This window comes from Lacrimispora sp., from assembly GCF_047605665.1.
Classification (GTDB): domain Bacteria; phylum Bacillota; class Clostridia; order Lachnospirales; family Lachnospiraceae; genus Lacrimispora.
In genome coordinates this window covers 1-115,343 of record NZ_JASGFH010000012.1, presented here as the reverse complement: position 1 = coordinate 115,343, position 115,343 = coordinate 1, and the positions used below count along the sequence as shown (strand labels likewise).

Below are 115,343 nucleotides of genomic sequence, written 5' to 3'. Positions count from 1 at the left end.
CTACCGGTGCGCCAAGGGCTTTCTCCAGGCAGTAGCTGGCTCTTGCAGTGTACTGGAACTCCAGATGGCCTGCATCGTTTGCATAAACATCACCAAAATATTTCGGCAGAACAGAAAGTGCAATTTCAACTGCCCTTCTGGCGTCGGATACGTCATCAGCTCCTATGTAGATTAAGCTGCCGTGTCCTGCTCCGCCTTTGGTATCACGTGGAAGCTCCACAGAAATGATCTCTGTGTTTGTGGCTTTTACAGCCTCATCGACTGCCCAAATCTGGGGACCTGCTCCGGTTCTTCCGCCGATAATACCGATGGAACGGTATTTGCCTAATTTCATAACATCTACCAGCATCGGGTCAACACTTGCAATCACCAGACCAATGGTATCGCCAATGGCAGTTCCTACAAACTCTGTTAATCCCACAGCACCGCCGCAAACCGGTTTTTCCGGTTCCTGCTTGATGCCAAGTTCGCTGCTCACTTGTTTCATAACTTTTTCAATTAACTGCTGATCCATGATTTTCCTCCATTCTCAATATGGCTTAAATATAATTTTTATCCGCCTATGATGCATTGAAAGCCAAGGCTTTCTACAATTTTTTTACTTTCCTCCAAATCCTCAGACCTTAAAGGCTTTATATCCTTCAGCTCATAATCCTGGCCTAACAAGCCGTATTTATTCTCACCAAAGGAATGATAAGGCAGCAGGTGGATGATTCTGATTCCCATCAGTGTTTTTGCATACTCAGCAATGTCCTTAATTGCTTCTGCGGAAAAATTGAAGCCCGGCACAACCGGAATGCGAATGACTGTGTTGGATATCTGGCAGATACGGGGGGCATTTTTCTTGACGGATTCATTGTCCGCGCCGGTGAACTTCTTATGCTGTTCCCCGTCCATATGCTTAATATCAAGAAGAACTGTGTCAACATAAGGAATAACCGTTTCAATCGCTTCCTCTGTGCCGATTCCTGTGGTCTCTATTGCGGTGTTCCAGCCCTGAGCCTTGCAGGCCTTTAAAAGCTCTGCAGCAAATCCATGCTGGACCAGGGGTTCCCCGCCGGACAAGGTGATTCCGCCTCCCGACCTGCGGTAGGTAGTGGCATCCTTTTTCAATTCTTTCACAACTTGCTGGACCGTCATGGTCTTTCCCTTGACTACCAGTGCGCCAGACGGACATGCATTCACGCATTCGCCGCAGCCGCTGCAGATATCCCTGTCAATAAAGCCCTTATTTTCAGGGCTGATTGCCCCAATCTTGCAGGCCGTAATACAACGGCCGCAATGGATGCAATCAGCCTGCTTATACATAATTACAGGTTTTATATGCTGGGATTCCGGGTTGCTGCACCACTTACAGGATAACGGACAGCCCTTTAAAAATACGATGGTACGGATTCCCGGCCCGTCATGGAGGGAGAATCTTTGAATGTCAAACACTATTCCTGTCAGATTATAATTGATTGAATGCATGCTGACTCCCTTCCCTGTTGTTTATGAATATGGTTTAGAATTCCTGCTCTGTACGGCTGATAATGTCGTCCTGAACCTCTTTTGCCAATACAGTGAACTGGGCACTGTAGCCGGCAACACGCACTACCAGATCTTTATAATTCTCCGGATTTGCCTGAGCTTTCAACAGGGTCTCTTTATCGATTACGTTGAACTGTACATGCATACCCTTGTGGTCAAAATAGGAACGAACCACAGAGGAGAAACGGCGAAGACCTTCATCTCCGTCCAAAGCGGTAGGAAGGAATTTCTGGTTATACAGAGTACCGTTGGAATAATTCTCATGGTCTAATTTTGCTACGGACATGGCTGCCGCTGTCGGTCCGTTGGTATCCTTGCCCTGTCTTGGGGAAACACCGTCTGCCAGAGGTGTCTTAGCAAGTCTTCCATCCGGAAGAGCTCCAACATCTTTTCCGAACAATACGTTTGCGGATACGGGATAGCATCCTGCCTGGAACTGGCCGCCTCTTGGGTTTTTATATTTCTCTACTTCATAAGAGTAGATCTGTCCGCATCTTCTTGCAATCATATCCACTTCATCATCATCATTGCCAAACCAGGGAGTATTCTCAAGAATTCTCTTAACCTGGGCATAATCGGCATTTCCGCTTGCACAAGCTGTCTGCGGGCTGCTCAACTGAGCCTGAAGGTCTGCCAGATTAATAGAGCCGTTGTTGCTTAAAATTCTCTTAACAGCTTCATAAATCTTCGCTTCATCATCACATATGGTTGCCGTGCTGTTAGAAGCGCAGCCATAACCGAAGTTATTAGCCAGAGCATCTTTCAACTGTGCCATGGTGATTTCTTTGTTATCAAATACATGCTTCTTGATTGCACACAGGGAGTCTCCTGAGTCAGCAACGCCGAATGCCTGAGGTCCGGTGAAGTTATAGATAGCTCCGCCTTCCTGAACGCTGATACCTCTTCCGATACAGTCGTCCACAAGTGCAGACAGGAACGGAAGCGGTGCTCTCTCCGCATGGGCAAAGTCCACGCAGTTGTCAGCTTCTGCCAGGTGATATACGAAGTATTCCATCTGCTTCTGATAAGCCTCAAAAATATCTTCCAGACTGGTAAAGGAAGTGATCTCTCCCGTTACCGGCCCTAACTGCTTGTCGCCTGCCTTTCCATTGTTTAAGGTGATTTCAAGAACCTTGGCAATGTTGAAGAATGCGGCGTCATGCCAGCCTTCCGTCTTATGCGGACACTGAGGCTCTACGCAGCCGATGATACAGTAGCTTCTTGCATCTGCCAGAGAAACGCCTCTGTTACACAGGGCAGGAATGATAACCTCATCATTGTACATGGCCGGAACACCAAGGCCAAGTCTTGTGACTTCACACGCACGATACAGGAATTCGTCCGGGGTATTCTGGTGAACACGGATGGAGAAGGAAGGTGCCGGCAGTTTTACGTGGGCAACTGCTTCCATACACATATAAGACACATCGTTGGTTGCATCCAGACCGTCTTCCGTCTGTCCGCCTACGATCAGGTTCTGGAATACGGCATAGCCTGCAAATGCCTGAGCGGAAATCTCGTCACGTGTCTTATTTACATCGTTTAATTTAACCCAGATACAGTCAACCAGTTCCTGAGCGAATTCTTTGGAAACAGCTTTATCCATAGCCAGGTACGGATTCATGTACTGGTCAAAGCGTCCCGGAGAAATGGAGTGTCCATTTGCCTCAATCTGAAGCAGGATCTGCACAAACCAGAACGCCTGGCAGGCCTCATAGAAATTGGAAGCCCCTCTTTCCGGAACGCGGTCACAGTTTGCTGCGATCTGAAGCAGCTCTGCTTTTCTCTTAGGATCTGTACAGGTGGAAGCCATTTCTCTGGCCTTTGCTCCGTAGCGGTGTGCAAAATTAATTGCTGCCGTATATGTAATGACCAATGCTTCATAGAAGTTTTTCTTCTTAATATACTCAGGATCACTGGTATCCAGTTTCTCCATGGCCTCGATTACGCTTTTGATGATACCGGCAAAACCAATCTTTAAAACCTTGCCATAGTCAACGCATACGTGTCCGACACCGCCGTAGAAATAGTTGCCTACCGTAAATACGCCGTTGGCAATACAGTCCTTTGTCTCTTTTGACATATAGGAATCAGCCAAAGCACTGGTCGTCTTGCCTTCCCAATATTTAAACGCCTCTGCAAGCTCTTTTGCAGTCTCCTCAGGAATCTGGAAGGGGTCTGCAATGCGGCTTCCCATGGTCTTAAATTCTTTCTCTACCCAGTCATAAGAGAACTCAGGACAGATTTCTGTGGAGCGCAGATTCTTTGTAATTGCACCTACGATTAGCTCATCCGGATGAATCGTAACCGGCAGGCTGTTAAAAATTTTCTCTGCTGCTTTTGCACGCCTCATAATGGGAGACAGCCCTTCTGTCTCTTTGTAGGATTCCGTAACGAGCACCGCACGCTCAGACTCCACATAAGGGATAGCATCTACAATCGCTTTCTTTAAGCGTTTCACCCTCTCAGTTGGTTCTGTAAAACCTCTTGCAATCATGATAATCCTCCTTTACATTATATAAATATTTTAATTTACTCACTGCAAAATAGCCGGGCAGCAAATCTCTTATGGGCTCCATCATACCTTATTGAGCTCAACAGGGCTAAATAGAATTAAAACGTAAAAAATGTACAATCCAGACTTTTCACTGATCAGGGAAGTCCATTCGTACATTTAATAACTTCAAGAAACCTTTCAGCAGTTCCACATTTCCAGGCCAGGCCGGGGAAGTCACCAGATTTTTGCTGATCACTGCTTCGTGAGGAAGCACTTCCACATACTCCCCTCCCACTGCCAGAACCTCAGGCTTTACTGCAGAGTAGGAGGTAAGCCTTATCCCCCGCACTGCATCTGCGGCCGTGAGTATCTGGACTCCATGGCAGATAGCCGCCACAGGTTTCTTAAGTTCCATGAAATAACGGACAATGTCAAGCACTCTGGCATTCAGCCTCAAATATTCCGGCGCTCTTCCGCCGGTGAGGAAAAGCCCGTCATACTGTTCTAGTTTCAGATAACTGAAATCAGCATTCAGCATGAAAAGGTGCCCCGGTTTTTCCGAGTAGGTCTGATCCCCTTCAAAATCATGGATGGCAGTTTTTATCGTATCTCCAGCCGATTTTCCAGGGCAGGCCACATCTACCCAGAGCCCTGCCACCATCAATGCCTGATACGGCACCATGACTTCGTAATCTTCTGTATAATCACCAGCCAGTATCAATACTTTCTTCACTTGTTCCCTCCTTTTGTTCCCATGGCAGGTCATTTCAATCCATCTTCCGCTCTCCCGCCGGAAATGAAATTCACATCATGTGTACTTGTTTTATTATATCATGTCACAAACTTCCTTCTTTATAATAAGCAGACCGGATTACCCCACAATCCAGACACGCTTTGTCCAGCGGCAAGTGTATTGGATTTTACCCTTTTTTAGATTGAGGCGTAATTGAGTATTCTCTCCCTGTTTTTTATAATGGTAAGAGAGTATGTTTCATTCTCACGAAAGGAGTACAGCTATGCCACTGTTGGAACAAATAAAAGATGCAGGTATTGTAGGATGCGGAGGAGCCGGTTTTCCGGCCCACGTTAAATTAAACTGTACGGTAGAACATCTGATCATCAATGCTGCTGAATGTGAGCCGCTTCTGCGCACAGACCGCTGGCTGATGATTCACAAAGCTGCAGAGATCATCACTGCGGTTGAAATGATGGCGGAAATGGTGAAGGCCAGCCATATACATATTGCGCTGAAGGAAACTTACCGGCAGGAAATCCAGGCCCTGGAGTCTGCAATCGCCGAAAGGTCCAGCCCTGTACGGCTGTTTCAGATGAAGAATTTCTATCCTGCCGGTGACGAACAGATTATGGTCTGTGATGTGACAGGGCGCACCGTGCCCCCTTCAGGAATTCCGCTGGATGTAGGCGCTGTGGTATCGAACCTGGCCACCGCATATTCCATCTATCAAGCCTCCCAGGGAGAGCCGTTTACGAGCAAATACTTAACGGTTACAGGCGCAGTCACCTCCCCCTGTATTGTACATGCGCCCCTTGGAACTTCTTTCGCCGAATGCCTTAAGGCAGCCGGGGGGCCCGCAGCGGCCGGATGCCATGTGATTGCCGGAGGACCTCTGATGGGAAAATGTTACAGCATGCAAGAAGCGGAAAAGCTGGTCGTTACGAAAACAACCTCCGGCTTTATACTTGTACCGGATGATGCCCCTTTGGTACTGAATCATCAGATTCCCGTAAATGTGTCATTGAAACGGGCAAAGATGAGCTGCATTCAGTGTACCTACTGTACGCAGATGTGTCCCAGATACTTAACCGGCCATCCCTTAAAACCCCATATGATCATGCGCAAGCTGGCCTATGCCCAGTCTCCTGAAGATATCCTGGATGATATCCATGTGAAAAATGCCATGATTTGCAGTGAATGCGGTTTATGCGAAACATACGCCTGCCCTATGGGATTAAAACCAAGACAGGTGAACATCTACTTAAAAGGCCTGCTGCGCCAGAAAGGATTCCGGTACGAAAAACCATTGGCAGCATTCCGTCAACTGGAGGAACGCTCTTACCGCCGTGTGCCGTCCCGGAGAATCGCCGCCAGGCTCGGTGTGGATGCATATTACGATTACCACATAGAAGAATGCCAGGAACTTATGCCTGAGGTTGTGCATATCCCGCTTCAGCAGCACATTGGCGCCCCATCCATCCCTGCAGTCGCTGCCGGTGACAAGGTGGTGGCCGGACAGTTGATCGGAAGTATTCCGGAGAAAGCGTTGGGAGCTAATATTCATGCGAGTATTTGCGGCCGGGTAAGGTCGGTTTCCAATTCCGAAATTATCATTTGTGCAGAATGAAGCCAGACAAGGAGGGTATTATGATTACCATTGGATTTTTAGAATTAAACAGCATTGCCAGGGGAGTTCTGGCCGCAGATATGATGCTGAAAGCCGCGGATGTCAGGTTAATAGCCGCAAGGCCCAGTTGTCCCGGAAAGTACCAGATATTGATTTCCGGGGAGGTTTCCGCAGTGGAAACTTCTTTAAGCAGCGGTGAGGCGGCGGCAAAGAACAATATGATAGACAAACTTCTGATTCCCAGAGTTCATCCTCAGGTCATAGAAGCCATTCATATGTCTGTTTCCGTACCGGAGCGCAAAGCCCTGGGCGTGCTGGAGTTTTTCTCCATCGCCGGAGCCATTATCGCTGCGGACAGCGCTGTGAAAGCAGCCAATGTAACCTTGATAGAAATCCGGCTGGGAACGGGAATCGGCGGCAAATCTTTTGTCACTCTTACAGGTGATGTGGGAGCCGTAGAAGCGGCTGTGGATGCCGGTGCAAAAACTGCCGAGGCCACCGGCTCCATGATCGAAAAGATTGTGATCGCCCACCCGGCAAAGGAACTTTATGACAGCTTGCTGTAGCGGATATCAGGAGGAACGATGATGATGGAAGAAAACCAGATGGAAAAGCTTGTGGGCGCCATTGTGGATACACTGAAGCTTGAAACAATTACCCTGCGTGATGCTCTGCTCCTCATAGAAATGGGAAAAGAAAAGGCTTTAAAATTAGGCGTTTCAATGGTCATAACGGTTGTTGACAGCGGCGGCAACTTGATCGCCCAGCAGCGTATGGACAACGCTTTTATTGGAAGCATTGTTATTTCCCGTTCCAAAGCATATACTGCGGCAGCTCTGCAAATCTCCACGGATGAACTGGCGGGGTCCGTGCTTCCCGGACAGCCTCTCTATGGCCTTGCAGAAACGGGAGGGGGAAGTTTCTGCGTATTTGGCGGAGGAATTCCTATTATGAGAAAAGGCCGCTGCATCGGCGGCCTGGGTGTTTCAGGAGGTTCTTTAGAACAAGATCTCTGCGTGGCAAAACATATTATAGCTCATTGGGAATCATAATATTTGCAGCACAACGAACAAAGCCGCCAACAGGCGGCTTTAGACTTCGAAAAAAGAACATTTACGTGCCCTCTGTTGCACCTTCCTTTTTGGGGGGATTATAGTAACAGTTCGGGCATTCATCAGGTTTTTTCTCCACCTTCTGATTTTTATACAGACAATTCGGACAATCGTCCGGCATCTTTTCTACTTCGTCTGTCTGATAAAAATTACCTGCAAATTCATCTTTCTTATTCATGGCATTTCCTCCGTATGATAGATATATATGTTTCAACAATTTGATACGGTATTAATCACATTTTCAATAAAGGAGGCACTAAATGGAACGGCTTATCAATAAAAAAGCACCTCACTTCACCATGGAAGCGGTCACCGGTGACGGAGAAGAATTCATCACACTGGACTTGGAAGACTATAGAGGCTCATGGCTGATACTTTTCTTTTACCCTATGGACTTTACCTTCGTCTGCCCTACAGAGCTTACCGGTTTCAGCAAAGACTGCCAGCTTTTCCATGAGGCAGGGGCAAAGCTGCTGTCTGTCAGCACTGACAGCAAATACTGCCATCAGGCCTGGATCCGGAATGGTCTGGGACACTTAAACTATCCTATGGCAGCGGACAAGACCATGTCCGTTTCGTCTGACTACGGCGTGCTGCTGGAGGATGAAGGAGTAGCCCTCCGCGGTCTTTTTATCATCGACCCTGAACTGACGGTGCGCTACAGCGTAATCCATGACAATCATATAGGCCGGAATACAGAAGAAATCTTAAGGGTATTAAAAGCCCTGCAGACAAACGGCTTATGCGGCGCCAATTGGACCATTGGAAGCAGCAATCTCACTCCCGGACAGACGGTTGAGAAACCCCAGGCAGCGGCAGCTTCATCAGAAACGATCAGGCTTTACTCCCTCCCCGGCTGCACATACTGCAGTCAGATAAAAGAGTATTTAAAAAGCCAGGGACTCTCTTTTCAGGAAATCAATCTGGAGACCGATGAAGAAGGACAGTCATTTATGGAAGAGAGAGGCTACACAGCCCTGCCGGTCACTATCATCGGAACTGAAGAGATATCCGGCTTCCGTCTGGATAAAATAAAAGAAATCTTAAACAGGCAATAAACCATATCCGTCTGAAACGGCTGATCTCCAGAACATAAACACTTATGGCAGATCAGCCGTTTTATGTATGTAAGACAAAGGCTAAACGCTGAAAAAGCCGTTTCCGAATATAGCGTTTATCACAAATGTAAGGATAAAAATGGTAAACGCCGGCGGGTCAACATGGGTATCGCAATGGCTGTTAAAGGTTTTTGCCATAAAATCGCCCAATAATGAGGCGATGATGCCGAATATTGTGCCCATAACAGGATTTCCGGAAGCTGCCACAGCGAGGGCGGCAATCAGCGCAATATGGTGGGTTGCCGGTGTTGCAAATCCCGTCTGCGTAAATATCAGTGATGCGGCCGCTATACCAAAGCAGAGGATGGGGTAACTTCCCAAAACTGCATCAGCAGCTCCGCTGGTTACCAATGCCTGATATACAAAGCCAACGGTTGTGCCCAATCCCAGCCCCAGCAGCACATTACAGATCATGCCATTTCCTGCGGTAAAATACTCTCTCTTTTCGCTTTCCGGCGCTTTCCCTATAAGGCCGCTGGTTCCAAAGAGAAAACGAACAGCAATTGCGGAAATAACAACAGTAATACCCGGAAGATCTGTGTTTAAGTGAAGGATGGAACCCATGAGATAATGCACCAGGAAACCAAACACACCAAAGATACCGCCTACAATCAGTGTCATAGGATCGCAAAGACCGTTCAGAGAAGACAAAATATCAGTTCCGCTGCCCAGCTTTTTCTGCTTTCCCGCATAAGCGGCTGCAGCAACGCCTCCGGCAAATGCAACATGCGGCCCAAGGTAGGAACCGAAGGCGATAAAACCAACCGTCATATCAGATCCTCCCGCCATAGCCACTCCGGCACCTGTAATGGCAATGACTCCCGTAAGAATAAATGCGGGCAGTGCTCCCATATAGGCCCCAATAATACCTCCCCCAAATGATGCGATTAATGCAAAAATATTCATACCTTTCTCCTTTCATGATTTCTCATCGATTCCATTTTAACATTTGTTTGTCAAACCTTAATTATGCTATTCATTCTAAAAAGAGGTAATATTAAGACATAATCAGCCGTAAGGTTTCTCTGGCAATCTCTAATTCCTCATTGGTGGGAATCACCATGACTGTGACATTGGAGTCGGATGTGGAAATCTTCATCTCTTCTCCCCGTCTGAAATTTGCAGCTTCATCAATCCGAATTCCCATCCAGCATAAGTATTCACATATCCTTTCCCTAGTTCCTTTATCATTTTCTCCAATCCCAGCCGTAAAAACAATTGCGTCCACCCCCTTCATGGCGGCTGCATATCCCCCTATGAATTTTGCACATTGATAGGCAAATATCTCTAACGCATCTGCTGCCCGCTCACTGCCCCCTCTCTTTGCCTCCTCTAAATCACGGAAATCACTGGAGCTTCCGGAAATTCCGTAAACACCCGATTTTTTATTGAGAATGCCAAGCATATCGTCGATATCCAGATTCTCTTTATGCATCAGGTATTGCAGGGCCGCCGGGTCGATATTGCCGCTTCTGGTTCCCATGATCAGGCCTTCCAGAGGCGTGAAGCCCATGGTCGTATCAATGGATTTTCCATATTCTATTGCCGCTATGCTGGAACCATTTCCCAGATGGCACACAATGGTTTTTAAAGAAGAGACCGGTTTTCCAAGAAGGTCTGCTGCTCTTTTCGCCACATAGCTGTGACTGGTTCCATGAAAGCCATACCTTCTCATCTTATATTTTTCATAATATTCGTAGGGAATTCCATATAGATAGGCCTTCTTCGGCATGGTCTGATGGAATGCCGTATCAAAAACCGCAGCCATAGGCACTTTGGGCATCAGCTCTTTACAGGCATAGATACCGCTTAGGCTGAGAGGATTGTGAAGCGGCGCAATTTCACAGCAGTCTGCAACTGCTTTGATGGCTTTTTCATTGAGTAAGGTAGAAGATGTAAAAAACTCTCCTCCATGAGCCACCCGGTGACCCACAGCTCCAATTTCTTCCAATGTCTTTATGACTCCGCTCTGCTCATTCGTAAGCATATCCAGCGCAACGCGGACCGCCTCTGAATGAGTAGACATGGAAGCCTCCCAGGTTTCTTTCATCCCATTGGCAGGTTCATAAGAAACCCGGCTTTCTTCCAATCCAATCCGCTCGCAGATCCCTTTAGCCAGTACGGCTTCCGTATCCGATTGAATCAGTTGATACTTCAAAGAAGAACTTCCGCAGTTGATAACCAATATATTCATGATGATACCTCCCAAAATATATGTAAAATCCAAACCAGACCATTCACACCTCTTCCGTGTTCTATTTTTACAAATGGTATGAATCAGTACTTTTTGCAGATTGCTTCAGGGTGTAATCTTTTCCTCATAACAGAAGCTCTCCGCCTCTATGGGGATCAGGCAATTTCGCGCCGATATGGCATCTGTATCAGCTCTGTCCGCGCCTCTTAATCTCATCTTAAAGATTTGACAGGGAGAATGTCCCGGTATCAGAACCTGCAGAAAGAGCTTCTTATACTTTGCAGATGTTTTCACAGATATTACCATTCATAAATCACTCTCCCTCCTGCAAGTATTTTCAATACGGATATTATACAATGAAGGCGGGGCTCAACGAATATACATTACAGAGGGGAAAACGGTAATTTTAAGACTTTACGGGGCAAAACCCCTTTTATCTTATTGGGAATACACGCAAAAAACGGGGAAGGTTTCCCTTCCCCGCTGTACGCTTCCTATCACACTTATCTGCTGAACAAAAACTTCATATACCGAATGAACACATAAGCAACCAGACATACTGCAATGACCGTTTCCACAGTCACCAGAACCGGTAAAAAGCCTATGTTATAACCTGCCTTCCCCAGAAATCCGGCTGACATCTTCAATGCAATGGCGCTGATGACAACAGGAAAGGTGAAGGCGGAATAGCTTGGATAAAATGGCAATGCCAGAAATTTAGGAAGCTGAACCAGCACCGTCAAATACAGCACCGAGGCCAATATCATAAGGGACAAGACCATTGCCGGTGATTTCACCTCGGCGGACTGGAGATAGCCTGCCAGACAGAGGCTGACCGGTGCCGTGTAGATACAAAACAGCGGTCTTGCCGGTTCAGGAATCTCTTTATGCTTCACATACCGGGTTGTCACAAGGGCCAGCAGAATCAGACAGCACACCAGACCAAACCAGAAAATCCCCAGCCCAAGTCCTGTCTGCCCAAATGCAGGCGATGTCACACTGGCTGCCACAATTCCCACATACACAATGTAGTAGCTGGCAAACACGGTTTTCATATTCAATTTACAAATAAAACGGATGGTGAAATACACCATGATCAAAATATGCAGCCCGATCCCCAAATACCAGATATAAACGGCACTGCCGCCAATAAAAGGCTTTGCATAGGCTGACAGCAGAATCACTGCCATGGAAAAGGTTCCTGATACGCTTGCCACCGCCGGATTTTTCATATCTTCTTTTACCATGTCAAAATGAAGAAGACATTTGCACAGAATCAAAATCCCCAATACGGTTGAAATGGCTCCGCACAGCAGGCGGACAGCCTCCGAATAGCTTTGCAGGAGATTGCCCAGGGCTGCCAGCCCCAGCATAAGCCCTGCCATTGGAACAGGTATTTTCTTAATCATCTCATTCCCCCGCAAGCTGTAATTCGTCCACATTGGTAAGTCCGAATTCCCGAACCACGATTTCAGCCACTTTTCCCGCTATCATACCGGTCAATTTTATGCACTGCTCTTTGTGCTCCCCTGCACCCATGTCAAATTCCTTGGTCAAGATTCTGCAGCACAGCGCATTTTTCCCGTTGTTATCCTTAAACCAGTCGTGAAGCTCCTTTGCCACTTCTAAGTTCTTCTCCACCTTGGGGTCTCCCTGTTTCGTCCGCCCGAAAAACAGGCCAAGGGCCATAACGCCTCCGGAAACCGCTCCGCATAAGCATTTGGAACGTCCGATCCCCACCGGAAATCCGGATGCCATAGCAATCACTTCCTCCGGTATGTCCAGTTCGAAGTTGGAACGGATGGAGCTCATAACCGCTTCCGAGCAAAAGAAACCGCCCCGGAACAGCTCCTCTGCCTCTTCACCGATCTTCTTTACACTAACCTCATGTTTTATATTCATTTCTATGTAACCTCCCGCATATTTGATGTTGATACGTCTATTCTATTAGGGATTGTTCATTACGTCCAATAGATAAACATGATAGGCGGGGAGTACTTATAGATTTTTACTATTAATCAAGGGAATTAATGGGATTAATCTTACCCTTCCACATGCTCAAGACTCACATGCCTGCTGGTCAGGTCAAAGATCAGATTTTCCTTCTGATACAGCAAAAACCTTCCCTGAAGCATGTGGGCTTCCTCTATAAACCGGCTCATATTTCCCTGATCCGGCGCAGAAAGCCTGTAGGAAAATCTGGCTTCCCTGTTTTTTCTCTGATTTGATATAAATATTTCCAGGCAGTAATTTCCCTGCTTTAACACAACCGCAGTTTCCCTTTTTCTCACAATCTTCACCCCTGAATATGTGGCAAACCGGTATTCCTTTCCCTGGTACTGAACCACGCAGATACACCCCTGAAAGCTTCCTCCGAGAAAAGGGATGTCTGCAATGGAAACCATGACAGACGCCTCCTCCCGAAACTGGTTGCATTGCAGCCACAGATAATCCGTCGGAAATGACCTGCCCTTATCCCCTTCTATATACCCTTTTCCTCCGTTAAAATCCAGTACCTTTCCATTGATCTTCACCCTTCCCTGCAGGGAATGGGACATGCTGATCACTTCATGGCTGCACTCCATAAAAGGGATCAACTGAAAGGGCCCCATAATGGGGTAACGGATGGGGCTTAAAGGACCGTAACCGATCGTTCCCTCAATGAAAACATCCTTTGATTTTATATTCAGTCTTACTCCTCTCCGGGAAAAAACATTGTTTCCCACCATGATCTTTCCCTGCCGCTTATCTGCCAGATAATCCTCTTCTTCAAAATCTATGAAATAAGAATCCTCATTCCAGATAATCTGCAAAAAAGGATGTGTTTTTCCGCTTTCATCCACGCTCTGACCGGGAATCAAAGCCAATACGGTATCCCCTTTCTGATGTTTAAAATACCACCCTTCAAAATACCCTGTTTTCGTATTCTTTCCCAGCCCTTTTATACCCTGTAAAATTTTCTTATTCATCCGTTAAGTCATACCTCCGTTTGCTTCCTTCATTTCATGGTCATAACCATAGGATTTCCGGATGGATGGCTTTTCATAACCCATTGTACCGGACAATGCAAAAAAGACACCGGAATTTTCATCCCAATGTCTTTTCACCTCTGATATGATCTATTTTTTCTTCGCAGAAACAATCAGCATCATGGGCCTGCGAAGCTCATCCTCCATCCCTTTTACGGTTTCAAGCAAATGGGCGGAAGGCTGGGGCTCTACAACTCCGGTCAGCTCAAAGCCTTCCTGTATGAGCCCATTGATATAAGTAGTGAGGGTTTTGTGGTACTTTATCACCTTTTCACCGAGAAATTCCGCTTCTCTCTTTCCCTCAAAAAAGTAGCGGTCAACGGGAAAATGAAGGATGTTCCCATCTTCATCATAGTACCAGTTCTGGCTGCCGTAAGCGGTAAAAACCGGATGCTCCGCAGAAAAAACAAAATCTCCCCCGCTCACGAGGCAGGCGGACACCTTCTTAAGGATACGGTCAAAAGATTCCAGATAATGAAAGGCAAGGGAGCTGATGACCACATCAAAAGAGTCCTGGTCAAAGGATATTTCTTCTATGGGCATTTGGATATAGCAGATGGAAGCATCTGTTTTTTCTCTTGCTGCTGCCAGCATTTTTTCAGAAATATCGACTCCTGTAACGGCCTTTGCCCCATGTTCCACCGCATACTGGCAGTGCCAGCCAAAGCCGCAGCCTAAATCCAGCACCCGTTTTCCTTTAAAATCAGGCAGCATGGATTCAAGTGTTTTCCACTCTCCGGCGCCGTCAAGCCCCTTTACAGAACGGTCCATCTGGCTGTATTTTTCAAAAAATATTTCATCATCGTATTTATTCTGTTTCATACTTCGTTTCTCCTGTATTCATGATTATTGAAAGCATTGATCACATATGGAACAGGGTTTAATATACGGTGACAAAGCCGCCGCCCTTACTGGTATTCCTAAGCCAGTGCCTTAAATCGATTTCTTCCAGTCTGCTTTGGTCCAGAATGGATACGAAACCGTGCTCCCTGTCTGATTCATAGATTGTCACCCAATGCCAGCTTTCCAGATTGTGAAGGTTCCCGTTGTGAAGATTTAAAAAAGCAACGGGCAGATCTCTTTTCAGCGCATATTCAATGAAGTCAAAGGCTTCCTTTATTTTTTCTTCATCCATCTCGTCTTTCTCCGGTATTTTCAGAAGGTCGCAGCATAAGTGAAAACCTTTCTTCTCTCCAAATTCCACGACTCCTTTCTCAAATTTTTCGATTTTATTCAGCCCCATAAGACCCGGAGTGACGTATTTCCATACATCTTCCATAAGCGTTAAAAAACCTTCCAGTGTGGTTCCGTCATAAGGGCAGAGCCCCTTATATTCTTCCCTTGTCTGGGATAAATACCAGATAATATTGGAACAGGAAGTGGGGCCGCACCCTGCCAGCCTTTGAAATCCCTTTTTGTACCAGCTTTGATCGGGTCCGTTATAAATGCGGTTCTCATCCTTTATTTTAAACACTTCACTTCTGTTTAATTTTATATTCCCTGATGCAGTTTTATTTATTTCCATACATTTCATCTCATTTCTATATTGATCCATTGAAGCAACAAATCATTATTACTTATATTATATGTACAAACCCTTTTTCATTGATAAACTCAGAGCCCTTATTGTATCACATTTCCTCCTCAAACACTATGAGCCATATATTAAAAAAGCTTAAACTTTTACGTTTTGTCTACGGAGCGTAGATTGATTCAAAGATCATATTGGGGTACAATGATTCAGGAGGTAAAGATAAATGGACATGAAACGAAGAAAACTGCTTTTAGAAGAATATAAAAACCGTCACCCTGAAATGGGAGTGATTTCCCTGCGCTGCAAGGCAACAGGCCAGGTTTTTCTGGGAATTTCCACCGATACAAAAGCTGGATTTAACAGCATCTGTGCCAAGTTATCCTTAAGTTCCCACCCCAATAAAAAGCTGCAGGAATTGTGGAACCAGTACGATTTGGAAGGGTTTGAATATTCTGTTTTAAAAGTTTTAAAATACGAAGACCCTGCCCAGGATTATACGGCAAAATTAGAAGAACTGCGGGAAAAATGTCTGGCAGAAGACCCTCAGGCAGAAAAAATCTGGAAGTAAAATACAAGAGTTATTTCAGCAATCCGAAAACGGCTGAAATAACTCTTTTTCTTATCTTCCAAAGGGAGAATCATCCCTGCGTACAAAAAATCCCTGATTGTGTTTGCAGACCGGACAGACCTGAGGCGCTTTCGCTCCGCTGTGAACATGTCCGCAGTTCAAACAGATATATTCCGTAGGTGTTTCATTGTCAAATAACCGGTTATTCTGAACCAGATTCGCATACCGGGTAAAGCGCTGGTTGTGGACCAGTTCAATTTCAGCAATCATATAAAAGGAATTGGCTATCTGGGAAAATCCCTCCTCTTTGGCCTTGTCGCCAAAGGATTTATAGATTGTGTCGTGTTCCGCCGCTTCATGCTTTGCGGCAAGCATTAAAAGCTCCTGCATATCAGTGGAATGATCGATGGGGTAGCCCGCATCAATGGATATTTCCTGCCCATTGAATTCTCTTAAGTGATTGTAAAATATCTCCGCATGTTCCTTTTCCTGTGTTCCCGTATAGTGGAAAAGCCAGTACAGCACTTCAAGATTCTGGTTCTTTGCCTGGGTTGCGGCAAACTCATAACGCCGCCAGGCCTGACATTCTCCTGCAAAGGCTCTTAAAAGATTCTCTTTTGTAATGCTTTCTTTCAGCGTGACCATATTAAGTCCCTCCTGGTTTGATTTACCAGTAGTATGACCCGTTTTACGCCTCTCTATTCTTCTGCATACGCCCTTCCCTTACCTACGGACACTTCACCGGATGCGCCCGCCGGACTGATCCGGGACACGGTTCTGCCGTGCAGGAGGTAATACATCCCCATGGAAGCGATGATAATAAAAGCCACACTCATATACAGGCTTCGAAATCCCACAACAGGTTCCAGAATCCCCAGCAGGAAGGGGCCCACTCCAACGCCTGTATCCATAATGGCTAAGAATGTGGAGGTCGCCAGACCGATGCGGTGGCTTGGGGCCAGTTTAACAGCAATCGCCTGTCCGCAGGATAAAAAAGTTCCAAACCCAAGGCCGATGAAAGCCGCTGCCGCTAAAAGAGTGAAACCGTGACGGGCCTGGCCCAAAGCAGCCATTCCTACGGCAAACAGCACAAAGGCCGGATACATGACGTAATTTTCATTTTTCAAGTCAAACAGCTTCCCGGTCAATGGCCTGGAAATTAAAATAGCGATGGAATAAACGAGGAAAAAGAAACTGCCTGCCTCAGCCAGATGAATTTCGCTTGTGTAAGAAGAAAGAAAACTCATGATGCTCGAATAGCTGAACCCCACGACTGCGCCGGTAGCGGCAATGGGAAGAGCCCTGTATTCAAGAAAGCTGCTGGCAGAAAACTTTTTTTCATAGAATACGGTTTCCTGGGGCTTCTCCTCTGTCACCTTTAAAAAGAATGCTGCTCCATAGCTGATCACCAGCAATCCGACTGATAAAATCAAAATGGAATGAAAGCTCACATGCTGATTGAGATACATGCCAAGAAAGGGACCGACAGCAGAGGCCAATGTGGTGCTCATGGCATAATAACTGATGCCCTCTCCCCTCCGGTCTGCCGGTACGAGATTGGCTGCCAGAGTACCCGTTGCAGTGGAAGTGATTCCAAATCCGATTCCATGGAGAAAGCGGATCAGACAGAGGATGAGCAGCCCCGTTGCCCTGAAATACATCACCGTCGTGATCAGGAAAACCAGCAGTCCGATGTAAAGAGTCCGTTTTCGTCCCACCTGATCAATGATGCTTCCGGCACAAATACGTGATACCAGCGCTCCCACAATAAAAACTCCCACGGCCAGTCCCGCCTGGCTGGGTGAGGCATTGAGGCTGCTCATAGCATAGCCGGCAATCATGACCATCAGCAGGTAATACACCAGATACACAAGAAAATTTACCGTTGCATCAAGCAGAAAGCTTTTCGTCCACAATTTTGATTTCGTCATTTTACCATACTCCTTATTTTGTATCATCAGATTTTCAACCTGATCATTATAACATTGACGAATCATAATTAAAAATATATAATTTTACATATTATTATTCCTTTAGAGCTATTAAGGAGGCAAACCATGGATTTACTTCAATTACAATATTTTCAGGTTGTGGCCCGGTTGGGAAATGTCACCCAGGCTGCAAAAGAGCTTCACGTATCCCAGCCCTCGATCAGCAAAACCATTGCCCGCCTGGAGGAAAGCTTAGGCGTTCCCCTGTTTGAGCGTTCCGGAAGGCGGATTCATTTAAACCAGTTCGGAGAAACGTTTCTGCGCAGAGTGGAGCGGTGTTTCAATGAATTAAAGGATGGACAGCGGGAACTGGCGGAATTATCCGAGCTGGAGAGAAAGACAGTGACAGTCGGTGCCGCCACCTCACGGCTGCTGCCGGACCTTTTTAAAAACTATCTGGCAGACAATCCCGATGTCAAATTCAAGATTCGCCATATTACGAAGCATCAGGAAATACAAAAGCAGCTTCTCATGGGAGAAATAGACTTAAGCATCTTTTTTCTGCCTGCCACTCATCCGGAAATTCACTGTGAGCCTTTGCTGGTGGAAGAAATCTTTCTTGCCGTTCCTCCCTCCCATCCCCTGGCAGGCCGCAAAAGCATTGATTTAAAAGAAGTGGCCCACGAACATTTCATCGGTGTGACGACAGATTCGGAGTTTTGGGAAATCACAAACAGGTTCTGCCAGGAGGCAGGCTTCACTCCCAATATCGCATTTGAAATCGAAAGTCTGGATATTATCATCAATCTGGTCAATGCGGGACTTGGGATCGCTTTTCTTCCCGCCTACTGGCCCAGAGGAAATCCCATGGAACCTCCGGTGCAACTGCACATCAAATCCCCCTCCTGCCAGCGGACCATCTGGCTTTCCTGGCTGAAAGAGCGGTATGCGACAGAGACCATACGGGATTTCAGGGAGTTCATTATTGATCACTTTTCATCCTCAGATGTTTAACAGGTATAAGCTGAAAACGCCGCCCTGTTTCATCAGAACAGGGGCGGCGTTTTACGTTTTTCATCGGATTATCTTTCATCATTCAGTGCGTAATAGTACAGTGACGCAACGGAGCAATAAGGCGCATACTTCTTTCGCAGGCCCTCAAACCTCTGCCTGCTCAATGTTTTAAATCCATGGGCTTTTTTGATACCGTTCTGCAAAGCCACATCATCATAGCTGAATATATCCAGGCGTCCCATGGTAAACTCTGCGATCATTTCCGCAGTCCACCGTCCCACGCCTTTGATCTGCATTAAGTATTTGATCACTTCTTCATCTGACATATTCTCTAAAAGCGAAAAGTCATATTTCCCTTCCAGAACCTCCTGGGCCAAAGCCTTGATGTATTCCGCTTTTCTCTTGGAAATGCCGCATTGTTTTATGACATCAACATCAACAGCCGCCACATGGCCGGGGGTGACCTCTCCTACTATATTGAGAAACCGCTGGCATAGAACCTCTGCCACCCGGTTTGACAGCATTTGTCCGATGATATGCATGGTAAGGGAGGAAAACACATCTCCTGCCATACCTCTTTCCATATGGCCGAAATGGCTGACCAGATTCTTCATCACATCATTTTTCCGGGAAATATACTCCATTTCCTTTTGTGAATATTTTATCATAGATTGTAATTTCCTTATCCGCTTTATTTTATCTTGCTACAGGCACATTCGCAATATGGCTGCCAGTATGACGCTGATCATGCGATGGCTGCTTCCGTAATAAACCGTGTTTCTGCAGCCGTAATCATGTATTTCAAATTTTGCAGCGTCACTGCAGCACCTTTCCCATCTGGTTCATCACCATTTCATAATAACGTCCCTGCATTTTCATCAGACTTTGATGATTGCCGCTCTCCAATATCTGCCCGTCGCCAATCACCATGATACGGTCCGCATCCCGGATTGTGGAAAGGCGGTGGGCGATCAAAAAGCTGGTGCGGTTTTTCATAAGGCTGACCAGAGCCTTTTGTATCTCCTTCTCCGTCTTCGTATCCACGCTGCTTGTGGCTTCATCGAGAATCAAAATCGGGCTGTCACAGAGGACCGCTCTTGCAATGGATATCAACTGCCTCTGGCCCTGGCTTAAATTATCGGTAGCTGCGGATACGTTGGTGGCATAGCCTTTGGGAAGCTTATGAATGAAGTCATGGGCATGGGCAATTTTTGCCGCCTTGATCACATCTTCCTCTGCGGCGTCACTTCTGGAATAACGGATATTGTCCATGATGGTCCCGCTGAATAAGCTGGTATCCTGAAGCACGACAGAAAAACAGCGCCTTAAACTGTCCCGTTTAATCCGGGTGACCGGCACATGGTCAATCGCAATCTCACCGCTGTCCGCATCGTAAAACCGGGTCAACAGGTTGACAATAGTGGTCTTTCCGGCTCCCGTTTCTCCTACTAACGCAATGACCTCGCCAGGATTTACGTGAAAGCTGACGTTTTTAAGAATCGGTTTCGTCTTATTGTAAGAAAAGCATACATTTTGAAAAGAAACCTCTCCAACGGGATTTGGGATTTCTATGGCATCTGTACTGTCTTTCGTTTCTTCCTCATAATCCAGTATTTCAAAAACCCGCTCAGCACCGGCCAATGCCGATTGTATGGTATTAAACATTCCTGCAACCGAATTTAAGGGATGGGCAAACTGTTTTGAATAGCTTAAAAAGCTTACAACCGTCCCCACCTTCAGACCATAGCTCACCGATAAAATACCGCCCAGGATGGCGACCACGGCAAATACGAAATTATTGATGACATTCATTAACGGCATCATATAACCGGACCAGACCTGGGCTTTGCTGCTGCTTTCACATAAACGCCGGTTGATCTCTTTAAACTGTAAAATGGCATCCTCCTGCCTGCCAAAGGCTTTCACCATTTTTAAGCCAAGAATATTCTCTTCGATAACACCGTTAAGCGCTCCAAGGCTCCTCTGCTGCGCCAGAAAATGAGCACGGCTTCTGGCTGCAATGGTCCTAGTCAGCAGAAAAACGAGAGGAACGCACAGCAATACCACAAAGGTGAGGGGCAGGTTTAAGCTGATCATAACTGCCAGAGAGCCTATAAGTGTCAAAATGCTGGAGATCAACTGTGTGGTCGTCTGGGCTATGGTGGAGCTGATATTATCCACATCATTTGTAATTCTGCTCATGGTATCCCCGTGAGACTGGGTATCATAAAATCCAAGAGGAAGCCTCTGCATTTTCTCAAAAAATTCCGTGCGAAGGGTAAAAACCAGCTTCTGGGAAATGCGCAGCATGATGATGCCGTTTATTAAATTGAGCAGCCAGTTGGCCGCATATAAGCCTAATATGAGGATGAGAAGCGATACCAGCTTGACAGAGTCCACGCTCCTGCCAGCCATGTCAAAAGTATCGAAGGTCTGGCCCACATAATACGGAATGGCAACCGATATCACCGAGGAAACCACGGTCAGAACGATTGCCCCAATTATGGTTTTAGCCCAGCGCATATAGATTTTAACGATCCTGAGCAGGGTTCCTTTTGTATTTTTCGGTTTTGCCCCCGGAATAAAACGTTCTCCGGCGGCCCCCAGACGCCTGCCTATGGTGGGCCCCTTTGGCTGCTGCTGACTGAATTTTGCTGCCATATGTCACGCCTCCCTGCTGCTTTCAATCTGCGTGTGATAGATGTCCTGATAAATTTCACAGGATTCCATTAGTTCCCAGTGGGTGCCAAACCCTGCTTTCCTGCCATTTTCCATCACCAGAATCTTGTCCGCGGACATGGCAGTCCCGCAGCGCTGTGTGATCATGATAACAGTCTGGTTAAACTCCTTATTCTTTAAATTCTCCCTCACCTTTGCTTCTGTTACGGCATCCAGGGCGCTGGTTGCATCGTCCAAGATCAATACAGGAGATTTCTTTAAAATTCCCCTCGCAATGGAAAGGCGCTGCTTCTGCCCGCCGGATAAATTAACTCCGCCGCTTCCAAGAAGGCTGTCATAACCGTCCGTCATCTCCATAATAAAATCTGCCTGTGCCTTTTTAGCTGCCTGCTGCAGCTCATCAATGGCTGCATGTTTATCACCCCATCTGAGATTTTCCGCTACTGTTCCTGAAAACAGCATCGGTTTCTGGGGAACCACCGCGATATTGCTTCGGACCTCATCGGCTCCCAGAGTTTTGATATCGTAATCATCCAGGAGTATCCTTCCGCTGTCCGCGTCATAAAAACGAAGGAGCAGCCAGGTAAGGGTTGATTTTCCGCTTCCGGTAGGGCCGATAATGGCAAGGCTTTCCCCGCTGTTTACGGAAAAAGTGAGGTCACTGACTGCCGCAGCTCCGCTGCCCCCCGGATAGGCGAAGGTGACATCTTCAAAGGTAATTTCCCCGCTCAGTTTTCTGCCTTTATCGCTTCTTTCACAATCCTCTTCGCAGTCAAACACTTCGCTGATACGGACTGTGGATGCTTTGGTGCGGACGAATATGGTGAATACATTGGTTATCATAATCAGGGAAGTGAGTATCTGCGCCATATAGATGGTAAACGCCGTAATATCTCCCGTATTAGCCAGGTCTACGGCAAACAGCCTGCTTCCGATATAAATCACAATCACGGTTCCGGCCCCTACCACCAGGGTCAAAAGAGGGGAAATGACTGTAATGACCATTTGGGAGGAAATTCCCTTTTGCATTAAATTGGAGTTGACCTCTTCAAATTGACCCGTTTCCTTTTCAAACGTGCCGAACGCTTTGACCAGCCGGACCCCCATTAAATACTCCTGTACCTTGGAATTGACCCGGTCCATAGCCTTTTGAAGCTGATAAAATCTGGGATAGCTGATTTTCATGCTGATATAAATCAGCACGGTCACGACAGCCACCACGCCGTAGATGATGAGACTGAGCCGAAGGTTGAGAAGGCTCGCCAGCACAATGCTGCCGATGCAGAGGATGGGGGCCTTTAAAAAAATGCGCATCACTCCGTTTACAAACTGTATGATTTGAGAAGTATCGTTTGTCATCCTGGTTATGAGCGAACCGCTTTCAATCTCATCCGCACTCACTTCTGAAAAATACATGATTTTCTCAAATAAATCTGTCCGCAAATCCGCACCCATTTTTTGAGAAACACGGCTCGACAGAATATTTCGTGCGACGGCAAAGCAGGCTCCCGTCAAGGTCACGAGAAGCATCAGCGCTCCCCAGTAATAAACCTTTGTCAGAGAGCCGTTTTCAATTCCGCTGTTTACGATGCGTGACATCAGCGTAGGCCCAAGCAAATCGCAGACTGCTTCCAGTGTCACACACAAAACGGCTGTAAAAAACGGCGTTTTATATCTCCTGAAATATTTACCATAAAGCTTCATAGTTTGTCCCTGCCCTCATTATGATCTCAGTCTTAAATCCCAGGGCGTAAAACGCCCTGGCAGATTATTCCGATAAAAATTTAATCCGGTTTCTTCCGGCATCTTTTGCCTGGTATAAAGCCTTGTCTGCCACACCGAACAAATCCTGATATAAAGAATTCAGATCAGGAACCGCAGAAGTGACCCCAATGCTCACCGTTACATAGTCGCTCACCATGGATTTTTCATGGGGAATATTAAGGTCCTCTATTTTTTGCCGCAGCATGGCGGCAATTTCGAGAGCCTCTTCTTTGCCGGTCTCCGGTAACAGCACTACAAATTCCTCTCCTCCGTAACGGGCTGCCATATCGGTTGAGCGGGATAAAGAGTTCTTAAGAACCTGCCCGATCTTAACGAGGCACTCATCCCCCGCCATATGGCCATAAAAATCATTAAACCGTTTAAAGTAATCAATATCCAGCACCAGTAAAGCAATAGGTCTCTGGTATCTTAAACACCGGTTCCATTCTTTTTCTATCATCTGGTCATATTTTCGCCTGTTCCACACTTCTGTTAAAGAATCTTTAAAGGAAAGCTTCTGGAGAGCCTGATTCTTTTTTTCTAATTCAAGGTTTTGATGTTCGATTTTCCGATTGGACTCCGCTAAATCTTTCGTCCGCTGAAAAACCAGATCATCTAAATGGGCATTCATTTCAGTCAGCCTTGAAGTCACAATCTCTTCCTGCTCTAAGGCATCAGAAAACCTCTTTGCTATTAATAATGAATTGATACAGGCAAAGATAAACTGCCCTAAAGAAGCAAGGTTATTGGATTTAAGCAGATCCTTAAAAAATGCGAGCTCATTGTCACTCACCCATGGGAGGAAAAAGACAATATCATTCATGCTGCCCATTAATAAAGCCACTGCACCTAAGCTGATAATCCAACTGTCCTTTTCCTTATTGACAATGATTTTGATCAATGCGACTGCTATATACAGAATCACCGCAATACTCCACACCTGATACAAAATATTCACAACAGAAAAAATTCTGGCAGGGGTGAAAATAAGGATTGAAGTGAAAACCAGCGCTGTTATTTGAGAGATTTTGATGATCCGTTCATGAAAATACTCAGGGAAAATCTCCATGAAAAACATCAGCATGAGAGGAACCCCTAAATAATAGGTGGAAGTCAGTATTTTATGAGCGATCTCCCAATTAAACGCGGGGAAAAAGTAGATGAAAAAACTTTCTCCTCCCAAAGTAGTCCTCACTGCAATGAAAACACAAAACAACCCGAAATACATGGTCGAAGGGTCTTTTTTTCTTCTGAAGAAAAATAAAACAAGGTGATACACGCCGATACAGATCAAGCTTCCGAATATAATAAGCTCAACCGCCATGTTTTTATTTTTCAATTTGAAGATTTGATTCTCTCCCCCAATTCTCAAGCTTTCCATAATTCCCCCGCTGCGGTGGTGAAAATTGGAAACCTGAATCAAAATCTCATTTTCTCCCTGCAGCACTTCAAAAGAAGAAACATTAGTCATGTATTGAGGCACCATTGTATCTCTGGTTTTACCTACTGTTCCGGATGAGGCGATTAATTCTCCATTGACCCAGAGTTTGTATGCTGTGCGCATCCTCGGTATCTTTAATGCTAATCTGGTATTCTCCCCGGTCACAAATCTCAGGCGGTAGGTGCCGTAGCCGTCTCCGAAATCCGTTGCTTTATTGGAGGTATACTTGTTCCATGAGCCTGGGACTTCAATATACCGGGAGGATGTGCTGGAGACAGGCTCTCCCGGCTCCAAAAGCAGGTCCCAGTAAAATTCCCACTGGCCATCCAGAGAAACCGTACCTTGTTCAAGCGGTACTTTTGTTAAATCTATTATCCCCGCTTCAGCCTTTGGGAAAGGGGTGAAGTTTCGCAGGGAACTTCCTGCAAAGAGAGGAATCGTGCTTATTATGGCAAAAATTATAAAAATTTTTAAACTCCAGCGTAATAATTGGAACTCCATTATTTTCCCGCCCGGTGCGATTCCATTGCTTTTTTCCGGCGTTTTCATGCTCATTTCATTGTTTTCCATGTTATATCTTCTTTCAAAGGTGAATTCTTATTCTTTGTGAAACAGATATATTGATTATAATATGATAACCCATATTTTTCCATAACTAACGGAAAAAGAAATCTGCCATATCTTTTAGAATATGACAGACTTCTTAAGACAAACCTCTCCCATTTCCCAATCATTCCTGGACAGAACAAGCACAGGTATAACCGCAGTTAGGAAATTCCGAACAGCCGTAAAATGAACTCCCTTCGCTTTTCCGAATTACCATATACCCTTCACACAGCTTGCATGAGGGGTCGCCATTTCCTGCCGGACGCTTCCTGGGTTTGCTGTAAGTGTTCAGATCAAGAATAGAAACCAGTTCTTCAACTGACTCTTTTCCTGATATGCGTATCATCTGCTCCTTGCTTGATTTGTGGCTCAAAACATTCAGACTCCCCTCCCAGATCAACTGACTGTCCATGATAACCACCTTTTCATGCATTTCCCCCCGCATTCTTACGGTGATATGGATACGGCGCAGTTCATCGATCAGTTTGCGCGCTATTGCCTGATATTTCTTTTCGTGTTCAGGAACCGGACGGGTATATACAATAATTTTTACCCCTGCCTCTATCGCCTTTTCAAAATGCGGTTGGAGAGAATCTATCCGTCCCTCTCTGACATAAGGGCAAAAAATAACGATTTCCTCCTTTGCCTCTTTTAAATCCATAATAAAATGGGACCAGAAGCTGACATCATTAAAATGTTTTAATTCTTCGCTGTTTAATCCTAATATATGCTTAAATACTGCAGTTTCATCCCCGGCAAAAAATCCTCCGTCAATATCTGTGGAGTTGACCACAACACCCTTTTCTCTTATGGTTGAAATGACGGATAAAAGATTCTTTCCTTTAAAACAGGCTTCCACAATCGCCGTATCTGCCACAAGGATAAATTTCTTTTTCGCACGTGTAATGGCAACATTAAGCATCAAATGCGCGCTTTCTTCATTTGTGACCTCATCAAAAAACCACCATTTAAAAAACACATTTTCGCCTTCTACCGTATCACAGATAATGATGTGCTTTTCACCGCCCTGAAAACTATGAACCGTATTTACTTCAATACGGCTGCGCTTTTGCATATCATCCTTTAAAGACTCATCTAACATTCTGCCGGTCAAATCCTTCTGTGGTCTGTATGGAACCACGATTCCAACCGTCACTTCGGGATCAGATTTCACATACTCCAAGGCCAACTTGACAGAAAGCTGCGCGTGATATGCATTATACCTGCTTTTTCCTCCCGGCCCTTTACCGGTCCATGACTTAGCCGCAGCCGTGTCGATCATAACCAGGGGATTGGTGCCGCTTATAGAATCTTCATATATGTATTCATGTGTATTGGAGCCATTTTCAAGAATGCCCCCGTAAAACAGAGCATTGGGGAGAGCCGCAATTGCCGGATTCATACGGTACTGAATACTGAGCGGCTTGACAAAGCTGCTGCTTCTCGCCTTCTCTACAGTCTCTGTCTCAGTCAGATGGAATATATTCTTTTTTTGCCATTCCTTCACACGTTTATCCGTGCTGCTGGCTATGGGAGGAAGCTGTAAGAAATCTCCGATAAAAATACTCTGTTTCTTTACCATACCGATTGCATAGAATACCGGAAATAAAGGTGCCATACTGATCTCATCGATAAACAGCACGTCAAAGTCCAGATCATTCAGCTCATTTGAAACGTATGACTTTGATAATGTGGTACCTATTACATGGGCTTCTTCCAAAACCTTTTTATGCAGCCCGTTGATGAGAGTCTGGATTTCACCGATCTCTTTACTTAACTCATCAAGGATTGCCTGGATACGCTTCATTTCCCCGTCAAGAGAATCTGCCGTACATTGAGCTAGAATCAATTCCTGAAAAAATTCTTCCTGAATCTGCAAAAGAGCATGCTGACTGAACGTCAAATCTTCCTGACTCTGTTCCAGCATTCTTCCCTCTTCTATTAAAAGCCGGTGTATTTCTCTGATCTGATCCGATGTATTCTCAATTGCTGCCTTTTTACCATCTATTTTGGACTGAGAACGAAACAGCCTCTTTTCCTCACGCGCCAGTTCCTGCCTTTGAAAGGCGAGTCTGCTTTCTAAGGACCCTATTTGCTGATTCTTTTCGGTAATGCGAATTTGATGCAAAGCTATCTTTTGTTCCGCTTCATTTACCTTTTCTTCCTGGAATTTGTATTCCTTTTTCAGTTCCAGGACCGCAGCAAGTTGAATTTTGCGTTCCTCAGCAGGAATCCGTTCCTTCTCCAGCTCATTGATCCGCTCTTCTAATCCGATCATTTTGCTTGTTATAATATTATCAATTTCGAGAAGAGGATACTCTGTAAGGGTTGAATTCCCAAGCCTCACCAGATGTCCGTCCTTGTAAGAAGGCTTATCCTTAAGCAGTTTAGCCAGTTCTTCCATCGCACCGTCAACAGCCGTATTCGCGTGAGAAACGAGTAATACTTTATTTCCCATCTTGATCTGCTCACTGATGGCCGCTGCTATGGTATGTGTTTTTCCTGTACCGGGCGGCCCCCATATGATCGCATCTCCTTGTGCGGTACTGACCACGGCCTCTGCCTGATAGGAATTTAATTTCGGATAATCCGATAAATCCGGATTAACTTTTCCATACCGTTTAAAAGAACCATTAAAAATCCTGGCGGCTGATGCATACCTGCTGTCAGCTTGAGTTAAAGTATTTTCAAACCGGCTCTTTAATTTTTCCGGCAGAAAGGTCTTATCCAGAACCAAAGAAACATCTTCAGACGGATCGGATAATTCCCAGTCAAGTGCTATTTCAATTATATTTTTACCGCAGCTTTTCGGTTCACATTCGATGGTTTTTTCCGATACTGACAGCCTGTAAACCACGTTCTCCTGGAGGGAGAAGAAACGGTCCGTTTCAAACCGGTAAATCAGCCTCCCTCTCTCTTTGCCGGCGAGTTTTAAAACCTTTAATTTATAAATATTATTTTTGTCTTTTTTCAGCTCAGAAATTTCTTTGCCTAGCACTTCTATAAATTCTTTTACATACTCTTTTTCTCTCATACGGGCCCCTTTGCTTCAGTAATTATTTCTTTATTGCTGTGTGCTTATTTAACTGCATATAATCTCCTGCTTTTTCTCATTTTTACCAAATCTAATGTGAAATTGCTGTATTCTAATATCTGCATATTCCCTTGACGGAAGATAATTAAACTTCATTTTTAACACACTTGGAATTGAGATACCAGGTTAACGATATGTAAAAACCAATTATAGGTGATATTCCATATCCCATCAACGGAACCGGGAAATTTCCAAATGAGGTTGATAATAATATGATGATATAATAACAACCAATGCACCTTGAAATTAATTCTGCATTTTTAGGAGGAAACAGCAGGAAAGGCATTGGCAATATTGCCAGAGAAGCAACGCCTAAAATCAGCCATAAAAGCCCCATATCCGCTGCCATACTTAGTATTCTCTCCACATAATTTACCGGGGGCAGATGATCCAGATAAATCCAGGACAAAACAATAAATAGTGAGAATGTGCTTATTGTAAATAAGCTTATTGCTTTATTATTCGCCTTTCGGCTTATCATAATCATCGCCGGAATTGCAAATCCGGTTAATTGAGAAGCGTCTGGCTGAAACAACAGTACCAATATTACTCCAAATGCTATAACACCGCCAAATTTAATGCCTTTTGCCTGCAATGCATCCCATAAATATATGAGAATTACGGGTAATATAATCATTGCAATATTTAATTTTATGATTCCAATGGATATCCATCTGTGTACACCTTCCATACCTGGATTTACAAAAGTTAATGTTAAAAGGAACAGTGCAGATGGGAATATTATTTTTTTATATTCATTTCTGCTGATACCAAATTTGTACATAATGCAGGAAATAATACTCATCAGCAAAAAACAGGCAATATTTTGCCCCCAGATCACAATAGAAATATGATTCCGGTACATCGCAAGCCCGCCTATTGCAATAGAAGGCATCATAATGATAATTGGTATGAATTTTCTGAGTGACAATTGATTCCCCTTTCTTCTCAATCTCTGAGGCACTTTGTACAATCCCTCCTAACGCTATAACACCAAGATTGCCAACATACAATGAGGGCATATTTTAATTGTATCATTCGCATTTAAAACTGAGTGTGACAGTAAACACCCTAACCTAAGGCCGATTAGCCACGACAAAAAACAAACCCTTCTATTAATGGAATATTTAATTTGACTTTACTCATTTTTTACTGAAAAACAGATTACTTACTTTTAAATAGGGGTTGAAACATTTAAAACGTCTATACAGTCCATTTTGGCAAAATGCAGCAAGATCGGTACGTTGCATTAACCAAAAGTTAATCTCATAGGTCTAATCTAATAATTATTAAATTGAATTATCAATTGAATTTTTAAGCTTATTCTTAAATATCTCCCAATAGTTTTTTGACTTACATGATTTTACACTGCTAGGCAGAATTTGTATCATTTCTTTATTGTCATACATCAATTCTCTTATTAATTCTTCCTCATAGTAACTGAGGTCAATTAACCTTATGCTAATGGAATAAAAATGTTCACTTTTCCACGGAGTAAATATCGATGCTGAATCTCCTTCGTAAATATCACCATCATCAAATCCCTTAGACTTTCTTTTTCTAAGAATTTCTCCCGCTTCACTGTCTGTTAATTTAATATATTCTTTGTGAGACTCATAAACTTTACACTTTTGTAAGTCATCGATGATATCAATGCATGAATCACCTCTAATAGCCCATAATCTTGGATTCTTTTTATGTTGATCTTCATGCAATATATATATTTTATGATTCTCCAATAATTCATTCCAGTATTCTTTTATCGTCTTATTGAGATTCCAACCATTGATTTGAAATACAATATCTTTGACTGTAACCAGCTCTATAGCTGTTTTTATAATAAATAATGACTGATATAGATACGATACGACAGTATACATCGTAACCTTTTCTCCGATAAAAATATTATTTAAACCAAATAAGTTTAAAGTTTCTTTTATCTTTTCAATATTATACGAGCAACCTGTAATAACTATAAATAATATCAAAAAAACTTCATAAATTGCTTTTAATTCCATTCCGCCTTCATCTGAAAATATTCTGATCTCCTTTATCAATCCGGATATGCTAAAAAATAAAACCAGCAAAAAAACTGTATTTATAACATTAATCTTCCACTCATGTCCATTCGTCCCTATTACTTCAACTAAATAAAACATATATACCAATAACGTACAAAATAAAATTGTAAAAAATTTAAATATATTTTTGATTGTTGCTTCTATACATTTTCGTCTCTTTAGCATACCTTAAACCTTCCGAAAAGCTATTGTAAGTTATCTTCTGAAAAATAATTTAGCCAGTGATTATATCATTAATATCCTTATTATATTAAAAAAACGGTTTAATTTCAAATTTCCCCATCCAGCAAAGTGCGTACAAGTGCTGCAATATGCCAAATGCCAAAGAGGACAGAGGAAAAAATAACTGCTTTCATAAAAGAATATTTCGATTCCGCCCGCTTAATAAACAGTCCACAGAAAACACCTTCCCCCCATGGTTACATCAGTAATGTTTCCAATCGCATAAAAAACGAAAAACAGCAGACCGGTTTGCATTCCCCTTTGATTTACCATGTTGATAATAACTTTTCTTTATATGTACCATATTCACCTGGAGGTAAAGATTGGTTTTTACACTGCCATTTTCAAACAGTTTAGCAGCACTTTTGTGTTCATCTTCGGCCTTTCCATCAAATCATTTTATTCTTTTGCCCATTTTTATATATTATAAGGCAGTTTATTTAAAAATGAAAGTTTTATTCAAATAAATAGAGTAGCACATATATTTCAATGTGCTACTCCGCTATCAATTTAAAATTACAATTCTAAACGTATCCTCTATATTTTGTTTCTTCCTGACTTTACTTATCCAAACTCTTCATCGTCGGGAACAACAACACATCCCTGATCGCATAAGAATCCGTCAACAGCATAACAAACCTGTCAATTCCGATTCCAATTCCACCCGTAGGCGGCATTCCGATCATCAACGCATTGACAAAGTCATCATCCATACTGTTGGCTTCCTCATCACCGGCAGCCAATAACGCCTCCTGAGCCTTAAACCGCTCAATCTGATCCAGAGGATCATTTAACTCAGAATAAGCATTGGCCATTTCCCTCTTTGTGATAAACAGCTCAAAACGCTCTGTATAATCCGGGTCGTCAGGCTTTTTCTTGGTGAGGGGAGAAATCTCCACCGGATGATCCATGATAAAGGTAGGCTGAACCAGATGCTCCTCCACAAACTCCTCAAAAAGCATGCTGAGAATATCGCCCTTCTTATGATGAACCCCATACTCAATATGGTACTGATCAGCCAGAGCCTTCGCTTCCTCATCCGTATGAATGGTCGTAAAATCAATACCCTTATATTTCTTCAGCGCATCCACCATGGTAATGCGCTCAAATGGCTTTGACAAATCAATTACCACACCGTCATAATTCACGACAGCCGTTCCAAGCACCTTAAGTGCCACAGAACGGAACAGGTCCTCAACCAGGTCCATCATGCCGTGGTAATCGGTATAAGCCTGATACAGCTCCATCAAAGTGAATTCCGGATTATGACGGGTATCCACACCTTCATTACGGAAAACACGTCCGATCTCATAAACACGCTCCAGACCGCCTACAATCAGCCTCTTCAAATAAAGCTCAAGAGAAATCCTCAGCTTCACATCCTCATCAAGAGCATTGTAATGAGTCTCAAAAGGCCTTGCCGCAGCGCCGCCTGCATTGGCAACCAGCATGGGAGTTTCCACTTCCATAAAGCCCTGATCATCCAAATGGTCACGGATAGACTTAATGATCTGGGAACGCTTTACAAATGTATCCCTCACCTCAGGATTCATGATCAGATCCACATATCTCTGTCTGTAACGGAGATCTGTATTGGTCAGACCGTGGAATTTCTCAGGCAGAACCTGAAGGCTTTTTGTGAGCAGGGAAACGCTTTCCGCATGAACGGAAACCTCTCCTGTCTTGGTTGTAAATGCAGTACCCTTAATGCCTACGATATCACCGATATCCAGCTTCTTGAATTCTTTGTATTCCTCTTCTCCGATGCTGTCCCTGGCCACATAGGACTGGATGCTGCCCTTTAAGTCCTGTACATTACAAAAAGAAGCCTTTCCCATCACGCGTTTGGACATCAAACGTCCTGCGATGGATACTTCCTTTCCTTCCCATTCCTCATAATGTTCCTTGACATCACTGCTGTGTGCACTGACATCGTACTTCGTAATTTTAAACGGGTCCTTTCCGCCTTCCTGAAGCTCCGCCAGCTTTTCACGGCGCACCTTCAGTAAGTGGTTTAAGTCCTCTTCCATAACCTGATTCTGGTTCTGATTTTCTGCCACCTGTATTCGCTCCTTTGTGAACTATATGAACTAAGACACTCTCTGGATTTCCAGAACTCGATACTGGATTACGCCTGACTGTGTCTCTACGTCAACCACATCTCCTACTTTTTTGCCCATCAACGCATGGCCCACCGGGGATTCGTTGGAAATTTTGTTCTGAAGACTGTTTGCTTCTGTGGAACCAACGATCTTGAATTCCATCTCTTCGTCTTCATCCACGTCGTAGACCTTTACCTTGCAGCCAATGTTGATTTTATCTAAGTCGATCTCGTCCTCAACCACTACTTCAGCATTCTTAAGAAGCTTCTCCAGCTCTTCTATGCGCAGCTCAATGTCTCTTTGCTCATCCTTGGCAGCATCGTATTCTGCGTTCTCAGATAAGTCGCCCTGTTCTCTGGCTTCCTTGATTTTCTGAGCAACTTCTTTTCTTTTTACTACCTTTAAGTTATGAAGTTCATCCTCGTATCTTTTAAGGCCTTCATAGGTTAAAATATTTTTCTTGTCTACCATGGTTTCAATTCCTCCTGGTTACTTACTCGCTCATTGGCATTCCAAATATTATAGCGTAAACATCTTAAAATGTCAAGAATCGTACCCGATTCTTTCTTCCACAAACCGCCTTAACCCGTCCAGTGTTTCCACCTGGTTGATATCGTTTCTCAGCCTGGCGGAATGGGGAAGTCCGGCTGTATACCACGCCATATGCTTTCGCATTTCACGCATGGCCGTTTCCTCTCCCTTGTGCTCTGCCTGCAGCTCTCCGTGGCGCAGGATCATCCGGCTGATTTCGCCCGGAGCCGGCCCCGGAAGAACTTCTCCGGTTTCCAGATAATGAAGGGTTCTGGAAAATATCCAGGGGTTTCCCTTGGCTCCTCTGGCGATCATCACCCCATCGCATCCGGTCTGCTCCATAAGCGCCCTGGCATCTTCAGGATGAAACACATCCCCGTTTCCTATGACAGGAACGGCAACGGCTTCCTTTACCTTCCTTATAATATGCCAATCCGCTTTTCCCGAATAATACTGATCCCTGGTTCTTCCATGGACAGCCACTGCTGCCACGCCGCAGCTTTCAGCCATTTTGGCAAATTCCACTGCATTGCAGTCTTCTTCGGTAAATCCCTTCCGGAACTTGACTGTAACCGGCTTTTTCACCGCCTTTACCATGGCGGTCAAAATCCGTTCAGCCAGCTTTATATCCGTCATGAGAGCGGAACCTTCGCCGTTGTTCACAATCTTCGGAACAGGACAGCCCATGTTCACATCTAAAAATGCATAAGGCCCTGATTCCACCTGGGCTGCAATATCGGCCATGATCTCAGGATCAGAGCCAAAGAGCTGGAGAGCTACAGGGCCTTCATTTTCAGCCACCTCCATCAGCTCTTTTGTGTTCCTGTTTTTATATAAAATTGCTTTGGCGCTGACCATTTCCGTCACTGCCAGGCCGCACCCCTGCTCTCTGCAAAGCAGACGAAATGGCAGGTCCGTAACCCCTGCCATCGGCGCAAGCATCAGATTATTGTCAAATGTCACATCTCCGATTCTAAACTTCACTTATCTATATCTCCGCTTTCCAGTTCTTCTCCCAGGTAAAATACCCGGTAATACATCTCTAAGGACTCCAAAAGCTCTCTCTTCTCTCTCCGGTACTGCTTGATCTTTAACACACTGCCGATTTCATCAAAGAGATAGTCGCTTTCCTCTGCAGTCACCTTAAATTCCAAGGTTCCATCCTGATCAAACTCCAGAACAAGAACTCCGCCCACATCTTCTGTATAGAGGACGCACATGATCTGAAGTTCCTGTTTGATGCTCTCAGGAAGGCCCGAAAACTGCTGGTTAAAATAATATTTCTGTTCATAGGAGTTGGCACCGCACAGCGCCACCTTACCTTCATCGTATTCCATATCTTCTCCCACCGTTCTTTCAATGGATTGATTTTCTTTCATATTATATACCGATTTTTTATTGTAACACAGGGGAAAAGAAATGACAATAGCCTAAAAATCAGTGGTGCCGCGTTTCACCAGACGGCAGGACACACGCGTATCCCGGCCAATGGCCGCCCCTTCTCCGTGGAGAACTGCCATCATATTGCTCACAGTGATATTGCAGAGGTTTTCCACCTGGTTATCAATAGAGGACAGCTCCGGCTCACAGCAGATGGAGAGTGTGGAGTTATTAAAACCTGTAATGCACACATCCTGGGGAACTGCAAGGCCTCTGGCGTTGGCATATTTGATGGCCCCTACGGCAAGTCCGTCGTCAGTGGCCACAACCCCGTCAAAGCTTAAATCCTTCCGTTCCAGTAGAATGTCCCGTACCGTATGGATACGGTTCTTTACATAGAGCTTTAAATCTCCGGGAGCAGTCTTTCCTTCCGCCTTCCATGCGGATTCATAGCCTTGAAGCTTCTGGGCCGCACTGTAGGAATAAGAATCGCAGAGAAACAGAATCCGCTTCCGTCCCATTTTAAGCATCTGGCTGGTCACGTCAAAGGTGGCCTGATAATCATCGCCATAAGCGCAATACACATTTTCACTGTCTAAATAGCCGTTGATCATAAATACAGGCACCTGCTTTGCCGCATCACAGACGTATTTGGGCTTTTCCCCTTTTTTTCCGGAACCGGCGTAAGTGGAACCTACCATGATCAGGGCATCAATTCGTTTTGCGAGAAGAAGGCTGACATACTTTTCCCTGATGGACTGTTCAAACCCGCTGCAGCAAAGGATACAGTCATAGCCGTATTCATGCATACGGCTTTCTAAATGGGCTACCGCTGCAGCCATATAGGCATCCGACACATCAGGACACAGGATTCCGATGGTCTTCATGGAATCCAGTCCTAAGCCCCTGGCGAATACATTGGGAGTGTAGTCATTCTCCAACATGATCTCCCTGACCTTTTGTTTGGTTTTTTCACTCACACGGGGGCTGTCATTGACCACCCGTGACACAGTGGCAATGGAAACTCCTGCAAGCGCTGCAATGTCATAAATATTCATCCTGGCAGTCCCTCTTACATCCTTAAATTTTTATAACAAAAACGGGGTAAAACGGCCTTGCTGTCAGACAAAGCCGGTGTTTTTACCCTGAATTTCAATTTCATTTCAAATAATCGTGTAAGTGCTTACACTTTTTCTCGTTTCATTATATCGGATGCCTGCCCATAAAGCAAGTATTATTATTCACCTTCCAGAACGAGCAGCAGGGCTTATCAAATCAAAAAAGTCCTTGAGGCACCCTCTGTGAAGAGGGTGCCCCAGCAGGACCGTACAGCATTTGATAAACGTTTATTTTGTGAAATCCAAAATCACTTTCAGCATATCAGCTCCGTTGGTGCTGAAATCTTCAAGGGCTTTTGCAGCCTCTTCATATGGATATTCATCAGTGATTATTTTTTCTAAGTTCACGCCGCCTTCTTTTACGATATCGATCAGTTCGATGAAGTCTTTGTTCATGGCATTGCGGCTTCCGTAAACATCCAGCTCTTTCTTCTGAATCATGGTGAAGTTGAAGTCCAGATTTTTCTTGCCTACACCGATAATAACCACTTTTCCTCCGAATGCCGCAGCATCGATACAGTTTTGGAAGGTGGAAGGAAGTCCTACGGCTTCGATACACACGTCAAATCCGTAAGCAACGTCATTGCCCTTGATGTTGATGCTTCCTGTGATCTCTCTGGTGGCTTTATCGAGGGCATCCGGTCCGTCGTTTAAGATGGTTCCGGCAAAGTCAAAGCTTTCCATGGCATAATCCAGTTTCGCTTTTGCCACGTCAGCCATGTATACCTCGCCGCCCAGAGCCTTTGCAGCGATAGCCGCCAGAACGCCGATGGTTCCGGAGCCCACAACCAGCACCTTATCGCCTTTTTTGATTCCTGCCCGCTGGATGCCGTGGTATCCGATGCAGAAAGGCTCAATGGCTGTCAGCACCTTGGCAGGAATTCCTTTTCCGTCAAAAATGCGCTCCAAAGGCATGGTGATGTATTCACTGAATGCGCCGTCTCTCTGGCAGCCCATGGTCTGATTGTCCATGCAGGCGTTGACAAGTCCCTTCTGGCAGCTATAGCATGTGCCGCAGTTAAAATATGGGTTGCAGGTAACGACCATCCCTTTTTTCAATCCGTATTCATTGCCCTCATCCACTTCAACGATTTCGGCACTGAACTCATGTCCGGGAATTCTTGGGTAATCAAAATAGGCAAATGTTCCTCTGTAGGAACCTAAATCACTGCCGCAGATACCTCCGTATAAAACTTTAAGCAATGCTTCTCCCGGCTTTCTCACCGGCTTTTCTATCTCTCTGATTTCCACCTTGCCAGGCTCAACGATGTAAATTGCTTTCATAATATCACGTCTCCTTATTTTCAATTCCTACCAAAGCATTCCATCCTCATCGAAAGGCAATTCCATTGGCTCGGATTCTATTTCAATATTTGGGATTCCCTTGATTTCCTCCAGGTAATCTTCTGAAAGCATGATGTGCTCCAGATGGAGGCTGTTAGGTATTCTTACAACTCTGGGGCGGGTCTTATCGATCTCATTACACGTCTTGATGCAGACCTGTATGGCTTCCTTATCACTTTCCATGATAATGGGAATCCGGACACCTCCAAGAACGGTGCAGGTGATCGCATTGGGATACATGGAAGCCAAGTCCAGCTTTTCAAACACACGCTTTGTGGTGGCGCTGGCATAGCCCAGTCCAATGCCGTTTCCATGGGTTTCTTCGCTTAAGTCCAGAACAACCACCCTCTGGGCATCAATGCCGCCGGTGGCGTAGGGGGTGCAGAAGGTTCCTGTAATATTGGGGTCCATTCCGTCACCGCTGTAATTTTTTCCGATTTCATCCACGATGAGGACATCGCAGGAATCCACCAGTATTTTAGCCATATAAGAAGCGGCTTCCTTTAAAAGGTCCGGCTCTTTTTCTTCGATTTCATCTGCATTGACGGCTGCAATTTTACATGTCTCATCGTATGCATTTTCAATAGTGGGCACAGCAAACAAAACAGGGGCATACTTGATGACTGCCTTGCCGAACAAAGGCACATTCTTTGCCATATTTTTAAATCCTGCTTCATGGCAGGCCTCAGCTCCGTACTGCTTTCCAAGGCCAATGGCCATCATTTTCATGATTCCGCTCTCATAAGGACCGCGGAATGCCGTATGAGGCTTGATTCTGCATCCGATGATGATTCCGTCAGCTTCAGCGGCGTATTTGTCAATGTAAACGTCTCCGCCTTCTTCATTGACCCCTATTTTCTTCACTTCCATGGAGGAAAGGATGGGGCACTGAAGGTATTCTTCTGTGATTCCGTAGCCTTCTAAAACCGCTCTCTGCCCCTCTGCCGTACTTCCGCCATGGCTTCCCATAGCAGGGACTACAAAGGGCTCTCCGCCTCTTGACTTCACAAAATCAGCAATGCATTTTGTGGTCAGGGCATTGTTTGCGATTCCTCTGGAACCGGCTGTGATGGCAATTCTCATCCCCGGTTTGATCTGGGAAGAAAACTTTTCTTCTGAAAGCAGTTTTTCTATGACTCCGGGAATATCCTTTGGCTCAATTTTAGGACGGGGAAATATCTGGCGCACCCGGAACATTTTAGGGACTGTTACACCCTTGACCAAATCTGCTATAAAAGGTCTTTCTCTCATATCAACGCACTTCCCTTTCTTTGTGTGTAGATAAAACAGACATGGTATACAGCCATTGATTTCATAAAAAGCGTGTACCATGTCTGCCATAAAAGCGGTTATTCGCCTAAGTAGGCTTTCTTTACTTCCTCGTTCTGCAGCAGGTTTTCACTGGTATCGTGAAGGGTGATCTCTCCGTTTTGCATAACGTAACCGCGGTTGGCTACATTCAATGCGATCTTGGAGTTCTGCTCTACGAAAAGAACAGAAGTGCCCTGCTTGTTGATGCGAACAATGGATTCAAAAATTTCTCTGATGATAATAGGTGCAAGTCCCAGAGAAGGCTCATCGAGCAGAATCATTCTGGGGTTGCAAAGCAGGGCGCGTCCGATTGCAAGCATCTGCTGCTCACCGCCGGAAAGAGTACCGGCTAACTGGTTTCTGCGCTCATACAGTCTTGGGAACATTTCGTATACTTTGTCAATATCTTTGCTGATGTTTGCTTTATCCTTGCGGATATAGGTTCCCATCTGGATATTCTCCGCTACTGTGAGCTTTGAAAATACGTGTCTTCCTTCCAAAACCTGAACCAGTCCCAGTCCGGCAATCAAGTGTCCTCTCATTTTGCTGATGTTCTTACCGTCAAAAAAGATTTCACCCTTTACACCGGAAGCTGCTGTCAGTCCGGAAATGGTCTGAAGGGTCGTAGTTTTTCCTGCACCGTTGGCGCCGATGATGGTTACGATTTCCCCTTCATCTACATGGAGGTCAATTCCGTGCACTACCTTAATGTTTCCATAAGAATACTGAAGGTTTTTCAGTTCTAATAAATGTTTTCCCATTATTCACCTCCTAAGTATGCTTCGATAACGGCAGGATTGTTCTGAATTTCGGAAGGAACGCCTTCTGCAAGGAGTTTTCCGTAGTTCAATACATACATATAATCAGCGAGTCCCATCATCAGCTTCATATCGTGTTCAATGATCAGAATGCTGATGCCGCGCTCAATGATCTTTTTGCACAAAGCATCCAGCTCATTTTTTTCTGTTGCGTTCATACCTGCAGCAGGCTCATCAAGGAGTAATATCTTTGGATCGCTGGCAAGGGCACGGCAGATTTCCAAAAGTCTCTGCTTGCCGTAGGAAAGAGAGCCTGCCGGTTCATCTTTCAGTGCCAGAAGTCCTACGAAATCCAGCAGCTCCAGAGCCTTTCCATAAGCCTTCTGCTCTTCTTCTCTCTCTTTTCTTGTCTTAAAAAGAGAATCTGTAAATTTGGAATTTAACCGGGAATGCATTCCTACGATTACATTCTCATATACTTTCATTTTTCTGAACAGGTTGATGATCTGATACGTACGGCTGATTCCGGCTTTATTGATCTGATAAGGGCGGAAACCCTGAATTTCTTTTCCATCAAATATGATCTTTCCTTCATTAGGAGTGTAAACACCGCTGATACAGTTGAAAAAGGTTGTTTTTCCCGCACCGTTAGGGCCGATCAGGCCGGTGATCTTTCCCTCTCGCACTTCCATGGAGACGTCATTATTTGCGACCAACCCGCCAAACTTTAAGGTTACGTTCTCGACTTTCAGCATTTATTTTGCTCCTTTCTTCTTGAATTTTGCCACAATGTCCTGGAATGCACCGTAAAGGCCGCCTGGAAGTCCGACGATTACAATGAGCAGCAAAACACCGTAAATTAATAACTGATACTTCTCTGTAGCACGAAGCGCTTCGTTTAAGATGAGTACGGATACGGCACCGAAGATAGGGCCGAAACGGGAAGCGGTTCCGCCGAATAAAAGCATGGTAAGGAACATAACTGACTGCTTGTACATAAACGTATCAGGGCTGATAAACCGCACGCAGTGTGCATACATACCGCCTGCAAATGCAGTGAAGAACGCACTGATGGAAAATGCCAGGATTTTGTAATTGCGGACATTGATACCCATTCCGTCTGCTGCATGGGAGTTCTCGCGGATCGCGATAAAAGCACGTCCGACTTTGGATTTGATCAGGTTGTTCTTAATGGTCAGGAAAACGACAACGCAGAGAAGCCCGAAGTAATAAAACTTGCTGTAGGTATTGAGCTTAAAGCCAAAGATGTTTACGGATTCTGTAAAGAAGCCTGTAAAGTTACCGGTAATCTCTCCCGGAGACTGTGCTACTAACTGGTATACGATTTCACCAAAGGCAATGGTTGCCAGAGAAAGGAAATGGAAAACCAGCTTGGAAGCAGGGTAAGCCAGGGCTGCACCGATGATGGCTGCGATAAAAGCTGCAATGATCATGGTAAGTACAACCGGAATATGGACATGTTTGTGAAGGATTGCAGAACCGTAGGCTCCGATGGCGAAGAACGCCGCGTGTCCCAGGGAAATCTGTCCGCTATAGCCGAATACAATATCCAGACCGGATACTGCCACAATATAAATGAAGATAAAGCTTGCAATGGTAAACGCATATTCAAAGCTGAACGCATTGAAAAGCATGGGCAATAATAAGAGGACTACAAGAATAATGAAGTCATTCTTTCTGTTTGATATGGCACTTTTTAATGTTTGATTCATTCCATTCTCCTCCTTAATCCTGAATTGCCCGCTCATTAAAGATACCGGTCGGCTTAATGAACAAGAACGTGATTAACAGTATATAAGCTACCAGATCTTTATAAGAAGAGGAAATGTATGCGGAGGTAAATGTCTCCACCAATCCAAGAATCGCACCGCCAAGCATGGCGCCGTACATGTTTCCGTAACCGCCCATAACCGCACTGGCGAAACCTTTTCTTCCGATGGTTGCACCCAGAGTGGTGTATACGCCGTAAAGGGGGCCGATCAGCATACCTGCAAGAGCTGCCAGGGCTGCAGAGATTCCCCAGGTAAGGCCTGTTGCAAGAGATACGTTGATTCCAAGGCTTCTGGCTGCCAGAGGGTCCATAGCTGCAGCTCTCATAGAAGTTCCGAATTTCGTATGCTTCATAAAGATATGAAGAATCACCATACATGCCATGGAAATTAAAATGCAGACAAAGGCCTCTGTCTGAATGTTCACACCCAGAACCTTAATGTTCGGAATGCTGAAAATTCTTGGAAAGTTGATAGCCTGGGTTCCCCATACCAGCATGGAACCGTTCTGAATGATGTAGGATACAGCGATGGTGGCCAAAACCGTATAAATCGGCAGAGTTCCCTTTGCTACCAGCTTGCTGATAATGCCCTTTTCCAGGATCATACCAACGCCCAGCATGATAACGAAAACAATCGCCACCGTAAGAATAAACGGAATATGAAACACTCCGTAAAAGGTATATCCCAAAAATGCACCTAATGTGAGGATATCACCCTGTGTAAAGTTAAGCATTCCTGATGCTTTGTAGATCAAGCTGTAGCCCAGAGCGATCAAACCATAAACACAGCCGAGTACAAGACCAGAAACAATAATCTGTATTATCATATTTACCTCCAAGGAAACCGCCTATATCCTTTTGAGGGGAAATAGGCGGGCCATTATATGTGGTGTTACGGTTCAGTCATGCAGAAACGCAACTTTATTACTTTGCCAGTTTTTCGTAGTTGCCTTCTTCAAGCCACTTATTGAAATCCAGATATTTTCCATCAGAGATGATATAATCATTCAAAGTATGAAGTCCTTCACGGGTTCCATCGGTGAAGTCAAGCATTCCGCCGAGAGATTTGAAATCTTTGATCTTGCTGATCGCATCTTTGATTGCATCGCTGTCGTTGCTGCCTGCGATCTTTGTAGCCTCCCAGAATACCATCATGGCATCCCAGCTTCTGTATGCACAGTCATGGAAAGGCATAACACCGTACTCATCAACATAAAGCTGTAAGAATTCTTTCATCTCTGGATCTGTAGCTTCTTCAACATCACTGTATACTACATATGGATAAGAGAATACCCAGTTGTTTGCTGCTTCGCCTGCAACGTTAAGTGTATCTACCGGAATACCTTCACGGTTGAAGCAAAGGTTGTTGTATCCAAGCTGACGTAACTGCTTTGCAAAGATTGCCTGAGTCGGTCCGTTTGTGGAACAGAATACTGCGTCAGGTTTGGAATTGATCATCTTAGCTACCTGGCCGGAGAAATCTGTATCACCTTCGGTATAGCTTTCGATAGTAGTAACCTGAATTCCAACTTTTTCTGCTTCTTTTACAAAAGCTTCAGCACTGCTCTTTGCCGCATCATCAAGACCGCGGAATACTGCGATTGATTTAATATCCAGCTCTACCATCTTCTCAGCGATATGAGGCATGGAAAGTGCTGTGTTAAGTCCTGCACGGAATACATACTCCCAACCCTGTGCCATCCATGTAGGGCTGTTTCCTGTTCCGATGGTAGGAATCTTAGCTTCGTTGTAAATACCGCCTGCTGCAAGTACGTTACTGCTTGTAAGGGAACCTAAGATAGCGTTTACTTTATCTACCTGGATCATCTTGTTTGCGATCTTAACTGCTTCCTCCGGTGATCCCTGATCATCGTAGTTTACCAGCTTTACAGGAACTCCGTTAAAGCCGCCTGCTTCGTTGATCACCTTAACTGCCAGTGCTGCTGCCATGTTAGCAGACTCACCAACCTGTGCATTTACACCGGTTAAAGGCTGTGGGTTACCGATTACGAAAGTCTCTCCGCTTGTGTTTCCTGCAGCAGCAGTAGTCTCTGCAGCAGCACTGGAGCCAGCACCGGCAGCGGTTGTTGCCTCAGTTGTCTTTGTACCTGCTCCTCCAGCCCCGCATGCGGTTAAGAACATGGTTAAGCTTAACCCAAGGGCAAGGATCTTAGATGACGTTTTTTTCATTTCAAATTCCTCCATTTAGTTTTATTATCTTTAAAAAAGATTACCTTGATCATCGAAAGCCCATTCTTCCGGCTCTCCCAGAATCTGGATATCAGGATTTTTCTCTGCTTCTTTCAGCATAGCCTCTGATATGTAAATCTCTTCCAGATCCTTTGTATTGCGGATACGGACAATATAAGGGTTTGACTTGTCCGTGCCGTTGCAGGTTTTCAGTCCCAGCTTGATGGCTGTTTCATCCCTGCGCGTCACGATGGGCACCTTCACCACGTCCAAAACTGTGGAAGTGACTCCATTTGGATAAGTCTCATCTGCATCCATCTTGTCAAAGCAGCGTTTTGTGGTAACATCCGCTACCCCCAGGCCGTTGAAATTGCCGTGGGTCTTTTCTGTCAAGTCCAGGACTACGATGCGTTTTACCTCAATTCCTCCGCTCGCTGAGTTGTGGCAGGCAAACCTGCCGGTAACATTAGGGTCCATTCCGTCTCCGCTGATGTCTTTTCCTATTTCATCTACAACCAGCTCGTCAATTTCATCGAAAAGGATTCTTCCCATCTTGTTTTTTGCTTCTACAAGCAGTTCCGGTTCTTTTGTCCAGATTTCTTCTTTTGTTAAGGCCTCCAGCTTGTAGGTCTGGTCATAGGCATTTTCAATGATGCCCAGACCGCAGATTACATTGGCATAGCCAAGAACCACCTTTGCCACTTTTGGCATCAGTTTACCCATGTTTTCAAATCCGGATTCATGGACAGTTTCTGCTCCCTGCTGCTTTCCCATGCCGATGACCGACATTTTCATCAGCCCGCTTTCATGAGGCGCGCGAAATGCCGTATGGGCCTTGATCCGTCCGGTGAGAATAATGCCATCCGCATCATGGGCATTCTTGTCCATAAATACGGGCATTCCTGATTCCAGTTCTCCGATCTGAACGGTTTCCATGGTAGAAAGAATGGGGCAGCCGCAATATTCCTCTGTCACGCCGTAGCCTGCCAGCAGCGCTCTCTGTCCTTCTGCCGTAGCTCCTCCATGGCTTCCCATGGAAGGGAAAATAAATGGGATTGCTTTTTTACTTTTTACAAATTCTACAACTGATTTAGCGATCAATGCCATATTGGTGATTCCCCTGCTCCCTACAGCAATGGCTATACGGTCATTTTCATGAATCTGTCCGGCGAATTTATCCTGGGACAGATGCTGGAAAACCAGGCCCGGAATCTCTTCCGGTTCCAAATGAGATTTATCGAAGACCTGGCGAACTTTCACCATTCTGGGAAGAACCACATCCTGACAGATCTTGTCCACAATATCTCTTTGCTTAGAATAATCCTGTTTCATAATCATCCTTTCTCTGCTAATCGGCTGCCTTCACAGCTTTTCTCCAGAAGCACCCCAAATCTTCCAGGTAATACCCTGTCTTATGGTTCCCCTCAACCGTATTTCATATTCAGGCCGAACCATTGCGTCTGGAATTTAACATTTATACATCTGATATATCAGTTGAATTTGTAAGTAAATAATATACTAACATCTTTTGAAAGTCAAGTTATTTTTTGTGTATTTTATTTGTATCTTGTATGCAATAGACCTTATCTTTTGTATTTTTGTGTATTTTCCCCTTTCTCAATATGGATTTACTTGGCAATACGTCAGATTCTTTTATTGATTTTTTCCGGCAATTTGCGGCTTATGAATGAATTTTGGCACGATAAAAAAAATGAAACTGGCTCTGCTACAGGCAAAGCCGGCTTCATTTTCTGAAATTCAATGGAGGAATTTAAAGATGTTACCACGGATAATAGAGCACAATCCCTGCCACACCGCTGAGTGTCAGTATGAGTATGGGATTCATTTTATATTTACGAAGCAGAAAGAATGAGACTGCGAAGATGCAAAGTGCAATGACGTTTATGGAGCCGGTCTTAAAGCTGGGCTCCATGGTTCCAAAAAAAGCGAGAAAGATCATGAGGACACCGGCTGAAATAATCAGACCCAGGGAAGCGGATTTGAGGCCTTTTACAATATAAAAAATGGTTTGATTCTGCTTGTGCTTTAAATACCAGCGGTAAAGCGCCAAAGATATGACGCAGCCGCCGATCACACATCCAAAGGTTGCAACTACGGCCCCCAGGGTTCCCAGCACGCGAATGCCCACAAAGGTGGAGGTGTTGACGGCGAGAGGTCCCGGCGTCATCTGCGAAATAATAATGATATCACTGTATTCCTGTAAGGTGAGCCATCCGGCCTGTTCAACGACCTGCTGCTGGATGAGGGGGATGACGGCGTAACCCCCGCCAATGCTGAATAACCCGATATTGAAAAAAGTCAAAAATAAATCAAGAAGCGCTTTCATGGCAAGTCTTTCCTTTCACAACCCACAGAGCATACAGGGCAGAACAAATGATGCTGGTCAAAAGAATCAGGGCAACAGGGACATCAAATACAAAGCTGGCGATAAAGGCTGCCGGGATGAGCAGGGTGAAGTACCAGCTCTTTTCTTTTGTAATGGCAGAAGCCATGGTGAATATGAAGTCCACAATGGTTGCGGCAACCGCTGCCTCCATGCCTTTTAAAATGGCTGAGATGAGTGCATTGTCCCGAAAAGCGGCGTAAAACATGGAGATAACCGAAAGAACCAGCAGGGAAGGAAGCGTGGTGGCGATCCCTGCCACGATCCCGCCTTTTATTCCTCTTAAGTGATACCCGGTGAGGACGGAGATATTGACAGCGATGGCGCCTGGAGAAGACTGGGCAATTGCGGCCATATCCAGGAGTTCTTCCGATTCAATCAATGGGTTTTCATCAACGAAATAACGCTGAAGCATTGGGAGCACCACATAACCGCCGCCAAAGGTGAAGGCACTGATAAAAAACATTTTTGAAAATAAAAGCCAGTAGATATTTTTAGAACGCATACACGTCCCTCCTTACGAATAGTAAAATGCAGACTTCCTTGATTATACATGACAACAGATGTTGTGTCAAAATCAGTTTTATAAAAGGAATATAACTTCTGGACAGCAAATAAGCCCGCCATCAGACGGACTTACTTTTAACATATACTCTCAACTCTTATTTTCTAATTATAGAAACAAACTCAAATCTATTTTTATTCATACGCCTGTTCAAACAGCCTTATGATATTCTCTTTTGTTCCCTTCCTCGGATTACTGAACGCATTCCCATCTTTTAGTGCATTATCTGCCATTAAAGAAAAACATTCTTTTTTAACTCCCATCATTTTCAATTTTTTATGAATATATTGATTCCAATTTTATAGTGCTTTGGATCTTATATTGCAATAATCTTCAGTACGAGTCAAATAAGCAATAACATTACTGGACAACAATAAAATTATCCGGCAGTTCATCCTGATTTATATTATCAGAAGCATTACAAATAACTGCATCAAAACATGAACTGGAAGCAAAACTGTAAAATCCTCTAATTGAAAATTTTGACGAATCAATAAGCATATAATTTTTGACCGCAAGCTCCATTACTTTTTCTTTAATTAACATTGTTTCCATCTCCGCTGTATATATCATCTGCCGGTTCAAATCAAATCCGGCACATCCAAGAAAAGAGTAATCAAAATTAAAATGTGCCAGATTACCTAGCGTTATAGGACCCACCGACATGTTATATTCCGGAATATATTTACCACCTATAACAAATAGTTCAGATCCAGTATCGTGAAACGCTTCTGCAATCAGCATACTATGAGTAACAATTTTAACATTCTTTCCTTTTAAATATTTCACCATTGGAACAAGGGTCGTTCCTCCATCCAGAAAAATGCAGTCTCCGTCTTTTACAAAAGAAGCAGCCTTTTTACAAACCAAATCTTTTTCTTCATAGTTCTCTGTCCGTTCCCTCATTTCCTTTTCATCCAGGTTTGATAAAATGGTTTTTTGGTTTATACTCTTTGCACCACCATGAACTCTTATTAATTTTCCTTTCTGCTCCAGTTCTTCGCAATCTCGCCGAATTGTAGTTTCTGTCACCCCCAAAATCTGTGCCAATTCCCGTGTATTTACTATTTTTTTATTATTTACTATTTCTACTATCTTTTCAAATCTTTGACTTGCAATCATGATTGCTCCTCACCTTTTCTTAGTTTACTACCAATATTCTAATTCAAAATAAAAATAAAATAAACAAAAAAATACATTTTTCATTATCAATCGAAATTTTACGAAAATAATCCTTAAAATATTTCTCTCTCTATTTCAATTATTTTTTCAAATACTGTGCTTGCAATCATGATGATCCTCACTTCTTTCATATATTAATTTGAGAGAAGGAAGCCTTTAACTAACTAATAAGTATCCTTTGATTTGGAATCACTATTTTCTAATCCCAGCACAACAGGAACTGATTTATAGCCAACACCCATTCTGTCAATACCCATATCAATTAACTGTAAAAAATGCTCCCTCGTACGAATACAGCCACTACCCTTAATCTTGCACTTATTACCAACCTCTTCCATCATAATCTTGATGATTTCAGGAGCAGCTCCCTTAGACTCAAATCCAGTCAAAAACCCTGTACTTGTTTTCACAAAATCCGCACCGGCTTCTACACAGCAATGACACGTTTTTCTTACCTGTTCTTCCGTCAAGGCGTCTGTCTCAAAAATAACTTTCAGCTCTCTTCCATATTTATGTGCTGCCTCCACGCAGGCCTTAAGGTCTTTTGTTACTTCCTCATATTTTCCGCTTCTGATCAGTCCAAAATTCACAACGATATCTACTTCTTTGACTGTATCATATTGAGCTGCGTTCTCGATCTGCTGTACCCTGGATTCTGTAGAACTTGTACCGAATGGGAAGTCTGTTACCGGACACAGCATTGTATCTGTTCCTTTGACATATGGCTCACATAAATACATGTACCCTGGATTAATACAAATTGTTGCACACTTCAGCTTCACTCCATCCTTTGTGAGGTCAATGATTTCCTGCTCAGTAAATTCTGGTTTTAAAACAGAATAATCAATGTAAGAAGCCAGCTCTGCCAAACTCATTTCACTCGCTTTTTTGTTTAATTTCTTCATCACCTTTCTAGATAACGATTATTATTTTTGTTTTTTGTTCGTTATCTTTCCTCCTTCTTATAATATAACACATTTTCATACATTTGCAAACAAAATATATTCGTTTTTGTATGTTTATTTCCGTTTTTGTTTATTTCATTCCCTAAGGCATGTAACTTTTATGTATTTGAAAAAACTTATAAAAAAGAACGCTGCTCCATAGATGATTTTTCATCTGTTTTACAACGCTCCTCTTTGTCTACCAGTTATTCTTATAAAGTTGTTCAATATCACTTTGCGATACGTTTCTTCTTGTATTTTGCGGACTTCCACTTTCCATCGCATCACGGGCCATTTTATCTATTACTTCAAAATACTTTTCTTTATCAATTCCGTATTCCTTCATACTCGGAACTTTCAATTCTTTGCAAAGCTTCTCAACTTCTTGTAGAAATCTAAGTCCCGATTCCTGATCGGAATCTTCCTCTTTTGCCACATGTATTGCTCTTCCCAAGTCTCCAAACTGCTTTTCTGCTCCGCTTAAAGCAAATGTCAGGCATTCCTTCAAAATCATGGCATTGGAAATTCCGTGGGGTACATGAAATAATGCTCCTATTGGACGGCTCATTCCGTGTACAAGAGTTACCGAAGAATTGTTGAATGCAATTCCAGCTTCTAATGCTGCAATCGCCATCTGCTCTCTGGCCTCCACACAATCCCCGCCGCGAAATGCTGTCGGAAGAAATTGAAATATTCTTTTTACAGCGGAAAGAGCAAAGCTGTCGGATAAAGTTTGAGATTCCCGCGATGTATATGCTTCAATGGCATGTGTCAGGGCATCCAGTCCTGTTGCTGCTGTAATTCCTGGGGGAGCAGTCATTGTAAACTGCGGATCAATGACTGCAATATCGGGCATCAATGATCTTCCCTTCAGTAACAGTTTACTGTCATTGTTTGTATCTATAATGACAGTAAACTGTGTAACCTCAGAACCCGTTCCTGCCGTTGTAGGAATAGCCGTCATTGCCGGCAGGCTCCCGCTAATTACTTTCCCCGCATAATCAGGAATATCACCGCCATTTCCAGCTAATAAAGCGATTGCTTTCATGGCATCAATAGGACTCCCGCCTCCAATGGCTATTAGAAAATCACATTTTTCCTGTTTAAAAACTTCCAGGCCCTTCTTTATCATTACATCGTTAGGTTCCCCGGCAATATCTGCATAAGTCGCGAATTCAATACCTTGATTTTGCAATGCCTCTTCAACTTTGCCGGCATTGCCCAATTGAACCATTATCTTGTCAGTAACCACAAGGGCCTTTGTTCCCAACATTTTTATTCTTTCTTCCGCCAATGTAAGCGCTCCAACACCTGTGATAATCTCTTTAGGCACAATGAAATTTCTTGCCATATCTATTCCTCCTGTACTGTGTAAGGAAAGCATTCCGGGATATATACCACTGAATTTAGTTTTTATGCACCTGCAGTTAATTCTTAGATTGTTCCATCCCAGGTAGAGGTTTTTGTCTGCTTGGCTTCATGTTCATCAAACCAATGGGTTGTAACAACCTTTGTTTCGGTATAGAAACGATAGCCATCCTTGCCCAGGCAATGAAGATCTCCAAAGAAGGAGTTTTTATGTCCGGAGAACGGGAACATTCCTACGGGAACCGGAATGCCAACATTGATTCCTACCATTCCGCCATCTGTATGACGCATAAATTCTCTGGAATAGTATCCGCTCTGTGTATAGATTACGGAGCCATTGGCAAATGGATTTGCATTCATCAACGCCAGACCCTCTTCAAATGTCTTTACTCTCTTGATACACAATACCGGACCGAAGATTTCATTGGTACCTACAGTCATCTCGTCGGTGACGTGATCTAAAATGGTTGGTCCTAAGTAGAAGCCTTTTTCAAATCCTTCCACAACGATATCCCTTCCATCTAAAACAACGGTGGCACCTTCATCAATTCCCTTTTGTATCCAATTGCTGACGGATTCTTTCTGAGCCGCATTAACAACCGGGCCTAATGCGGTACTCTTATCATAAGCCGGTCCAACCTTAAGTCCATTGGCAATCCTCTTAATTGCATCCACCAGTTCGTCTGCTATATCTTCCTGAACCACTATGGTAGGAAGAGCCATACAACGCTGTCCGGCGCAGCCAAAGGCGGAATTTACAATTCCGGCTGCAGTACGGTTAATTGCGGCATCATTTAATACCAGGGCATGATTCTTTGCTTCGCAAAGGGCCTGTACTCTCTTTCCATTTGCCGCTGCAGTGGTGTAAATGTGCAGACCAACAGATGTAGATCCAACAAAGGAAACACCTTTGATATCCGGATGCTTTAAGAAGATTTCAGCCTCAACTCTGGAGCAGGTAAGTATGTTTATAACACCATCAGGCAATCCCGCTTCTTTATATAATTCCACCATACGCAGCACTGTTCTAGGAGTGAAGGATGACGCTTTCACTACGATTGTATTTCCTGTGGCAATACAGGTCGGAATCATCCAGCCCATAGGGATCATAGCAGGAAAATTATAAGGAACGATTCCTGCAAAAACTCCCAATGGTTCATGGTATAACACTGTGTCGTATCCACTGGAAGCGTCCATCAGGCTTTCACCCTTCATCAGGTTGGGGGCTGAAATTGCATGCTCTGTTCCTTCTTTTGCCTTTAATACATCGCCCTGTGCTTCTGACCAGTTCTTTCCGTTTTCTCTTGCTACCAGTTCTGTCAGTTCATCCATATGCTCAATGATCAGTTCTCTCACCTTATACAGAATCTGTACCCGCCTAATGACCGGAGTAGAGGACCAGCCCGGAAATGCAGCTTTGGCGCTTGCAATTGCTGTTTCTACTTCTTCTTCTGTACAGCACGGAACCATAGCTGTCACTTCACCTGTACTGGGATTATAAGCCTCTGTATATTTTGTTGTTTTGGACTCTACATAGGAACCATTAATAAATGGCATTATTTTTGTTACATCACTCATCTTTTTTTCCTCCTGTTTCACTCAACAGCATTCAATAGGTTACGATCAGTTTTCTGTTTTATGCTCTGGCGACCATATCGCCATGTTCTTCTTTGCTCTTTCTGATAAATTCCATTACCGCTTCTACACTGGGCATATCTGCGCTGCATCCATGGCTTGCAACCAGCATGGCCGCTTCTGCACTTCCCATCTCCAGGCAGTCAATCATTTCCATTCCTTCAAACAAACCATACAGGAAAGCACTGGCATATCCATCTCCACCGCCAAAGCCTTTCAGTGCATTTACCGGGAACGGTTTAATGGAATAGCTCTTTTCGTCATATGTATAAGCAGTTGATCCTTTTTTACCATGTTTGATTACAACAATCTTAGCTCCCTGTGCAAACCAGTGGGTTGCCGTCTGTCTGTCATCTCTTCCCGGTTCAATGAGACTTTCTGTCAAATCATACTCTTCTCTGGACCCTAAGATGATGTCGCTTTCATTTGCAACCCTGGAATAATAGATTGCGATCTCGTCTTTATTTTTCCAGTTATATGCTCTGTAGTCGATATCAAATATAATCTTGGTGTTATTCCTCTTTGCAAGAGCCACCGCCTTTAATGCTGCCTCACGGGAAGGGCTTTCTGCAAGAGCTGTTCCGGAAATCAGGATTGCCTTCGTATTTTTGATATACTCTTCATCGATATCATCAACACATAACTGAAGATCCGCAATTCCGTTCCGATACATGAGGATGCTGCTCTCTTCCGGGCTTAAAATCTCGGTAAATGTGAGTCCAAGCTTTTCTCCGTTTTCACACCGTCTGATTCTTGATATGTCAATGCCTTCATTTTGGAAATAATTTTCCACATATGTACCAAACTGGTCATCAGAAACTCTTCCAAAAAATCCGATCTTTTTTCCAAGGCGGGCCATTCCAACTGCGATGTTTGCCGGAGAGCCGCCTAAATATTTCCGAAATGTTTCACATTGATCAAGGGGTTTAAAATAATCGATTGGATTAAAATCAATAGCCACACGGCCTACTAAAACCAGATCAAATTCTCTTGACTGATCAAATTCAATATATTTCATTTAGATTTCTCCTTTATTGTTAAAGATATATATGCAGTTCTTCACGTTTTGCAAAACACCGTCAATCATGGCTTCATTGAGGGCAAAATAGTTATGAGGTTCTTCGGTTTTTAAATAATTTTCTGCCGATTTTGTTAAAGCTGTAAAGCTGGCCGTAGCTATGTTGATTTTCCTCACTCCATGATCAATGCATTTTCTGAAATCCTGGGCCGAAATACCAGACCCACCGTGTAAAACCAATGGCACGTCCACACAGTTACGGATTGTTTCCAGGACCTCAAAATTAAGCTTTGGCTCAGTTGCGTAATGACCATGGGCATTTCCAATGGCCACCGCCAGGGCATCCACCCCTGTTTCAAGGACAAAACGTTTGGCCTGTTCCGGGTCGGTATATTTGATCTTGTGGTTTGCACTTCCGTCTTCACTGCCTCCCACAACTCCCAGTTCCGCCTCCGTTGTTACCTTGTACTTGCTTGCAACATGTACTGCCTTTTTTGTCTCACTGATATTTTCTTCAAATGGCAATGACGATCCATCAAACATGACAGAAGAAAAGCCAAAGCCAATTGCCTTGCAAAGGACCTCCATACTTAAACCATGGTCAAGATGAACAGCAACCGGAACTTTTGCCTCCCTCGCTGCCTGAACCATCATAGGGGCCATACAGGCCAGCGGTGAATGCCTAAGCCTTACTTCAGCAATCTGTATGATGACAGGAGTATTCATTTCCTCAGCTGCTTTTAAAGCACCTATCACCATTTCCATATTGCCTACACTAAACGCTCCTACAGCCCGGTTTTCTTTTTCCGCCTGTAAAAGCAACTCCTTCATTGGGCACAGCACGTTTAATTCCTCCTTTTTCACTTTCAAGTCCTTGTTTTATGAAAGGAAGTAAGCTTATTAATCAGAGGATTTAGGGGTCTTTCACTGTTAATCCTTGAATTCTACGACTGACTTTCCTTCTTGAAAACTTGGATGCAATAAAACACTGCTTGTAGATATGTTAGAATCACTTTGGATTATTTGATGTAACAGTTTGACTGCCGATTGTCCCATTTCAACTGATGGATAGCGGTTTGATGTTATGCTCATGGGCATAATCGTATTCCAGTCATCAAATGCCTCAAAAGAAGATAGAGAAATATCCCTTGGGATTTGGATTCCTCTGTCTCTCGCCTCTTTTATAAGGCCTGCACATCCCCAGTAATGCAGCGAATAGATTGCGCTGAATTCTTTATAATCAGCTAAAAGCTCTTTTGCTGCCAGATGGGCACTTTTAAAATTCAATTCGCTTGTTTTAACATATCGCAAATCCAGGTCAATTCCATACTGATTGCATACGTCTTCACATGCTCTCCACCGGTCACGCATGGTAGAATAGACATCGACTCCCCTGATCATTCCAATTTTCCGATGACCTTTGTGAATCAGGACCTCTAATGCGTTACGGCTCCCCATATAATCATCAACAGAAACCATATTAATGGACTGTAATTCAGAGGGCTGGCGTATCAGATAAACACAGGGGGTGGAACCTATGGCCTTTTTTATCTGCCTGCCTTTTGTATCTACCGGTATAATAATAATTCCGTCAACTCTTCTTGCAATTAACTTTTCTATTGCCCTTTTTTCCTGTTCAATACTATCTTTTGTATGATAGATGAACACGTCATAATCGTTTCTGTCCGCTTCTGACTCAATTCCTTCCATCATACTGGCAAAAAAGGGTGTATTTAAGAAAGGGACACATATCCCGATTGTTTTACTTTGATTGCTCACAAGGCTTCTCGCCAAAGTATTAGGTGAATAGCCAAGCTCCTCAATTGCCTGCATGACAGCAATTCTCGAAGAATCACTGACATAGCCTTTTTGGGAAACCACCCTGGATACTGTGGATTTTGAAACCTTGGCGTATACTGCAACATCCTTTATTGATATATTTGGCATAGCTTTTCACCTCATATGTTATATTTTAGATGTATTCAGTATACTATAGGTAAGTCTTACCTGTCAAAATCATAAACTGAGGATTTGCTGCAATTCCCCCTGTTTTAAACTCCCAGATACGCTGCTCTTATATCCTCATTCTCCAGTAACTCTTTTGCACTTCCTTCCAGTACAATGTTTCCTGTTTCAAGAACGTATCCCCGGTCTGCTACGGAAAGAGCCTGCACAAGATTCTGTTCTACAATCAGTATGCTCATTCCGCTTTTCGCCACATCTGCTATGATCCGGAACATATCCTCTACTACGATAGGGGCAAGTCCCAGAGAAGGCTCATCCAGCATAAGCAGTTTAGGCTCCATCATCAGCGCTCTTCCGATTGCCAGCATCTGCTGCTGCCCTCCGCTTAGGGAACCTGCCAGCTGATATTTCCTTTCTTCCAGGATCGGAAACAGTTCATAGGCATGCTTCATATTTTTATCCAGATTAGCTCTCACTTTTTTTGAATAGGCTCCCAGTATGAGGTTTTCTTCAATGGTAAGAGTTCCAAGTATCCCTCTTCCCTGGGGAATATGTGCAATGCCCAAGTCTGCCCGTTTCTCCGGTTTCTCTTTTAGAAGGTCGATATCCATATAAGTAAGTGAACCGGAGGTAACCGGCTCCAACCCGGAAATAATTCTGAGCAAGGTGGTTTTTCCTGCACCATTTGACCCTACCAGTGATACGACCTCTCCTTTATCAATGTGCATTGACAGATCGAACAGTACTTTCAGATCGCCATATCCTGCACATATCTTATCAATTTTAATCATTGGCGTGTCCTCCTCCCAGATATGCTTCAATAACCTCTTTACGCTGAAGCACTTCTTTCGGTATTCCTTCACAGAGAAACTTACCTTCATTCAGTACCACAACCCTGGTGCAGATTGATACCACCGCCTTCATGACGTGTTCAATAAACAAAACTGAAATCCCTTTGGAATTAATTTTCCTGACAAGGGCCAAACTATCTTCCATTTCAGAAGGATTCAGACCTGCCATAACCTCATCAAGCATAACCAGCTTAGGCTCTATTGCCAGTACTCTGGCAAGATCCAGCCATTTTCTCTTTTCGATGGGAAGTTTCATGCTGTTCATGTTCCGCAAATTACCCAGGCCGGTGTCAGATAAAACTTCCTCTGTTTTTGTATGTGCCTCCTGGTGAGAATACTTTTGCAGAAAGATTGTAAAAATGTTATCATATACGGTTAAATTTCCGAAAGGACGGGGGGACTGAAACGTTCTTCCAATTCCCAGATGAGCCCTTTCAACAATTCCCTCTTTTTCCGTCAGAGCTTTCCCATCAAATGTAATCCCACCTGTCTGGGTCTTATATGCTCCCGAAATCAGGTTTACAGTGGTAGATTTACCTGACCCATTGGGTCCGATTAATCCCAGCACCTCTCCTTTTCCGATATCAAACGAAACATTTTGAACCGCTTTAATCCCGCCAAAAGAGATTGAAATATTTTCTACTTGCAACAATGGTTCCATAAGAATTCCTCCCCTGACTCCTACTTAGAATTTTTAAGCGCTACCTTCTTGTTTTGTTTTTCTCTGAACTCGGTATAAATGGAAAGCAATCCATCTGAACGGAATATAACCACCGTCATAAGTGCCAGACCATAGAGAAGATTGGTTCCTCCCTGCTGCCCCATCAAATGACTTGCAAATTCAATCAGGGGGATAATAACAAATGCACCGACTACCGGTCCCCATAAAGTCCCTATACCGCCTACAATAGCTACCACGCCAATCTTAACAGACAAATCCATTCCACATATACTTGCAGGATCTATATAAGTTAAGAAAAAGGCATAAATCGTACCGACAGCTGCTGCAATTACCGCACTTAACTGGAAGGCTCTGAGTTTAATTTTGAAGGCTGGGATTCCCAGGGAGATCGCAGCATCCTCATCACCCTTAATTGCACCTAAATAGTATCCGGTTTTTGATTTTTCAAAAGCAGCCGTAATCAATATAACAGTAACCAGAACGAACAGCATAATATAATAGAACGGTTTATCATTGCTGAAGGTCAGATTCCAAAAACTATCTTCCCGGTATGTGACAAACAGACCTGATGCTCCTCCGGTAATGCCTTTAAAATACAAAAGCAACACTCGAAGTATTTCTGCAAACGCAATGGTTGAGATGGAGAAAAACGGTCCTCTCAGCCTCAAGGTTCCATATCCAATAATTGTAGATATCCCCAGTGCCAATAACATTGCCAGTGGAATACATACAAACGGACTGATACCAAAATTTTTATTTAAAATAAAACTGGTATAGGCTCCTGTTGCCACAAAGGCTGCATGGCACCAGGAAATCTGTGCGCCATAGCCGCCAATGAGATTCCAGGCAACGCCAAGAGATCCAAAGGTGAAACAAGTGATAATAACTGTTGTCAGATAATTACTCTTGATCAGAAATGGCAGTATCAGAACGGCAATCAATACCACTAACTGAACAATATTTTTTGTTGAAAACTTTCCATTAGAAAACAGTGAACTCATGCCACTCGTTCCCCCTTTCCAAATAATCCCTGGGGTTTAAAATACAGAACTGCCAAAAATAGTATAAAGATTCCGGCCGGGCCCAAGTCAGGCGCAATAAGTGTTCCTACAACTGCTTCTATTAATCCAATTGCAATTCCACCAATGAACGCTCCTTTGATATTTCCCATTCCTCCAAGCACCACCGCCATTAACGCCGTTGTACTGTAAATCTTTCCTGCCTGCGGATATACATAATAGAGAGGTGTGATCAGAAGTCCTGCCATTCCTGCCAGAACAATTCCCAGTACAAAAGCAAAGGCATATGTATTGTTAATGTTAATACCCAGCATTTGAGCAACCTCAGGCTTTTCTGACGTTGCACGCATGGCTTTTCCTAAAACAGTTTTATTCAGAAGTATATTTACAAGAATAACCAGTACAAAAGCAATTGACAGTGCAATCAGCCTGGGGATGGCAATGGTAAATCCACCTACGGCAATTGCAGCACTTTTAATATCAGAAGGAACTGTCTGGAAGTTAGGACCAATAATTAATTCAATCAGATTCTGCAAAAAGTAGGACAGTCCCACCGTTACTAAAATGAAAGCTGTTCCTCCTTTCCTGAGGACAGGTCTGATTACTAACATATAGCTTAAATATCCAACTGCCGCCATTGCCAGAATTACAAAGGGCGCATTGGCATAAGTATTAAGGTTAAATAATCCATAGCTGATCCACGTTGCATACATACCCAGCATCAGAAATTCACCCATGGCAAAGTTAACCATCTTCATTACACCGAATACAATGGTAATTCCAACAGCAACCAGCGCATAGACTCCCCCGGAGAGTAATCCATTAATCATTGATTGTATAAATAACCAAATCATATGTAACTCCTTTCTCACATTCCATTTGAAAGTCTTGAGAACCGGTTTCCTCATATATTGCATGCATAGGAGGAAACCGGTACACTTTGCGTGAATTAGTTCTCGAAGACTAAACGATCATTTATTATTCGGGTTTCTGGTAATCTGCTGTTGCTGCGCTTTCAGGGAAAATTGTACGTGGTAAATAGGTACCGTCTTCCTGTTTCTGCCACTGATTGATAATAGCATAAGCATTGGTATTGTAGCCAGTTTCATCAAAGGCCAGAGGTCCGCCAACAACCATAGTATCTATATTCATGCCTCGGATGGTGTCTCTTAACACATCTTTGTCAGTACTTCCGCTCTTTTCCAAAGCCTGTGAAATGAGCCAGATAATGTTATAAGATGCCAATGCCTGCTCTGTCATGAACTCATTATATTTTTCCATATACAGTTCTGGAATCTTTTTGAAGTCTTCATTGTCCTGGACATTTTTTGTATCCCATGATCCTGAAGCGGAAGAAGTAATTCCATTTACTGCATCCTGCAGCTCATTAGCAAAAGCCGGATATAAGAATCCTGAACCGCCGCCAACGATAACCGGGCTGTAATTCATGCTCTTCATTGTGTTAAAAATAGTTTTTGCATCCTGTGTATAGCAGGAAGGGATAACAACCTGTGCCCCACTCTGCTTTAAGTTTGCGATCAATGCACTTGCATCAGCAATTCCAGCTGGGAAGGATTCATTAAATACGATTTCCAATCCGGCATTTCCGGCTAATTCCACGGCGCTTTTTGCATTGGACTGACCATACTCTGTGTTTTCATAGATAATGCCGATTTTTTCAAGTCCCATATTATGTGTCTCATTTAAGAACTTAATGAAGTTCACCTGAACCTTGCCGTTTTCCGGAGCCATAGCTGTGGTTTCAAACACATACTGATAACCCTGGTTGGTAATGGCCGGAGCAACCTGTGCTGTAACAAAGGGAGTTTTTACCTTTTCAAATACCGGCAGCATAGGAAGTACATAGGAACTGGCGCTTGCTCCTGTTGCAGCTACGATGGAAGTATCCTGCATCAAACGCTCTGCCACTGTTTTACACTGATTGGTGTCACTCATTAAATCTCCGGTAACCAGTTCTAACTTGGCACCGCCCAAAGAGGCAATACCGCCTGCTGCATTAATGTGTTCCACTGCCAACTGGCAGCCATTCACATTCTGTTTTCCATTATCTGCACCAACGCCGGATAATGGAAAGAGTGCAGCGATCTTAACAACATCTCCGGAACCTTCCCCCTGTTCCTCACTTTTTTCCGTGCCGCCTGCTGCAGTTGTGTTCCCGTTTGTGCTGCTTGCACCACCGCCTGCGCATCCTGCTAACATGGACATGGATAAGCCGACTGCTACAACAGTTTTCAATAAGTTTCTTTTCTTCATTTTTTACCTCCTGTTTGTGGGCCCTTCCCCAATCTTTTTTACAAATATAGAATTAATTCTTTATTTGTCTTCTTAAAATAACAAACATTAAAACATAGCTTCTGACAGTTTACTTCTTTACCTTTAGACGCCACTATAGGCTGTATATCCACCATCGATGGGAATAATCGCTCCTGTCACAAAAGAAGCTGCTTCATCACTCAGCAGGAACAGTATTGCGCCTAACAGTTCATGAGACTCTCCTAAACGCTTCATTGGTGTACCGTTCAAGATTTTGTTCATACGCTTAGTGGGCGTTGTACCGTCTGCTTCATAAAATAATGGCCTTGTCTGATGAGTAGCCAAAAATCCTGGTGCAATTGCGTTTACCCGGATTCCTGAATCTGAAAAATAAGTTGCCAGCCATTTTGTAAAATTACCAACAGCCTCCTTTGCCGCCGCATATGCCGGAATCTTTGTCAGAGGCAGATATGTATTTACAGAAGCAATGTTAATAATATTGCTGTGTTCTTTCAGAATCATGTCTTTTGCAAATTCCTGAGTTGGTAAAAACGTTCCGGTAAAATTCAAACCAAATACGAAATCCAGGTCTTCTTTGCCGATATCAAAAAATGTCTTTTCTTTACCCAGTTGATCCTTATGAAAGATTTCACTGTCAGTCGTGGCTCTTGGATTATTTCCTCCTGCACCGTTAATCAGGATATCACATGGGCCATATGCATCTAAAACCTGCTGCCTTGCATCCTTAATGGATTGCTGTTCAAGAACATTGCAGACAACCGGAATTGCATCTCCTCCAGCTTCTTTTATTTCTTCTGCAAGCTTTTCAACCGCTGCCTTATTAATGTCTAAAAGTGCAACTTTTGCACCTGATAAAGCCAGTGCCAGTGCCATGCTGCCGCAAAGAATGCCGCCTGCACCGGTGACCACTGCCACCTTTCCATTTAGATCAACTTTGAGTGGTAAATTCATTTCCTGTACCTCATCTTTCTGCTATAATATTTAGTTAATCTGCAACCTCTGGTAAATCCCAGTTAAAAAACTGTAAGTATGGCTGTTCCTGCCTTTTTCTGAAATCCGCCATATCTTTATGATTCCAGTCAAGATACCCCTTTTTTGACTCCGATTTGTAACCAATTTGGTTACTGCTGTTGAGTTCCACCAACTTATTGGCAGGTACCTGTCCACTGCATAAATCAGGATATAAATACTCAGATATATTTTTAACTAAATCAAGCCCCACAAAATCATTGTGTTCAAAAATTCCGATCTTGGAATACCTGGGACCAAAGCTGTACATCAATGTACGGTCAATGTCCTCCGGTGTTGCAACCCCATTCTCCACAAGCCATGTGGCTTCGCGGAACATAGCATGCATCAGTCTGTTTCCAATAAAGCCCGGTACACTTTTTCTGACAACAACAACCTCTCTTTTTACGGCTTTAAAAAAGCCGATTGTTGTATTTAAAGTTTCCTCGCTTGTTTTTTCTCCCTTTACCACTTCAATGCAGGGAACCAAGTGAGGAGGATTCCAGGGATGAGAAACCAAAAATCTTTCAGGGTGTACAACGCCTTTCTGAAGATCTTCTACAGAAAGAGCTGATGTCACTGATGTTATGATGCAGTCTTCAGAACAATTCTTTTCTATTTCTTTGTACACCTCATACTTTACCGGAAGCCTTTCTACAACTGCTTCAATGATAAAATCACAGTCTTTTAAATCTTCGTAGCTCTTTGTGGTTCTTAGCTTAGACATGCATACTTCAATCTGCTTTGCTGTAACCAGGCCGGCTTTCAATAAATTACTGAAATACTCTTTGCTTGTCTCTACCCCCTTCCCTATTAATTCATCTGAAACACCGAGCATCACAACTTCAATCCCATTGCCAACAAATAATGTGGCAAGACTGGCTCCCATTAATCCGGTTCCAACAATTCCAACCAGTCTGGGTTTTACTCCATTTTCCAAGCTTTTTCCTCCCTTCTCAATTTGTGGGTACGTTCCCATAGTCAGGGAATAAAAAATGTAGTTAAACACAGCTGTTTTCTACATTTTTTATGTGGGAACGTTGCCACATTCTTATAATCACAATTTAGCAGAATGCACCTCATATGTCAATACATCATTTTATTTTTGTATATAACGCACTAATCGAATGTTTTATTTTCAGTACATTCAAAGACCCTCTTATGCATATTGAACGAAATATCTTCTATTTAAAAATAAAAAACGGAGTCCTTTTTCTCAATGAAACATGTATGTTTTCAATGGTAATAGAAATTTCCCATTATATTTAAAAATGCCGAAAAAAATAAACCCGCCAGATGGCGGGCCTATTCCTAATGCTCATTTTAAAAAGCTCAACATTACTGCCGACCTGCAACCTGCAGATCAATCCCCTGCTCTTCAAAATATTCCACATACTCTTCCGGAGGGCGGACATCGGTGATCACAGTATGCACCTGCTGCAGCGTACAGTAGGTCACAAGAGTGACCACATCGAACTTGCTTTCATCTGCCATCAAAATAACGTGTCCGGTTTTTTTCACCGCCGTCGTCTTAATGTCATACTCCCAGGGTGACGCATGGGTGATGCCCGATTCAATGGTGACTCCCGACGCCGCCATAAAAGCCTTTGTGATGTTATACTTGCCAAGGGCTTCTGCCGTATCGATTCCTGCAAAGGAATTGGTGGTCTTATTATAGATTCCGGTGACACAGATCAGTTCGATGTTATCATACTTTACCGCCTTTTCAATTACCTCCAGGCTGGAAGTGATGACCGTCACCTGCCTGCCTTCCAGGAAATCCACAACACATGCCGTCGTCGTTCCGGAATCAATGAAAATGATATCCTGGTCAGCCACAAGCTCTGCTGCCCTGCGCCCGATGGCCATTTTGCCGTCAATGTTCCTGATCTCCCGCTCTTCAAAGGCAATTAAGTTCCCCCCTGATTTTTTCCGGACGCCGCCGTATACCTTTTCAATCAAGCCTGCCTGCTGCAGCTCACTGACATCCCTGCGCACCGTTACCAGGGATACTTTAAACTCCTTACTCAAGTCCTCCATGGACACGGTCCCGCATTTTTCAATGTACTCTTTCATCTCATTAATACGGCTGTCTTTCATGCATGTGCCCCCAATCGTAAACGTTCATCATTACTCCACTCTATTATAGCTTATGAGAAGATATCTTTCAACTTCTCCCAAAAGGTCCTGCTTTTGGCACCGTCCAGAAATTTATAACATTTCCATGGCTGCATGCATTCCCACTTCGTAAATCCTGTTCAGATACACTTCTGCCATCAGGGCGAAATCGCCTAGCTTCGTCAAATCCTCGCCCCACATCTTTTCATTGCTGCATACGGCCTGAACGAGCTGGGAAACGGTGTCGTCCCTGTGCTCTATAAAGAATTCCAAAACCTCCCGGTCATCGTTTACAACGTACTCTTCTTCTCCTCTCAAACCGACCATATGCCCGTCTTCCAGGAGGCTGCAGTGATAGAAAGCCAGATAGGCCGCAAAGCTGAATACCAGATTGGAGGGAAGCTTTCCGAATTTCTCATAATAGCTTTTCACACTGGGTAAGTCTCTCGCCTTCCACTTTGAGGTGGTGTTCAGGGAAATTGCCAGCAGCTTATGGTCAATGAAGGGATTGGCCAGACGTTCAAAGGTCTCTTTTGCAAAGGAAAGCTTTTCTTCCTCAGGCAGGTCCAGGGCCGGTATGATCTCTTCATATACCATTCGTTCCATATAACCCTTAATCACCGGATCATCGAGGCAATAACGGGCAATATTATAACCGGAAAGATAAGAAGCCAGAACCATGCCGGTCTGAACGCCGTTTAAGATGCGGACCTTCCGGTTTTTATAAGGGGAGCAGTCCCCGCAGACGATCACCGGAAGCCCTGCTTTTTCAAAGGGCAGCTCCTCTCTCAGCCACTCCGGCCCTTCGATGACCCAGATCGCAAAAATCTCTCCGGTGTCGATGAGGCGGTCCTCATATCCGTTTTCTTTTTCCAGATAGCTGATCTCTGACGCCGGATATCCTGTTACAATCCGGTCAACCATGGTGGAGCAGAAAGTATTTTCTTTTTCCAGCCAGGAAAGGAAGCTTTCTTCCAGGCCCCACAGCTTTATATACTCTTTCACGCACCGTTTCAGCTCATCTCCGTTGTGGTCAATGAGCTCGCAGGATAAGATAACAAAGCCCTTTCCTTTTTCCTCCCGGAATGTCAGATAACGCTCATGGAGAAACCGGGTCAGCTTTGCAGGAAAATTATCCGGCGGAGTATCTTCATACCTGCATGCATTGTCAAAGGCGATTCCTGCCTCCGTGGTGTTGCTGATGATATACCTTAAGTTGGGATTTGCCGCGCATTTTAAAAATTCCCAGTAATCCTCATAGGGGTTTATGGCCCGTTTTATGCTGCTGATGATTCTCTTGCGGCTCACCTTTTCCCCGTTTTCATAGCCCCGCAGATAAACGGTGCAGAGGCCTTCCTGTTCATTGACCGCATCGGAAAGACCGTTTTTTATGGGCTGTACGATGCAGACCTTTCCCTGAAAACCTGCCTTTTCGTTTGCGATGTCAATAAAATAATCCGCGAAGGCCCGCAGAAAATTGCCTTCTCCAAATTGAAGAACCCGCTCCGGCCCTTCCTTTAACAGATAACCACTGTAGCCCTGCTCTTCCAGAACATCATAACTTAAACGTTTCATCCAATCTCCTCTCAAAACTTTATCAATTGTTTATCATTTATTATAACGGTATTTTTTTTCTTGTCAATACGGATTCCAAGCAATCCCTGGTATTTCCGGGATAAAATGGTGATATATAACTATTTTTTATTTTAGTATTGACTTAAAAACATAAAAGCTATATAATTTTATCAAATTATTATCACAACTTAATCATTTTGATTTCAGAAAGGATGGATTTGTCCATGATCACATTTGATTCCTCACGCCCCATTGACGTCGTACCTGTGGGGAGGATTGCCATTGATTTTAATCCTGTCAATTTTAACGAGCCATTTACTGCCTGTACCACCTTCAATAAATATGTAGGCGGTTCTCCCGCCAATACGGCTGCGGGCTTAAGCCATCTGGGCATAAAAACCGGGTTCATCGGAAAGGTTTCAAACGACAGCCTGGGAGACTATGTTGTGGGCTATTTAGAGGAACAGGGAGTTGATACCTCCCATATCTCCCGGTGCAAGGGCGATGAGACTTTAGGACTGGCCTTTACGGAAACGAGAGCCGACGGCAGCACCAACTTGATGATGTACCGCAGCGGCCCGGTTGCCGATTTGCAGCTTTCTCCTGATGAGATTGATGAAGAGTATATCAAAAAGGCCAAATGCGTCGTCATTTCCGGAACAGCCCTGGCTGCCTCCCCTTCCAGGGAAGCCGTTTTTAAGGTGCTGGAACTGGCTGCAAAGAATCAGTGCGTCACTGTTTTTGACATCGACTACCGTCCCCAGACCTGGAAAAGTGATGACGAAATCTCCATCTACTATACATTGGCTGCAAAGTACGCAGATATTATCATGGGCTCCAGGGAAGAATTTGACCGGATGGATTCCATGGTCGCTTCTTCTGATTCCGATGACTGGCAGACGGCCAGCCACTGGTTTAAGCAGAGGGCTAAAATTGTCATCATCAAACACGGAAAGGAAGGCTCCAGGGTCTACTGCTCCGACAACAGCGCTTACCAGGTAAAACCGTTTCCTGTCAAGGCACTGAAGGCAACCGGAGGCGGCGACGCTTATTCCAGCGCATTTTTAGCCGGTCTCCTTAAAAACTTCACCATCGAACAGTCACTGGAAATGGCGACGGCAAGCGCTTCCATGGTAATTGCCAGCCCAAGCTGTTCTTCTTCCATGCCTGATTTTAAATCCCTTGAAAGCTTTATCAGGGAATCCAGGGAAGCTTACGGCGAAGTGATCAGCAAAATTGAAAAAGATAAATAACAGGGGGATTGGTCTGTGTTAACAAATTTAAATACCATATTCAGCCAGCATCCGGATTACGCCATTGCAGCCTTTAACATCTTCGGCTATGAAGATGCCGCTGCCGTGGTGGCTGCTGCCGAGGAACTGAAAGAGCCTGTGATTTTAATGGCCAACAGGGATGCTGTAGTCCATATGCCCCTGCCTGTTTTAGGAAAAATCATGACCCATTTAGCAGAGCAGGCCTCTGTACCGGTCTGCGTCCATTTAGACCATTCCACCAGCTTTGACACCATCAGGGAAGCCATTGAGGCAGGATTTACCTCCGTCATGTTTGACGGCTCACAGCTTCCCATGGAAGAAAACATTGCAATAACGAAACAGGTAGTGGATTATGCCCATCCTCTGGGAATCTCGGTGGAAGGGGAAATCGGCTCTGTAGGATACTCTGATCCGTCTATCCAGGCAAAAACCGTTTTTACAGAACCGGAAGATGCCCTGTTCTTTGCGGAGTCAACCAAAGTGGACTGTCTGGCCGTTTCCATCGGAACCGTACACCGGATGGAACAGCAGGCGGCAAACCTTCAATTTGACCGGTTAAAGGAAATCAGGGACAAGGTTTCCGTCCCCCTGGTCATCCACGGCTCAACCGGAGTGGCTGACAGCGATTTGACAAAACTGTCCCAGAGCGGCGCCATGAAGATCAACATCGGCACATCCCTTCGGATGGCATTTGGTAAGACCCTGCGAAAGGCCATGGAGGAGAATCCAAATGCATACGACAGAATCAAGCTGTTTCAGGAACCCATGAAAGCAGTCTGTCAGACAGCAAAAATGAAAATGCAGACCTTACAATATAAATAAAAGACGAGAGGGAGGTTTCTTAAATGAAAACATTGCAATTCTTTTCCGGCGGTAATTGGATTTCTTCGAAAACAGAAAAATACATGGATGTCTATAATCCAAGCACGGGAGAAATCATCGCAAAGGCACCCTGCTGCACCGAGGACGAAGTAAAACACGCCATCGAATCCGCAAAAAAGGCTTATCCGGCATGGTCCGCAACCCCGGCCCTAAAAAGGGTGCAGATTCTTTACCGCGTGAGGGATTTGATTATGGAACATTTAGACGAGCTCACAGCTTTGTGCGCTACGGAAAACGGAAAGTCCTGGGGAGATGCCCAGGGAGATGTTTTAAAAGCAAAGGAAGGAACAGAACAGGCGATCAACGCTCCAAACCTGCTGATGGGAGAAAACCTGATGGATGCTTCAAGCGGCGTGGATACCGCCTTGTACCGGGAATCCTTAGGCGTGTTTGCAGGCATCGTTCCCTTCAATTTCCCTGCCATGATCCCTATGGGCTGGATGGCTCCCATGTGCATCGCCACAGGCAACACCATCGTGATCAAGGCTGCCAGCCCTACTCCCATGACCTGTATGCGGATTGCAGAGCTCTACCAGGAAGCCGGTCTTCCGGACGGCGTCTTAAACATTGTCACCTGCTCACGGAATGAAGCGGAGCTCTTCATGAAGCACCGTGATATCAAGGGAATCAGCTTTGTAGGCTCCACTTCTGTAGGCCTGCACATTTATAAAGAAGCCGCTGCAAACGGCAAGCGGGTCCAGGCCCTGTGTGAGGCGAAAAATCATGCCCTTGTCTTAGAGGATGCTCCCATCGAGCGCACCGCAGCCGGAATCATCAACGCTGCTTTCGGCTGTGCCGGAGAGCGCTGCATGGCTCTTCCCGTTGTGGTTGTCCAGGAATCCATTGCAGATCAGCTTGTGGCAAGCCTTGTGAAAAAGGCCAAAGCCCTGAAAGTAGGGGAATCCGTCGGCAGGGATACGGATATCGGTCCCGTAGTCACCGCTTCCCATAAGCAGTTTGTTTCCAACTGGATTGAAACCGGAATTGCAGAAGGCGCTGAATTGATTTTAGACGGCAGAAACTGTACTGTTCCCGGATTTGAAAACGGATTCTTTATGGGCCCCACCATCTTTGATCATGTGACTTCGGAAATGACCGTGGGAATCCAGGAAATCTTTGGGCCCGTACTGTGCATCAAACGGGTTAAGGATTTTGAAGAAGGACTGGCCCTTATGAACGGCAGTCCCTTTGCCAACGGCTCCGTCATCTTCACACAAAACGGCTATTACGCCCGTGAGTTCCAGAAGAGAACCCATGGCGGCATGGTCGGCGTTAACGTCGGAATTCCGGTGCCCGTAGGCATGTTCCCGTTTTCCGGCCATAAAAATTCTTTCTTTGGCGACCTTCACTGCCTGGGCAAAGACGGTCTGCGCTTTTACACGGAATCAAAATGCGTAACAACCCGCTGGTTTGATGAAGAAGAAATGAAAAGAGAAAAAGTAGATTCCTGGGATGGCACCATTTAACCGTATGGTCACAAACACCGGGAAGAGACTGCCGCAACATGGCTTTGCCGGAAAATAATGTATAAAGCTGCGTCTTGATGGCCTTAAAGCCGTTTCAAGGCGCAGTTCCATTCCATAAAATATGGTTTTTTGATCTGCGTTTACATCAAACGCTTTTTGGGAAATATAAATTCCAGCGCATCATCCCAGGAATTTTTAATATGCTTCTCGTAATTTTCCCTCACTTCTGCATCATCCTTGCGCATCATGGCATCGAGAATTTTAAGATGCTCTTCAATGGAAAGGGTATAATTCCGGTTAACCTTAGCACAATGCACCCTGATTCTGTTGCTGTGATCCGCCACCACATTCAGCAGTTCCTTTAAAAAACTGTTCTGTGACTGGGCAATGATCGTGTTATGCAGGTTATCGTCAAGTTTGGTGTAATAGCTGACGTATTCCTCCCTGTTTTTAAATTCAGGAGGGCTCTCAAACGCATCATACATTTTTTTCAGCCAGCTCCGTCCCAGCATGCGGTAGCACTGTACCGCTATGTAGGGTTCATTCAGCAAACGGACCTCATAAATCGCATTGACCAAATTGTAATCTATTTCACCAACCAGAGTACCTTTCCGCGGATAGATTTTAACAAAAGAATCTTTCTGCAGTATCTGGATCGCTTCCCGGATGGGAGTCCTGCTCATGCTCAGCTCCTTTTGCAGCTCCATGTCGGAGATGTCCTGCAAAGGAAGATATTCGCCAAGCACGATTTTATTTTTTATATATTCGTAGGCATTTGATACCTTGTCCTCTCGTACCGATCTATTCATGATTGCCCCCTTCTGCCGTGATGACCGGATATCGATAAATCTACTGTCCCGGCCACCGTAATCTGAAACAAAATAATTTTGAGGATTTTAAGTTTTATCTATAGTTTATTTCATAAAGAATTGTATTGTCAACACTTATTTAGATAATTTTATAACAATCCTATTGACTTCGTCAATTACCGTGTTTCCCTATTGACGAATTTCACAAAATAGTGTATGCTTTATGTAAGTGCTTACATTATCAATAACGGCTTTTAAAAAACACCCATAGAAAGGAAATGCTTATGCAGGATTTTATTAAAATTCATTCGGCCGACAACGTTGCTGTTGCATTAAAACCTCTTGTTTCCGGCACAGCACTGACCATCGGCAACACCTCTGTATCCCTGTTGGAAGACATTCCACAGGGACATAAGTTTGCTCTCTCTGATATATCAGCAGGAGCAGCCGTGATCAAATACGGCAATGCCATCGGTCTGGCAAAGGAAGATATCAAGGCAGGCGGCTGGATTCACACCCACAATTTAAAAACAGGTTTAGGCGATCTTCTCACCTATTCTTACAACAAACAGGACACCACTCTTGAGCCTACAGAAGAACGGTTCTTTAACGGCTACCGCAGGCCAAACGGCAAAGTGGGCGTGCGCAACGAAATCTGGATCATCCCTACCGTAGGCTGTGTCAATAAAATTGCCACTTCCCTGGAGACGATGTCAAAGAAATACGTAACCGGCACCATTGATGAAATCGCCGCATTCCCTCACCCATACGGCTGTTCCCAGATGGGCGATGACCAGGAATACACAAGAACCATTCTGGCAGACTTAATCAACCACCCCAACGCAGGCGGCGTCCTGGTTTTAGGCCTTGGCTGTGAAAACAGCAGCGTGGCAGAGTTAAAGCCTTATATCGGCGATTACGACGAGCGCAGAGTGAAGTTTCTGGTAGCTCAGGAATCCGAAGATGAAATGGCTGAGGCCATGGAAATGATCGAACAGTTAGTGGAGTATGCAGGTACATTTAAGAGAGAGCCCATCAGCAGCAGCGAGCTGATCATCGGCATGAAGTGCGGCGGTTCCGACGGATTATCCGGAATTACAGCCAATCCCACTGTCGGCGCGTTCTCCGATATGCTGGTTTCCAAGGGCGGAACTACGATTCTGACCGAAGTTCCTGAGATGTTCGGCGCTGAAACCCTTCTCATGAACCGCTGCCAGGATGAAGAAGTTTTCGACAAGACCGTTGATTTGATCAATGATTTCAAAAACTACTTCACCGCACACAATCAGACGATTTACGAGAATCCTTCTCCGGGAAATAAAAAGGGCGGCATTTCCACATTAGAGGACAAGTCCTTAGGCTGTGTACAAAAATCCGGAAGCGCTCCTATTGTGGATGTATTAAAATACGGAGAGCCGGTGCGCACCAAAGGCTTAAATCTCTTAAATGCTCCTGGAAATGACCTGGTGGCTTCCACTGCCCTGGCTGCTTCCGGCGCTCACATCGTTTTGTTTACCACCGGACGGGGAACTCCTTTTGCATGTCCCGTTCCGACCATGAAGATTTCCACCAACTCCGCACTGAGCTCCAAAAAGGGGAACTGGATCGATTTTAACTGCGGCGTTCTGGTAGAAGACACGGATATGGATACCCTTAAAAATCAGTTCTTTGATTTTGTTATTGAAGTAGCTTCCGGCAAGAAAGTGAAGTCTGAGGAAGCAGGTTTCCACGATATGGCCATCTTTAAGCAGGGTGTGACCTTATAAGATTAAGAAAAGGAGATTTTCAAATGGAAAAGTTATGTTATGAGACACTGGAAAAACTGGGCTACGACGGATACCTTTTAAAGGAGGCTCCGGAGCGTGTGCTGCAGTTTGGCGAAGGAAACTTTTTAAGAGCTTTTGTGGATTATTTTATTGATGTTCTCAACGAAAAAACCGGATTCAACTCCAAGGTTGTTTTATGCCAGCCTATCGCTCCCGGCCTTGCAGACATGATCAATGAGCAGGAAGGACTTTATACCCTCTTCCTCCGCGGCTTTGAAAACGGCCAGAAAGTAAATGCAAAGCGTGTGATCTCCTGCGTCAGCAGATGCTTAAATCCATATAAAGATTACGATGCAGTTCTCGATTGTGCAAAGAACCCGGACCTTCGCTACATCGCCTGCAACACCACTGAGGCAGGAATTGCCTATGATCCTTCCTGCCAGTTTACCGACACTCCGGCTGACAGCTATCCCGGAAAGCTGACCCAGTTCTTATACAAAAGATTTGAAATCTTTGGAAAAGAAGCTGGAAAAGGCTTTGTCATCCTCTCCTGCGAGCTGATCGACAACAACGGAAAAGAGCTGGAAAAATGCGTATTAAAGTATGCCGAGCAGTGGAATTTAGGCGAAGACTTCATCAACTGGGTGAAGAATGAAAACCTCTTCTGCTCCACTTTGGTAGACCGTATTGTAACAGGATATCCAAGAAATGAAGCAGCCTCTATCTGCGAGGAATTAGGCTATCAGGACAACTTGATCAACACCGGTGAAGTATTCGGCCTTTGGGTGATTGAAGCTCCGGAAAGCTTAAAGAAGGAGCTTCCATTTGAAGAAGCAGGACTTCCTGTTCTGATCTGTGACGACCACAAGCCATATAAGCAGAGAAAGGTACGCATCTTAAACGGCGCTCATACCTCCTTTGTATTAGGCGCTTACCTTTCCGGACAGGATATTGTGCGTGACTGTATGGATGATGAGGTAATCTGCGGCTTCATGAACAAGACCATTTACGAAGAGATTTTCCCGACCTTAACCCTTCCAAAGGAAGAGCTGATGAGCTTTGCAGCTTCTGTAACAGAGCGTTTCAAAAACCCATTCATCGACCACGCCCTGTTATCCATTTCCTTAAACTCCACAGCAAAGTGGAAAGCCCGCGTATTGCCGTCTCTTAAGGGTTATGTAGAGAAGACAGGAACCCTGCCAAAATGCATTACAGCTTCCTTTGCTTTCTACCTGGCATTCTATAACGGAACTGTACTGACAGAGGACAGCTTAAATGCGACACGTCCTGCCGGAGATGAATACTCCGTTAAGGATGACAAGCCGGTTCTCCAGTTCTTCTATGACCATAGAAATGACGATGCAGAGACGCTCACTCATGCCGTTTGCACCAATGTGGATTTCTGGGATGAAGATTTAAGCCAGATTCCAGGCTTCGAGGCTGCTGTTGCCGGTTATTTGAAGGCAATCAAGGAAAAAGGCGCTTATGAAGTGATGAAAGACTGTTTATAATCAGCAGGATTTTATATTAAAAAGCTGGATGTGTGTTTAAAACACACCTCCAGCCTTTTTTGTTTTGCCTAACCCCAAAGCTCATTGGCATCGGTGGCACTTCTGTTCATGCGGGAGAAATCTGTTTTAACGAATGAACTGGTGGACAACAGTAAAAACACCACTCCAATCGTTAAAATGACTGCAAATGTCATAAACGGGGTAACCGTAAAGCCGTAAATATCAACCACCAGCTCTTCATTCCTGAGTTCAGCAATGGAAAGGCCGGTTTTTTCCAAAACAATCATGCGAAAGAATGCGGTAGCATAAGTCATGGGATTCATATAGGCCACAAACTTAAGAGTGCCGGGCAGCATGGATAAGGGAATATAGGCCCCGGAAAGAAAGGTCAGAGGCATTGTCACAGCCGTCTTGACGATCTGGAAGGTTTGGCCGTTACGAACCTTGGTTGCCAGAAACAGCCCGACACCGGAAAAAGCCATGCCGATAAAAATCATTGATACGAGGACATATAAGGGGGTGGTCCAGGAAGTGAACTCAATTCCGATGAATAACCCTATCACCAGTATCAGCACCCCCTGTAAGGTGGAGACTGTAGCCGCAGACAGTAATTGACCCATTGCAACAGCAACCCTCTTAGCCGGGGAAACCAGCACCTCTTTCATAAACCCGCTGACCATATCGTCAACCGTTGATGAGGCCAAATTCAGCGCACTTTCAAACACCGTGGTTATGATAACTCCGGAGAGCATATAGGAGATGGGATTTTCAATAAAATCATTTTTAAAAATAGCGCCAAATACGTAAACAAAGAAAAAGGGGAATATCAGCGAGAAAATCAGCCCTGTTTTATTTCTCACAAAGGCCTTTAAACCTCTCTTCCACAACGCGAGCACAGTATTCATCTTAGGCCTCCTCTCTTATCTTTTTGCCTGTTATCTCCAAAAAGACATCGTTAAATGTACCTTTTTTAATCTCTATATTGGTAACGTCTTCTTTATGAACACTGAGAACCTCCAATAAGCCGGCCAGGTCTTCGGCCTCCACCCGGTAGTAACCGTCTCTTTTGATATAGCTTAAATCGTATTCTGTCAGCAGGCGTTCCAGTTCTGCTTCATTTTTTGTATTGATATATGCCTTGTCCCTTGTGTACTTTTTCTTCAATGCATAGGGAGTATCATGAGCCACAATCACACCGCCGTCGATAATGGCAACTTTATTGCATATTTCTGCTTCTTCCATATAGTGTGTTGTGAGGAAAATTGTAATATTTCTTTCCTTTTGAAGCTTGATAATATACTCCCATATATGGGCCCTGGTCTGGGGATCAAGCCCTGTTGTCGGCTCATCGAGAAATAAAACCTTAGGATAGTGAATGAGCCCGCGGGCAATTTCTACACGCCGTTTCATTCCGCCGGACAAGGCCGCAACCAGTTTTTTTCTTTCGTCCACCAAATCCACCAGCTTTAAAACAAACTGTATGCGCTCTTCCACTTCTTTGCTGGGGATATTGTAAAAAACGCAGTGCATTTTTAAGTTTTCTTCAATGGTCATTTTGGCATCCAGTGTGGAATCCTGGAACACCACGCCTATGGCTGACCTGACCTCGCCTTTTTGTCCGGTGACGTCTTTTCCATCGATCAGAAGTGACCCTGATGTTTTTTCAAATATGGTGCACAGTGTATTGATTGTTGTGCTCTTTCCAGCACCATTGGGGCCCAGGAAAGCGAATACACTGCCTTCTTCCACATCAAAAGATATATCATTGACGGCTACAAAATCGCCGTATCTCTTGGTGAAGTTTTTAACTTGTATTATTGGGTTCATACGATTTTAGCTCCTCTATCGGTTATGTTATGTTTTATGGGAATTTACATTTTTATCCACTGCTGTTAACTTCATCCTGCTCTTTTTTGGGCAAAATCATGCTTCATTATAACACGGAAATTTACATTTTTCGATATTTTATTTTAAAAACAGCACAGCCGGATAATAGGAAAATTCCCGGAAGGCTTTAAAGACCTTTCCGGGAACATCATGAAACTTTATCATCAATTATAATCTTCAAGAAACTTCCTGGACCACTCCGCATTGTCCGGCTTGCTGTCCTCAATGGTCATCTGGATATAAGGCTTTTCCTTCCTCGCAAACTCCAGAATCCTGTCATACTTCATCACACCGGTTCCCGGTGCGCCGGAAACCACCTTATCGCCTTCCATGACAAAATCCTTCATATGAAGAACATCGGTGTACTGCCCCAAATCCTCAATGGCCTCTCCAATCACCTGTTCACGGTTTTCGCTGTTCTCTGCGGAAAGCAGGTTTACCGGGTCCAGAATGATCCTTAAATTGGGAGAATCAATGGCTTTCAGCACCTTTAGGGCCTGCTTGGAATTGTACACAATATGGCTCCATACCGGCTCAATGGCCATGATCACGCCAAACTTTTCCGCACATCGCACAACAGGGATGAGATTCTTAATAAAGGTATCGAGGGCCTCCTCTGTATGGCAGACAGGCTCATAACGGTACTCTGCATTGGGCGCTCCTGTCTCCGTTCCCACCACACTGCATCCCAGTATGGAAGCAAACCGAAGATGGGCGAAATACCGCTCCTGAATCTTCTTGAGCTCTTCCGGGTCCGGATGGGCCAGATTGAGATAACAGCCCAGCACCGCAATGTCCATATCATATCTGGCAAACATTTTGCGCAGATACGCGGCATACCCCGGTGTCAGCGCGGAATTTTCCACGGAATGCTCTTTCACCGTCTTTGACAGCGCCAGATGAACGCAGGTAAATCCCTGGTCATGGGCGGTTTTCACCCGTTCCTCTATAGTCCCCGGTGCCACATCGTGTAATCGGATTCCGATTTGCATATGAACTCCCCCTTTATCTCACTTCATAATGATCAATATTGCTCAATTCAAAAGCTTCCCCTTCCTGACCGGAAATCTTCACATTTTCACAGATCAGGGTATCCACATTGTTGATGCAAAAGCCTCTCTTCTTCCACTCTCCAACTCCTGAGAGCATGGCGGGCGCTCCTGCCTTTGCCTGGTCTGCAAAGGAAATATCCACGTTCTTAAATTCAATCCGTTCAATCTTCTTTTCCGGAAGCCCGTAAAGGAAGGAGGCGGCCACATGGCAGTTTTCGGCTTTGATATTGGTGAAATACAGTCTGTTGATCTCCGGAGTCCGTTCATCCACCGGCAGAGGCTCACGGCACTGCACGTAGTCGGATTTTCCGTCAGGGTCGCAGAAATAAAAGCTGTTCACAACAAAAGGCGTCATCACATGGTCCATATGGATGTGGTCAAAAGAGATTTCTGAAAGCACGGAATCTTTTCCACGCCCTCTTCTGGTTTTGATTCTGAGCCCCCTGTCCGTATGGCGGAAAAAGCAGCGCTCCACATGGATGTTCTTCACCCCTGCGCCCACTTCACTTCCCACTGTAACGGCACCGTGGCCGTTTTCCATCAGACACTGGCGGATGGTGATGTTTTCCGAAGGGGTTTGATATCTGCGGCCCATATAAATCTTTCCGGATTTAATGGCAATGCAGTCGTCTCCCAGGGAAAAATGCAGTCCCAGAATCTCCACGTTTTTACAGGATTCCGGGTCCAGACCGTCGGTGTTGGGGGAATCGGCAGGATTTTTCACATCCAGGTTTAAAAACTTCAAGTCCTGGCTGAAATAGGGGTGAAGCACCCAGGAAGGGCTGTTTTTTAAGGAAAATCCCTGGAGAACCACATCTTTGCACCTCTCTAAAAATACAGTTCTTGGGCGGAAAGCCACCTTCATCTGGCGGACATTGTCCCACCAGTTTTCCTTAGAAGCCTGACCGTCGATCACGCCCCGGCCATAAATAACCACATCCTCCACGTCAATTCCCGTTATGATTCCTGCGAACATGGGCAGAGGATTGCCTTCCCAGGTCCCTAAATTGTAGTCATCTTTTTCATCATAGCTTTCAATCATTCCCGGAAACCTTGGATATTTATGCCGGTCCGTATCAGCCAGCAATTCAGCCCCCTCAGCCAGTTCCAGCCTTAAATGGCTCTTTAAAAACAAACTGGTAATCCGGTACTTCCCTCTTGGGATCAGGACCCGTCCAGCCTTTGGGCAGGCCATGATGGCCGCCTGAATGAAGGAAGTGTCATCCTGAATGCCGTCACCTTTTGCACCGGTTTCCCTCACATTTAAGGTAACAAACTCGTAATCCGTGTGAAAATCGGTTTCTGCCTTTTGCCCGTCCCGTTCCAGACAAATATGATAATCTGTGTCCGGTTTTAAGTCAAATAAGGTGAAGATCACTCGTGTTGTTTCTCCAGCATCTTCTCCGTTTAACGAAATCTTCCCCGCTGTTTCAAATTCAAAAATCTGTTCCGTCACTGTCTCAATGGTCACAGACCGGGACGTTTGATATATCACCTTTAATTCCATATGAACTCCAATCTCACGTGTAAAATTTTCCGCTGCTAAACACTTTCCTGTATGGAGAAGAGAATTACTTTTCCCTTTTTTTCAGTATGGCATACTGTGCCTTGAGCATTTCCTGTAATCCGCCACACGTATTGCCATCACAACTGTCTGCAATCGTTTTCCACACAAGTTCCCCGGCCTCACTGTATTTCTCTTTTTGGAGTATCCCCATATTGCATGCCCTGAGGATGGAATAACCGATTTCCAGCTTCTCAGGAGAATCCGGGAGATGATTGATTTTCTCCTTTATAACAGTTTTAAATAAGTCTCTCAGTTCTCTGTAATACTCATATATCTCTTCCGATATCTGACCGATTGTCTCAATGAGAGCCACCAGGTCTGTTCCCGTAAACTCACCTTTTTCCCGAAAATGAGCAGCAATTTCATTATAGTGCTCTTTTCTGTTAAAATTGGTTTCATATGCCGCAGCAAAGGGCAAAAAGTCCAGGGTCCACTGCTGCTCTTTGATCAGCATTTCTATCTTCTGCCTGTATGACTCCTGGCCGGTATGCTTCAGACCAAAAAAATAAGCCAAGGTATCCTGTAGGGGCAGAAGGTTTTCCCTATCCTCCAAATCAGCCGCTTCCTGTAAACAGGACATAACATAATCCTTATAAATTTCCTCTCCGCTCGCTTCATACATCTGCATGGCTCCCGTGAGCTGATATGGTTTTAATTCTCTGTCTCCGTATTCCATCGCTTTATCTGCCTTTTTCTTTCAGGGCCGTCAGGCCCGCGACTATCCACTGGTTCATGTTTTTCATTTCTCTGCTTCTTCGTTTGCCCATTTTTTTAGCGGCATCAACATTTTATGCATCACCATGATGCGCCTTTGCGTAAGCGCTTACATCACATTTTCATTTATTATAACATCAATTTTTATATAATTCATTTCAAATATAACACAAAACATTGCAAATATTGACCTCATATGGTAATGTTTTTATATCATCAGATAAGGAGATTGAGATTTATGAAAGTACTTACCTCATATTCCGAGGGCATTGACCAGTGTATGATCTCCCGGTCTTTCTCCATTGTTCAGCCGCATGGGAAAACAGGAGTGGCCGGTAAGCACAGTCACTGCTGCTATGAGTTCTACTTTTCTCCGGGAGGAGGGAGCACCTTTCTCATAGGGGATAAAAGCTACCGGGCGCAACCGGGAGACTTATTTATGATCAACCAGAATGAAAAGCATCAGGCCATTCAGACGGATTCTTCTGTTTCCCAGGAAATACTGGCCATCTTCATTGATCCCTCTTATCTGGAAAACATTTCCACGGACCAGACGGATCTCACCTACTGCTTCACCCACCGGCCCAGGCAGTTTTCCCACCGCCTGTCCCTGACTCCGGACCAGCAGCGCAGGTTCACCTATTATCTTAACAGGCTGGGGGCAGAGGGCGGTTTTGGGCAGGATGTGGAGGACCGCTCCGTCTTTTCCCAGCTTATGGTGTTCCTCACAAAATTGACCGCTGATGCGGCTTCCGGGGAAGAATTTGAAAAACATAGTCCCTATTCCAACCCAAAGGTGGCAGATATTATCACCTATATTCACTACAACATCGACTCCCAGTTAAGCATCGGGGAAATTGCCTCTCATTTTTATTTGAGCACCTCCTACCTTTGCAGGCTGTTTAAAAAGGACACCGGCACCACCATCAATTCCTACATCACCTCCCGCCGGATTGAACTGGCCCAGACCCTTTTATCAGGCGGATACAGCGTCAATGAGGTCTACAGCATGTGTGGGTTCAATGATTACAGCAACTTTTTCAAGGCATTTACGAAAAAGGTGGGAATCTCTCCCAGGAAATATTCGCAGAGCAGCTTGAGCGGATAATGCTTTGGGGACCGGAATGCTTTTTGACAGCATTCCAGTCCCCTTTTTTCATTCTTTATATTCCCATCCGGTCCTTCTCATTTCCGTATAGGCGAGAAGGAAAGGCCCTACTCCTTTGGCATCGTCCTTTACAATGGGCTCTGACATGTAATATTCATAAGTCCCGTCTCTCCTGCCCTTTCCTCCGAGTCCGGCTACCAGACAGATTCCGTCAAGGCTCATATTTCCTTTTTCCAGGCTGAGGTATTTGCGGCAAATTCCTTCAAAGGCCTTTTTTCCGTAAGCTTCATAGGACTGGTCCAGATATCCAAGGCGCACTCCCTTTAAGATGGCATAGGAGAAAATGGCGCTTCCGCTGGTCTCCAGATAATTTCTGTCCATGCCGCCCAAGTTGACCACCTGATACCACATGCCGCTTTCATCCTGGTATTGGATCATGGCGTCAATCAAGTCCTTAAAGGCTTCTTCCATCTTCTTTAAAGGCTCCTGATCTTCTTTTCCCGCTTTATCCATGGTGTCCAAAAGAGCCATGGAATACCAGCCTAAGGCTCTCAGCCAAAAGTTCTGGGACAGGCCCGTCACCTTGTCGCACCAGAACATTTCTCTGGAGGAATCATAGGCGTGATAATAAAGCCCTGTTTCAGAGTCACGCATGTGCTTTACCACATTTTCAAACTGGCTGTATATGTCAGAGCAGTTTTTCCTGCCGTGAAACCGTGTCTCATATTCCATGTAAAAGGGCTGGCACATGTAGAGTCCGTCAAGCCACACCTGATTGGGGTATATGTTTTTATGCCAGAAGTTTCCCTCTTTTGTCCGGGGCATCTGTTCAATCTGGCTGTAGACTAAGTCAATGGCCTTCCGGTATTTTTCTTTTCCTGTCAGGTCGTAAAGTTCAAACAGGGTCTTTCCTGCATTGACGTTGTCGATGTTCAGCTCATCCACATCGTAATCGTCAATGGTTCCGTCTTCTCTCACCCGGAAATCAATAAATGTATCGGCAAATTCCAGATATTTTGAGTCCTGGGTTATGGCATACATCTCTAAAATGGCCTTGATCATGCACCCGTCAATGTAATTCCAGCCCGCCTTTTCTCCCTGAAGAATCTTCTCAATATTCCATACCGGGCGGTCCGGTGTGCTCTTTTCCATCAGTTCATTGATATACCTCTCAATTACATCCATTTGTTTTCCTCTCCTCGCTTTTATCTTTACAGACTGCTATCAGCATAACCGGAAATGTGTTTGTTGTCAAATGCTCTTGAAATTTCACTTCATCTTGATTAAGAAAAAAGTTTAAGCTATACTCTGTTTTAAGAGCATTTTACCGCAAATGAAATCCCCACGAAAGGATTAAACATCATGAAACAATTCACACTGGAAATTTTAATTACAGACAAACAGGCCGGGCAAAAAAAGCTGACTCCTCCCGCTTCCTTATCCGCCTACCTTCTGGATTCCGTCTCCGTGGCTCCTGACCGCCTGCGTCCGGCAGTAGTCATCTGTCCGGGGGGCGGCTACGGCCGCCTATCAGACCGTGAAGGGGAGCCTGTTGCCGCCCAATTTCTATCCATGGGCTGCCACGTTTTCATCCTCCGCTACAGCACAGCGCCGGACTGCTTCCCTTACCCTCAGATGGAACTGGCTTTAGCCATGTCCCATATCCGCTCCCATGCCCTTGAATGGCAGATCGATCCCGGTAAAATCATTGTGGCCGGGTTCTCAGCCGGAGGCCATCTGGCATGCAGTCTGGGAGCCTTCTGGAATCGGGAATTCCTCTACGGCCCTTTAAACTTAGAGCCGGAATCCATTCGCCCTGACGGCATGATTCTCTCCTATCCTGTCATCACCTCCGGACCGGGCTGCCATGCCGGTTCCTTTCAAAATCTGCTGGGGGAAAAAGCAGAGGATGAGTCCCTTCGCCGCCTGGTTTCTCTGGAACATCAGGTGGGTGCACACACGCCCAGGACCTTTTTATGGCACACCTCCACCGACAACTCCGTCCCCGTAAAAAACAGTCTGCTTCTGGCAGATGCTCTGACAAGCCACGGAGTCAGTATAGAAATGCACATCTATCCCACCGGCGTCCACGGCCTGTCCCTGGCGACCAGGGAAGTGTCCGGAGAAGACGGACGGTATATGGAGCCTCAGTGCCAGAGCTGGATTTCCCTGGCAAAGACCTGGCTGGAATGCTTCTGATAATTTACTACAATATTCCAGGTACTATAAAAAGAGCGTAACATGCCCGAAAGCAAAGCTTTCCGCATGCTACGCCAATAACAATATGTTATTTTATATGAGATATTGAGTTTTGTTTAATTCCATTTAGTTGCCAGCATTCTATCCCTATATCCTGACCAAATCGGTGTTATTATACTAGCATTTGGAATCTACTGTTTTTTCTCCCATTACTAGTTTTGACTTACATCATTGACAACGATCCGTCCTCAAAAGCCACCGGATACGATAGTGTCATAATTACTTCTGAGAATACAATTATAAATGCTATTATGCTCCCTTCACCAAATCTCTCATGATGTAGCGTTTTTCCGTCACTATCTATGATCACTTCTGCTGGTAGGGACTTTAAGTATGGCAAATTAATTAACTTTTTCCGGCAATCAGGAAAGTTCGCGACTAATGCAACAACTTGCCCTTCGCCCCAGGCAACATGACGAAAGGCAGCTCCCACTGGAACAAACGGCACATCTAAACTCTTTTGTATTTTTTTACGCTCCAGAATCTCTTGTGACTTTTCTATGACAGAGCAATCAATATATCTTTTCCACGCAGGGGCGTCTAAATAATCTCGTCTTAATTTACAATTTACAATTAAGTCTCTTAATTTTTCTGGCTTTGCTTGCTTTGACCTGAACATTGATACAAAGTACTTTTGAAATTGCGCTAAAGTTAATGGTACGATATCCAGTCTCTGCTTCTCATCATCTTTAGCATACCAAATACCATGTCTAAAAGTTTCAGCAGTATTCGTATCAATTTTAACAGCAATAAACATTCCATACACAGGCTTATTATATCTTAAAACAGCATCAGACACATGGCGCCTAACTGGCTCCCCTTCCATTGCTTCCTGTCTTGACGAAGTTGACATCGTAACTTCAATTAAAATAGTAAAATCTTCAAATTCACAATACAGGTCACCTTTACCGCCTCCAGCAGTTGAAACAGGCATAAAATCAGCATCAAGTTTAAAACCTCGCACATCATAGGGCTTATTAACCATGTGATTGATTGCTAATGATGCTCTCCAAAGAACCCATTCAAGATATGCAGGCATCTCATCTTTCGGAATCTCAATAGCGTTATCTTCATCATAGACGAGTTTCCCACCACCATTAATAAGAAGAGACATATAATCTGAAATTTCTTCCCATTGGTCACACTGATTATTGGCATACTTAATTTCATCAGTCTGGGCCAACATATTTTCAAGTCGTTGTCTAGCAATATTAATTTCTGTCGGAGTATCCAATGGAAGATCAGAAATATCAAAGATAACATGTCTTTCTTTCATTTGTTTCATCAGATCGTGAAGCAATGATTTTGCTACTTCGATACTGTCGGTAGGAAGCGGCGCACCATTACAAAGTTTCTTATACTCATCTATAATCAATTCTTCGCTTGCTGTACTTTTTGCAAGTTTTTCAGCCAGTACATGTTTTGCAGGTACAATTATAAGACCTCTCCCCTTGCGCTGAAACACACCGGAAATACGAAGATATCTCATATTCATATCACTGTAATCTAAGAAGTTATCATTCTTCTTTTCATAATGCTCACCTCTTTTAGCAATCTCCAGCTTATCAAATGTACGTTTTGCTGAAGCAGCCCTCCTTCGCTTTCTTAAATCTAGAATATTCTCAACGACTTCTCCAAGACTATAGCCAGGGTTAGTTGTATGTCCCCATAAAGCAAACTCAATTCTGCTGAGTTCAGAAGAACCCGTTCGTTTTTCCAATTCCAGCATAATCGCCAGCAACCATCTTAACGGAGAAAAGTAGTGAAAACCGTCAGCCATAGGAAATTGTTCTACACTCATAGCCCGAAGATAGCACTCTTGAACTGCAGGATAGGTATCTGCTTGTAAAAATGATTTTCCAAATGGAGTAATGGCATCCAGTGTCCCTATTTCTTTTTGATCACCGTCTTTTTTCTTAATCTGCGGATAGATAAATCCACTTTTGGCAAACATCAGTCGCCATTTTCTAGCATGGCTTCCAGACTCGTCTTTTCCATTTTCATTCTGAATTATCCCTTTTTCATTTAAAAGATTCATAAAACCAATTTCATTTTCCCGACCATGAAGATTACCGACAAAAGGAGAATTAGCAAAAACTGAAAATCCCTCCTGAATTCTATTTGGATTTCGTAATCCAGTGTTACCTACAAGCCATATTTCGATCTTTTCATCCATAAGGCACCTCCCATCAAAACCCAACAAATAAATACTCTTGCACTGAATTTCTATGTGTTTTCGAACCATTTTGGTTTCCAAAAGAATATTTATAGTCAACAGGAATAACCTCAACATGCTCTTTATGTTTAGCCAAAAGTGCGACCATCTCATCTTGAGTAGGTTGGCTATTAGAAGAGTAAGATACAATTAAAATACTCTTTGAAAACTTTTTAAATAATTTATCAAATGCATCCGCCGCACCTTTTCTGGTAGAAAATGGTGTTGGATATGACTTAAACTTTTTAGTAAGTGTATTTTCCTGTATCTCTACACCTCTCCAACCTCTTGCTAATCCTTCAACAAAATGATACCTACGGACATACTCATTGTCAGACAAGGGAGAGTAATATGGCGGATCAATGTAAACTAAATCCGGCTGTTCTATCTTCAGTTCCATAGCATCACCATGTTTTGACTTATTAGATTTTCCATTATCGAAGACTGCTTGATTAATCATTTCAACAGCTTCAAGAAATTGCTGTTCTAATGATTTTTTCAAATCTCTCCTTCCATCATTATACCGATCTCCAGTATATGTAAAAATTCCTCTTGGTCTCTTTTTAGTACATGCACGAATCAATGCTGCCATTGCTACTGCATATTTATATGGCTCACAAATTTCTTCAATATTTGTTCTCAAAATATCAATTAATGTATTTTCTTCATCCGTATAATATAATCCTTGAAAAGTATCTGACACAAAATAATCTGGTTCTTTCTTTCTAAGCAACAATTCTTTTGCTTCATCCTGAGATAATATCACTCTATTATTTTCAACCATAGCTTTAGTGAAAATCGCTGACATCGCCATATAATCATTACTAACCACAGACTTTCCCTGTGTTTTAAACATGTAACCAACAATACCAGAACCAGAAAAAAGATCAACTACTGTGTCAAATTCAAACTGGGAAGCAACAGCCCAAATTTGAGGTAATAATTTGCTCTTAGAGCCCATGAACCTTGTTGGTGGATATTTCATCACTTGATCTGGTAATGGTTTTGGGACAACCTTTAGGATAGATTTCCTTTTAGGAAAAACAGTAACAATAACATCTTCTCCTTTTCTCTTACTGCTGTTACAAGAAATATATCTTTTTGTCTGAACTACTTCTATTTTGAACTCTGCATATAGTTCATGAACTAACAGATGGTTAGAATTCGTAAGGATAACATGACATCCTAATTCCTGTAAACGCAATACTTCCTTGGCAAGTTCTATATGATCTTCTTCGTAAAACTGTTCTTTCGTATATCTTTTAAAATCAGCATATTCTGATATTGGTAAATAAGGCGGATCCAAGAAAATAAAATCCCCCGGCTGAGCGTATTCATTTAAAACGGAAAGATAGTCTCCACACACAATTGTCGACCTACCTAGTATTTCCGCTGCAGCATAAAGTACTTCTTCATCACAAATTTTGGGAGCTTTATATTTTCCAAAAGGAACATTAAATTGCCCTTTTTTATTGACCCGATATAAACCATTAAAACATGTTTTATTTAAATAAATTGTCCTTGCCGCTGCTTCTGCCTTTGGTAGTGCCATCCAATCAAGTCCACGTACTGCATAAAAATCATCTTTTGTATTTTTATATTGACGTAGATATTCTATCACAGTATCAACGTTATCGGCCACTTGCTGATACATATTGATTAGTTCCGGGTTACTGTCTGCAATAACGGCTTTATTTGGATTCAATGCAAAAAACAGCGCTCCACCACCAATAAATGGCTCAATGTATTTTCCATAGGTTTCTGGTACCTTCGGCACAATATTACCCAGCATCTGAGTTTTACCGCCTGCCCATTTTAAAAAAGGTTTAGCCTGAACAATTTTTTCTTTTTTTACTACTTGCTTCGTCATATCATGTTTCCTCTAATCTACAGTCTTTGTTATCTCCATGATATCACTGATATCACATCTTAAAGCAGTGCATATTTTCACCAACACATCTGTTGTAACGTTTTCATTTTTTCCCAACTTTGCCATTGAAGCGTGGCTAATTCCTGCGGCAATACATAAATCCTTTTTCTTCATATCTCGGTCAATTAATAATTTCCATAGTTTTTTATAACTGACATCCATAATAGCTTTACCTCAACATGCTTTCTACTGAGTTCTATTTCTTGAGTCAGTATATCACGAAAATTCAGCAATATCAATATTTAGTTCAGCTTTCACTGATTTTTTGATCTACTATAATAAAGAATAGAACCTCATTAACAATTCTAGGGATAGCAAACAGATTCCTTCTCAAATATCAATTAAATTTTTTCAAGAACAAAAATATATTCATGAGCTAACATAAGAAATTTTCGTTCCCTTCCATTCCAATAGTCTGCTGATCGACAATTATGCTGTTCTTTTATTATTATTTCTCTTAACTTAAACCCCGCATCGATAAATTTTTGCATAGCACTCATGCCAAGAGGCAAAACATATCCTTTTTTTCGTATGTCTCCAATCATAAAAGCACATATACCTTTTTTCTTTAACACACGAAACGACTCTATTGCTACATTTATAAATGCTTGTAAAAAAGCTTCATAATCTAAATGTGACAGATCTTTCTGAATAGCATTACTATATCGAATTATATCCGAATAGGGCGGATGTGTGCATATCAAATCAATACTACCATCCTTTATAAATGACAAATTATTTGCATTTCCTTCTTTGATGAAAATTTTTGAAGTTTCTTGACAAGTGAATTTCATATTTGAATTAGATAATTTGATGGCTTGGGGATTAATATCAACACCAATAGCGTTTCTGCCTAATAGCTTTGCTTCAACCAGTGTTGTCCCGCTTCCTAAGAATTGATCCAATATCCAATCATTCTTTTTTGAATACTGTAAAATTAAATTTCTCGGAACATATGGTGACCAATTTCCTCGATATTTACCGGAATGAGTTGCCCAACTCCCTCTTTCTGGAAAAGACCATATTGTTGTATCCTCTAGTTTAAAATTTTCAGGTGCTTCTCTTATAAGAATCTCCTCTTTCTGTTTTTCTATCATTATACTGCCGGAAAACTTATCTGTCTACAAGAAATGCCTGTCTAAACTATTTCTTTTAGGTAGGGCTTCCACAAGTTGTTAAAAACAATTCGTGATTATCAATCCTAAGAATTTGATGGCAGTCCTTTTCATGGAAAAGATGCCACTCTTCTCCTCTAAGAACGGCGTTACAGAAAAAATAACAACAAAATGGGGGGATTCAAAGAATACCACCCCATTTATTGATAAAAAGCGCTTTTTTTGAAATTTATTATAACATCAATTCATATACAGCCAGACCGCTTACCGCACAAGCAGCTTGCAGATTCTAAACTGGTCTTCAGGGATATCCTTGGTCATGCTAAGGGCCTCCTGGATATCAAAGTCAACGTATTCCCCATTCTTATATCCCACCACACGGTTGCTCTTGCCTTCGCAAAGAAGCTCTGCGGCTCTCGCACCCATAATGGAAGCATAGACACGGTCCTTGCAGGTAGGCGCTCCGCCTCTCTGCATGTGGCCTAAAATGGTGGCTCTCGTTTCAATTCCTGTAGCAGCCTCAATCCTCTTTGCCATGGAAGTGGAATGCCCGATTCCTTCGGCATTGATGATGATGTGATGCTTCTTTCCCCTCTTCCGGTTTTCAATGATCCGGTTAATGAGGGCCTGCTCGTCCCCGTCATACTTCTCCGGCAGAAGAATATCTTCCGCGCCGTTTGCAAACCCGCACCAAAGGGCAATGTAGCCCGCGTTGCGTCCCATTACCTCAATAATACTGCAGCGCTCATGGGAGGTAGATGTATCACGAACCCGGTCAATGGCTTCCATGGCCGTGTTGACAGCCGTGTCAAAACCAATGGTGTAATCCGTACAGGCAATATCCAAATCAATGGTTCCCGGAAGTGCAATGGTATTGATTCCAAGGGCAGACAGCTTTCCAGCACCGCGGAAGGAACCGTCTCCTCCGATCACCACGATACCGTCAATGCCATGCTTCCTGCAGACCTCAGCACCCTTTTTCTGGCCCTCCTCAGTGGTAAACTCCTGGCATCTGGCCGTATAAAGAATGGTTCCGCCTCGGTGGACGATATCGGACACACTCCTGCTGTTCATATCCACAATCTCTTCCTGCAGAAGACCTGCATATCCCCTCATAATTCCCTTTACTTCCAGGCCCTTGTGGATTGCAGTCCTGACAACAGCACGGATCGCAGCGTTCATGCCCGGAGCATCACCGCCGCTGGTTAATATGCCGATGGTCTTTACTTGTTTTGCCATAGTAGGTTCCTCCTGATTTATGGATATCAATATTGAGATTATCTTACTTCATTCAGACTTTATTCTAATTCATTTTGCCAATCTTTTCAAGTTTTTTTTCTACAAGCTTGACATTCTTTTCACCAAGTTTCTTGATCAAAGTGTCAATAAGAATTCCCGACGCTTCCACATTCCGGTTGGAAGGAAGAACCTTTTTAGCCCTCTCTTTTTCCAGATAAATGATGACGGAGTCGTGACCTTCTGATTCTTTTAAGTCCTCAAAGATTTCCTTTTCCACAGCCATATAAGCCTCTTTATCCGGAAATTTCAGCCAAAGCTCTTTCGGAAGAAGGGAAAAAGGCACCACCCGCTCACAGATCAGCTTTCCAACCGGGTCCTCTCCGATGGAAGCCCTGCCCTGTATGAACACCTTGGAATCCTCCACAAACAGCTCCCGCTTGCTCTCATAATCCTTTGGAAATACGATCACTTCCACCGATCCTGCCAGGTCCTCTAAGGTGATAAATGCCATCATCTTGTTGTTTCTGGTAGTCTTCACCGTCTTTGCGGTGATCATGCCTCCGATGGTCACGTAGGAACCGTCGGCCACATTGGCTTTTTCCGTCTCCTCATCCACCATAAAATCAACGGAAACCGCAGTGATGTTATTTCTCCAGGTGGATTCATAAGCCTCCATGGGATGTCCGCTTAAATAGATGCCCAGAGTCTCCTTTTCAAAAGCCAGAAGGTCTTCCTTTAAAAATTCCCCCACTTCGGGAAATGTCACCTGGAACCGGCTCTTTTCCTCGTCTCCTGCAATATCAAACAAGGTCATCTGCCCTTCCATGGTGTTTTTGCGCTCCTTGCTCCTCTGCTCTAAAAGCTCAGGCGCAACTAAAAGCTTCTGCTTTCTCGTGCCCGGAAGGGTGTCCAAAGCACCCGACTTGATGAAGTTTTCCAGAGTCCTTTTATTGACCTCTTTATTGCTCATCCGGTCAACAAAGTCCTCCATATCGTGAAACATCCCGTTCTGCGCTCTCTCAGTCACAATTAAGTCCACCACAGACCTTCCAACACTTTTAATGGCAGAAAGGCCATAACGGATATATTTTCCTGATACAGAAAACCCGCTTTCCCCTTCATTGATATCAGGAGGCAGAATCGAAATACCCATCTGCTTACAGCTTAAAATGTATTCCGAAACCTTTGTCACATTGTCCATAACTGAGGTCAGAAGAGCCGCCATAAACTCCTGGGGATAATAATATTTCAAGTAAGCGGTCTGGTAAGAAACCACTGCATAAGCCGCCGCATGGGACTTGTTAAAAGCGTATTTGGCAAAATCAATCATTTCATCATAAATGTGATTAGCCGTCTTTTCATCAATCCCATTGGGAACACATCCCGTTACCCCTTCTTCCGGGTTTCCGTAAACGAAGTTCTGGCGCTCTTTTTCCATGACAGAAGTCTTTTTCTTTGACATGGCTCTGCGCACCAGATCGCTTCGGGCCATGGTATAGCCTGCCAAATCCCTTACGATCTGCATAACCTGTTCCTGATACACGATACAGCCGTGAGTGGGCTTTAAAATGTGCTCTAACTGGGGGCAGTCATAAGTGATGGAGGTCCGGTCATTCTTTCCCCGCAGATACTTTGGAATAAAGTCCATGGGACCTGGACGGTAAAGGGAAATTCCGGCGATAATATCCTCCAGGCTCTCCGGCTTTAACTCCTTCATAAAGCTTTTCATGCCTGAGCTTTCCAACTGGAACACGCCGTCATCCCTTCCGGTTCCCACGGAATCCAGCACGGCCTTGTCGTCGTAATCAATGCTGTCCAGATCAAGAACCAGATTTCTGTTTTTCTCTATGGCCTTGACCGCATTCTGGATGACAGTCAGGGTCCGAAGGCCCAGAAAGTCCATCTTTAAGAGCCCCAGCTCTTCCAAGGTAGTCATGGTAAACTGGGTGGTAATGGTTCCGTCCGCACCTTTTGAAAGGGGAACGTATTCGTCCACGGAAGCCTGGCTGATCACCACTCCCGCGGCATGCATGGAGGTATGCCTGGGAAGCCCCTCAAGACGCATGGACATGTCGATTAAATACTTTACCTCAGGATCTTCATTGTAGGCATTTCGCAGGTCAGGGCTCTGTTTTAACGCCTTTTCAAGGGTCATGCCAAGGTCTCTCGGAATCATCTTTGCAATGGCGTCACAGCGGGCGTAGGGCATGTCCAGAACCCTTCCTACGTCCCTGACCACACCCTTTGCTGCCAGCGTACCGAAAGTGACGATCTGGACCACCCGGTCTTTGCCGTATTTTTCCACCACATAGTCAATGACCTCCTGACGCCGTTCAAAGCAGAAGTCAATATCAATATCGGGCATGGATATACGTTCCGGATTTAAGAAGCGCTCAAACAGCAGGTTATAGGGAACCGGGTCAATGTTGGTGATTCCAAGGCAGTAAGAGACAAGGCTTCCCGCCGCAGACCCGCGCCCCGGCCCCACAATGATGTCCTGGGAGCGGGCATAGTGGATGAAATCCCACACGATGAGAAAATAGTCCACGTATCCCATATTATGTATGACTTCCAGCTCGTAATTCAGCCTTTCCTGTAAATCCCGGCCTGCATCCGGATAGTGATGTTCAAAGCCTTCCCGGCACAGCTTATTTAAATAAGACCAGGAATCATAGCCCTCCGGCACCTCATACTTGGGCAGCTTGGTGACGCCAAACTCGATTTCCACGTTGCAGCGCTCTGCAATTTTATGGGTATTGTCAATGGCTTCTAATGCATAGGAAAATAGCTTTCGCATCTCTTCCTCAGACTTGCAGTAATACTGGCCGCCCTCATAGCGCATCCGGTTTTCATCGGTCACCTTTTTTCCGGTCTGGATGCAGAGCAGCAGATCGTGGGGCGTGGCATCCTCTGCAAAGGTATAGTGAATATCATTGGTGGCCACCAGCCCGATTCCGGTCTCTCCGCTCATCCGAAGAAGGCCCTGGTTTACGGACTGCTGGGCCGGTATTCCGTGATCCTGAAGCTCCAGGAAGAAGTTTCCCTTTCCGAATATCTCCTCATAACGGAAGGCGGATTCCTTTGCCTGGTCATACATGCCCCTGGAAATGAATTTCTGCACCTCTCCTGCCAGACAGGCGCTGAGGGCGATAATTCCTTCGTGATACTCCCTTAAGACCTCGTAATCCACCCTGGGCCTGTAGTAAAACCCATCCACAAAGCCCTTGGATACAATCTTCATCAGGTTCTGGTAGCCCTGGTTATTTTCCGCCAAAAGGACCAGGTGGTAATAGCGGTCTTCCCCGCTTCCTGTTTCCCTGTCAAATCTGGAGCCGGATGTCACATACACCTCGCACCCAATGATGGGCTTTATTCCCGCCTCTATAGCCGCCCTGTAAAAATCAATCACACCATACATGACCCCATGATCGGTAATCGCCAAGCTGTCCATGCCCAGTTCCTTTGCCCTGGCCGTGAGCTCTTTGATCTTACTGGAACCGTCTAATAAGCTGTATTCCGTATGAACGTGCAAATGTGTAAATGCCATTTATTCCTGTCTCCTTTCCTAGCTGACGTATAAGAGGCAGAGCCCCATTGTAAACAAATGGAAATCCCCGCCCCATAAATGCAGTATCTTCTTTTTCTTATTATTCCTGATTAGACAGGTACTTCTGGATCTCAGCAATGGCCTGTTCCTCGTCTGAGCCATCAGCCGTAATCGTAATTGGCTCCCCTGCACAAAGTCCCAATGTCATCATGCCCATAATGCTCTTGGCATTGACTCTTTTGGAGTCCATCTCAACGTAAATGTGACTTTCATACTGGCTGGCAACCTGAACCAGCATAGCAACCGGTCTCGCCTCTAAACCTGACGCAAGCTCAATGGTGACTGTTTTTTTTACCATAATTATCCTCCTCAATCCTATGAACGGACCTGTTCCACTCCACCATCTTCACGCATCCGCCCTGCCAGGTCGCAAAGCTTTCTGAGCCGATGGTTCACTCCTGATTTTCCAACAGGAGGGTCCAGAGCTTCTCCAAGCTCTTTCAATGTTGCTTCCGGCCTCTCAAGCCTTTCTCTGGCAATTTCTCTCAAATTGTCAGGAAGCTGATCCAGGCCGATTGTATCTCTGATATATTCTATATCTTCTATCTGCTTTACAGCAGCCGATACCGTTTTATTGATGTTGGCAGTCTCACAGTTCACCTGCCGGTTCACACTGTTGCGCATATCCTTCAAAATCCTGATGTTCTCCAGCTCCATAAGAGCCACCGGAGCTTCCATCACGTTTAAGATATCCACAATCTGGTTTCCTTCTTTTATATAGACCACGTAATACCGCTTTCTCTTTACGATCTTCGCCTCTAAGTCAAAGGTCGCAATGATGGACTTAAGCTGAATGGCTTTGTCCTCTGTGGCACACACGATTTCAAAATGATAAAATTTTTCCGGATCACTTAAAGACCCTGAGGAGAGAAACGCTCCCCGGATGAACGCTCTTCTGCAGCAGGACTGCTGGATGACCACGTTCTGTACTGTATTTAAGTTTTCCCCGATTTCTCCTTTTTCATCAAGGAGCTTTGTGGCATGAAGAACTCTTAAGGCTTCCTCATGCTCCCGAACCGTCACCGTATAAGTGCGGTTTTTATTCAAATAGGCATTTCTCCTGATGGACACATCCGTACTTATATTAAATGTTTTTTTCAATAATGTAAAGTACTTTCTTGCAACTGCCACATTTTCTGTATGAATTTTTATGGTATAGCGGTCATCCTCTGATATGATTATTTTCCCGCAAAGGCTGATAATAGCCGCCATCTCCGCAATCTGGCAGTGTCTTGCCGGACTGATCTGTCTGGAGAGCTCTTCTTTTAACTTGGAAGAAAATGACATATCCGGACCATCCTTTTCTTATACTGTTCCCAGAATACCTTCAAATCACTTCTCAATATCCCGGTGTTCGATCTTAATCCCGAATTCCTCCCTGGGTTTCAACCTGTCATAGACCGCATTGGCAATGGTGACGGACCTGTGCTTTCCGCCCGTACATCCAATGGCGATGACAAGCTGATTTTTCCCCTCCAGCACATAATTGGGGATGAGAAAATCCAGCATATCATAAAGCTTGTCCAAAAACAGCCCTGCGGTTCCATTCTGCATCACATAGTCCCGCACGATCTTTTCCTCTCCGGTTCTGAGCCGCAGTTCCTCCTCATAGTAGGGATTGGGCAGAAACCTGACATCAAATACCAGGTCCGCATCAGACGGAATCCCGTATTTAAAACCAAAGGAAAGAACAGTGATATAGAGGCTCTGGTAAGACTCTCTGTTCACGAAAATCTTTTCCAGCTCCTGCCTCAGTTCTTTGGTGAGAAGTTTGCTGGTGTCGATGATATAATCCGCATTTTCCTTTAAAAAAGCCAGCTTTCCCCGTTCCTTTGAAATTCCGCTGTCAATTCTTCCTCCGGCCGCAAGAGGATGAGCTCTTCTGGTCTCCTTATAGCGCTTGACCAGGATTTCATCTCCTGCATCCAGGAAAAGGATTTCAAAAGACATCCTCTTCCTGGACCATTCATCAAATATATTGCTTAAAACCGATAAATCCTCTCCGCTTCGGATATCGATTCCCAAAGCCGCATTCCTGATGCCTCCCTGGTTGTTCAGTGTCAGTTCAGCAAAGGTTTCCATCAGGGGAATGGGAAGGTTATCCACGCAGTAAAATCCCATATCCTCCAGCATCTTAAGGGCCTGGGTCTTTCCTGCGCCCGACATGCCTGTCACAATGACCAGCCTCATGTTGCCTCCTTTGCACTGTTAAAACATTCCCAGCGTCTTTACTTCCATTTCAAGTTTCACACCGGAATTTTCAAACACCCTTTTTTTGACTTCCTCACACAGGGCGATCACATCCGACGCAGTGGCCTGGTCTTTGTTGATGACAAATCCGCAGTGTTTTTCTGAAACCTGGGCTCCGCCCAGAGAAAATCCCCGCAGCCCTGCTTCTTCGATCAGTTTTCCGGCAAAGTAGCCCTCCGGCCTTTTAAAGGTGCTTCCCGCGCTGGGATATTCCAGAGGCTGTTTTTCCCTTCTTCTGGAGGCCAGATCTTCCATCCTGCTCCGGATGGACTCCTGATCGCCCGGCTCCAAACGGATATCCGCTTCCAGTACCACATACCCCCTGGGGATGATGCAGCTTTTCCGGTATCCTAATTCCAGCTCGCCGGCAGACAGCTCCAGTTCTTTTCCTTCCGGTGTCAATACACGGACCGTGTGAAGGACTTCTCCGATCTCATGGCCGTAGGCTCCGGCATTCATGGCAGCCGCTCCGCCCAAGGTTCCCGGTATTCCTCCGGCAAATTCAAAGCCCGTTAAGCAGGCACGGCAGGCTTCCTGGGATATTTTCGATAAAAGCACTCCTGCACCGGCCTTTAATATTCCTGTCTTTTCATCTGCACGGCAGACAGAAAACTCCGCCATGGAAATGATCACTCCGTCAAAGCCCTTATCTCCCACCAGAAGATTGCTTCCATTGCCCAGTATGAAGTAAGGCACGTTCTCCCGGCGGCAGAGAGTTATGACAGCAGCCAGCTCTTTTCCGTCAGAAGGGGTCACAAAGCAGGCGGCAGGACCGCCCACCCGGAATGTGGTATGGTTTCCCATGCTTTCGTTTTGCTTCACATGGTCCTTATCAGCCGCATTCACCAGCATTTCATAAAATCCAGTCATCAGACACCTCAATTATCCTGTTTTCTTAAAAGGTTTGCCTGGACGCGGTTATATAATTCCTGAGCCGCATTGTACCCCATCTTCTTCTGTCTGTAATTGACCGCAGCGGACTCCACAATAATGGCGAGATTACGTCCCGGACGGACGGGAATGGCATGGCATACCACCCTGTTTCCCAAGAACTCTGTGTACTGCTCTTCCAGTCCCATTCTGTCGTATTCTCTGTCTCTGTCCCAGTCTTCCAGCTTGATCACCATGTCAATGGACTGGGTATCCTTTACGCTTTCCACGCCGAACAGGGTTTTCACATCAATGATACCTATGCCTCTCAGCTCAATAAAATGCTTCGTAATTTGAGGAGCACTTCCGATTAAGGTCTCATCGCTGACCTTGCGGATTTCCACAACGTCATCCGTTACAAGGCGGTGACCTCTTTTAATCAGCTCCAGAGCTGCCTCACTTTTGCCGATGCCGCTTTCTCCCATGATCAGAACGCCTTCACCGAATACGTCTACCAAAACTCCGTGAATGCTGATACAGGGTGCCAGCTTCACCTTCAGCCAGCGGATGATCTCAGCCATTAAATCAGAGGTGGTTTTATCCGATACGAGGCAGGGCACACCGTAGTGGTTACACAAATCCAGCATATCGATATCAGGGTCCTGGCTTCTACTGTATACGAGACAGGGAATCTGGCTGGAAAGCAGCTTATGGTACATCTCCAGCTTTCTCTCATGCGTCATCTGTCCGACGTATTCCTGCTCCACATATCCGATGATCTGTACCCGTTCATTGTCAAAATGGTCATAAAATCCAGCCAGCTGCAAAGCAGGACGGTTCACGTCCGGGTGGCTCAGTACGATCTTTTCCGCATCAATCTCCGGTGTCATATTCCTGAGATTCATCTTCTCAATCAACTCTGTAATGACTACTCCATGCATGGGGAATCACTCCTTTTTCTCTATCCGTTTTTCACAATCCAAAGAAAAGTGTCCTAAAAGAAACACATTCTATAAGCCATACTAACACAGGTTTCCCATTTTGAAAAGCTATAATAGGAAGTTCTGTGTCAGTGAAAAAATTCATATACGCTTTTTGCTGCGCGGGCATTCATGCCTGGCGTGGCCTCCAGCTCTTCCATGGCGGCCTCTTTTATGGCTTCCAGACTCTTGAAACTGCGCATCAATGCCTTTCTCCGGTTGGGACCGATATCCGGGATGTCATCTAAAATAGACTTCACCTGTCCCTTGCTCCTTAAGCTTCTGTGGTATTCAATGGCGAACCGGTGAGCCTCATCCTGGACTCTTGTAACCAGCTTAAACCCTTCGGAATGCCTGTCAATGGGGATTTCCACGTTGTTGTAATAAAGCCCTCTGGTACGGTGATTGTCATCCTTTACCATACCGCAGACCGGAATGGAAAGGTCCAGCTCCCGCAAAACCTCTAAGGCGATGTTCACCTGTCCCCGGCCTCCATCCATCATGATTAAATCCGGAAAACGGGTAAAGCTTCCCAGCTCCTCATCAACGCCCTTTTCTCTTAAGCTTTCCGCTTCCTGTAAGCCATGGGAAAATCTTCTGGTCAAGACCTCTTTCATGGAGGCGTAATCATTGGCTCCCTTGACCCACTTGATTTTAAATTTCCTGTAATCGTTTCTCTTTGGTTTTCCATCCTCGTAAACGATCATGGAGCCTACGGACTCAAAGCCGCTGATGTTGGAAATATCAAATGCCTCAATCCGCTTAATTCCAGAAAGACCAAGCCAGCCGCCCACTTCGTTCATGGCGCCTATGGTGCGAAGCTCCTGACGCTTGATCTTTTCCTTATCCTGGGAAAGAACGAGAGAAGCATTTTTCTCCGCCAGCTCCACCAGACGTTCTTTCTGGCCTTTCTTTGGAACCACGATCTTCACCTTCTGGCCTCTTTTGGCTGAAAGCCATTCTGCTATGACGGTTTCATCCTCAAGACCGGTCTGAATCCACAGCTCTTTGGGCACAAAAGGAGTTCCCGCATAAAACTGCTTCACAAAGCTGGTGAGAATCTGCCTGTTATCCTCTGCCGTGGCAATGTTCACATGGAAGTGCTCCCTTCCGATGAGCCTGCCCTCCCGAACGAAGAATACCTGCACCACAGCATCCTTTTCATCCTTTGCCATGGCAATGATATCCCGGTCTTCCATGCCGCTGTCCGTGATCTTCTGCTTCTGGGCAATCTGCCTGACGCTGTTTAACAAGTCCCGGTACTCAATGGCCTTTTCGTAATCCATTTCCTCCGATGCTGCCTGCATCTTTTCCTCCAGCATGTGAAGGACAGGCCCGTATTTTCCTCCCAGAAAATCCAGAGCCTGATTAATGGAATTCCAGTATTCGTCCCTGGTGATATAACCCTGGCAGGGGGCTTCGCACTGCTTGATGTGGTAATTCAAGCAGGGACGCTCCTTTCCGATGTCCCTTGGCAGGTTCCGGTTGCAGGTCCTTATCTTGTAAAGCTTATGAATCAGCTCAATGGTGTCCTTAACAGCTCCTGCGCTGGTATAAGGCCCGAAATACTTGCTTTTGTCCTTTTTCATGTCCCTGGAAAAAAGAACTCTGGGATAGTCCTCGTACACAGTCACCTTGATATAGGGATAGGTCTTGTCATCCTTTAACATGGTGTTGTAACGGGGACGGTGTTCCTTGATCAGGTTGCACTCTAAAACAAGAGCCTCCAGCTCCGAATCAGTTATGATGTATTCAAACCGGTGTATCCGGGATACCATCTGCTCGATCTTTGCCGTCTTGTTTCTGCTGCTCTGAAAATACTGCCTGACCCTGTTTTTTAAGCTGATCGCTTTTCCCACATAGATAATTTCGTCCCGCCCATCGTGCATAATATACACGCCAGGCTGGGACGGCAGTTTTTTTAACTCTTCTTCTATATTAAATTCGGTGTGATCCACGTAAATGCTCACCTCACTCCAGGGGCCTCTCTCTGCCCTAAGGGCAAATTCACCTTAGTCTTGTTCCATCGTATTTATTCTGCAGCTCCAGATAACGCTCCACCGCATAATACTTCTCTTCCGGTTCCGAATCCGCTCTTCCGATTTCCATGATTTCGCAGATAGCCAGAAGCTCTTCCGGAGAAAATCTCTCCTTCCGCTCCTTTAGAACCTCCAATTTATCATAATACGTGTCCGCGTCCAGAAATGCAAGAAGATTTTGATTGGATTTCTGATTTTCCTTTTCTTCCGGCACCGGAGCCGGGGATACCGGTTCTGCGGGGCTCACCGGTTCTTCCTGGCTCATCTCCACCCGCTCAAACCGGTATTCCTGCTTCACATCCGGATACTTTTCCCGGTCCACCGGACTGATGAACATGGGCAGAGGGCGGACATAGGTGGCAAAGGAGCCGTACAGCGCCTGATATACCACCATTTCTTCCCCTGTCTCCGAATGAACTGCAACCGTAATGATCTGATACATCTTATTTTTAAAATGCTTATAAAATTCCCCTGGCTTTGGCCTTCCCTGTTCCATGGCTTTCCTCACTTCCTAATTCCCGGCGCTTCCTGTGGTCACGATGACGACGGGAGGCTTGGTCCTGGCTTCCTTTTTTGTTTCCTCTGTTTCCTCAGGCAGCGTTTCTTCGGGCTTCACCTGACCCTTTGTTTCCTTTTCAGGCTTCTCCTGGGCCTGGGTTCCAGGCTGGAAGACCTCTGCACCGGAAGAATCTCCGCTCTCCTCCGAGGACTCCTCTAAGGCGCGGGACGCTTCTTCCGATTCTCTCCGGGCTTTTGACGCTGCCCTGGCAGCTTCTATGGTACGGGCCAGTTCTTCCGCTTCTGCCTGTCCCGCCTCTTTCGTCAAAAGGCCATCCCAGGTATAGCGGTTTGAGGCGCTCCAAAGAATCCATTCCTCATATCCGGCATCATAGACCGCCTGAATCTGAGCCCTGATTTCCTTTGGACCGTATGAAATGTAATTTTTAAGATAAGAAGCTGTAAAATCCTGAAGCCACGGGCGCACAATGGCCTGGTGCTGCCCTTCCACCCTGGCAGCCTCCAAGTCCCTGCTGGACATTTGCAAAGCTCCCCGGATGGTGCGGTAAGGCTCCGTATCCGGATGGTCGATGCCAAAATTGCCGTCTCCGTAGTGAGATGGGTAAATCATGGGGCAGATATAGTCCAAATGAGCCGCCATCTCGTGATAAATCTGGCCTACGGTATCGGCATCCACCTTGCTTCCTATGATGGTTCCAAACACATCGGCAGATACAAACACATCCTCTTTGGACAGCTTTTCATAAGCATACTTCACGAATTCCGTAATTACATCAGTCTTGGAACGGCCCTTTGTCTCAGCTTCATCAAAAACCACGTTTTTCATGGTGCTGTCGGTGGCAAACCGGATATAGTCAAACTGAATCTCATCAAAACCGGCCTTTGAGGCCTCAGTCCCCACCTCTACCAGATAGTCCCACACCTCTGTCCGGTAAGGATTGACCCAGGCCAGTCCCTGCTTGTCCCTGTGAATGCTTCCGTCCCGGTTCTTTAAGCTCCATTCCGGTTTCTTCTCAGCCAGATAAGGGTCTCTGAAAGCCACCACCCTGGCAATGGTATAGATTCCTCTGGCTTTTAAATCCGCCATCAGTTTGTCAATATCCCTGATATACCGTTCCGTTGCTCCGATCTCATTGACCGTGGGTGCATCCTCCATGGCAAAGGTAATCCTGCCGTCGTCATTCTTCACGTCAATGACCACCGCATTGATTTCAGTTCCTTCGATTTTATTCAAAATATCCTGAAATCCTTCTGAACCTGCCATATAGCCGGAAATATAAATCCCCTTTACCTTGACCGGTTTCTTTCCCGGTCCTGCCGGAACCTCCAGAATCACGCTCAATTCCTCTTCTTCCGTGGCCGGCTGGGTTTCTTCCGTCTTACTGCCTTGTTCTTCCGGCTCTGAAGTGCCTTTCAGCCTTCCGCAGCCCGAAGCAACCAGTGAGCATACAACCACTGCCAAAATCCATTTTTTCATAATACTCCCGTTCACTTTCTTTATGGTTTTAGGTCTGTTGTAATAAATATTTAATATTTTAACACATTTTGTAAAATTTTCCAACAAAATTTATATTTTCCTTTTTCAGACCGTGAAAAAGCCGCCATAACAGGCGGCCGGAAGTTTTCTTATGCTCTTAATTTTCACCTTCTTCAAAGCATTCCTTAAGCCCTGCAAGGAGCCCTTCGCTGTCATTGTCCAGAGTGATGCGGGAGGCGCTTTCCTGAACCTCTTTGGATGCATTTGCCATGGCATAGCTGGTTTTCACCGCCCTGAGCATGTCCATATCGTTGTGTCCGTCTCCGAAAGCGACGGCCTGGTCCATGGAAATCCCGAAATAATCGCAGAGAAATTCCACGCCCACCGACTTTCTCACCGCCCCATTCATGACCTCCAGATAATGCTCGTTTGATCTCGCCACAGTCAGGTGGGGGTAGTCCTTATGAAGCCGTTCCTGAACCTTTATGATCTCCTCCCCTTCTCCCATGAGAAGGAATTTATGGATTCCCTCTGCCGTTGCAAAAGTGCTTTCCACATCTCCCACACTGGATTTTAAGGTAGTGATGAACTCCTCTCTCATGACCCAGGGATTTTGGTCGTCATCCACCAACCATATGCTTCCGCCATAGGTGTTGCAGCAGATAGACGGGTACTCCTCATCGAGCATACTCTTGATCTTCACCGCCTCCTCTAAGCCGATCTGGCAGCTATAGAGGTGCTCTCCCTCTTTCCCTACCACCAGAGCACCGCTATAGCACACCATTGGGCTGGTGATTCCTGCCTGGGCCTGAATGGTGGTCATGGCCTCCGGCATGCGGGCCGAGACAAGGACGAAGGGAATTCCCTGGGCCTCCAGCCTTTGAATCTCCTTTGCCGTATCAGGGGTTACCTGATGGCTGCTGTTTAAGAGGGTGCCGTCAATGTCGCTGAATATGGCCTTATATTTCCTGCTGTCCCCTGTGTTTCCCTTACCTGTTTCCATTGTACTCAGCCTCCTGTTTTACTGTTTTAATAATCTGCTTATGATAATATTACCATCAGTCCTTTTATTTTCAAAGTTCTTTTTATACCTTCGTCTTTATTTTTGCTATGACAAAAAAGGGTGACATTTTTACGAAAATCAAAGTTGTTCAGCATACAGCCGAACAGTGACCGCAGACGTATCGGGAACTTCTTCTCACAGGCAAGCCAGCAGAGTATTGTGCGAAAATTGATAAGGCAGAGAATTTATTATTTCATTTTTATCATCCCGTTTGCATCGACCTCATAGCCGTCGATTTTGGTATTCCTGGCAAGCGTACCGGTGGTTTCAAAGAAATATTTCACTCCATCAATGGTCTGCCAGCCGGTTACAGCAGAACCGTTTTTGTAATACAGGTACTGGCCGTCATCATTCAGCGCCCAGCCCTGTGCGGTTGCGGGGTCAATGGTCAGCTTGATATAACGGTGGAGCATGGAACTGACCTCGGCGCGGGTGGCGTTGGATTGGGGATTGAATCTGTTGTTTATGCCACCCATCATGATGCCCGCCTGCTGCATAGCCGTTACCGCTGTTTTATAGGTGTTTCCAATGTCGGCGGCGTCCGCATAGATGGCGGCGGTACGGGTAACAGGCAGGGTGCAGCCGGTTGCCTTGGCGTAATTGGAGAAAATCACGGCGATTTCCTCACGGGTGATTGCCCGATCAGGAGCGAACTGACCGTTCCCGATCCCTTGCACGATGCCGTTCTTATATGCCCATTCGATATACGGACGGAACGCACTATCCGCTTTCACATCGGTAAAACCGTTGGTGGTATAGAGTCTGGTATCCACGCCTGCAAGCCGACCGAGGGCTGTCACCAGCACTTCTCTTGTCATAGGGGTATCCGGAGCAAAGGCCGTATTTGATGTACCGGAGAGCAGTTCTCTGCCTACCACATAATCAATGCTGTCCTTTGCCGGGTGGCTGCCGATGTCAGTCAGCTTGGCGCTGGGAGCCGTATAGCCTACACCGTACACGGAGAAGTGGTCGGTGGAGAAAATCACGCGTCTGCTGTTTGTATCATAAGCAGAATTGGCAATGCGGTTGATTTTTTTGTCTGCCCCTACATAGGCACCGTATAGGCAGCCGCCGAACTCATTCTTGCCGGGTTCCGCAGAAATACTGAGGGTGGAAGTGCCGGTTCCCAGCGAAGTGATATTGACTGTCTTTCCGTTTTTTGCAGAGCTTAGCGTGATGTCAAATGCGTTCCTCAGACCGGTTACTGTCGCCGGCTTTACGGTAATGGCAAGGCTGCCGCCGCTCTGTGCCTGAATCTGTTTCAGTGCCAGCCTATCAAAACTCATATTCACCGGCAGGCTGGAAATGCTGAAAGATGATACACCCGCTTCCAACAGATGATTCAGCGCAAAGCGTTCCAGCGTGATGGCAAACCCGGCAGCACCGGCGGCAGTCACCGAAATATTCACGCTGATCCCGTTTGCGGTGCTGCCTTTGGCCCTGGCGTCTGCCAGCACTTTCTCAAGCGCCGCCTTTACCATGCTGTCGGTGATGGTCAGGGTGGCGTTGCCATTTTGCACCTGTGCGGTGGCATTCACATTGGCAGCAGCAGGCTGGTTGGGCCTGATCGCAGGGACAACGGTTGTATCCCTTGAATCTCTGCTGTCATTATCGTTGTTTCCGCCATTATAGTGGTTGACAGCATTAAAAGTAACATTGATCCCGGATATTTGTGCGTAAAGGATGCTGTCCTCCGGCACAAATCGGGCTTCAAAGGTATTAGAGCCATATACTGTGGCTGCCGAGGGGGTTACCCATTCAAAATGTCCGCTGACAGCAGCCACGCCGCCTGTCAGTGAGATTTGTGACAAGGCTGTTCCGGTATAAACCGTACCGCTGACGGATGGGGATACAGTAATACCCGGAACAATCCCACCGATGGTAAAGGCTGTGGTGCCGGTACTGCCGGCATAGATACCCATACCTGTGATATGGATGACTGCGTTAGCTCCCCTTTCGGTGTTGTTGCTATAAGAGTAAGTGAAATGCACACCCTCGGTCAGAACTGTGGTTCCGTCCTTCACTTCCGGCGTAGGAGTGACCGGGCGGCCCGTATGGGCCTGTGTTCCTGCCTCAGCCACCGTGAAAGTAATTACACGGGGATTGACTGTAACCTTAAAGGCAGCGGACCTGGCATTGTAATCATGATCTGCCGCTTTTGTCACGGTGATACTCACCTCACCTACGCCGGTGGGCGTTAGTGCCGTACCTTCTATTTCGCCGGGGCCGTCGATTTTACTGAAGCTGAGAGCACCTGTGCCGGAGCCGCCGCTGACAAGGGTGAATAAATCCAGGGTTTCGCCATACTTCACTGAACTGTCCGGGGCGATTACACTGGCCTGTTGGGATTTCGTGAAGCTGTATTCCAGGGCTGTGCTGGTGTCGCTCTCATAATTGCTGTTTCCGCTGTATTCCACGGTGAAGCTGTAAGCATTATCCGCACCTGTCGGGGTAAAAGTTGCGGTATTGACCGGCAGGGTTACAGTTGCTATGGTATTTACCCCTGCCTTAAAGGTCAGGGTTCCGGTCCCATCGGAAGGAAGTGTGGCTGTCAGCGTTACACTGCCGGGACGGGACTGGGTGCTTGCAGGATTAGCTTCCAGCGTCAGGGAGGGCGTTGCTTTTGCCACATTCACCGTGATATTACCGGCAGCGGGTTCGTAGTTGCCGCTGGGGTCGGTGTAGACGGCGGGGAAAGTCTGTCCGTTGCCTGCCGCCGTGATTGGCGTTGACGAGTTCGTCCACACATAGTTTGCAGGCGGAGTAATATCCCCAAGGGTCAGCGTGGTTGTGTAGGTGGTATTCAGTGCAGACGGATTGACGAAGCTGCCCGCCGCTTTTGTAACAGTCACACCGCCGGAGGATAATTCACCGCTATAATTTGCCGCTGTAATACTTACGGTAATTGTGTTCCCAATGTCGGCGGACGTTAATTTATATGTGCTGTCCGTTCCTATAACGGTTGTTCCGCTGCGTTTCCATTGATACGCAAACGAACCCGGCTCGGATGAGGTTATACCGTCTGTATTCGCCGTCAGCACTGCACCGTAGAAAGGTGTGCCTGTGATTGATACCGAACCTTCTAACGATGGAAGTACTGCATCTGCCCCGCTGATAGTTCCTGTAATTGTACCTTTTTTTACGATTTTATGATTATTGGTGAGTATGCCGCTGATAGTCAGTGTGCTGCCGCTTTCAACAAGGATGGTCCCGTTGTTTGTCAGCGTTTTTCCGTCAGGTATGGTCAATGCTGCACCGTCCGGTATCGTCAGCGTGACACCGCCTGGAATCTCCGCATCGTCAGTGAGAGTAACCGTGCCATAGACTGTTCCGGTATTCCCCTCGATAATCGTACCGCTCCAACCAGCTTGGTTGTTTTTGTTGATTCCTCCATATAATGTGCTGGTACATATAATAAACGCATTTCCGCTTATGGTCGCAGACACAGATGCATCATAACCGCCCGTGCCGATTCCGTTTGCTATGACTGTGCCGCCGGAGATTTCGATAGTACCTCCTGTTTTATGTGCCCCGCCGCCAATCCCTTTTTGACTCCCGTTTGCAATTACAGTCCCGCCTGTAATCTTAATTGTTCCCGCATTACCATATCCGCCCCCGCCAATACCGGCAGGATCACCCGTTGAAGCAGAAGCCGTGGCTGTAACAATGCCTCCGTTGATTGTGATGACACCTCCATCTTCGCCTCCAATAGGGGTATAATTCCCACCTCCGCCAATGCCGGCAGCGTATCCATCGCCAATAGCTGTGACTGTGCCGCCGTTAATTGTGATAATGCCGCTTGCCTGTCCTTGATTACCGCCGATACCCGCACCAAAAATTTTACCTATTGCTGTCAGTGCACCCATATCATCTCCTGTAGACTGTGCGTATATGGTCAATTGATTGCTGCCCGAAACATGGATACCGGCACTGTCTGTGCTGGCGTTTACCGTCAGGTCGCAGCCATCGGTCAGGATAATCTTCACATTGCCGTTTACGGTGAGAGTGTTATGAATGGTCAGCGAACCGTCCGCATAATACCAGCCTTCTGACAGCGAGACAGTGGTTCCCTCAATCAGCGTTGCCGGTACAGGGCTCTGTGCCACACCGTTCTCATCCACATAATCAATATTATTAATCGTTAAAGTGCTCATAAGCCCCATCATCAGCTTTGGAGAAGTCTCCACCCCGACCGTAACCGAAATCTCCGGCAGGCTCACGCCATCGGCCAGAGCAAATCCCTCCGGCAGTGTCGGAGTGAAAAGATAGATATCCTCTATTTCCGGATTATAGGCCGGTTCAGAGCTCCATGTGACAGAAATGTCCTCCGTGAATTCTTCTTCCGGTTCGTCATCTGGTTCGCTGTTGGAAGCGGTGGCTTCGGATGGCGTTCCCTCTGCTTCTTCCTCTATATCGGAAACATCACCGGAGTCCCGTACAACGGTCAGTGCCGATCCTGTCACTACTGTAACAGAGAGCGCTCCCGGCAGATTTAATTCCTCCCAGGGCGTGCCCGTATCCACCGTCTGTGAGGTAACTTTCTCCGGCAGTTCCTCAAAACCGGTAATGGTATTACTGCTTATCCCAACCGGTACGGTTTCCGCATAAGCCGGTGTTGTCATACCGCCAAATGCCACCGCCGCAGACAGCAGCAGCGCCACCACCCGCTTGCCAAATGTTTTGTTGCTATATGACTGTATCATTGTCAGTCCTCCTTGTATCCTGCCCGGAAACGACTGTTCCGTAATTGATAAAGTTCCACCGTTAACTTTACCGTCTCTTGCGTTCTATCACAAGAAGGGATGCAAAACTGGTAGAAAAACCGACGTAACTCGCAAAAAAAGCTTGACGAGGGAATGGCCGCCCTGTCAAGCTGATTTTTTGGTCTATTTATCCTTTAGTGCCGCTGTAATGGTAAAGGTGCTTTCATCATAATCTATGTCAACCAGCCCATCGTAGGCATCTGCGATACGCCGGATTGTCCATAAGCCGTAGCCGTGTCCGTCACCGCCTTTGGTGGTTTGAAACTCACCATTCTCGCTTTGTATCTCTCCCGCTCTGCTGTTGACGCAGGTGATGCTCAGGTATGGCTCCCTCCGAACCATTGCCAAACGGATAAAGCGGTTTTCTTCATCGGGAATTGCTTCACATGCTTCCAGCGCATTGTCTGTCAGATTGGAAAGCAGGCTGTACAAATCCGGGTCAGCGATGTGCTGCGGCACTGCGTTCAGACTGAGTTCTACCGGGATGCCAAGAGGCCTCGCCTTTCGTATCAGGTTCCCAATCACTGCGTTGACAAGGAAATGCTCATGGTAAACCGCTTGGGACACCGTCTCCGCCTGCCCTAAGCAGCGTTCCAGATACTGAACAGCTTCATCGTGACGCCCATCCGTCAGATAGGTGTGCAGGGCAGCAAGGTGATTTCCTATCTCATGCTTCAAGCCGCCCACTTCTTTTATATGGGATTTAATCTGCTCGTAGCTGTCCTTTGCCAACCGGTTCTGCAAGGTCAGCACAGCACTCTCCCTCTGTCCACGGTAGTATCCGCCGAAAAACTTCCATATATTGTAAATCAGCACGCATAGAATCAACAGGAAATAGGTATCCCTGTAGGTGTACGGCACAACGCCCTGCCGTGTGTAGAATACGGTAAAATTATACAGCATCGAGACGTAGGCTACCAGCAGAAAGGGCGCTGCCAGCATCATCATACGGTTCTTCTTTACCGCCTCCAGTACCGCCAGTACGATGGTATAGGCAAGACCGGCCAGAAAAATATTGTTCACGGTAACCAACTGAGGCAGGTTTACCATACCGGTAAGCTGGAACAGGATTGCCGCCGCCGCAAATCCGTTGTGAAGAATGGCGGCGGGCAGCATCCATTTTTTGTAATGTTTAAAGGAAAAATAAAAGTAGAGCGACAGAGGCGCCTGAAAGGTGAAGTAAAGCCCCAGGCTGAATGCGGACACCCAAAATGGTGCAAAGAACTGGAATACAATGTATTCGGTGCAGACATAGTACAATGCCCAAATGACCGTGAACACACCGATGGCCAGGTTCTGCGGCTGGGAGAGGCTGCCGTGAAGCGTCTGCACTAATGTCAGTGCAATGATGCCAAGCCCAATCAGCAGGCACATCCCCATGAGAATGACCGAGCGCATCGAACGGGAGAGCGCATAGGCCTCCAACGAGGGAATCGTCCCCATAAGGATGGGACTGGTGCGACCGGAATAAAGGGCATAGGGAGAGGTCAGTTCGATTTCCAGCGTCTGATTCAGATAGTCCTCAGGCAGCAGGAGCAGATGCAGCGCCATGCCGGGATTCTTTCCTGACTCAGAGACCGGGTCAGTATAAAGCGGGCTGCCGTCCAGATACACATTGACGGTCTGATGGTTTGTGCGGATGAGTATGGCGGCTTCCTGCACCTCAGTATCAAGCAACCGCCGCAAGGTCATGATTTCACCGGGAGCAAGCATGGGGCCGGTACGCAGCGTGGCAAGCTCCGCCTGTTCAATCTCCCCCGCAGAATACTGCCAGCCCTCGGACAGGTCAATGACCTCTTTCATCAGATACGGCTGGCGGTATCCTTTGAAATAGAAGCTTAAAAAAACAATAACAGCCGCGGCGCAGAGCAGGAGTAATACGGTAAATACCACACTGCCACGCTCCGCCGATTGTGCTCTTTTCATAAAACCCTTTACAGGTGAATTCTTCATAGCCATAGCTCCCTCCCACAGCGCTCATAACAGCAGCGTTCTTTATTCATCCATTATACTGCAAGCCTTTCAAATGCGAAGCGCAGATACAAAACCGGTTAAAGAAACGACATAACCCGCGGATTTTGACAAACAGACTTCCGTAATCGGTCAAAAAATGGTATGCTGATCATAGGAAAGGGGGTGAACCCCGATGTACGAAGTTGCCTTATGCGAAGATGAGAACATCTTTTTTGAAGCGCAGAAAAAAATCTGCCGGAACATATTTGACAGGCTGAATATAGAATACCATATTTCCGGGTTCCGAAACAGCAGTGATTTTCTGAAAGCCTTTATGGAACAGGGAAATCGCTACGATCTGCTCCTTTTAGACATCCTCATGGATGGGGCGGATGGCATGGCTCTGGCCCGCAAGATAAGAGAATCAGATAGAGATGCGACGATTATTTTCATCACCTCCAGCCCGGATTTTGCCCTGCAAGGCTATGATGTGGGCGCCCTTCACTATTTAATGAAGCCCCTTGACGGCGAAAAACTGGAGCAATTGATCCATGCAGATTACCATAGCCGATTTTCAAATCATTTTTTTCTTTTTGAAACCCGCGAAGGGAAGCAGCGCGCAGCAATCAAAGATATCATCTGCCTTGAAACCGCAGGACGGAGGGTGGAGGTCACCATGCGGGAGGGACCCATCTATGTATCCGGTAAGCTCACCGACTTGCTGAATGAACTCCCAAAGGAGCAGTTTACCCGCTGCCATCAGGCGTATGTCGTCAATATCCAAAACATTCGGGAGCTTACCAAGCAGGATGCTATCGCCGTAAACGGGAAAGAAATCCCTGTCAGCCGCACCTATATGAAAGATGTGCAGAGGGCATTTGTACGGCAGATGCGGAGTAATTGAAGCGGATTGGCTCCACTTATTTTGCCAGCACCTCAGGCCCGTCTTCGGTGATCAGAATTGTATATTCCCATTGGGCTGATAAGCTTCCGTCTTTTGTGGAAACGGTCCAGCCGTCTTTTTCGTCGTGAATGACATCGGCATTTCCTGCATTGACCATCGGCTCAATGGTGAAGATCATTCCGGGAACCAGGAGCATATCAGTCCCTCTGGTGCCGATGTGGCTTACCCAGGGTTCTTCATGGAAATCCAGCCCAACCCCGTGTCCTCCGATTTCCCGCACCACCGTATACCCGTTGGCATAGACGTGTTCGGAAATGGCTGCTCCGATATTTCCCAGATGGCTCCAGGCACGGGCTTCCTTTAAGCCCATCTCCAGGCTTTCCTTGGCCACTCTGACCAGCTTCTCCGCTTCAGGGGATACCTTTCCCATGCAGTACATCCGGGAGGCATCGGCATAATAGCCGTTTACAATGGTGGTCACATCCACGTTGACGATGTCCCCCTCCTGTAAAATCCGTCCGGAGCTTGGAATGCCGTGGCAGACCACCTCATTGATGGAGGTGCACACGCTTTTGGGGTATCCTTCAAAATTTAAGGGGGCGGGTATGCCTCCCAGTCTGATGGTATTTTCATGAACCAGAGTGTTGATGTCTTCGGTGCTGATGCCCGGCTTTATGAACTCAGCCACAAGGTCGAGAATCTGATTGTTAATGACTCCGGCATGGCGGATTCCCTCGATCTGGTCCGGCAGCTTGATCATATTCCGCTCCGGGACCTCAACGCCCATAATGGCATAATTTTCAAGCTTCTGGTCAAAAGCCAGATGGCAGTTTTTATATTTGGCACCCCTGCCGCACCAGCAGGGATCGTTTCTTCCTATTTTGTACATATATTTCCTCCAATCTTCCTGACCCTCAGGGGTCCTCTCTTTGCCTTTCGGACAAATTCACCTAACGAATGTTTTAACACGTTTGCAGTCCGTTGTAAAGAAAAAAATCCATGGCAATTTCAGGATTAGTATGATACAATTAACGTTATGGTTCAGCCATGCCATTTATGATCTGGCTGATACAACACATTCTTGAAAAACGCAAATTTGGGTTTTATAACCGGAGGGACAAATGAAATTCGGATTCGATAACAAAAAATATTTAACCATGCAGTCAGAACACATTAAAGAACGAATCGGCCAGTTTGGGGACAAGCTCTATCTGGAATTCGGAGGAAAGCTGTTTGACGATTACCACGCTTCCAGGGTGCTTCCCGGATTTGAGCCCGACAGCAAGCTGCGGATGCTGATGCAGTTGGCAGACCAGGCAGAAATCGTCATCGCCATTAATGCCGCCGACATTGAGAAAAATAAAATCCGCCATGATCTTGGGATCACGTATGACGTGGATGTGTTCCGTTTGATTCAGTCCTTTACGGATAAGGGTCTTTATGTGGGAAGCGTTGTCATCACCCAGTATTCCGGACAGAAAGCGGCAGATTTATTTAAAAGCAAGCTGGAAAAAATGGGCATCAAGGTATACCGCCACTACATCATTGACGGCTATCCAGGCAATATCGCTACCATTGTCAGCGATGAAGGATACGGCAGAAATGATTATATAGAAACAACCAAACCCCTTGTGATCATAACCGCACCGGGACCGGGAAGCGGAAAGATGGCCACCTGCCTTTCTCAGCTTTACCATGAAAATACGCGGGGAGTCAAGGCCGGATATGCCAAATTTGAGACATTTCCCATCTGGAATATTCCTTTAAAGCATCCGGTGAATCTGGCTTATGAGGCCGCTACTGCGGACTTAAATGACGTAAATATGATTGACCCCTTCCACCTGGAGGCTTACGGCAAAACTACCGTTAATTACAACCGGGATGTGGAGATTTTTCCTGTGTTAAGCGCTATTTTTGAAGGCATTTACGGGGAATGCCCTTATAAATCACCGACTGACATGGGCGTGAATATGGCTGGTTTCTGCATCGTGGATGACGCTGTATGCAGAGAGGCTTCCATGCAGGAGATCATCAGACGGTATTATCAGGCTCTTACCCGTCTGGCAAGGGACATGGGCTCCAAGGACGAGGTCTATAAGCTGGAGCTTCTGATGAAGCAGGCAAAGATCACCACTGACATGAGAAAGCCTGTAAAAGCCGCCAATGACCGGGCTCTTATAAAAGGCGGTCCGGCTGCTGCTCTGGAACTGGAGGACGGCACCATTGTCACTGGAAAGACTACCAACTTATTAGGCGCTTCCGCTGCCCTTTTGCTGAATGCGGTCAAGGTTCTGGGAGATATTCCTCATGACGTCCACCTGATTTCTCCGTCTGCCATTGAGCCGATTCAGAAATTGAAGGTCAACTACCTTGGCAGCAAAAATCCACGGCTTCACACGGATGAGATTTTAATTGCGCTGTCCACCTGCGCTGCGACTGATCCAAATGCTCAAAAAGCTCTGGAACAGCTTCCCAGGCTGAAAGGGTGTGATGCGCATACTTCGGTGCTTCTTTCTAATGTGGATATTAAGACGTTTAAGAAATTAGGGGTGAATCTGACCTGCGAACCGATTTATGAGCAGAAGAAGATTTATCATTGATAAGTTTATAATCGAACAAGGGTATTTCCAAGGCCGTTATGGGATTTGGAAGTACCCTGTTTTATTTGCTGCGCGGATTCTCTCCAGTTATACGCGCTCTAAAAAAGAATGCGTCACGTGCGCCTGTCAGAGAACTTTTTTATTCATTTTTCGATGTATTGTCGATGCGAAAAGTCACCTCAACACTGCCGTTTCCAAGAGCATCCGTCAAGCCGCTCACATCCTCCATATAGCCAAGCCTTGTATAGCTGTAAGAGGTGGGAAAGCTCTCATAGAACAATACCAGGCAATCGGAGCCATAAAGCATTAAGTCACCGGCTTTGATATTTCCTACTCTCTCGTTGCTGACAGGAAATGGATGTGGGAAAAAGTAAAATTTTTCGTTTCCATTTAAGTCTTCCATGTCCAAAGTAAGGGGCAGCTTCTTCGTAAAATCTCTTGCAGACTCATTGTCATATAGGGTTACGGAAAAAGATTTATCTCCGATTTGAACAGTTACCTTTGGCATAGTAATATCGAGGGGGTCTTCCTGTGAGCTTAATTCTGCCAGAGCAGAAGGATTGGACAGTGATGCTGGAGTTTCCTGTTTTGATTCTTCCTTTTGGTTTGATTTCTTTGTCTCAGCATTTGAACTTTGCACCTCAGAAACAGAAGAAGACTGGGTTGCATTTGCGGAAACCTCTGAAGCCTGAGAAGTTGAAGGAGGACCAGAACATCCGGCCAAAACAATCAAACTTATAACTGAAAGAAAAAAAGGTATCAGTTTTTTCATTGAATTTATTCACTCCTTTCCGGTTTAAAATACTTTTACGAACTGATTGTATTCCTTCGCCAAAAATTCCAGGTTGCTGCCTTTATGAATCTGGCAAAAGAGGGGAAACTTTTTCACTCATTATTTTTCCTCCTTTGAACCATCGACTTTTTTGATGAATTTAGCCGGAACACCGCCTGCAATAGTATTTGCCGGAACATCTTTTGTCACTACCGCCCCGGCAGCGATGACGGCTCCGTCGCCGATGGTGACTCCGGCAAGGACTGTTGCATTCGAGCCAATCCACACATTTTTCCCGATTACAATGGGGGCCGGGTGCATGGTGCCGCGGTTTTCCGGGGAGAGGTCATGGTTGAGAGTAGCCATAACCACGTTATGTCCGATCAGGGAACCGTCACCGATGGTAATGCCGCCCTGATCCTGAAATTTACATCCTGCATTGATGAATACATCTTTGCCTATGGTGATGTTTTTTCCGCAGTCCGTATGGAAGGGCGGGAACATGGCAAAGGATTCATCCACCGGATTTCCAATCAATTCTGACATGATGCTGCGGATTTCTTCCGGTGTATGATACGTATTGTTCAACTCAGCGGTAATCTTCAATGCTTCCTGACTCACCTTATGCATAAAAAGGTGGGCTTCTGATCCCCCAATAACAGCCAGTCCACGATTTAAATGATCTAAAAAATCCTTTAATTCCACTTTATTCTTCCTCACTTTCAACATTGGATGTTTTTATACTCTTATTATATGGAACGTATGCCATCATATAAAATACTTATATTAAATATTGTTTTATGCTTAAAAGGTATCATTTAAAAAATCAAAAACCGTTCTGCATGTCAAAGAAACATACGGAACGGTTTTACTGCTTTTATTTACTTTAGGGCTTAAGCTATTCGGCAAATTCTTTTTGCAGTCTCTTTAAAAAAACTTCCGCCGCTTTTGAAAATACCTGATATTTTTTCCAGACGACATACCAGCGGGCTTCCAGTTTAGGCTTTAACGGCCGGAAGCAGAGCTCGCTCTCTTCGGATGTGCTGATAATTTTGTCAAGACACAATGCGCAGCCGATATTGTCCTTTACCAAAAGAGATGCATTATAGAGAAGGGTGTAGGTAGCTACCTGATTCAGCTTTTCATAGTCATCTTTCAGCCATTTTGAAAATGCATGGCTGGTCAGCCGCTGGCTTGAGCTGATGAGAGGAATCCCCCATAAGTCACCGGCCTCAATGGAATCTTTCCCGGCAAGAGGATGGTCTTTCCTCATGAGAAGTCCCCATGTATCCGCAGCAGGAAGAGAAATTGAGTCATACTTTGAAAGATTAGACGGCTCCGTCAAAACCCCAAAATCAATTAAACCGTTATCCAGCCGTTCTGTCACATTGTCCGCATTTCCGCTGAAAAAATGAAAGCGTATATCGGGATATTCCTCCCGGATTCCTTTGATTTGCCTAGACAGCAGGCTGATCACATGGGTTTCTCCGCTGCCGATGTGTATATTGCCGCTGATGCTCTCTCCCGGTGCCGCCAGTTCTGATTCTGTTTTTTCTACCAGGTCCAATATTTCTTCCGCCCGTTTGCGGAGCAGCGTCCCTTCTTCTGTCAATGTGATGGTCCTGTTTCCGCTGCTGCGCAAAAACAGTTTCACCCCCAAATCCGATTCCAGTTCCATGAGCTGACGCGAAAGAGTGGGTTGAGTTACGTGAAGATTTTTTGCGGCATTTGAGATATTTTCTTCTCTGGCAACAGCTAAAAAATAACGAAGCACTCTTATATCCATGAGTTTTTCCTCCCTCGCTGTATACTTCCATATGCTCTATGGTATCACAAATAATCATATCTTTAAAGCATGGTATTATATTAAATATGACTATATTGCATATTTATTTTTAAAAAATATAACAATGATATGGAAAAAGCCGGTACATATCCGTTATGTACCGGCTTACAATTCTATTTACCCATACTATCCTTTAAAACCTGTAAGACCTCATCGCTGGACAGCACCTTGTAGCCTCCATCCAGAATAAACACGCCATTTGCAATACCTTCCAGCATATCCTCAGTCACACCCAGTTCCTCAATATTCAGGACCACACCGATTTCTTTCATATAGTCCTCCATACGGGATAAGCCTTCTTTTGCAATCTCTTCATCGCTTTTCCCTTCCGGCTTGACATCCCAGACATTGACTGCATACCGTTTGAATTTCTGAAGCCCATAAGGCATAATAAGGCGGTAGTAAGGAAGTGAAACGGCCGATAACGTCATACCGTGAGTCGCATCGGTATAAGCGCCCACTGACTGTCCAAGCATATGCACCATCCAGTCTGTTGTCTTCCCCTTAGCCACAAGCGTATTAAGTGCCCAGGTGGCTATCCACATAATATTGCTTCTGGCTTCATAATCCTCTGGATTTTTAACTGCAATTTTAGAGCTGTGAATCAGAGACTTTAAAAGGCCTTCCATCAGATAATCGGAAGTGTTGTCATCTTCACCGGAAAAATACTGCTCCAGGATGTGAGACATGATATCGAAAAAACCGGCGGCCATCTGATACTTGGGAAGGGTAAAGGTATATACCGGATTGAGAATTGAAAACCTGGGAAATACGTTTTCGCCGAATACATGACCGATTTTCAGCTTCTGTTCCTGATTGGTGATTACAGCACCGCCATTCATCTCTGAACCGGTTCCCACCATCGTCAATATGCAGCCTACCGGGATAATTTCATTATCCACATCTTCCATGCGAAGATAGTATTTATCCCACGGATCTTCTTTGCAATGAACGGATACCGAAACCGCCTTGGCATAGTCACATACAGAACCGCCGCCAACAGCCAGAATCAAATCCACGCTGCCCTTTCTGGCCCGTTCACATCCTTCATAGAGCTTTTCCACTGTTGGATTTGGCATAATCCCGGCATCTTCAAAAATTTCCTTGCCGCATGATTTTAAAATCTCAACAACCTGATCGTATAAACCATTCTTTTTGATGGAACCTCCGCCATAAACCAGAAGAATATTTTTTCCATATTGCATCAGCTCTTCACGCAGATAATCTAAAGAATTTTCTCCAAAATAGAGCTTTGTCGGGTTTGAATAAGTAAAATTTCCTAACATAATTGAATTCCTCCTATATGCTTTTCTGCAGGCCTGTCACTTGATTATCAGTTTATTTTAAGTCACAAATCTTTAAATATCAAATGCTTATAAGTAATGAATTTATATACTTAAAAAGCATAAATTACTACGTCAATGTCGTTTTAATCGGAAGGTATTTTCGGAGATAAAATCAATATGATTATTTTCCCATCTTCTTTACTATAACAAGGTCATCGATTCAGCATCAAAAATAATGTGCCCCTGAACTTCATTACTAATCTGGCATATCGGCTGGAAAAGCAGTATCTTCTTCATAATTATCCCGTATCAAAATACAGTTACAGTTATATTTTTCGCACATCCGAAAATTCTCAGCATTTTCGCGGAGCACTGATTCCATGGTACAATAGGAATCGTCAATTCTGTTTTCAATGAAATCAGCGTATTTTTTTATATCCGCGAAATGGGACTCGATATATTCCTCTGTCATGATGAGGCAATAGTATTGAATCTCTTTTAAATATTCATCACTAAAATCACGTTTCCATTCAAAAGGAATGTACACTCCTTCCACCACAAGATTCTGATGATTTTCTATTGCTGTTTTTATAATCTCCCGCACAATGGGCCAGAGATATTCCATTAATTTCCCGTCGTCTTCCGGTGTTAATTTTGTATTACCGCTTCTGATAAGTCCCATTTTTAAATGATCAATGGATAAGTAGGGATATTTATACTTTTCCAACAGCCTTTGTGCCAATGCGGTTTTTCCTGTATGGGAAGCCCCTGCAATTAAAATAATCATTGTTCTCACCTCAAACTGACAAATCCTTTTTATCCGCGCCTGCCAAACTTCATTTAAAAATATAGCACTGCATATTTTCCCATTAATATGCAGTGCTAACAGATGAAAGCAGTCCAGAAACCGCTTATAAAGAGTCCTTCTTTTGTGCCGCCAGCTTAACCGCTGCACTCGCCCCTACACGGCTGCATCCGGCATCAATATAAGCCTTTAAATCTTCCAGAGTTTTAACCCCTCCGGCTGCCTTGATCTTCACGTCAGGTCCGATGTGCTTTTTAAATAATTCGATATCCTGGAGCGTTGCTCCTGCGGTTCCAAATCCGGTAGATGTCTTGATATAATCAGCCCCTGCGGCTGTCACTGCCTCGCACATGGCAATTTTCTCTTCCTCTGTCAGATAGCAGGTTTCGATGATGACCTTTAAGATATTGCTTCCTGCAGCCTTTTTCAGCTCTGCAATTTCCTTCTCCACCTTGCCGTAATCACCATTTTTCACATCACTGATATTGACTACCATATCCACCTCAGCGGCTCCGTCCTCAATGGCTTTCTCCGTTTCAAGAACCTTCGATTCCGTCACGCTGTAGCCCAGAGGAAATCCGACTACTGTACAGATATTCAAGCCCGGAAATGCCTCTTTGACCCGGCTGATATAACACGGCGGAATGCAGACAGAAGCTGTGTGATATTCCACCGCTTCCTTACAAAGCTCCTCGATTTCCTCCCATGTGGCAAATGCTTTTAACAGGGTATGATCTACATAACCCAACATTTCTAAATCCGTCATCTGTTTCTCCTCCCATTTTACCCCCCAGGGGGTCCTCTCTTTACCCTTCGGGCAAATTCACCTTACCCCCCAGGGGGTCCTCTCTTTACCCTTCGGGCAAATTCACCTTACCCCCCA

99 protein-coding genes and 2 pseudogenes (1 of these 101 running past the window's edge) are annotated in these 115,343 nt (G+C 45.0%); 16 read left to right on the top strand and 85 right to left on the bottom strand.

The genetic code is table 11. The annotated features are described in order from the left end of the window. From pduB to QM657_RS11560, 4 genes are all read right to left on the bottom strand, one after another. On the bottom strand, positions 1-514 hold the 5' portion of the coding sequence (gene pduB, locus QM657_RS11575) for a propanediol utilization microcompartment protein PduB (RefSeq protein WP_415066816.1). It extends 263 nt beyond the left edge of the window; the window shows 514 of its 777 coding nt (coding positions 1-514); it begins with the start codon at positions 512-514; its stop codon lies off the left edge, out of view. Between the two features lie 38 nt (positions 515-552). Continuing rightward, positions 553-1,470: a glycyl-radical enzyme activating protein gene (locus QM657_RS11570; protein WP_415066815.1), complete on the bottom strand. Its 918-nt coding sequence runs from the start codon at positions 1,468-1,470 to the stop codon at positions 553-555. A gap of 34 nt (positions 1,471-1,504) precedes the next feature. Beyond that, entirely contained in the window at positions 1,505-4,027 is a 2,523-nt protein-coding gene (locus QM657_RS11565; RefSeq protein ID WP_415066813.1) for a glycyl radical protein, read from the bottom strand. 148 nt (positions 4,028-4,175) lie between these two features. Further along, the gene (locus tag QM657_RS11560; protein ID WP_415066812.1) at positions 4,176-4,760 is read right to left on the bottom strand and encodes a DJ-1/PfpI family protein; all 585 of its coding nucleotides are present in this window, start codon (positions 4,758-4,760) and stop codon (positions 4,176-4,178) included. A 283-nt stretch (positions 4,761-5,043) separates the two neighbouring features. Between QM657_RS11560 and QM657_RS11555 the strand changes: the two genes are divergently transcribed. Genes QM657_RS11555 through QM657_RS11545 form a run of 3 tightly spaced genes read left to right on the top strand, consistent with a single transcriptional unit; the run spans position 5,044 to position 7,442 of the window. Beyond that, entirely contained in the window at positions 5,044-6,390 is a 1,347-nt protein-coding gene (locus QM657_RS11555; protein WP_415066811.1) for a 4Fe-4S dicluster domain-containing protein, read from the top strand. A 20-nt stretch (positions 6,391-6,410) separates the two neighbouring features. Continuing rightward, positions 6,411-6,956: a BMC domain-containing protein gene (locus tag QM657_RS11550; RefSeq protein WP_415066810.1), complete on the top strand. Its 546-nt coding sequence runs from the start codon at positions 6,411-6,413 to the stop codon at positions 6,954-6,956. An 18-nt stretch (positions 6,957-6,974) separates the two neighbouring features. Then, positions 6,975-7,442, top strand: a complete 468-nt coding sequence (locus QM657_RS11545) for a GlcG/HbpS family heme-binding protein (RefSeq protein WP_415066809.1) — start codon at positions 6,975-6,977, stop codon at positions 7,440-7,442. 61 nt (positions 7,443-7,503) lie between these two features. Here the strand turns inward: QM657_RS11545 and QM657_RS11540 are convergent, their stop codons facing one another. Beyond that, a complete protein-coding gene (locus QM657_RS11540) occupies positions 7,504-7,680 on the bottom strand; it encodes a hypothetical protein (protein ID WP_415066808.1) in 177 nt (58 codons plus the stop codon). A gap of 82 nt (positions 7,681-7,762) precedes the next feature. Between QM657_RS11540 and QM657_RS11535 the strand changes: the two are divergent. Continuing rightward, positions 7,763-8,281 (top strand): annotated as a pseudogene (locus QM657_RS11535) (peroxiredoxin); the annotation flags it as partial. Then, the gene (locus tag QM657_RS11530) at positions 8,264-8,560 is read left to right on the top strand and encodes a glutaredoxin family protein (RefSeq protein ID WP_415066847.1); all 297 of its coding nucleotides are present in this window, start codon (positions 8,264-8,266) and stop codon (positions 8,558-8,560) included. The pseudogene QM657_RS11535 and the gene QM657_RS11530, both read left to right, overlap by 18 nt. A gap of 81 nt (positions 8,561-8,641) precedes the next feature. Here QM657_RS11530 and QM657_RS11525 read toward each other — a convergent pair whose 3' ends face one another. The 8 genes from QM657_RS11525 to QM657_RS11490 all read right to left on the bottom strand — a co-directional run bounded on the left by QM657_RS11525 (position 8,642) and on the right by QM657_RS11490 (position 15,368). Then, positions 8,642-9,526, bottom strand: a complete 885-nt coding sequence (locus QM657_RS11525) for a hypothetical protein (RefSeq protein ID WP_415066807.1) — start codon at positions 9,524-9,526, stop codon at positions 8,642-8,644. A gap of 91 nt (positions 9,527-9,617) precedes the next feature. Continuing rightward, complete coding sequence (locus QM657_RS11520) at positions 9,618-10,814, bottom strand: acetate/propionate family kinase (RefSeq protein WP_415066806.1); 1,197 nt, start codon at positions 10,812-10,814, stop codon at positions 9,618-9,620. A gap of 503 nt (positions 10,815-11,317) precedes the next feature. Beyond that, entirely contained in the window at positions 11,318-12,223 is a 906-nt protein-coding gene (locus tag QM657_RS11515) for a TDT family transporter (protein ID WP_415066805.1), read from the bottom strand. 1 nt (position 12,224) lies between these two features. After that, complete coding sequence (locus QM657_RS11510; protein ID WP_415066804.1) at positions 12,225-12,716, bottom strand: C-GCAxxG-C-C family protein; 492 nt, start codon at positions 12,714-12,716, stop codon at positions 12,225-12,227. A 140-nt stretch (positions 12,717-12,856) separates the two neighbouring features. Next, positions 12,857-13,783 (bottom strand): tocopherol cyclase family protein, encoded by a 927-nt coding sequence (locus QM657_RS11505; protein ID WP_415066803.1) that lies wholly within the window; start codon positions 13,781-13,783, stop codon positions 12,857-12,859. Positions 13,784-13,786: 3 nt separating this feature from the next. After that, positions 13,787-13,921: a hypothetical protein gene (locus QM657_RS11500; RefSeq protein WP_415066802.1), complete on the bottom strand. Its 135-nt coding sequence runs from the start codon at positions 13,919-13,921 to the stop codon at positions 13,787-13,789. 12 nt (positions 13,922-13,933) lie between these two features. Continuing rightward, positions 13,934-14,665, bottom strand: coding sequence for a class I SAM-dependent methyltransferase (locus QM657_RS11495; RefSeq protein WP_415066801.1), 732 nt, complete (start codon positions 14,663-14,665; stop codon positions 13,934-13,936). A 58-nt stretch (positions 14,666-14,723) separates the two neighbouring features. Beyond that, positions 14,724-15,368 (bottom strand): hypothetical protein, encoded by a 645-nt coding sequence (locus tag QM657_RS11490; protein ID WP_415066800.1) that lies wholly within the window; start codon positions 15,366-15,368, stop codon positions 14,724-14,726. 232 nt (positions 15,369-15,600) lie between these two features. Here QM657_RS11490 and QM657_RS11485 point away from each other — a divergent pair, with 232 nt between their 5' ends. After that, positions 15,601-15,945, top strand: a complete 345-nt coding sequence (locus QM657_RS11485; RefSeq protein WP_415066798.1) for a GIY-YIG nuclease family protein — start codon at positions 15,601-15,603, stop codon at positions 15,943-15,945. A gap of 51 nt (positions 15,946-15,996) precedes the next feature. Here the strand turns inward: QM657_RS11485 and QM657_RS11480 are convergent, their stop codons facing one another. Next, positions 15,997-16,590, bottom strand: coding sequence for a rubrerythrin family protein (locus QM657_RS11480; RefSeq protein WP_415066797.1), 594 nt, complete (start codon positions 16,588-16,590; stop codon positions 15,997-15,999). Between the two features lie 53 nt (positions 16,591-16,643). After that, positions 16,644-17,876 (bottom strand): MFS transporter, encoded by a 1,233-nt coding sequence (locus QM657_RS11475; RefSeq protein WP_415066796.1) that lies wholly within the window; start codon positions 17,874-17,876, stop codon positions 16,644-16,646. Positions 17,877-18,002: 126 nt separating this feature from the next. Between QM657_RS11475 and QM657_RS11470 the strand changes: the two genes are divergently transcribed. Beyond that, on the top strand, positions 18,003-18,890 hold the full coding sequence (locus tag QM657_RS11470) for a LysR family transcriptional regulator (RefSeq protein WP_415066795.1): 888 nt from the start codon (positions 18,003-18,005) through the stop codon (positions 18,888-18,890). Positions 18,891-18,958: 68 nt separating this feature from the next. On the opposite strand, the gene QM657_RS11465 is transcribed toward QM657_RS11470, so the two are convergent. The 39 genes and pseudogenes from QM657_RS11465 to QM657_RS11275 all read right to left on the bottom strand — a co-directional run bounded on the left by QM657_RS11465 (position 18,959) and on the right by QM657_RS11275 (position 63,932). Continuing rightward, positions 18,959-19,558, bottom strand: a complete 600-nt coding sequence (locus QM657_RS11465) for a DNA-3-methyladenine glycosylase family protein (RefSeq protein WP_415066794.1) — start codon at positions 19,556-19,558, stop codon at positions 18,959-18,961. A 148-nt stretch (positions 19,559-19,706) separates the two neighbouring features. Beyond that, entirely contained in the window at positions 19,707-21,551 is a 1,845-nt protein-coding gene (locus QM657_RS11460) for an ABC transporter ATP-binding protein (protein WP_415066793.1), read from the bottom strand. Between the two features lie 3 nt (positions 21,552-21,554). After that, entirely contained in the window at positions 21,555-23,273 is a 1,719-nt protein-coding gene (locus QM657_RS11455; protein ID WP_415066792.1) for an ABC transporter ATP-binding protein, read from the bottom strand. A gap of 64 nt (positions 23,274-23,337) precedes the next feature. After that, complete coding sequence (locus tag QM657_RS11450; protein WP_415066791.1) at positions 23,338-25,344, bottom strand: diguanylate cyclase; 2,007 nt, start codon at positions 25,342-25,344, stop codon at positions 23,338-23,340. 160 nt (positions 25,345-25,504) lie between these two features. Then, a complete protein-coding gene (locus QM657_RS11445) occupies positions 25,505-28,414 on the bottom strand; it encodes an AAA domain-containing protein (protein ID WP_415066790.1) in 2,910 nt (969 codons plus the stop codon). Between the two features lie 145 nt (positions 28,415-28,559). Further along, positions 28,560-29,438, bottom strand: coding sequence for a hypothetical protein (locus tag QM657_RS11440; protein WP_415066789.1), 879 nt, complete (start codon positions 29,436-29,438; stop codon positions 28,560-28,562). Positions 29,439-29,763: 325 nt separating this feature from the next. Further along, positions 29,764-30,720 carry a hypothetical protein gene (locus QM657_RS11435; RefSeq protein ID WP_415066788.1) on the bottom strand — a complete coding sequence of 319 codons (957 nt, stop codon included), beginning with the start codon at positions 30,718-30,720 and terminating at the stop codon, positions 29,764-29,766. Positions 30,721-30,824: 104 nt separating this feature from the next. Then, positions 30,825-30,953: pseudogene (locus QM657_RS11430) on the bottom strand (CPBP family intramembrane glutamate endopeptidase); the annotation flags it as partial. A 384-nt stretch (positions 30,954-31,337) separates the two neighbouring features. Further along, a complete protein-coding gene (lysS, locus tag QM657_RS11425) occupies positions 31,338-32,807 on the bottom strand; it encodes a lysine--tRNA ligase (protein ID WP_415066846.1) in 1,470 nt (489 codons plus the stop codon). A gap of 60 nt (positions 32,808-32,867) precedes the next feature. Then, positions 32,868-33,350, bottom strand: coding sequence for a transcription elongation factor GreA (gene greA, locus QM657_RS11420; protein WP_415066787.1), 483 nt, complete (start codon positions 33,348-33,350; stop codon positions 32,868-32,870). A 72-nt stretch (positions 33,351-33,422) separates the two neighbouring features. Next, positions 33,423-34,394, bottom strand: coding sequence for a tRNA dihydrouridine synthase DusB (gene dusB / locus QM657_RS11415; protein ID WP_415066785.1), 972 nt, complete (start codon positions 34,392-34,394; stop codon positions 33,423-33,425). Next, a complete protein-coding gene (locus QM657_RS11410) occupies positions 34,391-34,747 on the bottom strand; it encodes a DUF6145 family protein (protein ID WP_415066845.1) in 357 nt (118 codons plus the stop codon). The genes dusB and QM657_RS11410 overlap by 4 nt, the downstream gene beginning before the upstream one ends. Positions 34,748-34,840: 93 nt before the next feature. Continuing rightward, positions 34,841-35,848: a LacI family DNA-binding transcriptional regulator gene (locus tag QM657_RS11405; RefSeq protein WP_415066783.1), complete on the bottom strand. Its 1,008-nt coding sequence runs from the start codon at positions 35,846-35,848 to the stop codon at positions 34,841-34,843. A gap of 288 nt (positions 35,849-36,136) precedes the next feature. Further along, positions 36,137-37,192: a zinc-binding alcohol dehydrogenase family protein gene (locus QM657_RS11400; protein ID WP_415066782.1), complete on the bottom strand. Its 1,056-nt coding sequence runs from the start codon at positions 37,190-37,192 to the stop codon at positions 36,137-36,139. 27 nt (positions 37,193-37,219) lie between these two features. Then, on the bottom strand, positions 37,220-38,503 hold the full coding sequence (locus QM657_RS11395; RefSeq protein ID WP_415066781.1) for a lactate racemase domain-containing protein: 1,284 nt from the start codon (positions 38,501-38,503) through the stop codon (positions 37,220-37,222). 98 nt (positions 38,504-38,601) lie between these two features. Continuing rightward, entirely contained in the window at positions 38,602-39,324 is a 723-nt protein-coding gene (locus QM657_RS11390; protein WP_415066779.1) for an ABC transporter ATP-binding protein, read from the bottom strand. Next, positions 39,324-40,076, bottom strand: coding sequence for an ABC transporter ATP-binding protein (locus tag QM657_RS11385; protein ID WP_415066778.1), 753 nt, complete (start codon positions 40,074-40,076; stop codon positions 39,324-39,326). Before QM657_RS11385 ends, QM657_RS11390 begins: the two co-directional genes overlap by 1 nt. Beyond that, positions 40,077-41,054, bottom strand: coding sequence for a branched-chain amino acid ABC transporter permease (locus tag QM657_RS11380; protein WP_415066777.1), 978 nt, complete (start codon positions 41,052-41,054; stop codon positions 40,077-40,079). A 13-nt stretch (positions 41,055-41,067) separates the two neighbouring features. After that, positions 41,068-41,940, bottom strand: coding sequence for a branched-chain amino acid ABC transporter permease (locus QM657_RS11375; RefSeq protein ID WP_415066776.1), 873 nt, complete (start codon positions 41,938-41,940; stop codon positions 41,068-41,070). 97 nt (positions 41,941-42,037) lie between these two features. Continuing rightward, positions 42,038-43,303 carry an ABC transporter substrate-binding protein gene (locus QM657_RS11370; RefSeq protein WP_415066775.1) on the bottom strand — a complete coding sequence of 422 codons (1,266 nt, stop codon included), beginning with the start codon at positions 43,301-43,303 and terminating at the stop codon, positions 42,038-42,040. Positions 43,304-43,333: 30 nt separating this feature from the next. Further along, complete coding sequence (locus QM657_RS11365; RefSeq protein WP_415066774.1) at positions 43,334-44,641, bottom strand: lactate racemase domain-containing protein; 1,308 nt, start codon at positions 44,639-44,641, stop codon at positions 43,334-43,336. Positions 44,642-45,083: 442 nt separating this feature from the next. Next, positions 45,084-45,650, bottom strand: coding sequence for a chromate transporter (locus tag QM657_RS11360; protein WP_415066773.1), 567 nt, complete (start codon positions 45,648-45,650; stop codon positions 45,084-45,086). Continuing rightward, a complete protein-coding gene (locus QM657_RS11355) occupies positions 45,634-46,212 on the bottom strand; it encodes a chromate transporter (RefSeq protein WP_415066772.1) in 579 nt (192 codons plus the stop codon). Before QM657_RS11355 ends, QM657_RS11360 begins: the two co-directional genes overlap by 17 nt. 420 nt (positions 46,213-46,632) lie before the next feature. Next, a complete protein-coding gene (locus QM657_RS11350) occupies positions 46,633-47,394 on the bottom strand; it encodes a DeoR/GlpR family DNA-binding transcription regulator (protein ID WP_415066771.1) in 762 nt (253 codons plus the stop codon). Positions 47,395-47,618: 224 nt separating this feature from the next. Further along, the gene (deoC, locus tag QM657_RS11345; protein ID WP_415066770.1) at positions 47,619-48,359 is read right to left on the bottom strand and encodes a deoxyribose-phosphate aldolase; all 741 of its coding nucleotides are present in this window, start codon (positions 48,357-48,359) and stop codon (positions 47,619-47,621) included. Between the two features lie 238 nt (positions 48,360-48,597). Continuing rightward, positions 48,598-49,749, bottom strand: a complete 1,152-nt coding sequence (locus tag QM657_RS11340) for an iron-containing alcohol dehydrogenase (RefSeq protein WP_415066769.1) — start codon at positions 49,747-49,749, stop codon at positions 48,598-48,600. Positions 49,750-49,832: 83 nt separating this feature from the next. Then, positions 49,833-51,344: a CoA-acylating methylmalonate-semialdehyde dehydrogenase gene (locus tag QM657_RS11335; RefSeq protein WP_415066768.1), complete on the bottom strand. Its 1,512-nt coding sequence runs from the start codon at positions 51,342-51,344 to the stop codon at positions 49,833-49,835. 58 nt (positions 51,345-51,402) lie between these two features. Then, the gene (iolC, locus tag QM657_RS11330; protein ID WP_415066767.1) at positions 51,403-52,419 is read right to left on the bottom strand and encodes a 5-dehydro-2-deoxygluconokinase; all 1,017 of its coding nucleotides are present in this window, start codon (positions 52,417-52,419) and stop codon (positions 51,403-51,405) included. Further along, entirely contained in the window at positions 52,420-53,250 is an 831-nt protein-coding gene (locus QM657_RS11325; protein ID WP_415066844.1) for a class II fructose-bisphosphate aldolase, read from the bottom strand. 99 nt (positions 53,251-53,349) lie between these two features. Further along, positions 53,350-54,366 carry a LacI family DNA-binding transcriptional regulator gene (locus tag QM657_RS11320; protein ID WP_415066766.1) on the bottom strand — a complete coding sequence of 339 codons (1,017 nt, stop codon included), beginning with the start codon at positions 54,364-54,366 and terminating at the stop codon, positions 53,350-53,352. Positions 54,367-54,470: 104 nt separating this feature from the next. After that, positions 54,471-55,175 (bottom strand): ABC transporter ATP-binding protein, encoded by a 705-nt coding sequence (locus QM657_RS11315; protein ID WP_415066765.1) that lies wholly within the window; start codon positions 55,173-55,175, stop codon positions 54,471-54,473. Beyond that, positions 55,168-55,896 (bottom strand): ABC transporter ATP-binding protein, encoded by a 729-nt coding sequence (locus tag QM657_RS11310; RefSeq protein ID WP_415066764.1) that lies wholly within the window; start codon positions 55,894-55,896, stop codon positions 55,168-55,170. Before QM657_RS11310 ends, QM657_RS11315 begins: the two co-directional genes overlap by 8 nt. 20 nt (positions 55,897-55,916) lie before the next feature. After that, positions 55,917-56,918 carry a branched-chain amino acid ABC transporter permease gene (locus tag QM657_RS11305; RefSeq protein WP_415066763.1) on the bottom strand — a complete coding sequence of 334 codons (1,002 nt, stop codon included), beginning with the start codon at positions 56,916-56,918 and terminating at the stop codon, positions 55,917-55,919. Then, complete coding sequence (locus tag QM657_RS11300) at positions 56,915-57,766, bottom strand: branched-chain amino acid ABC transporter permease (protein ID WP_415066762.1); 852 nt, start codon at positions 57,764-57,766, stop codon at positions 56,915-56,917. The genes QM657_RS11305 and QM657_RS11300 overlap by 4 nt, the downstream gene beginning before the upstream one ends. 148 nt (positions 57,767-57,914) lie before the next feature. Further along, on the bottom strand, positions 57,915-59,210 hold the full coding sequence (locus tag QM657_RS11295) for an ABC transporter substrate-binding protein (protein WP_415066761.1): 1,296 nt from the start codon (positions 59,208-59,210) through the stop codon (positions 57,915-57,917). Positions 59,211-59,333: 123 nt separating this feature from the next. Continuing rightward, complete coding sequence (locus tag QM657_RS11290; RefSeq protein WP_415066760.1) at positions 59,334-60,182, bottom strand: SDR family oxidoreductase; 849 nt, start codon at positions 60,180-60,182, stop codon at positions 59,334-59,336. 34 nt (positions 60,183-60,216) lie between these two features. Continuing rightward, positions 60,217-61,218, bottom strand: coding sequence for a 3-hydroxyacyl-CoA dehydrogenase family protein (locus QM657_RS11285; RefSeq protein WP_415066759.1), 1,002 nt, complete (start codon positions 61,216-61,218; stop codon positions 60,217-60,219). A gap of 359 nt (positions 61,219-61,577) precedes the next feature. Continuing rightward, positions 61,578-62,339, bottom strand: coding sequence for a DeoR/GlpR family DNA-binding transcription regulator (locus tag QM657_RS11280; RefSeq protein WP_415066758.1), 762 nt, complete (start codon positions 62,337-62,339; stop codon positions 61,578-61,580). 111 nt (positions 62,340-62,450) lie between these two features. Continuing rightward, positions 62,451-63,932, bottom strand: coding sequence for a tagaturonate reductase (locus tag QM657_RS11275; protein WP_415066757.1), 1,482 nt, complete (start codon positions 63,930-63,932; stop codon positions 62,451-62,453). A 224-nt stretch (positions 63,933-64,156) separates the two neighbouring features. Here QM657_RS11275 and iolC (QM657_RS11270) point away from each other — a divergent pair, with 224 nt between their 5' ends. Genes iolC (QM657_RS11270) through QM657_RS11260 form a run of 3 tightly spaced genes read left to right on the top strand, consistent with a single transcriptional unit; the run spans position 64,157 to position 67,554 of the window. Beyond that, entirely contained in the window at positions 64,157-65,185 is a 1,029-nt protein-coding gene (iolC, locus tag QM657_RS11270) for a 5-dehydro-2-deoxygluconokinase (protein ID WP_415066756.1), read from the top strand. 15 nt (positions 65,186-65,200) lie between these two features. Further along, positions 65,201-66,028 (top strand): class II fructose-bisphosphate aldolase, encoded by an 828-nt coding sequence (locus QM657_RS11265; RefSeq protein WP_415066755.1) that lies wholly within the window; start codon positions 65,201-65,203, stop codon positions 66,026-66,028. A 23-nt stretch (positions 66,029-66,051) separates the two neighbouring features. Next, positions 66,052-67,554 (top strand): CoA-acylating methylmalonate-semialdehyde dehydrogenase, encoded by a 1,503-nt coding sequence (locus tag QM657_RS11260; protein ID WP_415066754.1) that lies wholly within the window; start codon positions 66,052-66,054, stop codon positions 67,552-67,554. 140 nt (positions 67,555-67,694) lie between these two features. Here the strand turns inward: QM657_RS11260 and QM657_RS11255 are convergent, their stop codons facing one another. Continuing rightward, positions 67,695-68,363, bottom strand: coding sequence for a GntR family transcriptional regulator (locus QM657_RS11255; RefSeq protein WP_415066753.1), 669 nt, complete (start codon positions 68,361-68,363; stop codon positions 67,695-67,697). Positions 68,364-68,647: 284 nt separating this feature from the next. Here QM657_RS11255 and QM657_RS11250 point away from each other — a divergent pair, with 284 nt between their 5' ends. After that, positions 68,648-70,129 (top strand): UxaA family hydrolase, encoded by a 1,482-nt coding sequence (locus QM657_RS11250; RefSeq protein WP_415066752.1) that lies wholly within the window; start codon positions 68,648-68,650, stop codon positions 70,127-70,129. Between the two features lie 23 nt (positions 70,130-70,152). Beyond that, a complete protein-coding gene (locus tag QM657_RS11245; RefSeq protein ID WP_415066751.1) occupies positions 70,153-71,640 on the top strand; it encodes a tagaturonate reductase in 1,488 nt (495 codons plus the stop codon). Between the two features lie 68 nt (positions 71,641-71,708). Here the strand turns inward: QM657_RS11245 and QM657_RS11240 are convergent, their stop codons facing one another. The 5 genes from QM657_RS11240 to QM657_RS11220 all read right to left on the bottom strand — a co-directional run bounded on the left by QM657_RS11240 (position 71,709) and on the right by QM657_RS11220 (position 76,822). Next, the gene (locus tag QM657_RS11240; protein ID WP_415066750.1) at positions 71,709-72,545 is read right to left on the bottom strand and encodes an ABC transporter permease; all 837 of its coding nucleotides are present in this window, start codon (positions 72,543-72,545) and stop codon (positions 71,709-71,711) included. A 1-nt stretch (position 72,546) separates the two neighbouring features. Continuing rightward, positions 72,547-73,467 (bottom strand): ABC transporter ATP-binding protein, encoded by a 921-nt coding sequence (locus QM657_RS11235; RefSeq protein ID WP_415066749.1) that lies wholly within the window; start codon positions 73,465-73,467, stop codon positions 72,547-72,549. Between the two features lie 224 nt (positions 73,468-73,691). Next, the gene (locus QM657_RS11230) at positions 73,692-74,519 is read right to left on the bottom strand and encodes a sugar phosphate isomerase/epimerase family protein (RefSeq protein WP_415066748.1); all 828 of its coding nucleotides are present in this window, start codon (positions 74,517-74,519) and stop codon (positions 73,692-73,694) included. Between the two features lie 13 nt (positions 74,520-74,532). Next, positions 74,533-76,086: a glycoside hydrolase family 28 protein gene (locus QM657_RS11225; RefSeq protein ID WP_415066747.1), complete on the bottom strand. Its 1,554-nt coding sequence runs from the start codon at positions 76,084-76,086 to the stop codon at positions 74,533-74,535. Positions 76,087-76,150: 64 nt separating this feature from the next. Then, a complete protein-coding gene (locus tag QM657_RS11220) occupies positions 76,151-76,822 on the bottom strand; it encodes a hypothetical protein (RefSeq protein ID WP_415066746.1) in 672 nt (223 codons plus the stop codon). A gap of 276 nt (positions 76,823-77,098) precedes the next feature. On the opposite strand from QM657_RS11220, the gene QM657_RS11215 reads away from it, so the two are divergent. Next, the gene (locus QM657_RS11215) at positions 77,099-77,968 is read left to right on the top strand and encodes an AraC family transcriptional regulator (RefSeq protein ID WP_415066745.1); all 870 of its coding nucleotides are present in this window, start codon (positions 77,099-77,101) and stop codon (positions 77,966-77,968) included. A 48-nt stretch (positions 77,969-78,016) separates the two neighbouring features. Here QM657_RS11215 and QM657_RS11210 read toward each other — a convergent pair whose 3' ends face one another. Next, on the bottom strand, positions 78,017-79,153 hold the full coding sequence (locus QM657_RS11210) for a glycoside hydrolase family 88/105 protein (RefSeq protein WP_415066744.1): 1,137 nt from the start codon (positions 79,151-79,153) through the stop codon (positions 78,017-78,019). A gap of 177 nt (positions 79,154-79,330) precedes the next feature. On the opposite strand from QM657_RS11210, the gene QM657_RS11205 reads away from it, so the two are divergent. Next, the gene (locus tag QM657_RS11205) at positions 79,331-80,167 is read left to right on the top strand and encodes an alpha/beta hydrolase (protein ID WP_415066743.1); all 837 of its coding nucleotides are present in this window, start codon (positions 79,331-79,333) and stop codon (positions 80,165-80,167) included. 223 nt (positions 80,168-80,390) lie between these two features. On the opposite strand, the gene QM657_RS11200 is transcribed toward QM657_RS11205, so the two are convergent. The 17 genes from QM657_RS11200 to QM657_RS11120 all read right to left on the bottom strand — a co-directional run bounded on the left by QM657_RS11200 (position 80,391) and on the right by QM657_RS11120 (position 106,253). After that, entirely contained in the window at positions 80,391-82,403 is a 2,013-nt protein-coding gene (locus QM657_RS11200) for an AlwI family type II restriction endonuclease (protein WP_415066742.1), read from the bottom strand. A 13-nt stretch (positions 82,404-82,416) separates the two neighbouring features. After that, the gene (locus QM657_RS11195; protein ID WP_415066741.1) at positions 82,417-84,312 is read right to left on the bottom strand and encodes a Dam family site-specific DNA-(adenine-N6)-methyltransferase; all 1,896 of its coding nucleotides are present in this window, start codon (positions 84,310-84,312) and stop codon (positions 82,417-82,419) included. Positions 84,313-84,324: 12 nt separating this feature from the next. After that, positions 84,325-84,534 (bottom strand): helix-turn-helix domain-containing protein, encoded by a 210-nt coding sequence (locus QM657_RS11190; RefSeq protein WP_415066740.1) that lies wholly within the window; start codon positions 84,532-84,534, stop codon positions 84,325-84,327. Between the two features lie 179 nt (positions 84,535-84,713). Continuing rightward, positions 84,714-85,469: a TRM11 family SAM-dependent methyltransferase gene (locus QM657_RS11185; protein ID WP_415066739.1), complete on the bottom strand. Its 756-nt coding sequence runs from the start codon at positions 85,467-85,469 to the stop codon at positions 84,714-84,716. Positions 85,470-85,751: 282 nt separating this feature from the next. Next, a complete protein-coding gene (gene pfkA / locus QM657_RS11180; protein WP_415066738.1) occupies positions 85,752-86,726 on the bottom strand; it encodes a 6-phosphofructokinase in 975 nt (324 codons plus the stop codon). Positions 86,727-86,790: 64 nt separating this feature from the next. Continuing rightward, positions 86,791-90,273 (bottom strand): DNA polymerase III subunit alpha, encoded by a 3,483-nt coding sequence (locus QM657_RS11175; protein ID WP_415066737.1) that lies wholly within the window; start codon positions 90,271-90,273, stop codon positions 86,791-86,793. 100 nt (positions 90,274-90,373) lie between these two features. Next, on the bottom strand, positions 90,374-90,631 hold the full coding sequence (locus QM657_RS11170; RefSeq protein ID WP_415066736.1) for an HPr family phosphocarrier protein: 258 nt from the start codon (positions 90,629-90,631) through the stop codon (positions 90,374-90,376). A 17-nt stretch (positions 90,632-90,648) separates the two neighbouring features. Next, positions 90,649-91,620 (bottom strand): DNA-binding protein WhiA, encoded by a 972-nt coding sequence (gene whiA, locus QM657_RS11165; protein WP_415066735.1) that lies wholly within the window; start codon positions 91,618-91,620, stop codon positions 90,649-90,651. Between the two features lie 45 nt (positions 91,621-91,665). Further along, entirely contained in the window at positions 91,666-92,523 is an 858-nt protein-coding gene (gene rapZ / locus QM657_RS11160; RefSeq protein WP_415066734.1) for an RNase adapter RapZ, read from the bottom strand. 18 nt (positions 92,524-92,541) lie between these two features. Beyond that, positions 92,542-93,453, bottom strand: a complete 912-nt coding sequence (gene murB, locus QM657_RS11155; RefSeq protein ID WP_415066733.1) for a UDP-N-acetylmuramate dehydrogenase — start codon at positions 93,451-93,453, stop codon at positions 92,542-92,544. Between the two features lie 8 nt (positions 93,454-93,461). After that, a complete protein-coding gene (gene hprK / locus QM657_RS11150; RefSeq protein WP_415066732.1) occupies positions 93,462-94,394 on the bottom strand; it encodes an HPr(Ser) kinase/phosphatase in 933 nt (310 codons plus the stop codon). A gap of 128 nt (positions 94,395-94,522) precedes the next feature. Beyond that, positions 94,523-96,391, bottom strand: a complete 1,869-nt coding sequence (gene uvrC / locus QM657_RS11145) for an excinuclease ABC subunit UvrC (RefSeq protein ID WP_415066731.1) — start codon at positions 96,389-96,391, stop codon at positions 94,523-94,525. 49 nt (positions 96,392-96,440) lie between these two features. Continuing rightward, complete coding sequence (locus QM657_RS11140; RefSeq protein WP_415066730.1) at positions 96,441-96,968, bottom strand: DUF1653 domain-containing protein; 528 nt, start codon at positions 96,966-96,968, stop codon at positions 96,441-96,443. Positions 96,969-96,983: 15 nt separating this feature from the next. Then, entirely contained in the window at positions 96,984-98,468 is a 1,485-nt protein-coding gene (locus QM657_RS11135; protein ID WP_415066728.1) for a putative glycoside hydrolase, read from the bottom strand. 157 nt (positions 98,469-98,625) lie between these two features. Continuing rightward, positions 98,626-99,471 carry a Cof-type HAD-IIB family hydrolase gene (locus QM657_RS11130; RefSeq protein WP_415066727.1) on the bottom strand — a complete coding sequence of 282 codons (846 nt, stop codon included), beginning with the start codon at positions 99,469-99,471 and terminating at the stop codon, positions 98,626-98,628. 248 nt (positions 99,472-99,719) lie between these two features. Next, a complete protein-coding gene (locus QM657_RS11125) occupies positions 99,720-104,234 on the bottom strand; it encodes an S-layer homology domain-containing protein (RefSeq protein ID WP_415066726.1) in 4,515 nt (1,504 codons plus the stop codon). A 183-nt stretch (positions 104,235-104,417) separates the two neighbouring features. After that, complete coding sequence (locus tag QM657_RS11120; protein WP_415066725.1) at positions 104,418-106,253, bottom strand: sensor histidine kinase; 1,836 nt, start codon at positions 106,251-106,253, stop codon at positions 104,418-104,420. Between the two features lie 187 nt (positions 106,254-106,440). On the opposite strand from QM657_RS11120, the gene QM657_RS11115 reads away from it, so the two are divergent. After that, complete coding sequence (locus QM657_RS11115; RefSeq protein ID WP_415066724.1) at positions 106,441-107,151, top strand: response regulator transcription factor; 711 nt, start codon at positions 106,441-106,443, stop codon at positions 107,149-107,151. Positions 107,152-107,167: 16 nt separating this feature from the next. Here QM657_RS11115 and map read toward each other — a convergent pair whose 3' ends face one another. Further along, complete coding sequence (map, locus tag QM657_RS11110) at positions 107,168-108,040, bottom strand: type I methionyl aminopeptidase (RefSeq protein WP_415066723.1); 873 nt, start codon at positions 108,038-108,040, stop codon at positions 107,168-107,170. Between the two features lie 232 nt (positions 108,041-108,272). Between map and QM657_RS11105 the strand changes: the two genes are divergently transcribed. Continuing rightward, entirely contained in the window at positions 108,273-109,751 is a 1,479-nt protein-coding gene (locus QM657_RS11105) for a DUF1846 domain-containing protein (protein ID WP_415066721.1), read from the top strand. Between the two features lie 139 nt (positions 109,752-109,890). Here QM657_RS11105 and QM657_RS11100 read toward each other — a convergent pair whose 3' ends face one another. From QM657_RS11100 to deoC (QM657_RS11075), 6 genes are all read right to left on the bottom strand, one after another. Beyond that, entirely contained in the window at positions 109,891-110,391 is a 501-nt protein-coding gene (locus QM657_RS11100) for a cyclophilin-like fold protein (RefSeq protein WP_415066719.1), read from the bottom strand. A gap of 252 nt (positions 110,392-110,643) precedes the next feature. Continuing rightward, positions 110,644-111,252, bottom strand: coding sequence for a sugar O-acetyltransferase (locus tag QM657_RS11095; protein WP_415066718.1), 609 nt, complete (start codon positions 111,250-111,252; stop codon positions 110,644-110,646). Positions 111,253-111,421: 169 nt separating this feature from the next. Further along, complete coding sequence (locus QM657_RS11090) at positions 111,422-112,309, bottom strand: LysR family transcriptional regulator (RefSeq protein ID WP_415066717.1); 888 nt, start codon at positions 112,307-112,309, stop codon at positions 111,422-111,424. Between the two features lie 173 nt (positions 112,310-112,482). After that, positions 112,483-113,655 (bottom strand): iron-containing alcohol dehydrogenase, encoded by a 1,173-nt coding sequence (locus QM657_RS11085; RefSeq protein WP_415066716.1) that lies wholly within the window; start codon positions 113,653-113,655, stop codon positions 112,483-112,485. Positions 113,656-113,911: 256 nt separating this feature from the next. Further along, the gene (locus QM657_RS11080; protein WP_415066843.1) at positions 113,912-114,442 is read right to left on the bottom strand and encodes an adenylate kinase; all 531 of its coding nucleotides are present in this window, start codon (positions 114,440-114,442) and stop codon (positions 113,912-113,914) included. Between the two features lie 124 nt (positions 114,443-114,566). Then, a complete protein-coding gene (gene deoC / locus QM657_RS11075) occupies positions 114,567-115,226 on the bottom strand; it encodes a deoxyribose-phosphate aldolase (protein WP_415066715.1) in 660 nt (219 codons plus the stop codon). Positions 115,227-115,343 lie beyond the last annotated feature (117 nt).

Bases quoted from the DNA above. Each gene is read 5' to 3' on its own strand.
- QM657_RS11570 (WP_415066815.1), bottom strand. From the start codon at position 1,470: ATGCATTCAATCAATTATAATCTGACAGGAATAGTGTTTGACATTCAA.
- QM657_RS11565 (WP_415066813.1), bottom strand. From the start codon at position 4,027: ATGATTGCAAGAGGTTTTACAGAACCAACTGAGAGGGTGAAACGCTTA.
- QM657_RS11555 (WP_415066811.1), top strand. From the start codon at position 5,044: ATGCCACTGTTGGAACAAATAAAAGATGCAGGTATTGTAGGATGCGGA.
- QM657_RS11550 (WP_415066810.1), top strand. From the start codon at position 6,411: ATGATTACCATTGGATTTTTAGAATTAAACAGCATTGCCAGGGGAGTT.
- QM657_RS11545 (WP_415066809.1), top strand. From the start codon at position 6,975: ATGATGATGGAAGAAAACCAGATGGAAAAGCTTGTGGGCGCCATTGTG.
- QM657_RS11540 (WP_415066808.1), bottom strand. From the start codon at position 7,680: ATGAATAAGAAAGATGAATTTGCAGGTAATTTTTATCAGACAGACGAA.
- QM657_RS11525 (WP_415066807.1), bottom strand. From the start codon at position 9,526: ATGAATATTTTTGCATTAATCGCATCATTTGGGGGAGGTATTATTGGG.
- QM657_RS11520 (WP_415066806.1), bottom strand. From the start codon at position 10,814: ATGAATATATTGGTTATCAACTGCGGAAGTTCTTCTTTGAAGTATCAA.
- QM657_RS11515 (WP_415066805.1), bottom strand. From the start codon at position 12,223: ATGATTAAGAAAATACCTGTTCCAATGGCAGGGCTTATGCTGGGGCTG.
- QM657_RS11510 (WP_415066804.1), bottom strand. From the start codon at position 12,716: ATGAATATAAAACATGAGGTTAGTGTAAAGAAGATCGGTGAAGAGGCA.
- QM657_RS11505 (WP_415066803.1), bottom strand. From the start codon at position 13,783: ATGAATAAGAAAATTTTACAGGGTATAAAAGGGCTGGGAAAGAATACG.
- QM657_RS11495 (WP_415066801.1), bottom strand. From the start codon at position 14,665: ATGAAACAGAATAAATACGATGATGAAATATTTTTTGAAAAATACAGC.
- QM657_RS11490 (WP_415066800.1), bottom strand. From the start codon at position 15,368: ATGGAAATAAATAAAACTGCATCAGGGAATATAAAATTAAACAGAAGT.
- QM657_RS11485 (WP_415066798.1), top strand. From the start codon at position 15,601: ATGGACATGAAACGAAGAAAACTGCTTTTAGAAGAATATAAAAACCGT.
- QM657_RS11480 (WP_415066797.1), bottom strand. From the start codon at position 16,590: ATGGTCACGCTGAAAGAAAGCATTACAAAAGAGAATCTTTTAAGAGCC.
- QM657_RS11475 (WP_415066796.1), bottom strand. From the start codon at position 17,876: ATGACGAAATCAAAATTGTGGACGAAAAGCTTTCTGCTTGATGCAACG.
- QM657_RS11470 (WP_415066795.1), top strand. From the start codon at position 18,003: ATGGATTTACTTCAATTACAATATTTTCAGGTTGTGGCCCGGTTGGGA.
- QM657_RS11465 (WP_415066794.1), bottom strand. From the start codon at position 19,558: ATGATAAAATATTCACAAAAGGAAATGGAGTATATTTCCCGGAAAAAT.
- QM657_RS11460 (WP_415066793.1), bottom strand. From the start codon at position 21,551: ATGGCAGCAAAATTCAGTCAGCAGCAGCCAAAGGGGCCCACCATAGGC.
- QM657_RS11455 (WP_415066792.1), bottom strand. From the start codon at position 23,273: ATGAAGCTTTATGGTAAATATTTCAGGAGATATAAAACGCCGTTTTTT.
- QM657_RS11450 (WP_415066791.1), bottom strand. From the start codon at position 25,344: ATGGAAAACAATGAAATGAGCATGAAAACGCCGGAAAAAAGCAATGGA.
- QM657_RS11445 (WP_415066790.1), bottom strand. From the start codon at position 28,414: ATGAGAGAAAAAGAGTATGTAAAAGAATTTATAGAAGTGCTAGGCAAA.
- QM657_RS11435 (WP_415066788.1), bottom strand. From the start codon at position 30,720: ATGCTAAAGAGACGAAAATGTATAGAAGCAACAATCAAAAATATATTT.
- lysS (WP_415066846.1), bottom strand. From the start codon at position 32,807: ATGGAAGAGGACTTAAACCACTTACTGAAGGTGCGCCGTGAAAAGCTG.
- greA (WP_415066787.1), bottom strand. From the start codon at position 33,350: ATGGTAGACAAGAAAAATATTTTAACCTATGAAGGCCTTAAAAGATAC.
- QM657_RS11410 (WP_415066845.1), bottom strand. From the start codon at position 34,747: ATGGAATACGATGAAGGTAAGGTGGCGCTGTGCGGTGCCAACTCCTAT.
- QM657_RS11405 (WP_415066783.1), bottom strand. From the start codon at position 35,848: ATGAATATTTATGACATTGCAGCGCTTGCAGGAGTTTCCATTGCCACT.
- QM657_RS11400 (WP_415066782.1), bottom strand. From the start codon at position 37,192: ATGAAAGCAATTTACATCGTTGAGCCTGGCAAGGTGGAAATCAGAGAG.
- QM657_RS11395 (WP_415066781.1), bottom strand. From the start codon at position 38,503: ATGAGAGAAAGACCTTTTATAGCAGATTTGGTCAAGGGTGTAACAGTC.
- QM657_RS11390 (WP_415066779.1), bottom strand. From the start codon at position 39,324: ATGGGAAAACATTTATTAGAACTGAAAAACCTTCAGTATTCTTATGGA.
- QM657_RS11385 (WP_415066778.1), bottom strand. From the start codon at position 40,076: ATGCTGAAAGTCGAGAACGTAACCTTAAAGTTTGGCGGGTTGGTCGCA.
- QM657_RS11380 (WP_415066777.1), bottom strand. From the start codon at position 41,054: ATGAATCAAACATTAAAAAGTGCCATATCAAACAGAAAGAATGACTTC.
- QM657_RS11375 (WP_415066776.1), bottom strand. From the start codon at position 41,940: ATGATAATACAGATTATTGTTTCTGGTCTTGTACTCGGCTGTGTTTAT.
- QM657_RS11370 (WP_415066775.1), bottom strand. From the start codon at position 43,303: ATGAAAAAAACGTCATCTAAGATCCTTGCCCTTGGGTTAAGCTTAACC.
- QM657_RS11365 (WP_415066774.1), bottom strand. From the start codon at position 44,641: ATGATTATGAAACAGGATTATTCTAAGCAAAGAGATATTGTGGACAAG.
- QM657_RS11360 (WP_415066773.1), bottom strand. From the start codon at position 45,650: ATGAAAGCGCTTCTTGATTTATTTTTGACTTTTTTCAATATCGGGTTA.
- QM657_RS11355 (WP_415066772.1), bottom strand. From the start codon at position 46,212: ATGCGTTCTAAAAATATCTACTGGCTTTTATTTTCAAAAATGTTTTTT.
- QM657_RS11350 (WP_415066771.1), bottom strand. From the start codon at position 47,394: ATGATTGCAAGTCAAAGATTTGAAAAGATAGTAGAAATAGTAAATAAT.
- deoC (WP_415066770.1), bottom strand. From the start codon at position 48,359: ATGAAGAAATTAAACAAAAAAGCGAGTGAAATGAGTTTGGCAGAGCTG.
- QM657_RS11340 (WP_415066769.1), bottom strand. From the start codon at position 49,749: ATGGCAAGAAATTTCATTGTGCCTAAAGAGATTATCACAGGTGTTGGA.
- QM657_RS11335 (WP_415066768.1), bottom strand. From the start codon at position 51,344: ATGAGTGATGTAACAAAAATAATGCCATTTATTAATGGTTCCTATGTA.
- iolC (WP_415066767.1), bottom strand. From the start codon at position 52,419: ATGAAATATATTGAATTTGATCAGTCAAGAGAATTTGATCTGGTTTTA.
- QM657_RS11325 (WP_415066844.1), bottom strand. From the start codon at position 53,250: ATGAAGGAGTTGCTTTTACAGGCGGAAAAAGAAAACCGGGCTGTAGGA.
- QM657_RS11320 (WP_415066766.1), bottom strand. From the start codon at position 54,366: ATGCCAAATATATCAATAAAGGATGTTGCAGTATACGCCAAGGTTTCA.
- QM657_RS11315 (WP_415066765.1), bottom strand. From the start codon at position 55,175: ATGATTAAAATTGATAAGATATGTGCAGGATATGGCGATCTGAAAGTA.
- QM657_RS11310 (WP_415066764.1), bottom strand. From the start codon at position 55,896: ATGGAACCATTGTTGCAAGTAGAAAATATTTCAATCTCTTTTGGCGGG.
- QM657_RS11305 (WP_415066763.1), bottom strand. From the start codon at position 56,918: ATGAGTTCACTGTTTTCTAATGGAAAGTTTTCAACAAAAAATATTGTT.
- QM657_RS11300 (WP_415066762.1), bottom strand. From the start codon at position 57,766: ATGATTAATGGATTACTCTCCGGGGGAGTCTATGCGCTGGTTGCTGTT.
- QM657_RS11295 (WP_415066761.1), bottom strand. From the start codon at position 59,210: ATGAAGAAAAGAAACTTATTGAAAACTGTTGTAGCAGTCGGCTTATCC.
- QM657_RS11290 (WP_415066760.1), bottom strand. From the start codon at position 60,182: ATGAATTTACCACTCAAAGTTGATCTAAATGGAAAGGTGGCAGTGGTC.
- QM657_RS11285 (WP_415066759.1), bottom strand. From the start codon at position 61,218: ATGGGAACGTACCCACAAATTGAGAAGGGAGGAAAAAGCTTGGAAAAT.
- QM657_RS11280 (WP_415066758.1), bottom strand. From the start codon at position 62,339: ATGAAAGACAGCCGTATTAATGAGATGAAAGAGTACATTGAAAAATGC.
- QM657_RS11275 (WP_415066757.1), bottom strand. From the start codon at position 63,932: ATGAAACGTTTAAGTTATGATGTTCTGGAAGAGCAGGGCTACAGTGGT.
- iolC (WP_415066756.1), top strand. From the start codon at position 64,157: ATGATCACATTTGATTCCTCACGCCCCATTGACGTCGTACCTGTGGGG.
- QM657_RS11260 (WP_415066754.1), top strand. From the start codon at position 66,052: ATGAAAACATTGCAATTCTTTTCCGGCGGTAATTGGATTTCTTCGAAA.
- QM657_RS11255 (WP_415066753.1), bottom strand. From the start codon at position 68,363: ATGAATAGATCGGTACGAGAGGACAAGGTATCAAATGCCTACGAATAT.
- QM657_RS11250 (WP_415066752.1), top strand. From the start codon at position 68,648: ATGCAGGATTTTATTAAAATTCATTCGGCCGACAACGTTGCTGTTGCA.
- QM657_RS11245 (WP_415066751.1), top strand. From the start codon at position 70,153: ATGGAAAAGTTATGTTATGAGACACTGGAAAAACTGGGCTACGACGGA.
- QM657_RS11240 (WP_415066750.1), bottom strand. From the start codon at position 72,545: ATGAATACTGTGCTCGCGTTGTGGAAGAGAGGTTTAAAGGCCTTTGTG.
- QM657_RS11235 (WP_415066749.1), bottom strand. From the start codon at position 73,467: ATGAACCCAATAATACAAGTTAAAAACTTCACCAAGAGATACGGCGAT.
- QM657_RS11230 (WP_415066748.1), bottom strand. From the start codon at position 74,519: ATGCAAATCGGAATCCGATTACACGATGTGGCACCGGGGACTATAGAG.
- QM657_RS11225 (WP_415066747.1), bottom strand. From the start codon at position 76,086: ATGGAATTAAAGGTGATATATCAAACGTCCCGGTCTGTGACCATTGAG.
- QM657_RS11220 (WP_415066746.1), bottom strand. From the start codon at position 76,822: ATGGAATACGGAGACAGAGAATTAAAACCATATCAGCTCACGGGAGCC.
- QM657_RS11215 (WP_415066745.1), top strand. From the start codon at position 77,099: ATGAAAGTACTTACCTCATATTCCGAGGGCATTGACCAGTGTATGATC.
- QM657_RS11210 (WP_415066744.1), bottom strand. From the start codon at position 79,153: ATGGATGTAATTGAGAGGTATATCAATGAACTGATGGAAAAGAGCACA.
- QM657_RS11205 (WP_415066743.1), top strand. From the start codon at position 79,331: ATGAAACAATTCACACTGGAAATTTTAATTACAGACAAACAGGCCGGG.
- QM657_RS11200 (WP_415066742.1), bottom strand. From the start codon at position 82,403: ATGGATGAAAAGATCGAAATATGGCTTGTAGGTAACACTGGATTACGA.
- QM657_RS11195 (WP_415066741.1), bottom strand. From the start codon at position 84,312: ATGACGAAGCAAGTAGTAAAAAAAGAAAAAATTGTTCAGGCTAAACCT.
- QM657_RS11190 (WP_415066740.1), bottom strand. From the start codon at position 84,534: ATGGATGTCAGTTATAAAAAACTATGGAAATTATTAATTGACCGAGAT.
- QM657_RS11185 (WP_415066739.1), bottom strand. From the start codon at position 85,469: ATGATAGAAAAACAGAAAGAGGAGATTCTTATAAGAGAAGCACCTGAA.
- pfkA (WP_415066738.1), bottom strand. From the start codon at position 86,726: ATGGCAAAACAAGTAAAGACCATCGGCATATTAACCAGCGGCGGTGAT.
- QM657_RS11175 (WP_415066737.1), bottom strand. From the start codon at position 90,273: ATGGCATTTACACATTTGCACGTTCATACGGAATACAGCTTATTAGAC.
- QM657_RS11170 (WP_415066736.1), bottom strand. From the start codon at position 90,631: ATGGTAAAAAAAACAGTCACCATTGAGCTTGCGTCAGGTTTAGAGGCG.
- whiA (WP_415066735.1), bottom strand. From the start codon at position 91,620: ATGTCATTTTCTTCCAAGTTAAAAGAAGAGCTCTCCAGACAGATCAGT.
- rapZ (WP_415066734.1), bottom strand. From the start codon at position 92,523: ATGAGGCTGGTCATTGTGACAGGCATGTCGGGCGCAGGAAAGACCCAG.
- murB (WP_415066733.1), bottom strand. From the start codon at position 93,453: ATGACTGGATTTTATGAAATGCTGGTGAATGCGGCTGATAAGGACCAT.
- hprK (WP_415066732.1), bottom strand. From the start codon at position 94,394: ATGCATGGAGTAGTCATTACAGAGTTGATTGAGAAGATGAATCTCAGG.
- QM657_RS11140 (WP_415066730.1), bottom strand. From the start codon at position 96,968: ATGGAACAGGGAAGGCCAAAGCCAGGGGAATTTTATAAGCATTTTAAA.
- QM657_RS11135 (WP_415066728.1), bottom strand. From the start codon at position 98,468: ATGAAAAAATGGATTTTGGCAGTGGTTGTATGCTCACTGGTTGCTTCG.
- QM657_RS11130 (WP_415066727.1), bottom strand. From the start codon at position 99,471: ATGGAAACAGGTAAGGGAAACACAGGGGACAGCAGGAAATATAAGGCC.
- QM657_RS11125 (WP_415066726.1), bottom strand. From the start codon at position 104,234: ATGATACAGTCATATAGCAACAAAACATTTGGCAAGCGGGTGGTGGCG.
- QM657_RS11120 (WP_415066725.1), bottom strand. From the start codon at position 106,253: ATGGCTATGAAGAATTCACCTGTAAAGGGTTTTATGAAAAGAGCACAA.
- QM657_RS11115 (WP_415066724.1), top strand. From the start codon at position 106,441: ATGTACGAAGTTGCCTTATGCGAAGATGAGAACATCTTTTTTGAAGCG.
- map (WP_415066723.1), bottom strand. From the start codon at position 108,040: ATGTACAAAATAGGAAGAAACGATCCCTGCTGGTGCGGCAGGGGTGCC.
- QM657_RS11105 (WP_415066721.1), top strand. From the start codon at position 108,273: ATGAAATTCGGATTCGATAACAAAAAATATTTAACCATGCAGTCAGAA.
- QM657_RS11095 (WP_415066718.1), bottom strand. From the start codon at position 111,252: ATGTTGAAAGTGAGGAAGAATAAAGTGGAATTAAAGGATTTTTTAGAT.
- QM657_RS11090 (WP_415066717.1), bottom strand. From the start codon at position 112,309: ATGGATATAAGAGTGCTTCGTTATTTTTTAGCTGTTGCCAGAGAAGAA.
- QM657_RS11085 (WP_415066716.1), bottom strand. From the start codon at position 113,655: ATGTTAGGAAATTTTACTTATTCAAACCCGACAAAGCTCTATTTTGGA.
- QM657_RS11080 (WP_415066843.1), bottom strand. From the start codon at position 114,442: ATGATTATTTTAATTGCAGGGGCTTCCCATACAGGAAAAACCGCATTG.
- deoC (WP_415066715.1), bottom strand. From the start codon at position 115,226: ATGACGGATTTAGAAATGTTGGGTTATGTAGATCATACCCTGTTAAAA.